Here is a 96,188-nt window from a genome sequence, read left to right as displayed (position 1 = left end):
TATTCGTAGATCGCCTGGTGTTCGGCGCGTTTGGCTTCGTCGGGATGACGATGCGCGATGTCGCAGTGAGCCGCGGCGACATACGCCAACGCGCGTGATGCTTCCGTGAGGCCGCGCATCGTCGACAGCATGCGGCGCACGTCCGGGTGCTGAATGATCGCCACGGACTGCTTCGCGGAACCATCCACCGGCCGGCTTTGCACGCGATCCTTCGCGTACGCAACGGCCTTCTGATACGCGCGATCCGACACGCCGACGCCCTGCATGCCCACCGCGAAACGCGCCGCGTTCATCATGATGAACATGTATTCGAGGCCGCGATTTTCTTCGCCGATCAGATGACCGATCGCGCCGCCGTGGTCGCCGAATTGCAGCACCGCGGTCGGGCTCGCCTTGATGCCGAGCTTGTGCTCGATCGACACGCAATGCACGTCGTTGCGCTCGCCGAGCGAACCGTCTTCATTGACGAGAAACTTCGGCACGATGAAGAGCGAAATACCCTTCACGCCTTCCGGTGCATTCGGCGTGCGCGCCAGCACGAGATGGGCGATGTTCTTCGCCATATCGTGCTCGCCCCACGTGATGAAAATCTTGGTGCCGAACAGCTTGAACGAACCATCGCCCTGCGGCTCGGCGCGCGTACGCACCATCGCGAGATCGGAGCCGGCCTGCGGCTCAGTCAGGTTCATCGTACCGGTCCACTCGCCGGAAATCAGCTTGGGCACGTAGGTTTGTTTTTGCGCTTCTGTGCCGGCGGTCAGCAGCGCTTCGATCGCGCCGTCGGTCAACAGCGGGCACAGTGCGAACGACAGGTTCGACGCATTGAGCATTTCGATGCACGGCGTGGCGATCAGCTTGGGCAGACCCTGGCCTTCGTAGTCGACCGGATGTTGCACGCCTTGCCAGCCGCCCTCGACGAACTGGCGGAAGGCGTCCTTGAAACCGGGCGTTGCGGTAACTACGCCATCCTTCCAGCTACTCGGATTGCGGTCGCCTTCGACATTCAGCGGTGCCAGCACCTCGCCACACAGTTTCGCCGACTCGTCGAGCACGGCCTGCGCCGTGTCGAGGTTCGCGTCCTCGAAGCCCGGCAGCGTCGCGATGTCTTCGAGACCGGCCAGTTCTTTAATGACGAACAGCATGTCCTTGATCGGCGCCGTATAGCTCATTTCAGTTCTCCTCCTGCCTGTCGATAAAAAAAAGGCGCCGGACTTGATAGGTCCAGCGCCCTTTCGTGTGCTGCCATACGCCTTTTAACCGGCGCTGCGGCGCTTAGCCAAGCTCGCCAACGAGCTCCGGCACGAGCGTGAACAGATCGCCCACCAGACCGTAATCGGCGACGCTGAAAATCGGCGCTTCCGCGTCCTTGTTGATGGCGACGATCACCTTCGAGTCCTTCATGCCGGCCAGATGCTGGATCGCACCCGAGATGCCGACCGCGATGTACAACTGCGGTGCGACGATCTTGCCGGTTTGGCCGACCTGATAGTCGTTCGGCACGAAGCCTGCGTCGACGGCTGCGCGTGATGCGCCCAGCGCTGCGTTCAGCTTGTCCGCCAGCGGCTCGAGAACCTTGGTGTAGTTCTCGCCATTGCCCAGACCCCGGCCACCCGAGACGATGATCTTCGCCGAGGTCAGTTCCGGACGGTCCAGCTTCGTGACTTCACGGCTCACGAATTGCGAGAGGCCGGTGTCGGCCGCGGCTGCAATCTTTTCCACTGCCGCGCTACCACCTTCCGCTGCAACCGGGTCGAACCCAGTCGAACGAACCGTGATGACCTTGATCGGATCAGCCGACTGCACGGTAGCGATCGCGTTACCGGCGTAGATCGGGCGCTCGAACGTGTCGGCGCCATCCACTGCCGTGATGTCACTGATCTGTGCGACGTCGAGCTTCGCGGCGATACGCGGCGCGATGTTCTTGCCGTAAGCAGTCGCCGGCGCGAGGATATGCGTGTAGTCCTTCGCGATGTTCAGCACCGTCGCTTCGACGTTTTCGGCCAGCCCCGCTTCGAGTTGCGGCGCGTCGGCCAGCAACACCTTCGAAACACCTGCAATCTTCGCCGCTGCGTCGGCCGCAGCTTGCGCGTTGTGACCTGCCACCAGCACGTGGATATCACCACCAATCTTCTGTGCAGCTGCAATCGTGTTCAGCGTCGCGGCCTTGATCGACGCGTTGTCGTGTTCTGCAATTACCAGATTCGTCATTTCGTCCGTCTCCTTACAGCACCTTGGCTTCGGTCTTCAACTTCTCGACCAGCGTCTTCACATCCGGCACCTTCACACCGGCGGAGCGCTTCGGCGGCTCGACAACCTTCAGCGTCTTCAGGCGCGGCGTCACATCAACGCCGAGGTCTTCGGGCTTGACGACTTCCAGCGGCTTCTTCTTCGCCTTCATGATGTTCGGCAGCGTCACGTAGCGCGGCTCGTTCAGGCGCAGATCGGTGGTGATAACAGCCGGCAACGTCAGCGACAGCGTTTCGGCACCACCATCCACTTCGCGCGACACGGTAGCCTTCCCGTCTGCCACGACAACCTTCGAGGCGAACGTGGCTTGCGGCAGATTCGCCAGCGCAGCCAGCATCTGGCCGGTCTGGTTCGAATCGTCGTCGATGGCCTGCTTGCCGAGAATGACCAGCCCAGGCTGTTCCTTGTCGACCAGCGCCTTCAGCAGCTTGGCGACGGCCAGCGGCTGCAACTCTTCATTCGACTCGACCAGGATCGCGCGGTCCGCGCCGATCGCCAGCGCCGTGCGCAGCGTTTCCTGCGATTGCGTCACACCTGCCGACACGGCGATCACTTCGGTCGCTACGCCCGCTTCCCTCAGACGAACTGCTTCTTCAACCGCGATTTCGTCGAACGGATTCATCGACATCTTCACGTTCGCGATGTCGACACCCGTACCGTCCGATTTGACTCGAACTTTCACGTTGTAATCGACCACTCTCTTGACTGGCACCAGGATTTTCATGCACACGCTCCAAAGTTACGAATACGTCAACCCAACGAACATTATAACGACTGCCCTTTCGCAGCAGCCGTGTCGCGGGTGCTCTAGCAGGAGGATATCGCTCCTCAGCGGCGTGACGGCAATATCGAACGATCGTTCTATTTTAATCTCGAAAAAACCCGGGAGACAACCCCGGGTTAAGACCTACGACTCTAATTTTGCATTGCCGTCGTGTCTTGCTATGTGAAACGGCCGAAAAACCGGCCATCAAATCACCAGGCGGTGATCACCGCTCCACCAAACTTGCTCTCGACAAACTGCTTCACTTCCGGCGAATGATACGCCGCGACCAGCTTCGCAACCCACGGTTTGTTCTTGTCAGCTTCGCGGATTGCGATGACGTTCACGTACGGACCTTTTGCGTCTTCGATTGCGATCGCGTCCTGCTTCGGTTTCAGGCCCGCTTCCATCGCGAAGTTGGTGTTGATCGCGGCGGCGTCCACATCGTTCAGCGAACGCGGGATTTGCGCGGCGTCAAGTTCGACAATCTTCAGTTTCTTCGGGTTGTCGACGATATCGAGCGGCGTCGCCTTCAGACCCGCATCAGCACGCAGCTTCAGCAGACCCTGCTTTTGCAGCAACAGGAGCGCCCGGCCACCATTGGTCGGATCGTTCGGCACCGCGATCTTCGCGCCCGGCTGCAATTCAGCCAGCGTCTTCACTTTCTTCGAGTAGATGCCCATCGGGTACGTGACCGTATCGGCGATGCGGATCAGCTTGTAGCCGCGGTCCTTCACCTGCGCCTGCAAGTACGGGTCATGCTGGTAGCTGTTCGCATCCAGGTCGCCGCCGGCGAGCGCCGCGTTCGGCTGCACGTAGTCGGAGAATTCGACGATCTTGATGTTCAGACCGTTCTTTGCCGCGACCGTCTTCACGACTTCCATGATCTGCGCGTGCGGGCCGCCGGTGACGCCGACCTTGATCGTGTCTTCAGCGTGAGCCGCCGTAGCGGCAGCGAACAGCGACGCGGCGCCGAGCGTGGCGGCCAGCTTGAGGATGAAACGACGTTGCATGATGGACCTTTCCGAATCTGGCGATTCTTTCTGTTTAGCGGGTTCCGATGACCCTTGTTTATTTATGGCTCAAACGACGCACGAGCCAATCCCCGAACGACTGCACCAGCTGTACGAAGACGATCAGGATCACCACGACCGTCACCATTACTTCCGGCAGAAAACGCTGATACCCGTAACGAATGCCCAGATCCCCGAGCCCGCCGCCGCCGATCGCACCGGCCATCGCCGAATAGCCGACCAGCGACACGAAGGTAATCGTCAAGCCTGCGACCACACCCGGTAGCGACTCCGGCAACAGCACCTTGAAGACGATCTGACTGGTGGTCGCGCCCATCGCCTGCGCCGCTTCGATCAGACCACGATCGACTTCGCGCAGTGCGGTTTCGACAAGACGCGCGATAAACGGCGCCGCGGCGATCGTCAGCGGTACCACGGCCGCAGCCGTGCCAATCGAAGAACCCACCACGAGGCGCGTGAACGGAATCACCGCAACCAGCAAGATGATGAACGGCGTGGAACGCACCGCGTTGACGATCACGCCCATCACGCGATTCACGGCGATGTTCTGCAGCACGCCCTGGCGGTCCGTCAGATACAGCAGCACGCCGAGCGGCAGACCGACTGCAGCGCCGACCAGTCCGGAGATGCCCACCATCACGAGCGTTTCCCAGAACGACTGGACGAACATATCGAACATTTCACTCAACATACGACAGCTCCTCTACTACCACACCCTGTTCGCGCAGATACGTCAGCGCCTCTGCCACCTTCGTCGGTTCGCCGCCCGCGAGCACCGCGAGCGAGCCGAACGCCTGCCCCTGGATCTCGTCGATCTGGCCGTGCAGGATATTGAAGTCGAGTTCGTAGCGGCGAATCGTCTCGGACAAAATCGGCTGATCGACACCCGAGCCCGTGAACGCGAGGCGCAGCAAATGACCGCTGCCGGTCTTCAGGCGTTCAGCCACGCGCGCCTTCATCGCGGGCGGCAATTCCTGCGCGATCACGTCGCCGATCAGCGCGCGCGTGACTTCATGATGCGGTTGCAGGAACACGTCGATGACCTTGCCCTCTTCAACCACACGGCCGGCATCCAGCACCGCGACGCGGTCGCAGACCTGCTTGATCACGTCCATCTGGTGCGTGATCAGCACGATCGTCAGGTTCAGTTCGCGATTGATACGCTTGAGCAGGTCGAGGATCGCGCGCGTAGTTTCGGGATCGAGCGCGGAAGTCGCTTCGTCGGAGAGCAGCACCTTCGGCTTGCTCGCCAGCGCACGCGCGATGCCGACGCGCTGCTTCTGCCCGCCGCTGATCTGCGCCGGATAACGATCCTTCTGCGCCGACAGGCCCACCAGGTCGAGCAGCGGCAGCACGTTGGCCTCGATCTCATCGCGCTTCATGCCGGCGAGTTCGAGCGGCAAGGCCACGTTCTCGTACACCGTGCGCGACGACAGCAGGTTGAAGTGCTGGAAAATCATGCCGATTTCGCGACGCGCCTCGCGCAATTGCGCGGCGGGCAGCGTCGTCAGATCGCGGCCGTTGACGACAATGTTGCCTTCGCTCGGACGCGTCAGCAGGTTGAGAGTGCGCACGAGCGTACTCTTGCCCGCGCCGCTGCGGCCGATGATGCCGAACACCTCACCCGCCGGAATCGACAGATTGACGTTGTGCAGCGCTTCGACCCAGCCCCGGGGTCCGGCGAACCGCTGAGAGATATTGCGTATTTCGATCATGGAAAAACGAAACGGCGGGGTTTGCCAACGAGCGTTATGCGCTCCCGACAAGCGGCCGCCGTTGCTTTTATTGGGATTTGAGCCCGCAATTCTACCGCAGCGCCGTCATTCCCTTTAATAATCAATTACGATCTTTTCATAACTACAGAGCATTAGAGGCGTGCCCGGCGCGAGATGCTCGCGCGCGTGTGCCCGCTGCGACTATGATCGGGCGAACCAGAATCAGGACACGTTCAGGACAACCAGCAGCTATGGAAACAACTCGATCCGGCAATGTGCGTCCCGCAGCGGCCACCCCTGCGCACGCCGCTGCGCATGCCGCTGCGCACGCCCCGAAAGGCGGCGCCGCGCTCCGCTCGACGGTCACGACGAGCGACGGCGTCGAACTGCCGCTATATCGCTGGCCCGCCACGACACCATTGCGCGGCACGGTCGCGCTGGTGCACGGACTCGCGGAGCACGCCAGGCGTTACGCGGCGCTGGCGGATCGGCTGAACCCGGCCGGCATTGAACTCGTCGCCATCGATTTGCGCGGACATGGCCACGCGCCCGGCAAACGCGTGTGGGTCAACCGCTTCGACGACTATCTGCTCGATGCTCAGGCGTTGCTCGATGAAGCGGCGACCAGTTGCGCACCGCTATTTCTGATGGGCCACAGCATGGGCGGCGCGGTCGCGGCGCTTTATGCGATCGAACGGCTCGAGGCAAGCGGGCGTCGGCTCAGTGGTCTGATCCTGTCGAGCCCCGCGCTCGCGCCGGGCCGCGATGTACCGCGCTGGATGCTCAAGGTGAGCCAGATAATCAGCCGCATCTGGCCGACCTTTCCGGCGATGAAAATCGACGCGGCTTTGCTGTCGCGGCTTCAGTCCGTGGTGAACGCCAATCGCAACGATCCGCTGGTTCATCACGGTGCGATTCCGGCGCGTACGGGCGCGGAGTTGTTGCTGGCGATGGCGCGCATCGAACGCGGCCGTGCGGGACTGCGCGTGCCGCTGCTGGTGTATCACGGCACCGCGGACAAGCTCACCGAACCCGACGGCAGCCGCGATTTCGGCGCGCACGCGGGCTCGCCGGACAAGACGCTCACGATGCACGAAGACAGCTATCACGAGACGATGAACGATCTCGATCGGGATCGGGTGATCGGCGCACTGATCGACTGGATCGAGAAACGGCTGCCCAAAGCCTGAGCACCGGACGGCGTTTCAATATAGGCAAACGGGTTGAGTGGCTCGATGCGCGGGCGCCTCAAGTCTCAGCATCGGGTGGGCATTTCGAAGCGCAGGCGTTCGGACAAGTGGGCGCCGGGGGCCCCGACAAGAACGGCCCTGCCCGGCTAACGCTTCCAGTCCGGCGGGCGTTTGTCGATGAACGCCTGCACGCCTTCGAGCGCGGAGTCGTCCATCATGTTGCAGGCCATGGTCTGGCCGGCTAGCTGATACGCCGCTTCGATGCCCATTTCGAGCTGGCGATAGAAAAGGCCTTTGCCGGCGCTCACCGCTTCGACGGGTTTCGCGCAGATGCTTTTCGCGAGCCGCGCGACCTCTGCGTCGAGGGCGTCCGCCGGCGCAATGCGATTCACGAGGCCTTGCTGCTTCGCCTGGATAGCATCGATGAAATCGCCAGTGAGCAGCATTTCGAGCGCCGCCTTACGCGACAGATTGCGCGACAGCGGCACCGAAGGTGTTGCGCAGAAAAGACCCAGGTTGACACCCGACACGGCAAAGCGCGCGGTATCGGCGGCGACTGCCAGATCGCACATCGCGACCAGCTGACAGCCCGCGGCGGTAGCGATGCCGTGCACACGTGCGATCACCGGTTGCGGCAAGCGCTGGATCGTCAACATCAGTTTCGTGCAGCGTGCAAACAACGCCTGGTAGTAAGCCAGCGACGGCTCTGCGCGCATTTCTTTCAGATCGTGCCCCGCACAGAACGCGCGGCCGGCGCCGGCGATCACCACCACCCGCGCATTGGACTCCGCCAGCGCCGTCAGCGTCGCCTGCAACTCGTCGAGCAGGGCTTCGGAGAGTGCATTGAAGGCATCGGGCCGGTTCATCGTCAATCGGACGACGCCCGGCACGCCGTAAGCGTCGTGTTCGATGTCGACCAGCGAAGCACTGCGCACCTCGGCATTCATGGTTCGCTCCTCGTTGAATTCACGCGGTTCGCGGCGTACGCGCAGGCGGCGCCCGCGCAGGCGACGTTCACGCAACGCTTGTGGCGTGGCAGTTCAGATCCCGGCCAGTGAGCGCACGTGCGCAACCACGCTGCGTCCGAGCGCCGACAGGTTGTACCCGCCTTCGAGACAGCTGACGATCCGCCCACGCGCATAGCGCTTCGCGATTTCGCGCACCTGGTCGGTGATCCAGGCGTAGTCGTCTTCGACGAGACCCAGGTTGCCGAGATCGTCCTCGCGATGCGCGTCGAAGCCGGCCGAGATGAAGATCATCTCCGGCTTGAAATCATGCAGGCGCGGCAGCCACATCATGTCCACCGCCTCGCGCACCACCATGCCTTTCGAGCGCGCCGGTATCGGCACGTTGCACATGTTGGGCGCCTGATTGTCGGCGCCGGTGAACGGATAGAACGGATGCTGGAAGATGCTGCACATCAGCACGCGCGAATCGCCCGAAAAGGCCGCTTCGGTGCCGTTACCGTGATGGACGTCGAAGTCGATGATCGCGACGCGCTGCATGCCATGCACTTCAAGCGCATGGCGCGCGGCGATCGCGACGTTATTGAAGAAGCAGAAGCCCATCGCGCGTGCCGGCTCCGCATGGTGGCCGGGCGGGCGCACGCTGCAGAACGCGTTGTCGTAGCGGCCTTCGATCACGGCGTCAGTCGCGGCCACTGCGGCGCCGGCTGCGCGCAACGCGGCTTGCAGGGTGTGCGGGTTCATCGACGTGTCGGGATCGATTTCGGCAAGACCCTCCGCGGGCGATCGGCTGCGGATGTAATCGACGTGGGCTTGCGTATGTACGCGCAACAGCGCGGCTTCATCGGCGAGTGGAGCCGATTCGCGCTCGATCAGCGAGTCGATGCGGCTCGCGATCAATTGATCTTCGATTGCCTGCAGGCGCGCCGGGCATTCGGGATGCCATTGCCCCATATCGTGCAGCAAACAATCGGCGTGGGAATAAAAACCTGTTGCCATGATTCTCGTCCGCGGCGCGGCGCTTTCAAAGCGCGCGCGGCGTGTCTCCGTCCAGGGGCGCGCGCACTGGGCGCGCCAACATTTACCAAGTTACCACACCATGCGACTGTGACGCGCTGGGCACAGTTTTGCAGAAGGCCGTCGGGTATACTGCCCCGATCCGTTTTCCCCTGCCTCTTTCGCACTGCGCCCCTAGCTCACTATGACCGTCAAGCTTGCTCTGTCTGCACGAAACCGGCTACGCACGAAGACCGTAGCCACCGCACTGTCCGTCGCATCGTGCATGTTCATGGCAACCAGTCCGGCGATGGCGCAAAGCGCCGCGAAGAAGCCGCCTGTACTGCTCGCGCAAAGCCAACCGCAACCGGCAGTGCCGCAAGGGCAAACCTTCGAAGAAGAGATCATCCCGCAGCGCTACGCGAATAACCCGAATGTCGATGCGTTCATCAGTGACATGTCCGCGCGCTATGACTTCGACGAAGCCGCATTGCATGCGTTGTTCGCTCGCGTGAGCTATTCGGCCACGGCGGTCAAGCTCGTCACGCCGTCGCCCTCGCCGTCGATCAAGAACTGGCGCGTGTATCAGTCGCGCTTTCTCGACCAGGTGCGTATCAACGCCGGCGTGCGTTTCTGGCGCGCCAACCAGGCCACGCTGCAGCGCGCCTATGAAGAGTTCGGCGTGCCGCCGGAAGTGATCGTCGGGATCATTGGCGTGGAGACGATCTACGGGCGCTTCATGGGCAACTTCCGCGTGCTCGACGCGCTGACCACGCTCAGCTTCGACTATCCCAATACCGCCAATCGCGCGGATCGCCAGGCAACCTTCCGCAAGAATCTCGAAGACTACCTGGTGTGGACACGCGATTCGCAAATCGATCCGACCACCGTGCTCGGCTCCTACACCGGCGCGATCGGGATTCCGCAGTTCCTGCCGAGCAGCATCGTGCAATACGCGGTGAGCTACGACGGTAACAAGCAGATCGACCTGCGCACGAGCCAGGCGGATGCGATCGGCAGCGTGGCGAATTATCTGCGCCAGAACGGCTGGGAAAACGGCCGGCCGGTGGTGTGGAACATCGGTACGGACGCCGGCAGCCTGGGTGTGGCGCAAGCGGCCGCCGACGGTAAGCCGGAGCCGCATTGGCCGCTGGACCAATTGCTCCGTGCCGGAATGCTGCTGAGCGAGCCGGGCGTCGATATCGCGTCGGAAGCCGGCACGCCGGTGACGGTGGTGGACCTGCCGTCGCCGGGGCGTGGTACCGAGTACATGCTGGGCTTGAAAAACTTCTATGTGCTGACGCGCTATAACCGCAGCTTCTTCTACGCACTGGCGGTTTATCAATTGGGCCAGCGGGTCAAAGCGCAGATGGAAGCGAGCGACGCGGCGAATGCCAGCAGCAATGCGGCGGCGCCGGATGCGGCTTCGCAATAAGCTGAGGAGCGGTTGGCAGACACTCGGTTGTCAGACGCTCACCGCGTCACGAACGGGTAGCAAGCAACACAAAAAAGCGCCAGACCGGCGCTTTTTTATTAGCCAACTCAGCTTGAGGGCCACTCAATGCGCCGAAGCGCCATCAAGCCGGGAACACACCCGTGGACAGATACCGGTCACCCCGATCACAGACGATAAACACGATCGTCGCGTTCTCAACCTGGCGCGCGACGCGCAGCGCCACCTCACAGGCCCCGCCGGACGAGATGCCGGCGAAGATCCCTTCGACCGAGGCCATGCGCCGCGCCATCGCTTCGGCTGCGGCCTGGCTCACGTTCTCCACGCGGTCCACGCGGCTACGATCGAAAATTTTCGGCAGATAGGCTTCCGGCCATTTGCGGATGCCCGGAATGCGCGAACCTTCTTCCGGCTGCGCGCCGATGATCTCGATCGCCGGGTTCTGTTCCTTCAGATAGGAGGACACGCCCATGATCGTGCCGGTCGTGCCCATCGACGACACGAAATGCGTGATGCGCCCTTCTGTGTCGCTCCAGATTTCCGGGCCGGTGCCTTCGACGTGCGCAGCGGGATTGTCCGGGTTCGCGAACTGGTCGAGGATGATGCCCTTGCCTTCGCGCTGCATCTGTTCAGCGAGATCACGCGCGTATTCCATGCCGCCCGTCACCGGCGTCAGCACGATCTGCGCGCCATAGGCGGCCATGCTCTGACGGCGCTCCACCGACAGATCTTCCGGCATGATCAGCACCATCTTGTAGCCGCGGATCGCCGCCGCCATCGCCAGCGCGATGCCGGTGTTGCCGCTGGTCGATTCGATCAGCGTGTCGCCCGGCTTGATGCGCCCGCGCGCTTCCGCCTTCTTGATCATCGACAACGCCGGGCGGTCCTTCACCGAACCCGCGGGATTGTTGCCCTCGAGTTTTGCAAGGATCACGTTATTGCGGCTGCGGATCTCGTCGTCAGGAAGCCGGACGAGTTGCACGAGCGGCGTATTGCCAATCGTGTCTTCAATCGTTTTGTAAGCCATATGGGTTCTGGTGCTGTCGATGCGCGGAGTCTTCAATCCATCGATTCTAAACCACCGTGCGCGCGGCTGCCGTGCGGCCCTTCTGTCCGCATGGATGCAGGCGCAAATTACATCGACATAACGCAAAAAGCCCGCGGGTGAGAACCGCGGGAGCCAGTCATCTGCATGACAGCTGAAGGAGTGTTCTTACCCACTCCGACCATGAAGGGGAACGACGATAAAGAACCAGGCGCGGGACCAGGCGCGCAGAGGTGACCCGCCTCGCGCGCACGGCCCGCGTCAGGCTATTTCTTCACCGCCACAGTGGCGTTGCTCTTTTGGGCATTGGCCGAGGCGGCCGCGTTGGCGCCATTGCCCGCAGCGGCCGCGCCCTTGGTTTGTGCAGACGCCGCAGCCTGCGTGTTAGCAGCCGCGCCAGCCGGACCGACAGCGAGACCCTCCGCCTGCAGGCGCTCGACGGTATGCCCGCCCATGCCTTTGACGCGCTTGCCGAGATCGGCCGGGTCCTTGAACGGACCATGCGCTGAACGCTCTTCGAGAATGGCTTTCGCTTTGGCAGGACCGATGCCCTTGATGCCGCGCAGCGCATCCTCGTTAGCCGTGTTGACGTCGACCGCCGCATAGGCGTGGCCGAAAGCGGCGAGCATAGCCGCGGTAACCAGAATTTTTCGAAACATATGGAATCTCCCTCGTACAACCGGTTGGCGACCATCACCAACCGGGAGATTCCAGTTTAAAGAGGTATCCGAAAGATTTACACCTGGCCGAATAGCCAACGTACGTAGCGATCGACACCTTCCTGCACGCTCAAAAACGGCGCGTCGTAACCGGCGGCACGCAGCTTCGTCTGGTCGGCCTGCGTGAAGCATTGGTACTTGCCGCGCAATGCATCGGGGAACGGAATGTATTCGATCAGCCCGCGCTGCACCTGATCCGCGAGCGACAACGGCGGCTCGTTGTTCAACGTACGCAGCGTGTTGACCACCGTGCTTGCAATGTCGTTGAACGGCTGGGCGCGTCCACTGCCCAGATTGAAGATGCCCGACTTGTCCGGATTGTCGAAGAAGAACAGATTCACCTTGACCACGTCTTCAACGGAGACAAAATCGCGCGTCTGCTCGCCGGCGGCATACCCGTTGTATTCGCCGAACAGCTTGACCTTGCCTTCCGCGCGGAACTGGTTGAAGTTGTGAAACGCCACCGACGCCATGCGCGCCTTGTGCGTCTCGCGCGGCCCATACACGTTGAAATAACGGAAGCCGGCAATCTGGCTCTTCGCGGTGGGCAGCACGCGGCGAATCACCTGGTCGAACAGGAATTTCGAATAGCCGTACACGTTCAGCGGCTGCTCGACTTCGCGCTCTTCGACAAAGCGGCTCGAGCCGCCATACGTTGCCGCCGAAGACGCATACAGAAACTGGATGTTCTGCGCGAGACAAACATCCAGCACTTCACGGCTATAGCGGAAGTTGTTGTCCATCATGTAGCGGCCGTCGGTTTCCATCGTGTCCGAGCAAGCGCCTTCGTGGAAAATCGCGCGCACTTTGCCGAAGTCGCCCCGCTTGAAGCGTTCGACGAATTCGGTCTTATCGAGATAGTCGTCGATCTCGCAGTCGACGAGATTCTTGAATTTGTCCGCGCGCGTGAGGTTATCAACCGCAATGATGCGTTGTTCACCGCGCTCATTGAGCGCCTTCACGAGATTACTGCCGATAAAGCCGGCCGCGCCGGTGACGATGAGGGTCATGATGATCCTGCGGTAATGAGCTTTGCATGGGACCGGAGTAAGTGCTCTGCATGGGACCGGAGTAACGCGCTAAAGCGCGAACCTTGGTCGACAGCTAAAGCGCTAACTCCGGTCGACAAGTTCAGTTGACGCCTCGCGGGTTCCTCTTTTGCGCCGCTGAAACTGAAGCGCGCAAAGCAAGGAACCCGGCGGCCCGCATCAATGAAAAAGTTCGTCGTAGGTGACGGTGGCGGTGCCGAGTTTGCCGACCACGATGCCGGCCGCACGATTCGCGAGCCCGACCGCCTCGACCAGCGTCAGGCCCGCGCCGAGCATGGCGGCGAGCGTGGCGATCACGGTGTCGCCCGCGCCCGATACATCATACACTTCGCGTGCAACGGCCGAAGCGTGCAGGATGCCGTCATCGGAGAAGAGCGTCATGCCCTCTTCCGAGCGCGTCAGCAGCAACGCCTTGAACTCGAGATCGGCGCGCAGTTTGGTCACACGCGCGATCAGATCTTCTTCGGATTTCCACTGTCCGACCACCTCGCGCAACTCAGCGCGATTCGGCGTGATCAGCGTGGCGCCGCAATAGCGCTCCCAGTCGTCGCCCTTTGGATCGACCAGCACCGGTTTGCCCGCCGCATGCGCCTTGGCGATCATTTGCGTGACGTGCGTGAGACCGCCCTTCGCGTAATCGGACATCAGGATCACATCGTGCGACGGCAGCAGGTCGTCGAAACGCGCTAGACCCGCGAGCAGCACTTCGTGCGCCGGCGAGTTTTCGAAGTCGACGCGCAGCAACTGCTGCTGACGCGACAGCACACGCAGCTTGATGGTGGTGAGCAGATCCGGATCGCGCTCCAGGTGCGGCGCCACACCGCTTTCGGCGAGCAGTTGCACGATGCGCTCGCCGGGCTCGTCATGACCGACCACGCATAGCAAACCCGCTTGCGCGCCGAGCGCAACCGCATTGCGCGCGACGTTCGCCGCACCGCCGAGGCGGTCTTCCTGGCGCTGCACATGCACGACCGGCACCGGTGCTTCCGGCGAAATACGGTTCACGTCGCCGAACCAGTAGCGATCGAGCATCACGTCGCCGACCACCAGCACGCGCGCCGCGCCGAGGCGTTCGCGCGGCACCACGGTCAGTGCCGCCGCGGGTGTGGACTGAACGGCTTCAGGCATTGCTGTAGACATCGGCCGGAAATTCAGAGGGCTGGGCATAAGGTCGTCCGATCGAGTGATAGTCGATGCCGAGTTCGGTCATCGCGTCCGGCTCGTACAGATTGCGGCCGTCGAAAATCAGCGGCGACTTCAGCACCGATTTCAGATGCACGAAATCCGGGCTCTTGAATTCCTTCCATTCGGTGACAACCACCAGCGCGTCGGCGCCGGTGAGCGTTTCGTCCTGGGTGCTCGTGAACGTGAGACGCGCTTGCTGCTCCGGCGCATCGTGCAGATCGATGGCGAACACGCGGCGCGCTTCAGCCACCGCGACCGGATCGTACGCGCGAACCTGAGCGCCACGCGCCAGCAATTCAGCGATCACGCGACGGCTCGGCGCCTCGCGCATGTCGTCGGTATTCGGCTTGAACGCAAGGCCCCACACGGCGAATGTGCGGCCGCTCAGGTCTTCACCGAGCTTGCTAGTGATCTTCTGCACCAGCACGTCTTTCTGCTTGTCGTTCACTTCCTCGACCGCTTCGAGGATGCGCAGATTGTGGCCGCTTTCGCTAGCGGTGCGGATCAGCGCCTGCACGTCCTTCGGGAAGCACGAGCCGCCGTAGCCGCAACCGGCATACAGGAAGTGATAGCCGATGCGCGGGTCCGAGCCGATGCCGCGACGTACTGCTTCGATATCCGCGCCGACCCGATCCGCCAGATTCGACATCTCGTTCATGAACGAGATGCGCGTGGCGAGCATCGCATTGGCTGCGTATTTCGTGAATTCAGCCGAGCGCACATCCATGTATAGCGTGCGTTCGTGATTGCGGTTGAACGGCGCGTACAGACGCTTCATCAGTTCGCGCGCGCGCATGCCGGCTTCGTCTTCGTCACTGCCGAGCACGATCCGATCGGGGCGCATGAAGTCGTCGACGGCCGCGCCTTCCTTCAGAAACTCAGGGTTGGATACCACCGAGAAGCGGTGCTGCTCGCTATTGGCGAGCCCGCGTTTGGCCAGTTCCTCTTCGACCACCGCGCGTACGCGTTGCGCAGTGCCGACCGGCACCGTCGATTTGTCGACGATCACCTTGAAGCCGTTCATCGTGCGGCCGATGTTGCGCGCCGCTTCGAGCACGTATTGCAGGTCGGCCGAGCCGTCTTCGTCGGGCGGTGTGCCGACGGCGATGAACTGCACCTCGCCGTGCGCCACGCTCGCTTCGATATCCGTCGAAAACGTGATGCGGCGCGCTTTGCGCGTGCGGGCGATCATCTCCAGCAAACCCGGCTCGTGGATCGGCACGCCACCGTTGTTGAGGATTTCGATCTTGCGCGGATCGACGTCGAGACAAAAGACGTCATGGCCGATTTCGGCGAGGCACGCGCCGGTGACGAGGCCAACATAACCCGTGCCGATAATGGTGATTTTCATACGCTTTCCGGTAGAGGGTTCCGGTGAGGGTTTCTCGTAGTGAACAAGGCCGTCATGATCCCGCCCGGGCTAACTCGCCCGACGGGTCGCCGTCGTTGCGGCGCGGCTACACAATTGCATTCGCGATCAGTTCGACGCCGTGATCGGTTCGACGCGACGCGGCGCATAGGTTTCCCAACCGCTGCAACCCGGGCACTGCCAGTAGAACAGCCGCGCCCTGAAACCACAATTCTGGCACGTATACCGTGGCAGATTTTTGGTGCGCTGACGGATCAGCGTACGCATCAGTTCAAGCTCGCTGCGCCGCGGCTCTTCCGCAACGGCTTCCTGCGCTTCGAGAAGACGCGTCATGCCCGCCAGATTCGGCGACTTCTGCATCTGTGAGCGCGCCAGCGCATGCGCGGCGTCGGGCCCACGTACTGCCGCAATGTGCTGGTAGGTCACATCGAGCAGATCGTTCGACGGATAGCGGTCTACCCACGTGGTGAGCAGATCGGCGCCATCCTGCGGACGGCCGAGCGCCTCATAGGCCTTCATCAGCTTTTCCGCGACGAGCGGCAGATAGGCGGGATTCTGTTCCTCGACGCGCCGCCATTGGACGATGGCTGCCTCTTGCGATCCCGCCGTCGCATCAACGTCGCCGAACAGAATCGTGGCGCGTACGTTGGTCGGGTTCGCCTTCAATGCAAAACCGAGCTGACGGCGTGCTTCATCCGCATTTTTCTGCTGGAGCGCTTCCTGGGCAAGCTCGCAGTGGAACTGCGCGATTTCCTTGTCGAGCGACTCGGCGCCCATTGTTTCCAGGTGGCGCGCGATGTCGATCGACTTAACCCAGTCTTTCTCGATCTGGTAGATGGTTAGCAGCGCACGCTGCGCACCCAGCGCGTAATTGCCGGTTTCGAGCGAGCGGAAGGTCTCCTCGGCGCGGTCGAGCAAACCGGCCTTCAGAAAGTCCTGGCCCAGTTCGTATAGTGCGTGATCGCGCTCGGTGACGGGCAGATCGGTGCGGCTCAGCAGGTTCTGATGCACGCGAATCGCCCGGTCCGTCTCGCCACGGCGGCGGAACAGATTCCCGAGCGCGAAGTGCAACTCGATCGTTTCCGGATCGAGCTTGACGACTTCGATAAATGCGTCGATCGCCTGGTCAGGCTGCTCGTTGAGCAGGAAATTCAGGCCGCGGAAGTACGAACGCGGCAGGTTGGCGCTTTCGGACAGCAGCGTCTTGAGGTCGTAGCGTGCGGCCATCCAGCCGAACGCAAAAGCGACGGGTATGACAAGCAGCCACCAGAAGTCTAGATCCATGCGATTAATGCAAATGTGCGGGACAGCGGAAACGGAAAGCCGCGCTTCAGAAGCGCGGTAGAAGACAACTTAGATCAGCGGCGGCATGGGTGGTTGTTCGACCACTACCGGGGCTTCGCGCGCCACACGCAACTCGCGCTTGAGCCGGCCATTCTCCATGCGCAGGCGCACCATGGCCGGCATCGACGACACCAGTCCGGCCAGCAGCCCCACCACGAAAAACGCGAGGCCGATCAGAATCAAAGGCGCCGACCACGCGTAGCCAGCGAGGAAATTCAGCGTAGCGGGTTGTGTATTGGAGAGCGCGAGCACCAGCAGGAGCACGAACACCAGCACACGGATCAGCCAGACGATAAATTTCATGAATAGGTCTCTTGACGGCAGTTGCGGGGTGACGCCGGCTTGATGACGCGTCGCGCCACGGTGTTGCCCGCGCCGAAGTGACCCGTATTGTAATTGAAGCCCTCGCGGCTGGGCAGGAACTGGCTGATAGAGGACTGACGCGAGGATTATCTTGCCGCAAGCGAACGCGTCGGCAGGCATGTTGGATTTTGGGGATAGTGCCGCATGGGTGCCGCTGCCGCCGAACCAGGCCTGCCGGCAAAAAGCACAGATGACAGCAACGATGAACAAAAAAGAACGAAAACTGCGGACGAAAAAAAAGCGCCCGAAGGCGCTTTTTCTGGTCTTTTGCCGTCTGGCTTTGGCCGCTGACGCTACCAATGCCATGCTGCGAACTGCACAGCGAAGCATTTACAGGTCGTCGTCATCCGGCTCATCGGCCTTCAGCGGCTCGCCCGAACGTCGATCTACCCGCTCGCGCAATTCCTTGCCCGGCTTGAAGTGCGGTACGTACTTCTCAGGTACCAGCACCTTCTCGCCCGACTTCGGATTACGCCCGACGCGGGAGGGACGACGATTAAGGCCGAAGCTGCCGAAGCCGCGAATTTCAATGCGATGACCATTGGCAAGCGCCTCCGACATCGCATCAAGCATCGTCTTCACCGCGAAATCCGCATCTTTAAGTACAAGCTGCGGAAATCGCGTAGCCAGCTGGGCGACCAATTCCGATTTGGTCATACTGCAGCAGACCTCTCAAGAAAACGCCGGGCCGCCCCCATGTCTTATTGTCCCCTTTGGGGGGCCTGCCGCAAGGCGACAGGTTTGGGGGCGTTCCTCAATTACTGGTTCTGACCGTCGAGCTTGGCCTTCAGCAGCGCGCCGAGGTTCGTCGTGCCGGTAGCAGCCGAGCTCGAATCCGACGAAGCCAGGCCACGGATCGCTTCCTGTTGCTCAGCCGAATCCTTGGCCTTGATCGACAGGTTGATACCACGCGACTTGCGATCGATGTTGATGATCATCGCGTTGACCTTGTCGCCGTCCTTCAGCACGTTGCGAGCATCTTCCACGCGGTCTTGCGACAGTTCCGAAGCGCGCAGGTAGCCTTCGACTTCCGCCGACAACTGAACCACTGCACCCTTCGCATCTACCGTCTTGACCACGCCGTCGACGATCGAACCCTTGTCGTTCATTGCAACGAAGTTGCTGAACGGGTCGCCTTCGAGCTGCTTGATACCCAGCGAAATGCGTTCCTTCTCGACGTCGATGCCGAGAACGATCGCTTCCACTTCGTCGCCCTTCTTGTACTTGCGAACAGCTTCTTCGCCCGTTTCGCTCCACGACAGGTCCGACAGGTGAACCAGACCGTCGATGCCGCCCGGCAGACCGATGAAGACGCCGAAGTCGGTGATCGACTTGATTGCGCCTTGCAGCTTGTCGCCCTTCTTGAAGTTGCGGCTGAAGTCGTCCCACGGGTTCGGCTTGCATTGCTTCATGCCGAGGCTGATACGGCGGCGGTCTTCGTCGATTTCGAGAACCATGACTTCGACTTCGTCGCCCAGCTGAACAACCTTCGACGGGGCGACGTTCTTGTTCGTCCAGTCCATTTCCGATACGTGAACCAGGCCTTCGATGCCCGATTCCACTTCGACGAATGCGCCGTAGTCGGTGATGTTGGTGACCTTACCGAACAGGCGCGTGCCCGACGGGTAACGGCGCGAGATGCCTTCCCACGGATCGTCGCCCAGTTGCTTGATACCCAGCGAAACGCGGTTCTTCTCTTGATCGAACTTGAGGATCTTCGCGGTGACTTCCTGGCCAACCGACAGAACTTCGCTCGGGTGACGCACACGACGCCATGCGATGTCGGTGATGTGCAGCAGGCCGTCGATACCGCCGAGGTCCACGAATGCGCCGTAATCCGTGATGTTCTTCACCACGCCTTCGACGATCGCGCCTTCCTTCAGCGTTTCGAGCAGCTTTGCGCGCTCTTCGCCTTGGGTCGCTTCGATCACAGCACGGCGCGACAGCACGACGTTGTTACGCTTGCGGTCGAGCTTGATGACGCGGAATTCCAGCGTCTTGCCTTCGTACGGGGTCGTGTCCTTAACCGGACGCGTGTCAACCAGCGAACCCGGCAGGAACGCGCGGATGCCGTTGACCATGACGGTCATGCCGCCCTTGACCTTACCCGTGATCGTGCCGGTCACGAGTTCGTTGTTGTCGAGAGCCTTTTCCAGCGACAGCCACGAAGCCAGACGCTTCGCCTTGTCGCGCGACAGGATCGTGTCGCCATAGCCGTTTTCCAGCGCGTCGATCGCGACGGAAACGAAGTCGCCCGCCTGCACTTCTACCTCGCCCGCGTCGTTCAGGAACTCTTCGAGCGGGATGTAGGCTTCGGACTTGAGACCAGCGTTGACGACCACGAAGTTGTGGTCAACACGCACGACTTCGGCGGAGATCACCTCGCCAGCGCGCATGTCTTGCTTGGTCAGCGACTCTTCGAACAGAGCCGCAAAAGATTCGGTATTCGGGTTGGAAGTTTGCAGGTCGGACATAAAAATCAAAATTTGCATGGTGCTCGCGGTGCCCGGCTGGCCGGACGGTCAGCAACTTCGGCAAGAATGCGAATGCCACGCGGGGTTAAGGGGTTAATACACGCTCCACGACACACGCGGAGCACCTACTGACAACGGTACTTCTCACTTCTTCTCTACTGCGCCCGCGGCCCGGACATCAGGCATGCGGAACCAATGCTTCATACCACTGCACCACCTGCTCGACCGCCTGGTCGACAGACAATGCGGAGGTATCAAGCAGCTTTGCATCCGCCGCGGGCTTGAGTGGCGCGGCCGCGCGCTGACTGTCACGCTCGTCGCGCTCACGCAAATCCCGGAGCAAGTCATCTATATTAGCAGAAAATCCTTTTTGGATCAATTGCTTATGCCGGCGCGCCGCACGGGCCTCGACGCTGGCGGTCATGAACACCTTCAGCACGGCGTCCTGGAAGATCACCGTGCCCATATCGCGACCATCAGCGACCAGCCCCGGTTCCTTACGGAAAGCCCGCTGACGGGCCACCAGCGCGGTTCGCACGGGCGCGTGCACGGCAATCGCCGAGGCGCGGCTGCCGACCTCCTCCGCACGAATGTCGGCGGATACGTCGGTGCCGTCGAGCTGCGCCAGCCCCTCGCGAAAGGTGATGTGCAAATCGTCGATCAGTTTTACCAGCGCGTCGACGTCATCCGCCACGATGTCGTAGCGCATGCTGGCGAGCGCGGCGAGCCGGTACAGCGCGCCGCTATCCAGCAAATGGAAGCCGAGATTCGCGGCAATCAGCGCGGCCACGGTGCCTTTGCCGGAGGCGCTGGGGCCGTCGATCGTAATGACGGGCGTTTGGTGAAAGGGACGGGTCGGTTTCATCGAAAAAGTCGCACGTCAGTCGATTCGGGGGCGAATCAGGGTTGAGCGAGCGCGATGAAGCGCTCGAAATAATCGGGGAACGTCTTGCCGACGCACTTCGGGTCATTGATCCGGATCGGCACGCCGCCCAAGCTCACGAGCGAGAAGCACATCGCCATACGGTGATCGTCGTAGGTGTCGATCGAGGCGTTCGGAATCAGTTTTTCAGGCGGCGTGACGACGAGGAAATCCTCGCCTTCCTGCACCTTCGCGCCGACCTTGCGCAGCTCGGTGGCCATTGCGGCAATCCGGTCGGTTTCCTTCACACGCCAGCTGGCAATGTTGCGCAGCGTGGTCGTGCCGTCCGCGAACAGCGCGGCGACGGCGATCGTCATCGCAGCGTCGGGAATCAGGTTGAAGTCCATGTCGATCGGATCGAGCTTGCCGTTGTCGTTGCCGACACCGCGCACTTCGATCCAGTCCTCACCCATCTGCAGGTTAGCGCCCATCTTGATGAGCGCATCGGCAAAGCCGACATCGCCCTGGATGCTGGACCGGCCCACGCCTTCCACCCGCAACGGGCCGCCGCCGAGCGCGCCCGCCGCGAGGAAATACGACGCCGACGACGCGTCGCCTTCCACCATGATGGTGCCCGGCGATTGATAGCGCTGCCCCGTCGGCACGACGAACTGATGCCATTCATGGCGCTCGACCTTGATGCCAAAGCGCTCCATGAGCTTGATCGTGATCTCGATGTACGGCTTCGAGATCAGCTCGCCGTCCACCTGCACAGTGGTCATGCCGCTTTCCGTGCGCAACAGTGGCAAGGTCATCAGCAGCGAAGTCAGGAACTGGCTCGACACGTCGCCACGCACGCGGATCGGCGCGTCAGCCGTGATTTGCGCCGGACGAATCCGCAGCGGCGGATAGCCTTCATTCTCTTCGTAGTCGATCTTCGCGCCGATCTGCCGCAAACCGTCGACCAGATCGCCGATCGGCCGCTCGTGCATACGCGGCACGCCATGGATACGATAGTCGCCGCCATTCACCGCGAGCGCCGCGGTCAGCGGACGCACGGCCGTGCCGGCGTTGCCGAGGAACAGGTCGGCCGTGCGCGCCGTGAACGCGCCGCGCGTACCGGTCACGACACAGGTGTCGCCTTCGCGCTTCAGACGCACGCCGAGCTTTTCGAGCGCGTCGAGCATCACGCGGGTGTCGTCGGAGTCGAGCAGGTTCGTGATCGTCGTTTCGCCTTCGGCGAGCGCCGCGAGCAGCAACACGCGGTTCGAAATGCTTTTCGAACCGGGCAAACGAACCGTGCCGGACGCACGAGAAAATGGTCCGAGATCGAGGAATTCCATGATTGAGTCCAGTTCCGGTTATTTCGAGGCGTCGCCGAGGGCGGCCCCCGCAGCGCGCTGTTCCTGCCATTCGCTGCGCGCGACGCGCGAGCGCGCGAACACGGCCTCGAGCGCAGCGCCGTCGCCGGCTTCGATCGCCGCGCGCAGGTGTGCGAGCACCGCCGTGTACGCATCGAGTTCGTCGAGCAACGCGGCGCGATTCGCCACGCACACGTCACGCCACATTTCGGGGCTCGACGCGGCGATGCGCGTGAAGTCGCGGAATCCGCCAGCGGCGAATGAAAATTTCAGCGCGGCGTCGGGCGAATTGAGAATCTGCTCGACCAGCGCGAAAGACAAAACGTGCGGCAAATGGCTAACCGATGCGAGCACGCGGTCATGCTGCTCGGGCGTCATGTCCCGCACGCAAGCGCCAGTAGCGCGCCACATCGCCGCAACGCGCTCGACCGCTTCCGGTGCGTTCTCGGGCAGCGGGCACAACACGACATTGCGATTCACGTACAGTTCGGGCAACGCCGCATCCGGGCCGCTCGCCTCACTGCCGGCAATCGGATGCCCCGGCACGAACTGGCCGATGCGCGCGCCGAGCGCCGCGCGTGCGGAAGCCACCACGTCGGACTTGGTGCTGCCGGCATCGGTGACGATCGTACCTGCGTCGAGAAACGGCGCAATGCGCTCGAGCAGCGGTTGTGTCTGCGCAACTGGCGCGGCAAGCAACACGATATCCGCGCCGGACAGCGCATCGCGCAATGCGGCGTCGTCGTTCAACGCCGCGGATCCGTCGATCACGCCCAACTCCAGGGCACGCGCCGTCGACGCGGACGACCGCCCGACACCGATCACCGTGCGTGCACCTGCCGCCTCACCCCGCTCGCGCAACGCGCGCGCGAGCGATCCGCCGATCAGGCCGACACCAAAAATCACCAGCTTGTTAAAAGAGAACGCGGCCACGTCGGTCACAGAAAAAGCGCGCCGTCCGTAAAGTGAGGCGCGCGGGTCAAGGTCAACCGCTCACGCGGTGGCGAGCGTCTTTTCGAGCGCCACGAGGAACGCTTCGTTTTCTTCCGGCAGGCCGATCGTGATGCGCAGCCATTGCGGCAAACCGTAGTTGCCGACCGGGCGAACGATCACGCCCTGCTTCAGCAACGCGAGGTTGACACGGTTGCCGGCTGCGTCGTCGTTGCCGACGCGCACCAGCACGAAGTTGCCGTCCGACGGCACATACTCGAGGCCGAGTTTGTCGAACGCTTCCGTCAGCAGGCGATAGCCTTGCGCATTCAAGGCCGCGCTCTTTTCCAGAAACGCCTTGTCGTTCAGCGCCGCGATCGCCGCGGCTTGCGCAAGCGTATTCACGTTGAACGGCTGACGCAGACGGTTCAGCAGATCGGTCAACTCAGGCTGCGCGATTGCGAAGCCGACACGCAAGCCCGCCAGGCCGAACGCCTTCGAGAACGTGCGCGACACCAGCAGATTCGGATAACGGCGCACCCACGCGATCGAGTCGTAGCGCTTTTCTTCCGGCAGATATTCCGTGTACGCCTCGTCGAGCACGACGACCACGTGACGCGGCACCTTGTCGAGAAACGCTTCGAGCTTCGCGCCTTCGATAAATGTGCCGGTCGGGTTGTTCGGGTTCGCAACGAAGATCAGGCGGGTGTCGTCAGTGATCGCCGCGAGCATGGCGTCCAGGTCATGGCCGTACTTGACGGCCGGCACGACGATCGCACGCGCACCCACGCCCTGCGTGGCGAGCGCGTAGACCGCGAACGAGTATTGGGCGTAGACGATCGACTGGCCCCTCTCGACGAACGCATGCGCGGCAATTTCGAGAATGTCGTTGCTGCCGTTGCCGAGCGTGACCCAGTCGGCCGGCACGCCGTAGCGCTCGCTCAGCGCCGCCTTCAGTTCGAAGGCGTTCGCGTCCGGATAACGACCGAGTTCGCTGGCCGCTTGCGCCATGGCGCGTTGCGCCGATTCCGGCATGCCGAGCGGATTTTCGTTCGACGCGAGCTTCACGATGGTCGCTTCGTCGAGGCCGAACTCGCGGGCCACTTCCGAAATCGGCTTGCCGGCGATGTAAGGCGCAATCGCGCGCACATAGGAAGGACCGAAGGACGTTGTCATGAAAATCTCCGAACGACTAATTAGTAGTAGATGAATATGCGGCAGGCACGCTCGAGCGGCAGGAGCGCGCCTCGACAGACATTAGCGGGCGCGCGGATACGAGCCGAGTATCTTCAGAAACGCGGCCTTCTGGCCGAGTTCGGTCAGCGCGGCAGCGACCGCCGGCTCGTCGCGATGGCCTTCGACGTCGATATAGAAGTAGTACTCCCACGTACCGACGCGCGCCGGGCGCGACTCGAAACGGGTCATGGAAACACTATGGCGCGCCAAAGGTTCCAGCAACTTGAACACGGCGCCCGGCTCGTTCGCCACCGAAACGATCAACGACGTCTGGTCGTGTCCGCTGACGCCGGTGCGCTCCTTGCCGATCATCACGAAACGCGTGCGGTTGTGCGGATCGTCCTGGATCAGGGCGTAGGCGACTTGCAGACCGTAATGGGTTGCGGCGCGATCGCCGGCGATGGCTGCGACCGTCGGATCTCCCGCCGCCATGCGCGCGGCTTCGGCATTGCTCGACACCGCCTGGCGCTCGAGATGCGGCGCGTTAGTCGCGAGCCAACGCTGGCACTGGGCAAGCGCCTGCGCGTGCGCGCACACCCGCGTCACGCCGGTGAGCCCGCCGTTCAGCGTCAACAGGTTGTGGTGAATCGGCAAAGCCAGTTCGCCGCCGATCGTGAGCTGGGTTTGCAGGAGCAGATCCAGCGTGCGCGACACCGCGCCTTCGGTGGAATTCTCGACCGGCACGACGCCGAATTCGGCTGCGCCGGCTTCGACCGAGCGGAATACTTCGTCGATCGACGGGCACGGCAGACCTTCGATCGACTGACCGAAGTACTCGTGCATCGCCTGTTCGCTATATGTGCCGACCGGGCCGAGATACGCGGCTTTGATGGTCTTTTCGAGCGCGCGGCTCGCGGCCATGATCTCGCGCCAGATCGCGCTGATATGCTCGCTGGCCAGCGGGCCGTCGCTCATATCCTGCAGACGCGCGATCACCTGCTGCTCGCGCTCAGGGCGGAACACCGGCGCGTTGAAATGCTTCTTCACCTCACCCACTTCGAGCGCCACTGCGGCGCGCTGATTGAGGAGCGCGATCAACTGCGCGTCGAGCGCGTCGATGCGTTCGCGAAGGGGCTTGAGTCGGGTATTGAGTTCGTCGTCCATGCGTGAAAACGGCCCTGCCGGTAGCTGCTGCACAAATGCGTGCTGGAAAGGATGCGCACGCCTGAATGTCTAAGACGATCAGGCGCTGCGCTGTTCGAATTCCTTCATGTATTCGACAAGCGCTTTGACGCCTTCGAGCGGGACGGCGTTATAAATCGACGCCCGCATGCCGCCGACGGACTTGTGGCCCTTTAGCTGCACCATTCCCCGCGCTTTCGCGCCGGCCAGGAAATCTTCGTTGCGCGACTCGTCGGCGAGGAAAAACGGTACGTTCATCCGCGAGCGCGAGCCACGCTCGACCTTGTTCAGATAGAAGCCGCTCGAATCGATCGCGTCGTACAACAGCTTCGATTTTTCGAGGTTACGCGCTTCCATCGCGACAAGGCCACCCTGCTTCTTCAACCACTTGAACACCAGCCCGGCGATGTAAATCGCGTACGTGGGCGGCGTGTTGTACATCGAATTGTTCTCGGCGACGGTTTTCCATTCAAACGCCGACGGGCAGATAGCTTGCGCGCGATCCAGCATGTCCTCGCGCACGACCACGACCGTCACGCCCGCCATGCCGATGTTCTTCTGCGCGCCACCGAACAGCACGCCATATTTGGCGATGTCCATCGGGCGCGACAGGATGTGCGACGAGGCGTCCGCCACCAGCGGAATATCGCCGTGGTCGGGAATTTCGAACGTCTCGACACCATGAATGGTCTCGTTGGTGCACAGATGCACGTACGCCGGATCGTCCGACAGTTGCCATTCCGAGCGTGCCGGCGCGCGCGTGAAGCCTTCGGCCGTCTGACCGCTCGCCGCCAGATGCACCGTGCCGTACTTTTGCGCTTCCTTGAACGACTTCTGCGACCACGAACCCGTCACGACGAAATCCGCGCGCGCTTTGGCGCCCATCAGATTCATCGGCACGATCGCGTTTTCGCCCAGACCGCCGCCTTGCAGAAACAGGATGCGATGGCTGGCGGGCACCTCGAGTAACTCACGCAGATCGACGAGCGCTTCCTCATGAATCGACATGAATTCTTTGCCGCGATGGCTCATTTCCATCACGCTCATGCCACTGCCCTGCCAATCGAGCATCTCGTCGGCTGCCTGACGCAGCACTTCTTCGGGCATGGCTGCTGGGCCGGCGGAGAAATTAAAGACGCGCATCGTGAGATCCTGGAAGCTGGCGCGAAAAGCGAACAGATCGCGCAAAAATCGGCGAAGTTGGCAGCCGCGAAGGCAGCCGCCGCAAACTTAACGACGTGAGCTCGACAACGAGTTTGACGACGCGTGTTCGACAACAATTTCGCGCCCAAAAAGAAAATGGCCGTCTGCGCGTGTGCGCAAACGGCCATTATCGCATTGTCATCGCCAACCCGCCAAACCCGGCATGCCGTATAGCTCGCCGAGCGGCGGCTAGCGCGATGTCAGCGCAGCCTTTCGACCTTTAGGCTTAACTAGCTGGCTTACTTAGCCGGCTTGACCGAAGCGACTTCCTTGTCAGCCTGGTCACGCGTTGCCTTGATCGATTGCGGCATGTACTTTTGCATCAAGCCATTCACGACGTCGCGGCCAACCTGGTCTTGCACCTGGATGAACTTGCGGCCGGTCGGGCTCTTGTAGAACGCGGTCAGATCCTTGATTTCCGACGTGCTGTAGTACTTCGCGTAAGCGTCGTACTGAGCTTGCATTGCGTCCTGGCGGAAATTGTCCGTTGCGAACACTTGGCCTGCGCCGTCAACCAGCTTCGGCACTGCGTTCTTTTGCAGCGTCGGGACGGAAGCCTGCTTCTGCTTGTCCGTCATCGTCTTGTTTTCGCTCAGGGCGTCCGACAGGATAGCCGGAACCAGCTGCTTGGCTTGCATCTGGGCGCTGTTGCCGATTGCGCCGACGAGCTTCTGTGCGTCGATTGCGTCCAGCAGGTCCTTGATTGCAGCCTGCTTGGCCGGATCAACCGGTGCCGCCGCAGCAGCCGGAGCCGCCGCCGGGGCTTGGCTCTGCAGTGCTTGAGCCATAGCGAAGGTCGGCACCAGAGCAGCCAGCAACATCAGTTGTTTGAATCGTTTTTGCATCATTACTCCCTAAGAGAAATTAACTTGAACTGCGAGCTGCGCGGGATGCGTATCGGCCCGACACGCCATTGTTCCCTGCGCAGCTTTCAACCAATAACTGAGACTGAAAGCTGCCGACGCGGATCAGGCCGCACCACCGTCTTCACCGCCGTTGTCGCCTTCGGCAGGACCTTCGGTGTCGCCTTCCACATCGATATCCGCCTCCGCCTCAGCAACCTGTTGCAGACCTGAAAGCTTGGTCCCTTCGTCAAGGCTGATGAGTGTAACACCTTGGGTTGCGCGCCCCATTTCCCGAATTTCCGATACGCGCGTACGAATCAGCACGCCCGTATTGGTGATCAGCATGATCTGCGCCTCCTGATCCACCAGCGTCGCGGCGACGACCTTGCCGTTCCGCTCCGACGTCTGGATCGCGATCATTCCCTTCGTACCGCGCCCGTGACGCGTGTACTCGGTGATCGGCGTGCGCTTGCCGTAGCCGTTTTCGGTTGCGGTCAGCACCGACTGCTGCTCGTCGCCCGCCACCAGCAACGCGATCACGTTCTGACCGTCTTCGAGTTGCATGCCGCGCACACCACGCGCTTCACGGCCCATCGGACGGACGTCGTTCTCGTCGAAACGCACTGCCTTGCCCGAATCCGAGAACAGCATCACGTCGTGCTGGCCATCTGTAATGGCAGCGCCGATCAGGTAGTCGCCGTCATCCAGACCGACCGCAATAATACCTTTGCGCAACACGCGGCCGAAGGCTTCCAACGGCGTCTTTTTTACGGTTCCTAACGCGGTGCCCATAAAGACGAATTTGTCAGCCGAGAATTCCTTTACCGGCAAGACAACCGTAATCTTCTCGCCATCCTGAAGCGGGAAGATATTTACGATCGGACGGCCGCGTGAGTTCCGCGAACCTTGCGGCACTTCGTAGACCTTCACGCTGTAGACGCGACCACGATTCGAGAAGCACAGAATGTGATCGTGCGTGTTCGCGATGAACAGCGTGTCGATCCAGTCGTCTTCTTTCATCGCCGTGGCCTGTTTGCCGCGACCACCCCGCTTCTGCGCGCTATATTCCGACAACGGCTGCGATTTCACATAGCCGGCGTGCGACATGGTCACGACCATCTCTTGCGGCGTAATCAGGTCTTCGGTATTCAGCTCGGTTGCGTTCAGCTCGATCTTCGAGCGGCGCGCGTCGCCGAATTCGGCCTTGATCGACGTCAGTTCGCCGACGATGATCGCCGTAATGCGTTCCGGGCGAGCCAGAATGTCCAGCAGGTCGGCGATTTGCGCCATCACTTCGCGGTACTCGCCGATGATCTTGTCCTGCTCCAGACCCGTCAGGCGTTGCAGACGCATCTGCAAGATTTCCTGAGCCTGGGTGTCGGACAAGCGGTAGAGGCCGTCGGACTGCATGCCGAAGGACGGGTTCAAACCCTCCGGACGATAAGCCTCTCGACCGCCGGCCGACGCGTTTTCCGTCTCGGCGCGCGACAACATTTCGCGTACCAGCGACGAATCCCACGGACGCGCCATCAATTCCTGCTTGGCGATCGGCGGCGTAGGCGCGGCCTTGATGATCGCGATGAACTCGTCGATGTTGGCGAGCGCGACTGCCAGACCTTCGAGCACATGACCGCGTTCGCGCGCCTTGCGCAGTTCGTATACAGTGCGCCGCGTCAGCACTTCCCGGCGATGCGACAGGAAGCACGACAGCATTTCCTTCAGGTTCAGCAGCTTCGGCTGGCCGTCGACGAGCGCGACCATGTTCATGCCGAAGGTGTCCTGGAGCTGGGTCGCCTTATACAGATTGTTGAGAACGACTTCCGGCACTTCGCCGCGCTTCAGCTCGATCACGACGCGCATCCCGCTCTTGTCGGATTCGTCGCGGATGTCGGAGATGCCTTCGAGCTTCTTCTCGTTGACCAGTTCGGCGATGCGCTCCAGAAGTGAGCGCTTGTTCACCTGGTACGGCAACTCGTCGACGATGATCGACATGCGTTGACCGCGGTCGATTTCCTCGAAGTGCGTGAGCGCGCGCATCACCACGCGGCCGCGGCCGGTGCGATAGCCGTCGCGAACGCCGGCCACACCGTAGATGATGCCGGCGGTCGGGAAGTCAGGCGCCGGAATGATCTCGATCAGTTCGTCAATCGTGGCTTCCGGGTTTTTCAGCAGATGCTGACACGCGTCGACAACCTCGTTGAGGTTGTGCGGCGGGATGTTGGTCGCCATGCCGACCGCAATACCGGACGAGCCATTGATCAGCAGATTGGGAATACGCGCTGGCAGGATGGCCGGTTCGTTTTCGCTGCCGTCGTAGTTCGGCGTGAAGTCGACTGTTTCCTTGTCGATGTCGGCCAGCAGTTCGTGGCCAATCTTTGCCATGCGGATTTCGGTGTACCGCATCGCCGCGGCGTTGTCGCCGTCGACCGAACCGAAGTTGCCCTGACCGTCAACCAGCATGTAGCGCAGCGAGAAATTCTGCGCCATCCGGACAATGGTGTCGTAGACAGCCGTGTCACCGTGCGGGTGATATTTACCGATAACGTCGCCGACAATACGCGCCGACTTCTTGTAAGCCCGGTTCCAGTCGTTATTCAGTTCGTGCATCGCGTACAGCACGCGCCGGTGCACCGGCTTCAGGCCATCGCGAACATCGGGAAGCGCACGCCCCACGATCACGCTCATCGCGTAATCGAGATACGAACGGCGCATTTCCTCCTCTAGGGAGATTGGCAGAGTCTCTTTGGCGAATTGATCCATTATCCGTATCTTTTACGTGCCAAGGCGACGGCTTAACTTCAATTCGCCGCGCCTTCGCGTAAGCATTGCAGGCGCAACGCATCACGCGATTCTAACATGGCGCGCATCCGCTCCCGACTGGGGTACGTATACCTATTAGCAGGCGAGCGGTAACGGCGCCTGAACGCCCCGCTAGCAACTCGGGGCAGGCTCGATTTGTGCGTGGGGCAATCCGCCGCTCAGCCATGACTGGCGGTGCCTTCAGCGGATTGCTTCTGTTGCGCATGCACCACAATTGGAGGGCGATTTGATCGGGGACAGATTTTTTTATCGTTGGAAGGGAACGATATGGCAAAATGCCAACGCACAAAGAGTTAGACACTGCTCGAAGTCTACACAGCACGTTTTTTGTTCTACACCGATGTTATACTTCGAGCAATGTATGACTTGTCTTCGTCAACAGGCTCGCAGTAAACCTGCGGTAATCTCAATTTCGAGAGGAGAAATATGAATAAACTTTCAAAGCTCGCGTTCATTGCAGCTACCGCAGTTATGGCTGCATCCGCCATGGCACAATCGGTGCCGGCGTCGCGACAAGCTACGAACGACAACTGGGTGAATGGTACCGGCGAATACGTGTGGATGAACGGCACGAACGAGCTTTGCTGGCGCGATGCATTCTGGACGCCGGCAACGGCCAACGCTAAGTGCGATGGCGCCCTGGTTGCCCAGGCTCCGACCCCGCCGGCTCCGGTCGCACCTGCACCGGCTATTACGAGCCAAAAGATTACGTATCAAGCTGACGCGCTGTTCGACTTCGACAAGGCTATCCTGAAGCCGGCTGGCAAGGAAAAGCTGGACGATCTGGCATCTAAGGTCGGCGCGCTGAACCTGGAAGTCATCGTCGCAACGGGTTACACGGACCGTATCGGTTCGGACAAGTACAACGACCGTCTGTCGCTGCGCCGCGCTCAAGCTGTGAAGTCGTACCTCGTCAGCAAGGGCATCGAAGCCAACCGTATCTATACGGAAGGCAAGGGCAAGCGCAACCCGGTCACGACCGGTTGCAACCAGAAGAACCACAAGCAACTCGTCGCTTGCCTCGCACCGGATCGTCGCGTGGAAGTCGAAGTTGTCGGTACTTCGAAGCAATAAGCTACAAATTACCGCAGTATAAAAGCCCCGCTTCGGCGGGGCTTTTTTTATGCCGCTGCTACGGGCGCCGCTCGCCTTCTCCTCCGAGTGCGCGCCCGATCTGCGGGAACAGACGCGCCAGCCCCCGCGCGGCATTTTGCCGCCCCGTCGCTCGGCCTATATACTCAGGGTTTATCCTCGAGCGCCCGCTCAACGCTCTCATCGAGGCAGCTTCCGCTATGACCAACGCCGATCCCCACGAACTGCAGAAATTTAGCGACCTCGCGCATCGTTGGTGGGACCCGAATGCCGAATTCAAACCGCTGCATGAACTCAATCCGATTCGTCTGAGCTGGATCGATGCGCACGCGCATCTCGCCGGTAAAACCGTGTTGGATATCGGCTGCGGCGGCGGCATTCTGACGGAATCGATGGCGGGATTGGGGTCGCACGTGAAGGGAATCGACCTGTCGAGCCAGGCGCTCGGCGTGGCGGATCTTCACAGTCTTGAAAGCGGGGTAACCGTTAGTTACGAAGAAATCGCCGCTGAAGCACTGGCCGCCCGCGAACCGGGCACTTACGACGTCGTCACCTGCATGGAAATGCTCGAGCACGTGCCCGAACCGGCCGCCATCGTCGAGGCATGCAAGACGCTGGTGAAACCGGGCGGCTGGGTGTTCTTCTCCACGCTGAACCGCAATGTGAAGTCGTATCTGTTCGCGGTGATCGGCGCCGAATATATCGCGCGGATGCTGCCCAAGGGTACACACGACTATGCGCGCTTCATCCGTCCGTCTGAATTGGCGAGCTTCGTGCGCGCGGCCGGCCTGCGTACAGTCGACATCAAAGGTATCGTCTATAACCCGCTCAGCAAGCATTTCACGCTGTCCGCCGACGCGAGCGTGAACTACATGCTCGCCTGCCGCCGCGACGTCTGATCCGCCCCGACCTGCCCGGACTTAATCCAATCAATGAGCGATCCCACGCCCCTGCCCCAACGCGAAGACAACGACGACGCGCTCGGTCTTTGCCAGGCTGTCCTGTTCGACCTCGACGGCACGCTGGCCGACACCGCGCCCGACCTGGCGGCCGCCGTCAACAAAATGCGCCATGATCGCAGCCTCGAGATGGTGCCGCTCGAAGACCTGCGGCCGCTCGCGTCAGCGGGCGCGCGCGGGCTGATCGGCGGGGCCTTCGGCATCGGCCCCGATGATCACGAGTTCGCGTCAATGCGCGAGGAGTTTCTCGCCAACTACGAAGCAGACTTGTGCATCGAGACCACGCTGTTCCCCGGCATCCCCGAATTGCTCGACGATCTCGACGCACGGGGCGTGCGCTGGGGCATCGTGACGAACAAGGTGGCAAGGCTCACCGAGCCGCTGATCGCGCAACTGGGCCTCGAGGAACGCGCGGGCTGCGTGGTGAGCGGCGACACGACCCCGCATTCGAAGCCGCACCCCGCGCCCCTGTTGCACGCCGCGCGCGAGCTGGATGTGGTGCCGGAACGCATCATCTACGTCGGCGACGACTTGCGCGATGTGCAGGCGGGTTTCGCGGCCGGCATGAAGACCATCGCGGCGGCCTACGGTTACTGCGGCAACGACATTCCGCCGACGCAATGGCACGCGCAGCATGTCGTGCAATCGCCCGCTGAATTGCAGAAGCTGCTGCGCGATATCGGCTGAGCGCATAAGCGAACACGGCAGACACGGCGCACGCGACGAAATACAGCGTCTTGCCGCTTCGCCGCGCCAGTGCCGCAGTGCGCCGGGGGTGGCAAGACAAGAAGGCAATCAGCCAGGACGCGGCCGTTAAACTATTGTAAAATCTTCGCTGGCCCATCAGTATTGGGCAACGAACCGCGGGGGCGACCTGGTTTCGACAGGGGTTGCGAAGCGGCTAGGGCATACCGAGGACCCGTCACCTCGTTAATCAATGGGAAAAACGTAACTGCAAACGACGAAACGTTCGCACTGGCAGCCTAAGGGCCGCCGTCCTCTGCCTAGTTCACTGACGGGCTAGAGTCGCAAGACCGGTAGCAATACCGACAGAGGTCATATACGTCAGTTAAGTCTTGGCGGCGTCACGACGCCAAGGTCGAAAATCTAGTGAATCGCCGTCACGCAGCGTGTTCGTCCGCGTCGTGGTGGTTAAATCAAATGACAGAACTAAGTATGTAGAACTAGTCGTAGAGTGCTTCTGGACGCGGGTTCGATTCCCGCCGCCTCCACCAACACGTAATCCTGATCCAGCTCAGGATGTTCGAAAAACCCCGCCAACTCAAGGTTCGCGGGGTTTTTCTTTTCCTGACCCATCTATCATTGTCCTGACTAATCCGGGATACCCGGGGGTATTTCTGGCGGTACCTCTGCCGTCGCGAATACCTTGTACTCCCACGACACTATTCAACAGGTTGACGATGCCGCTGTCAGACGCAGAAATCCGCAGGAGCATGCCACGCGACAAGAAGTACAAGCTCGCCGATGGCGGCGGTATGTACCTTGAGGTGCGTCCCAATGATTCGCGCTACTGGCGCCTGAAATAACGGCACGGCGGCAAGGAAAAGCTACTGGCCCTCGGCGTATATCCAACAGTAACTTTGAAGGAAGCACGCGAGAAACGTGAAACCGCAAAAGAGAAACTCGCCAACGGCGTGGACCTAGGGAAAGTCAGAAAGGCCAAGAAGCGCTCGGCAGCGACAAACGCGGAAAATTCGTTCGAGGCGGTCGCTCGCGAATGGCACACGAAGTTCACGGCCGACCAATAGGAATCGCACGCAAAACGCAACCTGCGGCGCCTGGACGTTCATGTCTTCCCCTACATCGGTGGCCGGCCGTTCAGTTTGATCGAACCTCCGGAGGCGCTCGAAGTTCTGCAACGGACAAGAAAGGCACGATTGAAACTGCTCACCGGGTCACGTTCTTGATATTCCAGAACTCGTCGTTCGCTGTCATCTCTGCAACCGGAATGATCTGAATACCGTCTTTCTTCCCGTTTAGTGCCTACATAAACAGGCTCCAGAAATTGCCAAACCCCTTCGAGCTCTTCCGCGCCACCCGCAAATCGTCAACATCCCGTCGGTTTTACGCCGGGCTCGACGCGTACGTGATAAACCCCGCGTGGCTCCCATTCTGATAATAGCGGCGCGACAACGGTGTCGCGTTCTCGGTGAACCGTGTCGCATTGAGCACCGACATGTACGTGCCACGGCGCGTCGGCCAGCAAATTGACAACAGAGAAAGACCGGCATGAAAACCGACCTCGCAACGGTCGGTTTTTTATTTGTGAAAGATCGGTGCTCATTACCACGCGCAGCGGTAGCTTGCAAAGTGATCGAGACAGCGCTTTGAGAGTGCGCCCCCCTTCGCCTGGTTCTTTGGCAACGAATCAAAATCGACTGCGGCCGATCACACTTGCGTCGCGTGGTCGACTTACAGCGCCCCAAAACCTTTGAAGTGTCAGCTCGTTTTTCAGATGGCTCTGATAGCCCCACGCGGGGATATTGAGCAGGGTACGTGTTGGGGTGGCGTATCCGGGGCCGTGACGCCTCCTGTCCAGCGGAAGCTGGCAGCACCAATACAAGCGGCTCAATCCAGAAGGAGGCTCCAGCATGCTGGAACAGCAGAAAAACAAAACGCTCACGCCGGTTGATCTGCGTCTGAGCAACGGCGACACGATCGCACAAACATTGCATGGCCTGTTGGTCTGCGACGGCGAGCTGATTCCTCCCTTGTTTGATCCGACCTATGCGCTGCCTGAGAGCGCCGCCGCGGCTGAAGGGAGTGTCCATGCGTAAGGCTGCGGTACGGGACGGCGATCCGACGACAACAGGCGGCATAGTCATCGGCAGCTCAACCCGGATCACCGACCACGGGAAAAAGATCGCGCTGGATGGAGACGTGGCGACCTGCGGCAACTGCAAGGGAACCCACAGGATATTTGGAACGGGCAAAGGAATATCCGACAAGGGGCGCAACGTTGTTGTCGACGGTGATTCGGTACTCTGTTCATGTGGAAAGAATCGGGTGATCGTCGGTAATAATCCTGGGTACTTTATCAATTCAGACTACGGTTCGGCGGCGACGAGCAGCGCTTCAACAGTTAGCCCAACCAATGAGTCAATAGACCTACAAGCTTACGATCGGTATTTCCAACTGCTCGATCAGAATGGCAATCCCATTGCGGGAGCCCTCGTTCAAGTTCAAAACCCAGCTGGCGAAACTCAGGAAGTCACGACGACACCTGAAGGCAAAATGCCAAACATTGAAGGCCGTGACGGCGGCTCTATTAAATTGCTTCTTGCCTGTATAAAACAATGACGCCAACAACAATTTCCGCCCCGCTGACGCCGAAGGCAGATACGCGGCCTCACATCGTCAAACTCAAAGTATTCTGGAAAACAACTCGAAAATGGACAGTTGCAGATGTCGCCGATTATCAGGCTTCCGCACCTGAACTTGCCGAGCAAATTCGCACGGAGAAATATCGGTCCAAAGGTGGCGATATCCATTCCAATAGGTTCACATGTGAGGATTTTGCAGTTCGACTTCTTATTCAGTATGCAGCTTCAAAAGGCTTGCCGATAAAGCTTGTTGATGGTGTGCGCACATACAGGAATATGGAGGTCTACGGTCAACCGGCGCATGGAAAATACGATTCCAGCATGTATGGTTTCGCTGACATGGTGGAGCTAACCTATGGCGCACCCGATATGCAGCGAATCAACTCAAACTCTATTTCCCTCCCCAATGTGGACGACCTTAGGCCGGGCGATATTTTGGCGTTGACGAAGGATTTGAAGGGGCAAATGTCCCGGCGGCTAGCGCATCACATCCAACTCGTCGTTAGCACATCGAAGGACGCAATCAATATCTATCAAGGGAATTCCGACGATACAATTCATAGGCCGATAACCTGGATTAACAAAATATTAGGCCGCAATGCCGCCGACCCACAACAGCCTCCCTACGCCGGGCTCCCGATTGAGATAGGCGCGTTTTACAAGACTGGAATGGATGGGACTATCGAAATTCGATGACTGGAAGCATAAAATCTGACTATATTAAGTATTTTGATAATTACAGATGGAACTTCATGGGGTTCAACAATTGAGTGGAAATTTGAAGGCAATATTTTCAGCACTTTCCGACGATCCATCCGGGTTGGTATGGATCGTCGCAACCCTGAATCTTCTAACAATAATTTGCGGGCTTCGTGAAAATATTCGGCACGCGAAAGCTTATAAGGTGATTGTTCTTGCACAGCTTCTTATTGTGCCTATCGTTGCTGCAATGGGATTTCACTACGCGACCCAACCGCCAGCCTAAGATAGAAAGAATACAGTGGGTCCCGCGGGCTCAATCGTGCGCAGCTAATGTAGCGTTCGCCACTTCGCATGCGGAAGAACATTCGCCGCCCGCGCTTCCATCAATGGGCGGCGCTGTTCCAGCAGGCCACGCGAAACCAAGGGAATAAACGCATCCCGTCGATCGTTTATTCCGCACGCGCGCCCGCACGCCGCGTTCCGCGCGAGACCAACACCAAAATCAGGAGCCGACATCATGCGCAAGACTCTCTTCTGCCTCTCCACGCTGACTCTCCTCGCACTGCAACAGACCGCCTTTGCCGAAGCCCCGAAGATCGTCGACGGCCGCTTCGTCACCGCGGACGGCATGACGCTCTATACCTTCGATAAAGACACCACGCCCGGCGTGAGCGCCTGCACCGGCGGCTGCATGAGCTACTGGCCGGCGGCCATGGCGAGCCCGTCGGACAAGCCGTCAGGCGACTGGACCCTGATCCCCTCCGCGGACGGCAAACAGCAATGGGCATACAAAGGCCATCCGCTATATCGCTACGCGGCAGACAAGCAGGCGGGAGAAATGAAAGGGGACGGCTTCAAGGACATGTGGCATACGGCAAAGCCATAACCGATAGCCGCTGAACGACGAGGCCAGATCAGACGGCCAGATAAAGCGCCTCAAACGAAAGACGCCGGCAGCATGCCGGCGTCTCGAGCAAATCCAAAAGTGAAATACAAAACCGGAACGCGAAAGCGCCGACCCGCGCGCCTATTCGTCTTTAGGACACTGCAAATTACACCCGTTCGGATCGCCGTTGTCGCCGCGCTTGCGCATGGCTGACTTTTTGTTGGACTGGTATTTGTCCGAGGGCGCCGACGCCGCAAACGGCATCTGCGGATGTTCGGCGAGACGGAACTGATCTTGCAAGATACCGCCCGGCACACCCGGCGAATTCTGTGCGAAGGCAACCGGAACGGTGGCGAGAAGCGTACCGGCCGTCACTACCGCAGCACATGCGTGAAGAAGAACTTTCATATCGATTCAGCGCGGCAGAGCGCGCGGTTAAGGCGTAAGCGGAAGGCTAGAGATTATCCCAAACAGCCGCCCCCCGCAGCGGCGACGGCACCAAATTGTTTACAGTTGCTTACGCGGTAGTTGGGCCAAGTCCCACATCGAGATCGAGCAGCTTGCCGCAGTCGCGCGGATCGTAACCTTCAAGCTGTTCGACGCCATGCCGAAACGCGGCGCCGCGCAGCAAGCCAATTACCGTTGCGAGCGGCGCGCGCTCCAGCCGGGCGCGGTCGCAGGCGAAGTAATAGTCTTCGTCGACGATCGGAATGAAGTCGAGCCCAAAGTGATGCGCCGCCGGCTCGACGCCGAAACCCACATCCGCCATGCCGCTTGCCACGAACGCCGCGATCGCCGAATGCGTGAGTTCCGCCGACGCATAACCGTTGACCCGGTCCGGATCGACCCCGACTTTTCGTAGCGCGAGATCCAGCAGCATGCGTGTACCGGAACCGGGCTGACGATTGACGAAGCGAATATCGTCGCGCGCGAGGTCGCTCAGGCCGCTGATTCCCTTTGGATTACCTTTGCCGAGAAAGAGACCCTGCTTGCGCCTCGTCAGATGCACGAGCACGTGCCGCTGCGGATCAAGCCAGCGTCGATATGTATCGGCGCATGCCGTACGAAACTCGCCTAGCGGCAAGTGGAAACCAGCCAGATCGCATTCGCCACGGGCGAGCGCGCTAACCGCGTCCGCGCTGTCGCGGTATTTGATATCGACCGGCAGATCGTTCGCGACCAGCGCCGTCACCAGCGCCGCCACGGCGTAACCGTGCGACGCGTAGATCCGCACGTCGTCGGCGGGTGGTGCGAGCCAGCGGTTCAGTTCGCTGGCGACTTCGCTCGCGAGCGCCTGCATGTTGCCGTCGAGCCGCTCGCCGCACAGACGCTGCGCGCGCAACACGGCCTGGCCGAGCTCGGACAGCACTGAACCGCGCCCACGCTCCTTCGCGATCAGCGGACCACCCAAACGCTCCTCAATGCTGCGCAACAAACCCCACGCGTGACGGTAGGACAAACCCTTAAGCGTCGCTGCCTGCGCGATGCTGCCGGATTCGTTTACCAGCGCGAGCAGCGGCACCACGTCCGACAGGCTGGCCTCACGGCCGTCAGGGCCCTTCACAACCAGCTGCGCCTGGCACTCGATCCTGATCATATATGTTCAACTCTTTCCTATTGCACGAGGCGTATCACCCGCCTATTGTTCGGCTATCCCATATCGAATATACGAAGCATAAGTGCACGCATTATGAATAACAAGTGCATATATGACTTTGGAGGAGCCCCACTTGGACAATTCCATCGCCGTCGCGCCGGAGCCGCTCGTGCAGCGTCACGCGCAGCCGGGCATGTCGCTGCTAGCGGTACTGCACGCCATTCAGGACGAACTCGGCTACGTGCCGCCCGACACGGTCGCACCGCTCGCGCGCGCCATGAACCTGTCGCGGGCGGAAGTACACGGCGTCATCACCTATTACCACCACTTCCGCACGCAGCCCGCGGCGCCCGTCACCGTGCAACTGTGCCGCGCCGAAGCATGCCGCAGCATGGGTACAGAGGCGCTCGCGCAGCATATCGAGGCGCACACCGGCTGCCGTTTTGACGCGGAGCATCGGCATGGTGCGACGGTCGAACTGGAATCGGTGTATTGCCTCGGCCAGTGCGCACTGTCGCCGGCGCTGATGCTCAACGGCACGCTGCACGCGAAAGTCACGCCGCAAAAGTTTGACGCACTCTTCGCCGCCGCCAACAAATGCGTGGAGGTAACGGCATGACGCGCATTTACGTTCCCTGCGATTCGTCGGCGCTTGCGCTCGGCGCCGACGCCCTGGCTCAAGCCATCGAATCCGAAGCCGCACGCCGCGGCGTTGAAATCGAACTGGTTCGCAACGGTTCGCGCGGTTTGCTGTGGCTCGAACCGCTCGTCGAAGTTGCGACGGCGCAAGGCCGCGTCGGCTATGCGAACGTCGAAGAGAGCGACGTTGCAGCGCTGTTCGACGCCGGCTTTATCGAAGGCGGCGAGCACGCCCGCCGTGTCGGCGTAGTCGATGAAATACCGTATCTGAAGAAGCAACAGCGCTTGACCTTTGCGCGCATCGGCATCACCGATCCGCTTTCCGTCGACGATTACATTGCTCACGGCGGCCTCGAAGGTCTCAAGCAAGCCTTGCAAACAGACGGCGACGCCGCCTGCGAAGCGCTGATCGAATCCGGCCTGCGCGGTCGCGGCGGCGCAGCCTTCCCCGCCGGCATTAAATGGCGCACGGTGCGCGGCGCCAAAGCGGCGCAGAAATACATCGTCTGCAATGCGGACGAAGGCGACTCCGGCACCTTCTCCGACCGCCTCGTGATGGAAAGCGACCCGTACGTGCTGATCGAAGGGATGATCATCGCGGGCATCGTAACGGGCGCGACGGTCGGCTATATCTACGTACGCAGCGAATATCCGCACTCGATCGCGACGCTCGAAGCGGCGATTGCCAAAGCGCGCGCCGCCGGCTGGCTCGGCGACAGTGTGCTCGGCTCGACGGCGCATCGCTTCGAACTGTTCGTGGCGAAAGGCGCGGGCGCTTATGTCTGCGGCGAGGAAACCGCGCTGCTCGAATCGCTCGAAGGCAAACGCGGCATTGTGCGCGCGAAGCCGCCCGTGCCGGCGCTAGTGGGCCTCTACGGCCAGCCGACTGTGATCAACAACGTCATCACGCTCGCGACGGTGCCGATCATCTTCGCGCGCGGTGCGGCGTTCTATAAAGACTTCGGCATGGGTCGCTCGCGCGGCACGCTGCCGTTCCAGCTCGCCGGCAATGTAAAGCAAGGCGGTCTGGTCGAGCTGGCGTTCGGCGTCACGTTGCGTGAACTGCTATACGACTACGGCGGCGGCACGGCAAGCGGGCGCCCGGCACGCGCCGCGCAGGTCGGCGGCCCGCTCGGCACCTATCTGCCGGAGAGCCAGTGGGACATTCCGATGGACTACGAGGCGTATGCGGCAGTCGGTGCGGTGGTCGGCCACGGCGGCATCGTCGTGCATGACGACACGTCGAATCTCGCCGAACTCGCGCAATACGCGATGCACTTCTGCGCGCTGGAATCGTGCGGCAAATGCACGCCGTGCCGGATCGGCTCGACGCGCGGCGTCGAAGTGATCGGACGGATCCGCAACGGCGATACGTCCACGCGGCAAGTGCAGTTGCTGCGCGATCTGTGCGACACGATGGTGTCCGGTTCGCTCTGCGCGATGGGCGGCATGACGCCGTTCCCGGTGCTGTCCGCGCTAGACCATTTCCCCGAAGACTTCGGTCTCGATAACATACACGACCACGCGCCCAAAGCGGCTGCGGCCTGACCCAGGAGCCTCACATGTCCGATGTGCTCACCCCCCCTGCCGGCGCCTCGCAGGAAGTCCCCCTGGGGGGCGGCTGCGGCTCCGGGAACTGCGCGTGCAAATCTCAAGCACAAGCGCAACAACGCGCGCCCCGTTCGTTTTTCGACGACACCGACTACGGCACACCAGCGCGTCATGCCGACGTCGACGTGACGCTGGAAATCGATGGCCAGGCGGTGACGGTTCCGGCCGGCACTTCAGTGATGCGCGCCGCCGTCGAAGCCGGCGTCAACGTGCCGAAGCTCTGCGCGACCGATTCGCTCGAACCGTTCGGCTCATGCCGTTTGTGCCTGGTCGAGATCGAAGGCAAGCGCGGCTACCCCGCTTCGTGCACGACGCCCGTCGAAGCCGGCATGAAGGTGCGCACGCAAACCGATCGTCTGCAGTCGCTGCGCCGTAACGTGATGGAGCTGTACATCTCCGATCACCCGCTCGACTGCCTGACCTGCCCCGCCAACGGCGACTGCGAACTGCAGGACATGGCAGGCGTCACCGGCTTGCGCGAAGTGCGCTACGGATTCGACGGTGCGAACCACCTGAAGGACAAGAAGGACGAATCGAATCCGTACTTCACGTACGACCCGTCGAAGTGCATCGTCTGCAATCGCTGTGTGCGCGCGTGCGAAGAAACGCAAGGCACGTTCGCGCTAACCATCGCCGGACGCGGTTTCGAATCGCGCGTCGCCGCGAGCGAAAACAAGCCATTCATGGAATCGGAGTGCGTGTCGTGCGGTGCGTGCGTCGCCGCGTGCCCGACCGCGACCTTGCAGGAAAAGACCGTCATCATGCTCGGCCAGGCTGAGCATTCCGTGGTCACCACGTGCGCGTATTGCGGCGTGGGATGCTCGTTCAAGGCCGAGATGAAGGGCAACGAGGTCGTGCGGATGGTGCCGCACAAGAACGGCCAGGCCAACGAAGGGCACGCGTGCGTGAAGGGCCGCTTCGCATGGGGCTATGCGACGCATAAGGACCGCATTACCAAGCCGATGATCCGCGCGAAAATCACCGATCCGTGGCGCGAAGTCAGCTGGGAAGAGGCGCTCAGTTACGCGGCGTCGGAATTCCGCCGCATTCAGGCGAAGCACGGCCGCGATTCGATCGGCGGCATTACGTCGTCGCGTTGTACGAACGAAGAAACGTATCTGGTGCAGAAGCTCGTGCGCGCCGCGTTCGGCAACAACAACGTCGACACCTGCGCGCGGGTCTGCCACTCGCCGACCGGCTACGGCCTGAAGGCCACGTTGGGCGAATCGGCCGGCACGCAAACCTTCGCATCCGTCGACAAAGCCGACGTGATCATGGTGATCGGCGCAAACCCGACCGACGGCCACCCGGTGTTCGGCTCGCGTATGAAGCGTCGCATCCGTGAAGGCGCGAAGCTGATCGTCGTCGATCCGCGCCGCATCGATATCGTCGATACGCCGCACGTGAAGGCCTCGCATCATTTGCAATTGCGTCCGGGCACCAACGTCGCGGTGGTCAATGCCCTCGCGCATGTGATCGTGACCGAGGGGCTGCTGAACGAAGCGTTCATCGCCGAGCGCTGCGAAACGCGCGCGTTCGAGCAATGGCGTGCGTTCGTCGCCCTGCCCGAGAACGCGCCGGAAGCGACAGAAGAACTCACCGGTGTGCCCGCCGCATCCATTCGCGAAGCTGCCCGCATCTATGCTACCGGCGGCAATGCGGCGATCTATTACGGCCTCGGCGTCACCGAACACGCGCAAGGCTCGACAATGGTGATGGGCATCGCGAATCTCGCGATGGCGACCGGCAACATTGGCCGCGAAGGTGTCGGCGTGAACCCGTTGCGCGGTCAGAACAACGTGCAAGGTTCGTGCGACATGGGCTCGTTCCCGCACGAACTGCCCGGCTATCGCCATATCAGCGATTCAATCACGCGCGCGCTGTTTGAAGAAGCATGGAACGTGACGCTGCAGCCCGAACCGGGCCTGCGCATTCCGAACATGTTCGACGCCGCCGTGCACGGCACCTTCAAGGGCCTGTACTGCCAGGGCGAAGACATCGTGCAGTCCGATCCGAACACGCATCACGTTTCGGCGGCGTTGTCGTCGATGGAATGCATCGTCGTGCAGGACATTTTCCTCAACGAGACCGCGAAGTACGCGCATGTGCTGCTGCCGGGTTCGTCGTTCCTCGAAAAGGATGGCACCTTCACCAACGCGGAGCGCCGCATCTCGCGCGTGCGCAAGGTGATGCCACCGGTGCCGGGTTACGCCGACTGGGAAGTCACGGTGATGCTCTCTCGCGCGCTCGGGTACGAGATGGATTACGCGCACCCGTCGCAAATCATGGACGAGATCGCGCGTCTCACGCCGACTTTCCACGGCGTGTCGTACAGGAAGCTCGACGAGCTCGGCAGTATCCAGTGGCCCTGCAACGAGAACGCGCCGGACGGTACGCCGACCATGCACATCGACACCTTCGTGCGCGGCAAGGGTAAGTTCGTGATTACGAAATTCATCGCAACGCCGGAAAAGGTCACGCGTAAGTTCCCGCTGCTGCTCACTACGGGTCGCATCCTGTCGCAATACAACGTGGGCGCACAGACGCGCCGCACTGAGAATTCGCGCTGGCATGACGAAGACCGGCTGGAGTTGCATCCGCACGACGCAGAAGAACGCGGCATCAAGACCGACGACTGGGTTGGTATCGAATCGCGCGCGGGACAAACCGTGTTGCGCGCGAAGGTGACCGAGCGGATGCAGCCGGGCGTCGTCTACACGACGTTCCACTTCCCCGAATCGGGCGCGAACGTGATCACCACCGATAGCTCGGACTGGGCCACCAATTGTCCCGAGTACAAGGTGACCGCGGTGCAGGTGATGCCGGTCGAACAACCGTCGCAATGGCAGCAGGACTATTCGCGCTTCAACACGGAGCAGCTCGATCTGCTGAAGCAGCGCGAGTTGGCCAACGCGACGTCAGGTAAGTGAGGCAAGCCATGGACAATCAGAATCTGATCGACATGGCGAACCGGATCGGCGATTTTTTCGATTCGATGCCGGATCGCGAAGAAGCGCTCGCCGGCGTCGCCGACCATATCCGCCGCTTCTGGGAGCCGCGTATGCGACGCGCTTTGCTGGCGGCGCTCGATGAGCCGGACGCGAATGGCATCGAGATGTCGGGCATCGTTAGGGAAGCGCTCGTCAAGCATCGTGACGGGCTGACGCCGGCTGCAGCGACTGCGGCTGCGGTGTAAGCGAAGGCCGCTTTTGGCTGGCGGATGCAACGCACAGGGCGAGTTCGCGTCAGGGGCGCCTCATCGGCCGCAACTCGCATTTCGTCACGCTGACGCCTTACAACGCCGGCCCGTCCCTTGCGGCTCACATCTGAGGCTCACGCGGTCGGCGGCGCTGGGACACGCCTCGCCGACCCACTTCATCCGCCAATTTCACAGGCTCGCCTCGTACCTCGCAGGCCCTCCTCACAGCGCCGCCTGCTCCGGTATCACCCCACCCACCGCGAACCACGCTTCGCAGTGCCGCAGCAAGCCGTGCAGATCGGATCCCGTGCGCCCGCGCGCGCTGATGTAGCCGTCCGGCCGCACCAGATAGAACGACGGCCGCGTGCGTCCATAGGATTCGGACAGCGCCGGGCCGCCCTCGCCGCTCGTATCGGTCACGCGCCAGATGCGCACCGCGCCCGGCAACAATCTCTCGACTTCGATCGCCAGTCGCTCCAGTTCCGGGTCCGGCGGCGGTGCGTGTTTCGCGGCTGGATCAAGTGGTGTTTCGTCGACGGGCAGCGGCGGGACCAGCAGGAACAACGAGAAGAACGCCGGATCGTGCAGATCGAAAATGCAACCGACGCGCGGCGCGCGGCCAAGCGGCCCATCCACCACATGCACCAGCGCATCCGGTGCGCGCTCGCCGGCACGCGGGCCGCCGTCAAGCAGACGTTCGAGCGTCAGCGGACTTCGCCGATACTGGACCGACAACTCGCTGATGGTCATACGCGCCGCATCGCGCAGCGGACCGAGCGCGGCCAGCACCGGCATCACGCGCTCGCGTAGCAGTTTCAGCGGTCCGTGATCGGCCTCGGCCATATGCGTGATGAAACCCGTTTGCCGCAGCACGTCGCGCTCGATCGGATGCCGCTCCTGGTGATACGTATCGAGCAGGCGGTCAGGCGCCGCGCCTTTCAGAACGCGCGCGAGTTTCCAGCCGAGATTGAACGCTTCCTGAATACCCGTGTTCATTCCTTGCGCGCCGGCCGGGCTGTGTACGTGAGCCGCATCCCCCGCGAGGAAAACGCGGCCGATGCGCAGCCGCTCCACCATCCTGCTGTTCAGATGGAAACGCGACGACCATGCCAGGTCCGACACGTCGACGCGTTCCCGCACGCGCCGGGCAATCAGCGCCTTGCATTCGGCGAGCGACGGCGGCGAAACCTGGTTGAGGGGCGGTTCACCGAGCACGGCGGGCGTGGCCGGCGCCGGGACCGTGGCCGGTTCGGCTGGATGATCCGCAATCAGACGATGACGGCCATGGCCCATCGGAAATAGCGCGACGAGACCCTCGCCCGACGCGAAGATATGGAATTCGTCTTCGGGCCAATCGGTTTCGGCATGCACGTCGGCAAGCAGGAATGTCTGCTCGAAGGTGTTGCCCACAAAGCTCAACCCGAGCCGATGACGGATCGTGCTGTGCGCACCGTCAGCGGCGATCATGTACGACGGACGTATCGTCTCCGTGTGACCGTCTGCCCGCCGCAACGTCGCCTGCATGCTGGCGGAACCCTGCGAGAACATCGTCAGTTCAACGCCGCGCTCGACCGTCACGCCGAGCGTCGCGAGATGCTCCGTCAGCAAACGTTCGGTCACGGATTGATCGAGAAACAGCAGATACGGATAGCGGGTGCGCAGCGGATCGAAATCGAGACGCGCGAGACGCATGCCATTGGAAAAAAGATTGGCGATACGCGCGCGATGGCCGAGTTCGAGAAACGGCTCGATTAGCCTGTGCTGTTCAAACAGCTCGAGTGTGCGCGCCTGAATGCCGATGGCCCGCGAGTACGGGTTCGGTTGCAGCGCCTTGTCGATCAGACGCACGGGGATGTGGGCACGCGCCAGACTCATCGCCGCGGCGAGCCCGGTCGGACCCGCCCCGACGATCAGCACCGGCGACATATCGTGTGCGGCAGCGTCCATGCGGAACTCCGGAGACAACAGGACGTTCTAGTGTACGCCGCCGATAGTCCGCTCAACGGTGCGCTGCATCAATCACGAGGATGATCCATCGGGCATTGATGCTCGGTGGTGCCGAGGTCGACTTGCAGCGTCGCGTGTTGCATCGAAAAACGTTCGCGCAGTGTGATGACGATGCCGTCGATCGACTCGTCGCCGGGATGGCCTGCCGGCATCACCAGATGCGCGCTGAGTGCATTGCCGGTGGTCGACAACGCCCATACATGCAGGTCGTGCACGTCGGTGACGCCCGGCTGTTCGGCGAGATAGTCGCGGATATGCTGCAGGTCGACGCCGGGCGGCACGGCGTCGAGCGCCATGCGCACCGAATCGCGCAGCAGGCCCCACGTGCCATACACCACCACTGCGACCACAGCCAGGCTCATCACCGGGTCGAGCCACGTCCAGTTGGTATAGAGAATGACGAGGCCGCTGATCGCGACCGCGGCGGAGATGCCGGCGTCCGCGGCCATATGCAGGAAAGCCCCGCGAATGTTCAGGTCATCTTTCTGGCCGCGCATGAACAGCCACGCCGAGAAGCCGTTCACCACCACGCCGACCGTCGCGACGACGAACACCACCCATCCCGCGACCGGTGCGGGGCTCATCAGGCGCCCGATCGCTTCGGCGACGATCACGCCGCACGCGAACAGCAACAGTCCCGCGTTGGCGAGCGACGCCAGGATCGACGAACTGCCGTAGCCGAACGTATAGCGTGCCGACGGACGGCGCGTGGCGAGCCAGGCTGCGCCCCAGGCGAGCAGCAGGCCGAGCACGTCGGAGAGATTGTGGCCGGCGTCGGCGAGCAACGCTGTGGAGTGCGCGATCACGCCGTAGACGGCTTGAACCACTACGATCGCTGCGTTCAGTGCGACGGCGAGTGCGAAGGCGCGGCCGTGGCCTGCGACCGGTGCGTGGGCGTGGTGATGGCCGGCGTGGTTGTGGGCGCCGTGGTTGTGGCCGGCGTGCTTGTGGCCGGCGTGGCTATCGTGACTGTGGTCGTGGCTCTGCCGGCCGTGGCTGTCGTGGCTGTCGTGGCTGTGGTCACTGTGACTCTGCCCGCTGTCGCTATCGTGGCTGTATGCACTGTGGCTTTGCCCGCTGTGGCTATCGTGGCTGTATGCACTGTGGCTTTGCCCGCTGTGGCTGTCTGCATCGTGGCTGTGAGCGTGGCCGGCGTCGGCGCCCTCGTCGTGCGAACCGTGCACGTGTGCAGCGTGGTCCTGCGTGCCGCGCTCATGAGCATCGTCGGCATCGGAACGAGCCGCGCCGTGGCCATGCCCGTCTTGACCGTAAGCACCGCGCTCCTTCTCCTCGACCCGCGCATCTTCGCCATCGATCCCGTCGAATTCCCCATCAAGCCATACCGGCGCGTGGTCATCCTCGCGTTCTTCGGCGCCCCGGCTCGGGGTGGTGGTTTTCTTCATGACGGGTCCACAGGAAATTCGCCGGCTGGCTCAGCCACATGCTCGAGCATGCCGGCCAGCATCGCGCTGATGTGACGGTCGGCGGCAAGATAGAACACCTGCTTGCCCTGCCGCTCCGCGCGCACGATCCGCGCCGCGCGCAACAGCCGCAGATGATGGCTCACCAGCGACGGCGACAGGCCCAGCCCCTCCGCAATCGCGCCAACCGCACGCCGCTCGTCGACGCACGCGAGCACGATACGTAAGCGCGTCGGGTCGCCGAGCAGGCGAAACAGGTCGGCCAACGGCACGATCGTCTCCACCGGGCGGTCTTCGAAAGTGACAGGCGAAGTAGCGGAAACCATAGCAAGCGGCATCATTGACGCACATATGAACAGGTATTCACATGTTATATATATCGAGACGACAGGTCAAATCGGAGGGCGGCCCGGCGAGTGTGGGAAAATGCAGCGTTCGTCCTACCCGAAATCCCATCCCTCCGTCATGCAACAAGTATTTGACCGCGCTTTCGCGGCGCATCGTGACGGCCGCCTCGACGACGCCGAACGCGGCTATCGCGCGACGCTCGACGGCAATCCCGTGCACGTCGATGCGTTGCACCTGCTGGGCGTCCTGCGCCACCAGCAGGGCCAGCACGCCGAAGCCGCCGAGCTCGTGCGGCGCGCGGTGAACCTGCGCCCAGAAGATGCCGCACTGCAGCTGAACCTCGGCAATGCGCTGAAGGCGCTGGGCCAGATAGACGACGCCATCGAACAGTTCCGCAATGCGCTCACGCTGGCGCCGTCCTTCCCGATGGCGCACTACAACCTGGGCAATGCGTACGCATCGGTAGGCCGCCACGAAGACGCCGCTGATGCCTTCGAGAAGTCGTTGCGCCTGCAACCGAACGACGCCTCGTCGCATAACAATCTCGGCAACGCGTTGCATGCGCTCGGCCGTCATACGGAAGCGATCGCATCGTTCCAGCGCGCGCTCGAACTGCGCCCCGGGCACGCGGGCGCGCTCAACAACATGGGCATGTCGCTGAACGCGCTCGATCGCGCGGACGAGGCGATCCCGCGCTTTCAGGCGGCGCTGGCAGCCGAACCGCGTTTCGTCGCCGCGCACTTCAATCTCGCCAATACGCTCGACGCCACCGGCCGCCACGCAGAAGCGGTCGCCTCTTTCCAGGCGGCGCTCGCCTTGCAGCCGAACCTGCCGCCCACCATCTTCGGACTCGGCAACGCGCTCGCGGCGCTGGGACGCCATGCGCAAGCGCTGCCGTATCTCGAGCGCGCGGTCGGTCTCGATCCGCAATTCGCGATCGCGTGGCTGAGCCTCGGTACAGCACATCAAGCGCTCGGCGCGCACGCCGCGGCAGTGCGGGCCTTCGATCAGGCGCTGCGCTTGCGCCCCGATCTCGCGTCCGCGCACATGAACCGCGCGCTGGCCTGGCTCGCGTTGCGCGATTTCGCGCATGGGCTGCCGGAATACGAATGGCGGCTGCAAACTACCGCGCAGCCGGTCATCCAGACGTTGCCGCGCTGGCATGGCGAGCCGATCGACCAACGCACGCTCCTCGTCCATGCCGAGCAGGGTTTCGGCGATACGCTGCAATTCGTGCGCTTTGTGCCACTGGCCGCGCAGCGTGCTGCGCGCGTTGTACTCGAAGTGCAGCCGCAGCTGCTGCCGCTGCTTGCACCGGCCGCGCAAGCCTGGCGCGTAACGCTGATCGCCCAGGGCACACCGCGTCCAGCGGCGGATCTGCAATGCCCGTTGCTGAGCTTGCCGCTCGCGCTCGGCACAACCTACGACACGATTCCCGCCCGCACGCCCTATCTCAGCGCACCGCAGGCTTACGGCCGCAAATGGCGTGGTTCACTCGGCGGTCACGCGAAGCGCAAGATCGGCATTGCGTGGTCAGGACGCATCCAGCAGAACGAAACCCGTTCGATGCCGCTCGCCGCGCTCGCGCCGCTGTTCGCGCTCGAAGGGATCGACTGGATCGTGCTGCAACCTGAACTGAGCGCCGAAGAACGCGCGGCGCTCGACGCGCACCCGCGCGCGGCGTCGATTCATCGCCTGGACAAACGGATCGGGGATTTTGCGGATACCGCAGCGATCATCGAGCGGCTCGACGCGGTCGTGTCGATCGATACGTCGATCGCTCACCTCGCCGGCGCCCTGAAGAAACCGCTGTGGCTGATGCTGCCGTTCGCCGCGGATTGGCGCTGGTTCGTCGGCGAGACGCGCACTCCGTGGTATCCGGGTGCAACGCTGCTGCGCCAGCCGCAACCCGGCGCGTGGGACGACGTGGTGGAGGCAGTGGCAAACGAATTGCGCCGCGGTTAGCGAGGCCAGGCTCATCGAAACCCGTTGCCGTTGCGACTCCCAAGAAAAAACCCCGCGCTCGTGTGAGAACGCGGGGGTTTTATTTGTCCGGATGAACGGTGAACCTTAAGCTTACCCTTTAAGCCGTTCGATACTGATTGCGCGACTCCGGCGTGCGATACAGCACCAACGTCGCGATCAAGCCGCAAATCGCCGCCACGCCCAGGAACAGGCCCGGCGCTGCCTTGTTGCCCGTGGTGTGAATCAGCAGCGTCGAGATGGCCGGCGTGAAGCCGCCGATCGTCGTAGCAAGGCTGTAGGCCAGCGAGAAACCGGCGGTCCGCACTTCGACCGGCATCACTTCGGTCAGCGCCACCACCATCGCACCGTTATAGCTGCCGTACAGGAACGACAACCACAGCTCGACCGCCAGAAGGCGAACGAACGACGGCTCGGCAACCAGCCATTGCAGCGCCGGATATGCGGTGATGATCGTCAGAATCGTGAAGGCCAGCAGCACCGGACGGCGGCCGATGCGGTCCGACAATGCGCCCGCGAGCGGCAACCAGACCAGGTTCGACAAACCGATACAGACGGTGACGACGAGCGTATCGATCGACGACAGCTTCAACACTTCCTTGCCGAAGGTCGGCGTGTAGGCCGTGATCATGTAGAACGACACGGTGGTCATGATGACCATGCCCATACCGCCCAGCACGATGCCCCAGTTCGCGGCCATCGTCTTCATGATCTCGCCCATGCTCGGATGATGCTTGCGCGCCTTGAATTCCTCGGTTTCCTGCAACGAACGGCGAATCAGGAACAGGAACGGCACGATCAGGCAGCCGATCAGGAACGGCACGCGCCAGCCCCAGGCTGTCATCTGGTCAGCGGGCAGTACTTTGTTGAGCACCACGCCGATCAGCGCGGCGAACACCACTGCAACCTGCTGGCTGCCCGACTGCCACGCGCAATAGAAGCCCTTGTTGCCCTTGGTGGCGATCTCCGACAGATAGACCGACACGCCGCCCAGTTCGACCCCGGCGGAGAAGCCTTGCAGCAGCCGGCCGAACAGCACGAGCGCCGGGGCAAGTACACCGATGGTCGCGTAGCCTGGAATCGCGGCGACCGTGAGCGTGCCGAGCGCCATCAGGCCGAGCGTAAGGATCAGGCCTTTGCGCCGGCCGTGATGGTCGATGTAGGCTCCCAGCACGATTGCGCCAAGCGGGCGCATCAGGAAACCCGCGCCGAATACCGACAGCGACAGCATCAGCGAGGCGAATTCGTTGCCACTCGGGAAATAGGTCTTGGCAATCGCGGACGCGTAATAGCCGTAGACCATGAAGTCGTACATCTCAAGAAAGTTGCCGCTGACCACACGGAAAACTGTCTTGACCTTGGATTCTTGTGATGAGGAAGCGGCGTGTGACGCAGTAGACATGACACTCTCTGATTAGCCCGTCGCCACGCAGACTGGCGGCGCTCAGGCAGTTGAAACGATCCACTGCGTTCGGCAAGCGGATGCCACAGGCAATTTAATAGAACGCGCCGGGGGCGCTGCATTTTCATTCTGAATGCATTCGCGCGGTATCAGGGTAAACGTTGTGAAACCGCCGGCAGCCACAACACGTAATGTTACCGTTCATGGCACCGTCGCGCATTCCATACAGTTTCATTACAGATGGCGCTGGCTCACCCTTGCGGTAAACTTTTTGCAGACAGGCAATTCGCGTTGACCACCATTTCGATGCAAACCTCCCGCGCACTTTCGCTGCGCCCTGCGACTCTCGCGGATGCAGCACTGATCGCCTCGATCCATAGCACCAGTTGGCAGGCGACCTATCGCGGCCTGCTGCCGGACGCATTTCTCGACGGCGAAGTGACGCGGGAGCGCGCCGCCTATTGGGAAGCGCGCCTGCGCGCACCGGGCGGCGAGCGCCGCATCGTCCTGATCGCCGAACTCGCGGGCGAGCCGATCGGTTTCGTCTGCGTCGAACAACAACCGGAGTCCGCGTGGGGTGTCCTGCTCGACAACCTGCATGCGCTGCCCGGGCACCAGGGCATCGGCGCAGGCAAGCTTTTGATGCGCGCAGCCGAAGACTGGGCTCGCGCGCAAGGAGAGACGCAGTTGTACCTTTACGTGCTTGAAGGCAACACACCGGCGATCGGTTTTTACGAGAGACAAGGCTGGCAGTTCGTCGGCGCCGAACCGGATCATATGGGCGGCGTGGATATTACTGCATTGCGCTACGTGTACCGGCTGGATCGATAAACCAGGCGCGCCAGGTTTGATCGTCATCCAAGGCTGCTCCGATTCAGGACGTAGCGACCCGACGGGAACTGTCCCCGCATCGCCTGAATATTTGCCGAACGCATTTGCTACGGTCCCGCTACGCGATTCCACCGCAGGATCGGAGCGCAAAAAACAAAACCCCACGCTCCGAAAAACGTGGGGTTGGTCGTCAGTCTGAGCCCGGCCGCGAAAATTGCCGGGTTTTTTACACTCGTACGCCTACTTCTGTGTTGGCAATCCGAACTCGGTCTGGCGCTGCAACTGCATCACTTCGCCCTGCACCTGACGCAACTGCGCCTGCGCCTTTTCCTTTTCCGCGTGCAACGCAACCGCCTCGCCTTGCGTCTGGCGCTGATAGTCGTTGACCTTGGCCTGCTGCGTGCGCGCGACGTCGAGATCGGCCTGCAGCCGCTTGGCGCGATCTTCCGACATGGCGATGATGTCTTCGATATACGCCTTCTGCGCCTGCAACTGCGTGCGGCGAATCTCGACGTTCGCGAGTTGCGCGGTCTGCTGGACGAAGCCGGCGTAGACCGCTTCTGCACGGCCTACGTCCTCCGACTTGATCACGCGCCAGAAATGCTTGTCCTGAAAGAGCGCGACGTAATACGTCATTTCTTGCGGGTAGAAAAACAGACTCGCGCCGTAACTGCCGTTATACGTGGTGCGCAATTCGCTCAGCTTCGCGTCGTGAATCATCTGCATCAGTTCGGCAACATTGCCTTGCGCATCGCCGGCGGTAGCCGACGTGCTTGATGCCGCACTGCGCAGCGCAGCGGCGACCGGTTGCGGCGTTAGCGTGTTCATGGCCGGCCGCGTGCCGACCCGAGGGGCGGCCTCGTCGCTTTGCGCTGCCAGCACGAAACCACCATGCTGCAACAGCGCACACGAGGTCGCGAGCAGCATGGCGCGCCGTACTATTAAGGGATACTTCATACGTGCATGCTCCATGCAAATCCAAAACAGCCGTAGATTATCGCGCGGATTAGCCGTTAAGCGAAGCATTCAGGTGTCGCACTGACGGACTTTAAATCGAGATAAATCGATAACGAATGATTTGGCCGGATGGACGCGCCAGTCGCGAAATAAAAGATTTCGGATAAGACAAAAACGCAACAATCTGACTCATGCGGACGTTTCCTAATCTGCGTAGCGTTCGCAAGAATCCAACATCAAGCAGAGCAACAATATGGAGATAGGTAACCCGATGAATAGATCGCTCGACCTGCGTGAAATCCATTTCGCACAAGACCGATGAAGTGAAGACCGCATAAGATCCGTCAGAGACATCGCCCAGCGAATTTTCGAGCGACCTGCGTATCCCGGTCGACAATCACTCGTCATCCTGACTATCTTGATAACACGCCGCTAATGACCGGCGAACAACTAGTTGACGCCCGGACAGAAAAGCGAAGATGAAGGGAAAGCGGCGTGAGAAAAACAGGCGCACGAGGCGCGCCGCCGAGCATGGCGGCAACGCCTCGCAAGAATCGGGTTTGAAAGACCGGACCCGAAGGCGCGGCTTAAAGACGCAGCCTTAAAACCGCAGCTTCAAAACCGTGTTTCGCGCGCCACCCGTAGGAAGGTATCGAGCAACGGCGTGCAATCGAGCAACTCCGGACCGCCCGCGCGATGAAACTCGGGGTGCCACTGCACGCCCATCACGAACGGTGCACGCCGATAGCGCACGGCCTCGATGATGCCGTCCGACGCCGACACGGCCTCGATATTCAGATCGCGGCCGAGCGTCTTGACCGCCTGATGGTGAATCGAGTTGACGATTGCCTCGCGCCGGCCCGGAAACATATTGGCCAGGGTCGAGCCGTCCGGGAAATGAATGCTGTGCCGATGCTGATCGTAGTGCTCGTTGACGTGCGCGCCGGCCGTCGGCACTTCGGTGGCAATGTCCTGGTACAGGGTGCCGCCAAACGCCACGTTGATCAACTGGCAGCCGCGGCATACGCCCAGCACCGGCTTGCCCGACTCGATGAACTCATGCAGCAGTTCAAGTTCGTACATGTCGCGCACGCGGTCGCCCGGCCACTCGGGGTTCGTCGCCTGTTCCGCGTATGACTGCGGCGAGACGTCCGCGCCGCCCTGCAGCAGCAGACCGTCAAGATGCTTCGCATAGTCGCGCAAACGGATATTGCTCGGGTGCAGCATGCCCTGATGGCCGACTGTCGGAATCATGAACACCAGCACGTCGCGCGACATCACCCAGTGCGCAATCGATTCCTCGAGGTATTGCAGCGTCTTGCCCCGCAGCCCCTTCGCGCCCGGCTCCGGGTGGAAGATGCGCGCCGACACGCCGATGCGCAGCGTGCGCTGCGTGATCCTTTGGCCCGCGCGGTCGAACAGTTGACGCGCGCGCGCCGCGATAATGCGGCCGAACACCGTCCACGCCGAATCGCTTTGCTTCAGATAGCGCGGCGGCGACGGTGGCAACGCGTTCGGCGGCGGTGGGTTCGATGCAGTGAAGTCAGGCGCGGCGCCGAAACCCGGCGGCGGCGAGCCGGCCGGGCGAGTGGCAGCGGCTGCTTCTGCCGCTTTTTCCATGAGGGCTGCCTCGTCAGCCGGCACGCTCAATTCGCCGGCGAGCGGTCCACTGCTTTCGAGCGTAGCCGGACGCGAAGCTTGACCTTCGGCGGCATGTCCCGCTTTAGCTGCGTCGCGCTCATGAACCGCGGCCTCCTGCTGTGCAGTCGACTCAGCCGCCGACCTGCGCGCTTCGGCCGCGTCGCGTTGCCGCGCCGTTTGTGGATCGGTGGGCGTGACAGTGGACGCGCTGTCAGGGTCGTCGGTCGAGGACCTCACCGCGGCCTCCTCCGCAGCCTCCTCGACAGCCGGCGATGCAGCCGACGGCGTCACCACGTCCTTGATCGGGGACTGGATGGAATCTTCATGGGAGAGCGGTAGCGTGGCCGCCGGCTCAGGCGGCAAGATGTCAGGTTTCGACGCGCCAGGCGTTGCGCCGGACGGCGTTGAGGGCGACGGCGTCCCCGAAGGCGACGATGGGCTGCCGGGCTTGCCGGCGTTTTCAGGTTTGTTTTCGCTCATGACAGTCAGACAGGCGCCTTCCACGCGAACGAATGAATATGCCCTGATTATCCGCTAGCGCGGCAAGCCCGGCAAACCCGCACACAATTGCTCACATTGTTGCGGGCCAAGGCGCTGGGCCGTCCAACTTAAGGATCCGGCTGTTCTTCGAAAGTTTCGCGCAGTGCGATCTGCATCGCCGCATGGATTTTCACGCACCAGCGCCAGACCAGCGCCAGCAGCAGCGCGGCGCAAACCAGCACCACGGTCAGGAGGCCCGTGGGCGGCAAGATGCTGCTGGAGAGCGCCGCGACCAGCAAAAACACGCCGACCATCGAGACCACCGGCACCAGGTCGGAGATCGCGTAACGGATCGCACGGGTGAAGCGCCCCGCTGTCGCCGGCTGCACACTCACCTCGGCAAGCAACAGCGCGAGCGACTTGGTCTTGCGATAGACCGCCACCAGGAACGGCATCGACAGCACCAGCGCGATGCTCCACAGCACCACACGCTGCATCGGCTCCGAAGCCATCCAGTGCGCGAGCAAAGTGCTGGTGTACGGGGCGCTATACGACACGATCAGGAAGATCGCCGCGACCAGCGCGAGATTGACTGCAATCTGCAAAATGATCCGCCGCGTCATGCTGAACAGCGTCGGCTCGCCGGTTCCGGTGCTCAAACTGCGCAGCCACTGCCCGTACATGCCGAACACGTTGGCGAGCGTGCGCGGCATCGCCTGCCCGAGGCGCTGCGTCAGCGGATCGGCGGCGCGAATCAGGTAAGGCGTGAAAAGCGTGGTCAAGGCGGAGACGGCTACCGCGATCGGATACAGAAACGCGCTCGTCACCTTCAAGGTCAGGCCGAGCGACGCGATGATGAACGAGAACTCGCCGATCTGCGAGACGGTCATGCCGACCCGCATCGCCGTGCGCCCGTCCTTGCCGGCGAGAAAAGTGCCGAGCCCGCACGAAACGATCTTGCCGACGATCACCGCCACTGTAATCACCGCAATCGGCCACGCGTAGTCGACCAGCACGGCCGGGTTCAGCATCAGGCCGATCGTCACGAAGAAGATCGCGGAGAAAGCGTCTCGCAGTGGCGCAATCAGGTGCTCGATCCGGTGCAGATGGCGCGACTCGGCCATGATCGCGCCGATCAGGAAGGCGCCGAGCGCAATGCTGTAATCGAGCTTTACCACCAGCAGACAGAAGCCGAAGCAGAACCCGAGCACCGACACCAGCAGCATTTCGTCGCTTTTGGCACGGGCCACGTAGTTCAACGCGCGCGGCACGACCAGAATGCCCACCACCAACGACACCGTCATGAACAGCAGCAGCTTGCCGAGCGTCACCACGGCGACACCCGCGCTCAACTGCCCTGTCTGCGCAATGCCGGAGAGCAGCACCAGCATCGCAATGGCGAGAATGTCCTCGACGATCAGAATCCCGAACACCAGTTGCGCGAAGCTCTCGCGCTTGAGGCCCAACTCGGAGAGCGCCTTGACGATGATGGTCGTCGACGAGATCGCGAGAATCGCGCCGAGAAACAGCGAGTCCATCGGACTCCAGCCGAACGCGCTGCCGATCTCGTAACCGATCCACAGCATCAGCACGATTTCGGAAAGCGCCGCGACGATCGCCGTCGCGCCGACCTTGAACAACTTGCGCAGGCTGAATTCGAGCCCGAGCGAAAACATCAGGAACACCACGCCGAGTTCGCCGAGCGTCTGGATGGTCTGCTCGTCGTGGATCAGCTGGAACGGCGGCGTGTACGGCCCGATGATCACGCCCGCGGCGATGTAGCCCAGCACCACCGGCTGTTTCAGGCGATGGAACAGCACGGTGACGACGCCGGCAAGCGCCATCACGACCGCCAGATCCTGAATAAAGCCGATGCCATGATGCATGGATGCGTCCCTTACAAAAAGTAATGTCTCAAAAACGCAGTGTAACGCACGCGCCTATGCATCGAATCGGGCACCGAATCGCGCAAACGTCAGAAGGGCGTGGGATTGGCCGGATCACGAGCCTCACGGGCGGGACCGTCGACCCGAAATTTTTTTGACACGCTGGACACCTGTGAAATATCACAATAATATTTGCCGCATATCTTCTTGGGAGTCGAGTGATGCAGCAGGTGTCTTTCAACGTGGTAGATCGTTCCGGCGACAGTCGCGCCGATATCGTCGAAGTGAATCGTCTGACGATCGCCGGCTGGGCCGGGCGCGACCCGGCGGCGATCGAGCATCACATCGCCGAACTGGCCGAACTCGGTGTGAAGCGGCCGTCGGCCACGCCCTGCTTCTACCGCCTCGGCGCGGAACTGCTGACGCAGGCCGAACAGATCGACGTGGTCGGCGTGAAGTCCAGCGGTGAAGCCGAGTGCGTGCTGGTGCGCTCCAAGGCGGGTTTGCTCGTGACCGTCGGCTCCGACCATACCGACCGCGAAGTCGAGGCCTACGGCGTCACCGTCTCCAAACAGGTCTGCCCGAAGCCGGTCGCACGCGACGCCTGGCGTTTCGACGATGTGGCCGGCCACTGGGACCAGCTTGAACTGCGTGCTTTCGCAGTGACAAACAATGGTGAGCGGCGTGTCTACCAGCAGGGCAGCGTCGCCTCGCTGCTGCCGGCCGCCGATCTGCTGGAACGCGCGCCCGTCGCAGATGGCGCCGCGATGTTCTGCGGCACGCTAGCCGTACAAGGCGGCATCGTCGGCATGGCCGACGGCGACGCGCTCGAACTCGAACTACACGACCCCATCCTGAACCGCACGCTGCGGCACGCCTACCGCGTGCGCGCGCTACCTATCGTCGAATGAGGCACCCATGAATCCCCCTTCGCTATCCGCCAACGCCGACGCGTCTTCCGACGCGTGGCTCGAAGCCGCCGCCCTGCGCAAGATCACCTGGCGCATCATGCCGTTCCTGTTTCTCGTCTACGTGTTGTCTTACCTGGACCGCGTCAACATCGGTTACGCGAAGCTGCAGTTCACCGGCGACCTCGGCCTCTCGAACGCGGCGTACGGACTCGGCGCGGGGATCTTTTTCTTCGGCTATTTCGTGTTCGAAGTGCCGAGCAATCTGCTGCTGAAGAAGTTCGGGGCGCGCGCCACCATCGCCCGCATCACGATGCTGTGGGGACTGCTGTCGTGTCTGATGATGTTCGTGCGCTCGGAAACGATGTTCTATGTGCTGCGCTTTTTCCTCGGCGTCGCCGAGGCCGGGTTGGTGCCGGGCGTGGTGCTGTATCTGACCTTCTGGTTTCCGTCCGACCGGCGCGCGCGGATGGTCGCCGTCTTCATGGCGGCAATTCCGGTCGCGGGCATCATCGGCGCGCCGTTGTCGGGCTTTCTGATGTCGGCGCTGCATGACGCGCACGGCTTGCGCGGCTGGCAGTGGATGTTCCTGATCGAAGGCATTCCGTCGATCCTCGCCGGCTTCTGGGCGCTCGCCGTGTTGCGCAACACGCCCGCCGAAGCCGCCTGGCTCACCGACGACGAAAAACGCGTGATTCTCAGCCGCCTCGCACGCGAAAACACGGCGGCTGCCGCTGCCGGCGCCGAGCATAGTCTGGCTGTTGCATTGCGCTCGGGCCGCTTCTGGCTGCTGACACTGATCTACTTCTGCCTCATCACCGGCAATGCGGGCTTCTCATTCTGGCTGCCGCAGATCGTCAAAGACCTCGGCGTCACCAACCTCGTCACGAACGGCTTCGTCACCGCGATTCCCTACCTTGCGGCGGGCATCGGCATGATTCTGATCGGCCGCTCGTCGGATATCACAGGCGAACGGCGCTGGCACTACGCCGTGTGCTGCTTCATCGGCGCGGCGGGCCTGCTCGGCAGCGCCTCGGTGACCAATTCGATTCCGCTCGCCGTCACCGGTTTGTCGATCGCCTATATTGGCATTCTGGCGGGCTTCGGCATCTTCTGGTCGATGTCCACCACGTTCCTGCAAGGCACTGCAGCCGTTGCCGGCATCGCCGTGATCAACTCGATTGCGAATCTGGCCGGTTATGTGAGCCCCTACGTGCTCGGCATCGTCAAGGACGCAACGCATAGCGTGACCTTCGGGCTGGTGCTGATCGCGGGGGCGTTGATCGTCGGCGGCTTGGTCACATTGATGATGCCGCGAGTCAAGGTGCAGCACGCCGCGGCGGCGACGCCGAGGAGCGCCTGACACGCGGTGATTGCCGTAATTTCTGTGATTTCCGTGATTTCTGTGATTTCTGTGATTTCTGTGATTTCTGTGATTTCTGTGATTTCTGTGATTTCTGTGATTTCCGTAATTTCTGTGATTTCCGTGACGTGAGGACGACGCGTCACGCACAGACCGCGCCGGTGAGCAACCTCCCGCCAGGCGCCGTCCGCGCAAAACCTTGCTCTACAATGCGGACGACACCGCCCGCTCCCTCTTCACATGACGCTTTTGCAGACTGCCCGCCGTTCCAGTACCCCCCGCGAGACCGCCACGGCGAGTCTCGCTGAACAGGCCTATGCCTTCGTCAAGCGCGAGATCATTACGATGCGCCTGCGGCCGAGCGAGGTACTCAACGAAGCGGAATTGATAGTGCTGACCGGCATCGGCAGAACGCCGGTTCATCAGGCGCTGCACCGGCTAGTGCACGAAGGCATGCTCACCATCATGCCGAGAAAGGGCATCATGGTCCGCCCGGTTTCGCTCGACGATGTGCTGGCAATCATCGACGTGCGGCTCGTCAACGAAAGCTACTGTGTCGAACTGGCCGCGCGCCACGCGCAGCAGCACGATTTCGACGCCATGCAGGCGTTGCTCGACCGCTCGAAGATCTGTGTCGCCGCGCACGATATTGAAGGCATGATGGATATCGACCGCGAGTTTCATCTGGCGATTTCGGCGGCGTCGCGCAATCCGGTGCTGGCCGACATCCTACGGGGGCTGCATGAACGCTCGCTGCGCTTCTGGTTCATTTCACTGTCCGAGCCGCATCATCTCGAAGACGTCCACGAAGAACATCTGGAACTGTTTCGCCTGCTGCGCGAACGCGATGCCGAAGGCGCCCGTCAATCGGTGCAAAAGCATATCGAAGCGTTCCGCGCGACCTTATTCAACCGGATTTGACTGACCCCGAACGCGGGCCCGACTGCCCAGTCAGTGGGGACCCGCCACAAAGTGATCTCAAGCTAACCGCGCATCTAACCGGATTCTCCCGACACCATGGCCACTGAATTCACGCCCTTCCCGCCGCTAGCCCAGCTTGCCGCCGACCTCGCTGCCGGCCGCACCACGAGCCGCACGCTCGTCGAAACCGCGCTCGAACGAATCGCCGATCCGGCCGGCCAGGGCGCGGTCGCCTTCATGCACGTCGACGCCGACAGCGCCCGCGCCGCCGCCGATGCGCACGACCGCCTGCGCGCCGCCGGCACCGTCCTCTCGCCGCTCGCCGGCATTCCGGTGTCGGTCAAAGACCTGTTCGACATCGAAGGTCAGACAACTCGCGCCGGTTCCGTGGCGCTGGCCGATGCGCCCGCCGCCAAAGAGGACGCGGTCGCGGTCGCGCGCCTGAAACGGGCGGGCGCGGTGATCGTCGGGCGTACCAATATGAGCGAGTTTGCGTTTTCCGGACTCGGCTTGAACCCGCACTACGGGCATCCGCTGTCGCCGTATCAGCGCGGCGTGAAGGGCGATGAGCGGATTTCGGGCGGTTCGTCGTCGGGCGCGGCGGCGTCGGTCGCGGACGGCATGGCAGCCATCGCGCTCGGCACCGACACCGGCGGCTCGATCCGCATCCCGGCGGCGCTGTGCGGCCTGACCGGCTTCAAGCCGACCGCCGACCGCATCCCGAAACAAGGCGGCGTGCCGCTCTCTCCGACGCTCGACTCGTTCGGGCCGATCGGCGTCTCGGTCGCGTGCTGCGCGCTGGTCGACCGCATGCTGGCTGGGCTTGAGCCACGCATTCCGGCAGCCCGGCCGCTCGAAGGCGTGCGCCTTGGCGTATTGACCAATTTCGTGACCGACGGCGTCGAACCAGCGGTCGCCGCCGCGATCGACACGGCGCTCAAGCATCTGGAAGCGGCTGGCGCGATCGTCACCGAAGTGCGCTTCGCGCCGCTCGACCGTCTGCCCGAGATCAACCGCTTCGGCTTTGCGCCGATCGAGGCGTATGCGTGGCACCGTCCGCTGCTGGAAAAGCACCGCGAGCAGTACGATCCGCGCGTGCTGGTGCGCATCCTGAAGGGCCAACCCGCGAGCGCCGCCGACTATCTGGACCTGCTCGCCGAGCGCCAGGCCATGCTCGACGAAGCCGCGCGCACGCTGTGGCAGCGTTTCGACGCGGTCGTCGCGCCCACCGTGCCGGTGGTGCCGCCGCGCGTGGCCGATCTGATCCACGACGACGACGCCTTTGGCCGCACCAATGCGTTGATCCTGCGCAATCCGAGCGCGTTCAACTTCCTCGACACCTGCGCGCTGTCGCTGCCCTGCCATCTGCGCGGCGACGCGCCGGTCGGTCTGATGCTGGCAGGCGCGCCGCACGCCGACGACGCCTTGCTGGCCATCGGCCGCGGCGCCGAAGCGGTGCTCAAAGCAATTCGCTGATCGGGACCTAATAAGAGGCCGAGCGGGATTGCGACTTAAATGCGCGATAAGCGCCAGGGCGGGGGTTCGCGCTAGAATCGCGGGCACCCCGCCCTTTCCGTTTCCAGACAGCCACACGATCCATGAATAACGACAATGCGATGCTGCGCCGCGAGCGCTCCCTGCTGGTTCTGCTTGGCCTGATCTGCGTCGGCCTCGTCGCCGGCGCGCTGTATCTGCAATACGGGTTGCATGAAGACCCCTGCCCGCTGTGCATCATCCAGCGCTATTTCTTCCTGCTGATCGCGATTTTTGCGTTCCTCGGCGCGCGCTTCAACAGCTGGCGCGGCGTACGGCTGCTGGAAGTGCTGGCGGCCATATCGGCATTGGGCGGCATCGTGACCGCCGCGCGGCACGTGTATGTTCAGGCGAATCCGGGCTTCAGCTGCGGTTTCGACGCGCTGCAGCCGGTAGTCGACAGCTTGCCGCCCGCGCACTGGCTGCCGGGCGTCTTCAAGGTCGCCGGGCTCTGCGAGACGACCTATCCGCCGATTCTGGGCCTGTCGCTGCCGATGTGGTCACTGGTTGCTTTCGTAGTGGCTTACGTGCCGCTGGCGCTGAGCCTGGTTAAGAATCGCCGCCGGATCGCCTGATCTGCGCTGCCGGTCGATCTGACTGAATCGACGCCGGCCTTCGAACCGTCTTTTATGACGGGTTGAAGGCCGGCGTTTTCACGTCGGTACCCCGTCCCTCAAGGCTTTGCGCCACCCACCCCGCCCCACGCAACTTCCTGGCACGGCGCGAATCGTACTTATCACATGACAGCTTCCGAATAAGCTTCATGCGAGTTGGGAAATCTTTTCGGGACAAGGTAATGCTATCTTCGGAACTGGATGGCGATCTACGTGCGCGAGGCCGGCTTTGGCGCGACCCCATGCGTAACGCGCGCCCGGTCCGCACTGTCTTTCGGATTCGCCATGACAACGCAAACCATCCGCTTTTATCACCAGGGGTCCGTCCGTGAGGTCGCGGGCGTCCCGGCGTCGCGCACCGTGCTTCAGCACCTGCGCGAGGATCTGCATTGCACGGGCACCAAAGAAGGCTGCGCGGAAGGTGACTGCGGCGCCTGCACGGTTGTGATCGGTGAACTGGATGCGCAAGGCGGCGTCGCGCTGAAAGCGGTCAACGCCTGTATTCAGTTCCTGCCGACGCTGGACGGCAAAGCCCTCTTCACCGTCGAAGACCTGCGCGCCGCCGACGGCGCCCTGCACCCCGTGCAACAGGCCATGGTCGATTGCCACGGCTCGCAGTGCGGTTTCTGCACCCCCGGCTTCGTGATGTCGATGTGGGCGCTGTACGAAAACCAGCCGGCTGCCGCCGGCCTGCCCACCCGCGATGAAATCAACGCCGCACTGTCCGGCAATTTATGCCGCTGCACCGGTTACCGGCCGATTGTCGACGCGTCGCAGAAAATGTTCGACTACCCGCAATACCCACGCGTGACGCTGGACCGCAAGGCGGTCGCCGACAAACTGCGCGAGATCCGACGCCGTGACACCTTCGAGTACAGCGCGCCCGATACGCGCGGCGCCGCGTTCGGCTCGCCCACTTTCCATGCACCGGTCACGCTCGATGCGTTCGCCAGACTGCGCGCCGAGCATCCGCAGGCACGCCTGCTGGCCGGCAGCACCGACGTCGGCCTGTGGGTCACCAAGCAGTTCCGCGATCTCGGCGACATTCTGTACATCGGCAACGTCGCCGAATTGAAGGCGATCGAACGCGACGCGCAGACGCTGACAATCGGCGCCGCAGTCACGCTCGAAGACGCCTACGCGGCGCTCGCCGTCGATTACCCAGAACTGGCCGAGTTGTGGACGCGCTTCGCGTCGCTGCCGATCCGCAATGCCGGCACGCTCGGCGGCAACGTCGCAAACGGCTCGCCGATCGGCGATTCGATGCCGGCGCTGCTCGCGCTAGGCGCCGAAGTCGTGCTGCGCCACGGCGCCAAAACCCGCGCGCTGAAGCTCGACGCGTTCTACCTCGGCTATCAGAAAACCGCGCTCGCGGCCGGCGAATTCGTCGCGGCGCTGCGTGTGCCGCGTCCGGCGCGCGATCTGCGCTTCCGCACCTACAAAGTGTCGAAGCGCTACGATCAGGACATCTCCGCGGTGTGCGCCGCGTTCGCGCTGCACCTCGGCGAAAACGGTGCGATCAGGGAAGCCCGCATCGCGTTCGGCGGCATGGCCGCGACGCCGAAACGGGCTGCGCAAACCGAAGCCGTGCTGAACGGCGCAACATGGAACGAAAGCACCGCGCGGCAAGCGATGAACGCACTCGTCGCCGATTACCAGCCGCTCACCGACATGCGCGCCTCGAGCGCCTATCGACTGAAGGTGGCGCGCAACCTGCTGTGGCGCTTCCACCTCGAAACGCGCGATGACGCGCCGCTCGCCCTCTTCGACGTGAATGCGTTCGCGTACGAAGCCGGCGTGCCGGACGCGGCCGTTGCGAAGGAGTCGTCGTGATGAACCGGACCGATGCTTTCGTCGAACATGCTGGAACACACGCCGCCGCTCAGGAAAGCGAGACGGCGATTGGCGTGTCATTGCCGCACGAATCCGCCACCCTGCATGTGAGCGGGGAAGCCACCTACACCGATGACGTCCCCGAATTGCAAGGCACGCTGCACGCCGCCCTTGGGCTGTCGCGGCACGCGCACGCGCGGATCGTGTCGCTCGATCTGGACACCGTCAGAAAAGCGCCTGGCGTGATCGCGGTGCTGACCGCCGAAGACATCCCCGGCGAGAACAACTGCGGCCCGGTGCTGCACGACGATCCGATTCTCGCCGTCGACGAAGTGCTGTATCTCGGCCAACCGGTGTTCGCGGTGATCGCCGAAAGTCACGAGCTCGCGCGGCGCGCCGCAGCGCTGGCCAAAAGCGACGACGTCGTGCGATATGAACCGCTTGAAGTCGTCCTCACGCCTGCCGAAGCGAAGGCTAACAAGCAGTTCGTCCTGCCGCCGCTGCATCTGAAACGCGGCGAACCCGATGCGAAAATCGCCGCTGCGCCGCATAAAATGCGCGGCACGTTCGAAGTCGGCGGCCAGGAACAGTTTTATCTCGAAGGGCAGATCGCTTACGCCGTGCCGAAGGAAATGGACGGCATGCTCGTCTACAGTTCGACGCAGCATCCGAGCGAAATGCAGCAGGTGGTCGCGCATATGCTCGACTGGCCGGCGCACAACGTCGTGTGCGAATGCCGGCGGATGGGTGGCGGCTTCGGCGGCAAGGAATCGCAATCGGCGGTGTTCGCGTGCGTGGCGTCGTTGGCGGCGAAACTGCTGCGCCGGCCGGTCAAACTGCGCGCCGATCGTGACGACGATTTCATGATCACCGGTAAGCGCCACGACGCGGTCTACGAGTACGAAGCGGGCTTCGACGATAGCGGCCGCATTCTCGGCGCGCGCGTTGAAATCGCCTTGAGAGCCGGCTATTCCGCTGACTTGTCCGGTGCGGTCGCAACCCGTGCTGTCTGTCACTTCGACAACGCGTATTACCTGTCCGACGTCGACATCGTCGCGCTGTGCTGCAAGACGAATACGCAATCGAACACCGCGTTTCGCGGCTTTGGCGGCCCGCAAGGCGCGCTGGTGATGGAAGTGATGCTCGACAGCATCGCGCGTCAATTGAAGTGCGATCCGCTCGATGTGCGGCTCGCCAACTACTACGGTATCGGCGAACGCGACACGACGCCGTACGGACAACGCGTCGAAGACAACATCATCGCGCCTCTAACCGACGCGTTGCTGGAAACCAGCGACTACCGTGCGCGCCGCGCAGCGATCGCCGAGTTCAATGCAAAAAGTCCGGTGCTCAAACGCGGCCTCGCGTTCTCGCCGGTGAAGTTCGGCATCTCGTTCAACGTGCCGTTTCTGAATCAGGCCGGCGCTCTGGTGCATGTGTACAAAGACGGTTCGGTGCTCGTCAATCACGGCGGCACCGAAATGGGCCAGGGGCTGAATACGAAGGTCGCACAGGTCGTCGCGAATCAGCTCGGCTTGCCGCTTTCGCGCGTGCGCGTGACGGCGACCGATACGTCGAAGATCGCCAACACCTCGGCGACCGCAGCATCCACCGGCAGCGACCTGAACGGCAAAGCCGCCGAAGCCGCCGCGCGGACCATTCGCGTCAGGCTCGCAGAACTCGCCGCGAAGCAACTCGGCGGCACTGCCGACGCGGTGGAATTCGCCAACAGTGAAGTGTCGGTGAACGGCGGTGCGATGCCATTCGAGCAACTGGTCGCCGCAGCGTATCTGGCGCGTGTGCAGTTGTGGTCGGACGGATTCTATACGACGCCGAAAGTACATTGGGATGCGAAAACGCTGACCGGTCACCCGTTCTATTACTTTGCGTACGGCGCGGCGGTGTCGGAAGTGGTGATCGACACGCTGACGGGCGAATGGAAACTGGTGCGCGCGGACGTGTTGCACGACGCCGGTCAGTCGATCAATCCGGCGATCGATATCGGGCAGGTGGAAGGCGGCTTCATTCAGGGCATGGGCTGGCTCACCACGGAAGAATTGTGGTGGAACCGCGATGGCCGCCTGATGACGCACGCGCCGTCGACGTACAAGATTCCTGCGGTGAGCGATACACCCGCGGCGTTCAACGTGCAGCTTTATCAGAATCAGAACGCCGAGCCGACCGTGTTTCATTCGAAGGCCGTGGGCGAGCCGCCTTTGCTATTGCCGTTTTCGGTGTTCCTCGCGATTCGTGACGCGATCGCGGCTGCGGTGCCGGACGCGGAGAATGCGCCGCAATTGCGCGCGCCGGCGACGCCCGAAGCGATTCTCGACGCGCTGGACGCGTTGCAATCGCCTGGTACGACGACGCAACCCGCGACAGAACAACCGGCGGAACAACCGACGGAAGCGGCCGTCACAGTCACAGCCACATCCGCCGGCACGCCCGTTTAGCAACTTGACGAAACGTTGAACAACGCTAAGCAACTTTAAGCACAGGCCCGACGCGACACGAACGCGTCCCGCCACACTCAACCGGCCGCACGGACACCCCGCGCGGCCACGTATGGAGAACCGCCGGATGCAAGCCTGGCTACCTGACCTGCAACAACTGCTCGCGCACGGCGACGCCGCCGTGCTGGTGACGGTCGCACGCGTCGAAGGGTCGGCGCCCCGCGAAGCCGGCACCAAGATGATCGTCACGCGCGATTCGGCCAAACACACGATCGGCGGCGGACACCTCGAATGGAAAGCCATCGAGACCGCGCGCCAGGTGTTGCGCGACGGGATGCGCTCGCCGCACATGCGCCGCCTCGAACGCTTCGCGCTTGGACCCAGTCTCGGCCAATGCTGCGGCGGCGCCGTGATTCTCGCCTTTGAGCGCCTCGACATTGGGGACCTCGGCTGGATCACGTCGCTCGCGAAACGCGTGGCAGCAGGTCTTTCGACGGTGCGTAGCGTATCATTCGGCTCCGCACCGGATGCGGTGATGCTGTCCGACCCCGAACCGGGCGTCGATGCCTCTGACTGCCTGCTGTGGGACGGCGCAGGTTTCGACGACAGCGGCGCGCTGCTCACCGAAACCATCGCACCAGGCGACTTCCAGGTCGTACTGTTTGGCGCCGGTCACGTGGGCGCGGCGCTGGTTCGCGTGCTGGCCACGCTGCCTTGCACGGTCCGCTGGGTCGACGAGCGCGACGCGCAGTTTCCGCCCGCGGAAACGCTGCATGCGCCGAACGTGAAGATCGATCCGAACGACGCACCCGACGAGGCCATCGACCAGGCCGCGCCGCACACGTACTTCATCGTCATGACGCACAACCATGCGCTCGATCTCGAGCTGGCCGAGCGCATTCTGAGGCGTGGCGATTTCGCGTTCTTCGGCATGATCGGCTCGCACAGCAAGCGCAAGCAATTCGAACATCGGCTGGCCGCGCGCGGCATCGATCCGTCGCAGATTGCGCGGATGAAGTGCCCGCTCGGCGTCGACGGTATCGTCGACAAGTCGCCGGAGATCATTGCGATCTCGGCGGCCGCCCAGGTGTTGCAGGCCGTGGAGGCGAATGCGGGCGCGCATGCGGCGCAGACGGTCTGATTTGCCGCACAATCGACCTGCCGCCCCACAGCGATTGCATCCTGTCCTGCATCCCGCATCCGGCGCGAACCGACTCCAACGAACTCCTGACCGACCATGACTACAACGACCACCACCCCTACGCCACTCGTCGAGAAAACCGCTCGCGCACCGAAGGCCGAGCTGCACATCCATATCGAAGGCTCGCTCGAACCCGAGCTGATCTTCGCGCTCGCCGAACGCAACGGCGTGAAGCTTGCGTACGACTCGATCGAAGCCTTGCGCGCCGCGTACGCGTTCACCGATCTGCAATCGTTCCTCGACATCTATTACGCCGGCGCGAGCGTGCTGCTGCACGAGCAGGACTTCTACGACATGACGGCGGCGTATGTCGAACGCTGCCTCGCTGACAACGTGATCCACAGCGAAATCTTCTTCGATCCGCAGACGCATACGGAACGTGGCGTGCCGATCGCAACCGTCGTAGCCGGTATCGAACGCGCGCTCGCCGATGCGGAAAAGCGCGGCATGTCGAGCAAACTGATTCTGTGCTTCCTGCGCCATCTGTCGGAAGAAGACGCGCTCGCCACGTTTGAAGAAGCGCGGCCGCTGTTCGAGCAATACAAGCATCGCCTGATCGGCGTGGGTCTCGATTCGTCCGAGCGTGGTCATCCGCCGTCGAAGTTCGAACGCGTATTCGCCCAGGCACGCGCGCTCGGTCTGAAGCTGGTCGCACATGCGGGCGAAGAAGGGCCGCCGTCGTATATCTACGAAGCGCTCGATCTGCTGAAGGTGGATCGCGTCGACCACGGCGTGCGCAGCATCGAAGATCCCGCACTCGTCACGCGCCTCGCCGATACGCGCGTCGCGCTAACCGTGTGCCCACTGTCGAACCTCAAGCTCTGCGTGTTCGACGACCTGACCAAACACACATTGAAGGACCTGCTCGATCGCGGCGTCGCCGTCACGGTGAATTCCGACGATCCGGCTTATTTCGGTGGTTACGTGAACGCCAACTATTTCGCCACTATCGACGCGTTGAAGCTCAACGATGCCGAGGTCTACACGATCATCCGCAACAGCTTCGAAGCGTCGTTCGTCACGCCCGAGCAACGCAGCGAACTGATCGCGAAGCTCGACGCGCACTGGCATCCAGGCGGCCCGCACTGACGGGCCAATGAATAGCAGCCGGCGGCGGCACGGGTTCGTTTCAGAACCAGAATCAAGCCGTCGTCTGCGCTGTTTAGCTCCTCACAAATACGGAGACGGTTTTTCTCATGACTCAATCGGCACAATCAGCATTCCGGGCGCAACTGCTGACCTTCAATGGCGATCCTGCGCAATCGCCCAACGCGGCGGTCTTCAACGAGGACGGCTTGCTGATCGTCGAAGACGGCCATGTCGTCGCAGCGGGCGCGTATGCCGCGCTCGCGTCGCAACTCGCACCGGGCACCCAGGTGCAGGAGATGCGCGACAAGCTGATCGTGCCGGGTTTCATCGATACGCACATTCATTATCCGCAGACCGACATGATCGCCTCGCCGGCGCCAGGTCTCCTGCCGTGGCTCGACACGTATACCTTCCCGACCGAGCGGCGCTTCGCCGATCCGGCGTATGCGCGCGATACGGCGAGCTTCTTCGTCGAAGAACTGCTGGCTTGCGGCACGACCACTGCGCTCGTGTATTGCACGGTCCACAAGGAATCGGCCGACGCCCTCTTCACCGAAAGTGAAGCGCGCAATCTGCGCATGGTGGCCGGCAAGGTGTTGATGGACCGCAACTGCCCCGAGTTTCTGCGCGACACCGCGCAATCGGGCTATGACGACAGCGCCGAGTTGATCGGCCGCTGGCACAACCGTGGCCGTCAGATGTACGCACTCACGCCGCGTTTCGCGCCGACCTCGACCGAAGCGCAACTCGAAGCGTGCGGCGTGCTGGCGGGCAAGCATCCGGACATCTTTATTCAGAGCCACGTCGCCGAAAATACCGACGAGGTGAAATGGGTCGCCGATCTGTTCCCGGGACACCGCAGCTACCTGGACATCTACGATCACTACGGCCTGCTGCGTCGCCGCGCGGTGTACGGCCATTGCATCTACCTCGACGAGGAAGACCGCAAGCGCATGGCGCAAACCGGCACAGTCGCCTCGCACTGCCCGACCTCGAACCTGTTCCTCGGCAGCGGCCTGTTCGACTTCGACAAAGCCGACGAAGCCGGCATGCCGATCGCGCTGGCCACCGACGTCGGCGGCGGCACCTCGTTCTCGATGCTGCAAACCATGAATGAAGCGCACAAGGTCGCGCGGCTGACCGGCCATCATCTGACGGCCACGCGTATGTTCTATCTGGCCACTGCGGGTGCGGCCGAAGCGCTCGATCTGGCGGACAAGGTCGGCACGTTGAAGCCGAAGTCGGAGGCCGACTTCGTCGTCCTCGATCCGCAAGCCACGCCGCTGCTCGCGCGCCGTACCGCACGCACCGAATCGCTCGAAGAACTGCTGTTCGCGTTCGCACTGCTCGGCGACGACCGCGCGATCTACGAAACGTATGCCGCGGGCAAGCGCGTGCATCGTCGCGACGACGTGCGTCAGCATGCGCCGCGTACGGCGAAGATCGCGGCTTGATCCTCTAATTGCTCAGCCGACGCTTGAGTTAATCCAGCCGGGTAGTTGAAAAAAAACGGCGCTTCTCGAAAGAAGCCCGCAGGCTGCTGACCAACCCCACGCTTCTCGGAGCGTGGGGTTTTGTTTTTCATTCTTTGCCTCCGCTTATCGCAGAAGATCCGTTCTGAACTGCGAGCGCCACCCTTGGCTGAATCGATGCAAAAGATCCACTGATGCAAGGCCCCCCATCGTCAAACTCGCAACGGGCGGAGTGTCGCAGCGTGGTTTTTCATTAGTGGGTTCACGTACCATCGCAAGCTCGAATTACGCTCCTCAATCGCAAAACTTATGAACACGGCAAACTTTCGGCCAAACGTAATCCGCGTTCTCGAAAACATTGCATACGATGTTTGCGAAGACGGCACCTACACGAAGGAAGTAATTGAGCGTATCCGTATCGAGACAGATCAGGGGGTACGCCAGTGCAGCCAAATATCGCTGAGCTACAGCAGCTCTCTGGAAGATCTGACGGTGATACGCGCCTGCACGATTACGAGTGACGGTCGTCGTATCGACGTTTCGCCTGACGACGTCATCGAGCAGCAAAGCTGCCGAGAGCGCCCATGCGCCAATGTTCGATGACAATAAGGTCAAAGTGATTGTCTTTCCTGGCGTCGGAATTGGATCTACGCTGACGTTGCATTATCAGAGAATACAAAGAAAACCATTGTTTCCTGGGCATTTCTTTGTGCTTGAGTATTTCAGCGACGGAGAGTTTAGGGAGTCGGTGCAATTGACGATTCGGGCGCCGCTATCCATGAATCTGCATGTCGACGCAGTCCATTTGCCCGGCGGACTAGTGGCGTCGGATCAGCCCGGCGCGCAGCTTTGGAAATGGTCGCTGGCGAACTGCCACGCACGCCAGCCGGAAATGTCGTCAGTGAGCGATGTCGACTACAGTCCGCGTATCGCAGTCAGTACATTTGTGGATTTCGCGGCCGTGGGTAAAGCGTATCTCGAACGCGCCGCCCCGATGGCGCGGATTACGCCCGCCATCCAGGCGCTTGCCGACAAACTCACGCGTGACGTGGAGGACCGCAGGCAGCAAGCCGAAATTCTGTATAACTGGATCAGCACGCACGTGCGGTACGTAGCCGTTCACCTTGGCATTGGAAGCGTCGTGCCGCACAGTGCCGACGCCGTTCTGACCGCTGTTTACGGCGATTGCAAGGACCACGTGACTCTGTTCGAGGCGTTGCTGGCTGCTAAGGGCATCAAAAGCGCCCCGGTCCTTGTCAATTCAAACAGCATCTACTGGCTTCCGGAAGTCGCGTTACCTGTTGGTGTGTTCGATCACGCCATTACGTATCTTCCCGAGTTCGCAATGTTTGTCGACTCTACGGACGGCGAGCCCGCAGTGCTCGGGGGCGTGTCGTTGTCGATCGCGCCCGGCGAATCCGTGGCGCTCGTCGGCCCGCCTGGTTGCGGCAAGACGACGCTCGTCGGAGATATAGGCGACGCTGCGGATGCCGGCACGCGCTGGTCGACGAACTGCGGCGCTTCTTGAATGAAGCGCCGCTTTTATTTGCTCATGCCGTTCAATGTGCCGCTCAACGATGCGTACACACATCATGCAACGCATTCAGTCGCCGCACCGGATCGGCGACGTAGGGATTCGATTCATCCCACGCGTAACCCGCCAGCACCGCGCTGATCATGCGACGAATCGACGGCGTCTGGTCCGGATAGAAAATGATGTCCTGCAGCTCGCCCGTGTACCAGCGTTCGACAAAGGCGCGGAACGTATCGATCCCCTTGCGCAACGGCACGTCGTAAGCCGCTGACCAATCGACCTGTTCGCCATCCAGTTGCCGGTTCAAGGTCTGCACCGCGAGATGCGCCGAGCGCAACGCAATCGTCACACCGGACGAGAACACCGGATCGAGAAATTCGCCCGCATTGCCGAGCAACGCATAGCCCGGTCCATGCAAACGCTCGACATTCGCCGCGTAGCCGCCGATGTGGCGCACCGGCATCAGAAACGGCGCCTTGCCGATCAACGGCCCGAGTGTCGGCTCCTGCTGGATCAACGCGCGAAGTTTCGCGTCACGTTCCGCTTCCGGCACATCGAGGAAACTGGCCTCGGCGACACAACCCACCGACGAACGGCCGCCCGCCAGCGGAATCATCCAGAACCACACGTCGCGGCGCTCCGGGTGCGTCGCCACGCAGATCTTGTTGCGGTCGGTCGCGCCAGCCGGAATGCCGTCCTGCACATGCGTGAAGATCGCGGCACGTGTCGGCATGCGCGTGGGCGCTTCAAGGTTCAGCAAGCGTGGCAGCACGCGGCCGAATCCGCTTGCGTCAAATACGAAGTGCGCCTCCACTTCATAGGCGTTATCCGCTTCGTCGATCACGTCGAGCACCGGCTTGTGGCCGCTCTCGCCCGTCTGCATCGCGCGGACCGTATGGCCGAAGCGCACCTCGGCGCCCTGCTCCGCCGCGCAGCGAATCAGAATGTCGTCGAACACCGCGCGCTCGACCTGGTACGTGGTGCCCCAACCCGGCGAATGCTTGTCGCGGAAGTCGAACGCCGACGACTGGCCACGGTGAACGAAATGCGCGCCGTTCTTGTACTGGAAACCGGCTTCGACCACCGCCTGCAGCATGCCCGCCTCTTCGAGGTAGGCCATGCTTTGCGGCAGCAGACTCTCGCCGATCGAGAAGCGCGGGAAATGCTGGCGCTCGAGCACCAGCACAGAGCGGCCTGCTTTGCGCAATAGCGCCGCTGCGACCGCGCCTGCCGGACCCGCGCCGATGATCCCTACGTCGACGGTCATGCGCTTTGACGAATGTGTACTCAAGGTTGCCTCAATCGTTTGCTTGCCTGGAACAGCGATACGCTGCATCCTTACTTCTCGTTACAATTACGCGTATCTCAGCGAGAACACCCAGCAAGAACAATATTCCGTCGGGGGAGCCCAGCGTGTCGCCATCCGAAACATCCAGTGTGCCTTTCGTGCCGGAAACGGCCTTCGGGATCTGGTTCCTGCGTACCTATACATGGGAACATCATGTTTTACGGGTCGCGATCAACGACCTCAAACGCCTGATCGATGCGCCCTTGCCTGCCGCGCCGGTCATCGTTGACGTCGGCTGCGGGCAGGGCATTTCGTTCCACCTGCTCGCCGACGCGTTCAAGCCGCACCGCATTGTCGGTGTCGATTATCACGAGCCATCGCTGACGCTTGCCGCTAATGCAGCCCACGCCTGCTGCGACAAGCTCGCCGATATCGAAGTGCTGCAAGGCGACTGCGCGCAACTGCCGCTGCCCGATGCCAGCGCCGACATCGTGTTCTGCCATCAAACCTTCCACCATCTCGTCGAGCAGGACCGCGCGCTCGCCGAATTCCGCCGCGTGCTCAAACCGGGCGGCATCCTGCTGTTCGCCGAATCCACCGACGCGTACATCAAATCGTGGGTGATCCGGCTGCTGTTCCGTCATCCCATGCACGTGCAGAAAAGCGCCGACGGCTACCTCGACATGATCCGCCACGGCGGTTTCCGCTTCGATCAGCACAACGTCTCGCTGCCGTATCTCTGGTGGAGCCGCGCGAAAGACTTCGGCCTGCTCGAACGCCTCGGCCTGACCCACCCGCAGCCTGGCAAACGTCGTGAGACGCTTGTCAATGTCGCGGCGACCAAGACGGACTAAATCTTGCCAAGGCGGTGGCGCACCACCGCCCTGTTGCATCAACGCGCGCTTATTGGCGCACTGATTGGTGCGCTTACTTGCTTACCTGGGCGACTGATTGCGTGCTTACTTGCGCAGCGTCACCACATCGCCTTTCAGTGCCACACCCGCAATCACCGCACCCGCACCACACGTGAACTCCGTCGCGCTCTCACGCACTTCGTTCTTGTAGTTGCTCTTGATGTTGATCACCGCGTTGCCGCCTTCCTTGCGCGCGCGCTCCTGCAACTCGATCACGGCCGAGAGGAACACGTGCTGGCACGCTTCCAGGTCGCTCTTGCCGAAGGCGTTGGTCTTCTTGTTGGTCGCGAATTCGCCCATCGTTTTCACCACGGCCGGATGCGGCTGGCCCGCGAAATACAGCGCGACGTCGTCACCGACCTTGCCCGGTTCGCTTTGCAGCGCCGGCGCGACGGGATAGTTGGCGACCGTGTCGCGGGCAAAAGCCTGCGTGGCGCTCAGCGTGGCGAGCGAAGCGAACAGTGCGGCAAACAGCAGATTGCGTTTCATTGAGACTCCTTGGTGATTGTTGTTGCTTTAATGAGTTCCAGATTCGATTCGAGTTAGTTCGCTTCCAGCACGACGAGCTGGCCGCTCACGGCAACCGCTGCCGCGCTGGGGCTCACGCCACAGGTGAAATCGGTCGTCGAGTTGGTCCTGGTGCTATGGAAGCGCGTCGACACGTCGATCACGGCATTTGCGTTGCGTTCGTGAGCTGCCGCGCGCAGCTTCTGCACGGCTTCGGCAAGCGCTTCATGGCATGCGTCGTCCGGGCTCGACACCTTGCGCGCGATCCGCACTGAATAGGACACATCGCCCAATTTGGCCGTCACCGCCGGGTGGCTCTGCTCGCCGAAATACACCGGCACGCCGCCACGCGACTGACCGCCAGCCGCCGCGAGCGGCACCGATTTCACGTCCGTGGCACATCCCGCCTGCGTCAGCACCACCACTGCCAGCGCGCCCAGTACAAAGCGTTTTTTCATTTTTATTGCCCTCGTTTTTTAAATGACGGCCGGTTCAACCGCCCTGCCACACTTCAAACATCAAGCTTGCGCAACTGCCGCCAAACCCGAATGAAATCGACATCGCCGTGCCGATGCGCGCCTCACGTGTCGTCCGCACGAGCGGCATGCCCTCGACGGCCGGCTCCGGCGTCTCGATACCTGCCGTCCCCGCGATAAAACCGTCGCGCATCATCAGCAACGTGTAGATCGCTTCGTGTGCGCCGCATGCGCCGAGCGGATGTCCGGTCATGCCCTTGGTCGACGAGAATGCGGGTACTTCGCCGCCGAACCCGTCGCCGAATCCGTCGCCAAATACGTCAATTAATGCGCGCAGTTCTTCGGCATCGCCAAGCGGCGTCGACGGTGCGTGTGTGTTGATGTAGTCCGGACGCTTGCCCGCTTCGCCGAGCGCGCCGCGCATCGCTCGCGCGATGCCGGCCGCACGCGGCGTGACCATACCCGCGGCGTCGGTGCAGTCGCCGAAGCCGGTCAGCTCGGCGTAAATACGGGCGCCGCGCGCCAACGCGTGATCGAGCGATTCCAGCACCAGCACGCCGCCGCCCGACGCGATCACGAAGCCGTCGCGCGCCGTATCGTAAGGACGCGAAGCGTGTTGCGGCGTGTCGTTGAAGCCGCGCGACAGCGCCCCCATCGAGTCGAACATCAGCGTCATGTTGTCGTGCAGCGACTCGCTCCCGCCGGCCAGCACGATCTGCTGACGGCCGGTCTGGATCAGCTGCATCGCCTGGCCGATGGCGAGCGACGACGTCGTGCACGCCGACGAGGGCGAATAGCTCACGCCCTCGAGTCCGAACACTTGCGCGACATTGGCCGACGCGGTGCTGCTCATCGCATGCGGAACCGTGTACGGCGGCGCTTTGTCGACGCCGCGGGCATTCGCAATCGACATCGCCACGTCGTAACTCGACATCGTGCCGACGCCCGAGCCGATCACCGTACCGGCGCGCGGCGAGCGCAACGCGGCCGGAGCGAGACCGGCATCGTCGATCGCTTTCTTCGCGGCGTGGCACGCAAAGCGCGCAGTGTCGCCCATGAAGCGCTCGAGCTTGCGCTCGAACGGCGGCTCCTGCGCGACCGATGCGACGCCCGCCACCTGCGAGCCGAAACCGCGCTCACGCCACGCGTCGATGCGCTCGATGCGCGAGCGGCCCGCGCGCAGCGCGGCGGACACTTCGTCGAGCGTATTGCCGAGGCACGACACGATTCCCATGCCGGTAACGACCACGCGTTGCAGCGCCACGCTCATCGAACGCGCCTGAAAATCAGCGACGTGTTGATGCCGCCGAACGCGAAGTTGTTGCTCATCACATGTTCGGCGTCGATCTCACGGCCGGCGCCGACGATGTAATCGAGCGGCGCGCAGGCCGGATCGACGTTCTCCAGATTCAAGGTCGGTGCATACCAGTTGCGCTTCATCATCTCGATGGTCCACCACGCTTCCAGCGCACCGCACGCGCCGAGCGTATGGCCGACATAGCTCTTGAGCGAACTGATCGGCATGCGTGCGCCGAAGGTCTGCGCGGTCGCATGGCTTTCGGCGATGTCGCCACGGTCCGTCGACGTGCCGTGCGCATTCACATAGGCGATCGCTTCAGGCGGCAGTTGCGCGTCCTTGAGTGCGAGCTGCATCGCAATCGCCATGGTTTCGGCGGTCGGCTGGGTCATGTGCGCGCCGTCCGAATTGCAGCCGAAGCCGACGATCTCCGCATGAATCCGCGCGCCGCGCGCCACCGCATGTTCATATTCTTCGAGCACCAGCGTCGCCGCGCCCTCGCCGACCACGAGGCCGTCGCGTGCGGCATCGAATGGACGCGGCGTGAGATGCGGCTCGTCGTTGCGTGTGCTGGTCGCATACAACGTGTCGAACACGGCGACCGCCGGGCCCGACATTTCTTCCGCGCCGCCCGCCAGCATCAGCGTCTGCTTGCCGGTCTGGATGGCTTCATACGCGTAGCCGATCGCCTGACTGCCCGACGCGCACGCGCACGAGGTCGGGATGATGCGCCCTTTCAGATCCCAGAACAGGCTGACGTTGACCGCCGTGGTGTGCGGCATCATCTGCACGTAGCTGTTCGACGTGACGTCGCTCATCGAGCCGGTTTCGAGCATCGTGCCGAACGCGCGAATCGGCTGCACCGAGCCCGACGACGAACCGTAGGCGACGCCCATGCGGCCGTCCTTGATGAGCACGTCATCGGCGAGTCCCGCGTCGGCGAGCGCCAGTTCGCTCGCGCGCACCGAATACATCGACACCGGCCCCATCGAGCGGGTTTTCTTGCGCGGATAATGCGCGGGCATCGTGAACCCCGGCAACGGACACGCGAGCCGCGTATGCAGCGACTCGAAGTAATCCCACTCGGGCATCCGACGCACCGCGTTCACGCCGCTCTTCAGGCGCGCTTCGATCTCGTCCCAGGCGTCACCGAACGCCGTGACGCCCCCCATGCCGGTAATGACGACGCGTTTCATCACACCATCCCACCATTGACGCCGATCACCTGACGCGTGACGTACGAGGCCGCATCCGACATCAGGAAGCTGACCACGGACGCCACTTCGGCAGGCTGGCCGACGCGGTTCATCGGCACCGTCTTCAATGCGTGCTCGAGCGGCATCTCGTCGAGCATGCCGGTTTCGATCAAGCCCGGCGCCACGCAATTGACGGTGATGTTGCGCGTCGCCAGTTCGACGGCGAGCGCCTTGCTCGCGCCGATCAGGCCGGCCTTCGCCGCGCTGTAGTTGACCTGGCCGCGATTGCCCATCACACCTGAGACCGACGCGATCGTGACGATGCGCCCGCCCTTCTTCGCGCGCACCATCGGCATGGTCAACGGATGGACGACGTTGTAGAACGAATCGAGACCGGTTTCGATCACGATGTCCCAGTCTTCTTCGGTGAGCGCGGGGAACGCGGCGTCGCGGGTCACGCCCGCGCTGCACACGATGCCGTAGTACGGGCCGTTCGCCGCGACGTCCGCTTCGAGCACTTCGCGGCACACAGCGCGCTCACGCACGTCGAATTGCAGCACGCGCGCCGTGCCGCCTTGCGCGGCGATGCCCGTTGCGACTGCTTCGGCTTCGGTGCGCCCCGTGCGGCAATGCACGGACACCGCAAAGCCGTCCGCGGCCAATTTATACGCAATCGCACGGCCGATGCCGCGGCTTGCGCCGGTAACGAGTACACGCCGGCTCATGAACTGAAGCTCCCTTCGATGAATGACTGAAAATCACGCGGCTGAAAGACCTTGATGACCGCCTCGGCGCAACACACGTCGCCGTGATGGATCGTGCATTCGTAGGCGCCATGGCCTTCTTCGCTACGCAGTAATTCTGCTGCGTGGATCAGCAACTGGGCGCCGCTCGCGAACGACGCTTGCAAAGCTTTATAGCTGCGCGAACCGAGCAGCACGCCGGGACGCGCCCTGCCGCCGCCGCGCATGGCGAGCAGCGCGACGTGCGCCGCGATGGTCTGCGCCATCAACTCGATGCCGATCCATGCGGGCATCGCGCCGTCGGCGTCGGCATACCAGGCGTCGGCGTGTACGGTTGCTCGCGCGCTCAGCGCCTCTTCGCTGAAGGTGTTCACGGCATCGATCAGCAGCATCGTGCCGCGATGCGGGATGATCGCTTCGATCGGTTGCAGGACGAGTTCCTGGGTGGAGAGCGTTTGGGTCATCGCGCGCGTCACCGTCCAAGGATCAGGCTGACATTGCTGCCGCCGAACGCAAACGAATTGCTCATCACGTACTGTGGCCCAGCGCCGCGCGGCAGAAAGCGTTCTGTTTCGATCAGATCCAGCACCGGCAGCGCGGGATCGGCATCACCGTCCCACAGATGAAGGGGCAGCGGCACAGGTTGCGACCCATTCGCGTGCGCCAGCGTCAGCCACGCGAAGGCGAGTTCGGTTACGCCCGCCGCGCCGAGTTGGTGACCGGTCAGCGGCTTGGTGCCGCTCGTCGCCACGCCGTTGGGAAACACACGCGCCATCAGCTTCGCTTCCATGTCGTCGTTCTTGCGCGTGGCGGTGGCATGCAGATTCACATAGCCGATCGCCGACGATGCGACGCCCGCATCGGCCAGCGCCGCGTGCAATGCGAGCTCGCCGCCCACACCTTGTGGGTCCGGTGAAGAAATGTGATGCGCGTCGCTCGATTCGCCGACGCCCGCGAGTCGTACTTCCGCTTCGTCGCGGCTCATCAGGAACACGGCGGCGCCTTCGCCGACGTTGATCCCGCAGCGATTGCGGCTCATCGGATTGGTACGCACGCCGCTGGTCGATTCGAGCGATGCGAAACCCTGCACCGTCAACTCGCACAGCGAATCGACGCCACCCACCACTACCGCATCGCACAGTCGTAATTGCAGCAGCCGGCGCGCCGACGCGAAAGCCTTCGCGCTCGAGGTGCAAGCGGTCGAGATCGTGAAGGCCGGGCCCTGCACCCCGAGCGCGGCGGCGGCAAACGGCGCAGCGGTGCCGATCTCCATCTGCCGGTAGTTGAAGTTGGCGGGCAGGTCGCCCGCTTGCGCCTGATACACGAACGCGGCTTCGGCCGCTTCGATACCCGAGGTGCTGGTGCCGAGCACCACGCCGATCCGATGCGCGCCGTAACGCTCACGCGCCGCTTCGACCGCAGGCGCGATCTGCGTCAGCGCGGCCAGCAACAAGCGGTTATTACGGCAGTCGTAACGTGCGAGCGCGGCCGGCGGCGCCAGATCGAGCGGCGCGAGCACGCTGCCGACAAACGCTTCGCCAATGCCCGTATGTGCGTTCGCCATACCGGGTGCGTGACCGGCGGCAAGCGCCGGGACGATTGCATCGAGGTCGCCGCCGAGCGCATTGATCATGCCGAGCGCGTGCAAATAAACTGATGGCGCCTTCATGCGGCCCTCCTTGATTCCGATGGCATGCCGATCGGCGCGAGCAGCACCGATACGGCAATGCCGAGCGCGAGCGTAGCGCCGAAACTCTTCAGCGCAGGCATCGCGCTCATGCCGAGCATGCCGAACGACAGCAGCGTGGTGGCCGCTGAGAGCAGCACGCCGGTCCACACCGCGCCGAGATCGGCGTCCGTGCGCAAGCAGCCTTCGCGCAGAAACACCGCGTAGTTTGCGCCGACGCCGAGCACCAGCATTAGCGCAAGCCAGTTGAAAAGATTGAGCGGCACATGGACGTAGCCGAACACAGCGAGCGTGACACCGACCGCGAGCAACACCGGCAGCGTCACAGCGATGCCGCCGCTCAGGCTGTAGCGCAGCATCAGCAAGACAAGCACGAGCGCCAGCGCGCCCGCGAGCCACCAGCCGCTATCCACACGATACGCGCCGAACAGCTTCGACACGCTCGCCGCCTTGTCGACGAATACGACGCCGGGCACCGCCTGCGCGGTGGCGATCAGCGCGGGTTCGTTCTGTGACGTCACGCCTTGTGGAATCACAACGGCCGCATACGCTTTGGTAGTCGAATCGACTTCGCCCAGCCACAGATGTTTGTACGGCTGCGACCACGGCGTGGCAAGCCACGTGTCGACAGTGAGCGGCGGCTGCGGTTTCGCAAACGCGGCGAGCCAGGCATCGGCGACTTCGTCTTTAAAACCCGCCCGCAGCAGCGTCGCACGCAATGCCGCGGGATCGTTGAATACGTGCTGCGCGAGCAATGCACGGTCTTCGTTTTGCTGTTTCGCGGACGGCACGAATTGCGCGACTGACTGATAGCTGCCGACCTTGTTCGGCGTGCCGTTCAATCCGTCGAGCCTCGCGCCTAGCACTTCGGCGCGTTGCAGCACGATCTCCGGGGTCTCGCCGCGCACCACAAAAAACTGCGCGCTGTTGTCGACGCCAACCGCCGCTCGCACCTTGTCTTCCTGCGCGACCAGCGAAGGATCACGCTGGATCAGCAAATGGATATCGTCGTCGCTCGTCAGACGCAGCCAGCCGGGAATCGCCACGATCAGCAACAGCGCCGCGACGAACCATGCGCGCTTGCCGCCAATCGTGCGATGCCAGACCGTCAGCACACGCGCCGCGCCGGCGAACACGCGCTGCGGGCTGCGCTTCGGCGGGCGTGTGAGCAGCGCGGGCAACAACCACAGCACGGAGGCAAACGCCGTCGTAATACCCGCAATCGCGAAGCACGCGATCTGCTTGAGCGCGGGGAACGGCACCCACGTGAGGATCGCGTAGCCGAGCAGACTGGTGGCAAGTGCCACCGTCAAGGCCGGACGTACCGCACGCGCACCGCGGCGCGAATCCCAATCACGCTCCGCGCCGAGATAGACCACGAAATACTGGATCGAATAATCGACCGCTTCGCCGATCAGGCTCGCGCCGAACACCAGCGTCAACAGATGCAATTGGCCGAACACCAGCATCGTCACCGCGAGCGCGCAGACAATGCCGAGCGCCGTCGAAACGAAACCGAGCAGCAACAGACGCGGCGAGCGGAACACCCACATCATCAACAAGGCAATCCCGCACAGCGACGCGACGCCGATCAGGTGCACCTCGTGTTCCGATGCGCTGCGTGCCGATTCCGCGTAAAACACCGCGCCGGTTCTCGCCACCGAGACGTCGGGGAACGCCTGCTTCAAGACGCTTTCAGCTTGTGCGAGCGCGGCGAGCACGGCGTGCTGGGTCCTCGATTCGTAGGCCGAGCCCGGCAGCGTAGCGACGATCAGCACACTCGTAGCGGCGCCGCGATGCGACACCAGCATGTTGTCTTCGAGTTCGAGATTCGACGTAGCGAGCGGCAAACCGCCGAGCCAGTGTTCGAGCCAGCCAAACGGATCGTCAGCGAGCGGCGTGGTCAGGCCGCCGCGTAATGGGCTGTAGATGCGCTGCGCGAGCGTCTCTCCCAATCCCCCAAGGGGACTTCCTGCGGGGCGGGAGACTTCCTGCGGGGTGTCGGGCGATGCGGGGCTTGAAGCATTGCTCTGCGCGAGCGTCGCGCGATCAGCGGGCGTCAGCAAACCGAAACGATACGGCATGTACAACGCAGCGATTTGCGACAGATCGAACGGCGGTAATTCCGCCGTCACCGAGCCGAACGCCCCGCTCTTCTGCAATGACGCGCCGAGTTGCTTCGCTGCCGCTTTCGCGTGCGCGTCATCGTTGCTGGTGACCAGAAAAACGGTGCGATCGCCAAGCGCGGCCGCCAGCGTATCGACCGCCTTTTCGGCGACCGGATCCGCTTCGGTGGCAGGCAGCAACGCGAGCAGATTGGTCTGCAGCGGCGACGGTCCCGCGAAACGCCAGCCGCAATACAGCGCCGCGGCGAGCGCGAGCAGCAGCCACGCGGCGCGCATGCCCCACGCCTGTTTCGCGGACCGCTGTTGCAGCACCTGCATTACGGCGCTCCGAGCAAGCTGCGCTCAGCCGGCGTCGGTTCGGTCACCGCTGCGCTTTTCGCAAAGTCGAGCTTGGTGATGTCGCCGTTCGCAAGCGTGATGCGCAAGCTTTGGAGATAGTCGCCGCCGTTCATCTGCAAGCCTTTGATCGACTGGGCGATCTGCGGCTGGTTCGGCGTGAGTTGCATGCGCCACTGCGCGGCGCTGCCTTCGGCCTCTACGTCGAATTGCGAATAAAGCGCCGACAGATCGCCGCCGAGCATCGCGCGCATCATCTTTGACACCTGCGCGACGCCGCGCGTGCCCTGCGGACTGTGAGCCGTGACGCGCTGGCCGTTGGCGTTGACTTCGGTAACGCCCGCGTCGGTGATCACGTAGGTGGCTTTGTACGGCGTGTCGATCTGCCAGATCACGCCACGATCACGGAAGAACAGCAGCGAGCCTGTGCTGACGAGCGGCTGCTTCATCGCGGCGAGCGTTTGCGTTTGCGTGAATTGCGCGCGGACGCCCTTGGCTTGGGCGAGATGCGAGGCAATTTGCGCGACCAGGGCCGGGTTGCCGGCGGACTGCGTGGTTTCGGCTGCGCACGCCACCGTCGGCCATGCTCCCAGGCTTGATATCGATACGCTCAATACGCTTAGCGTGCCCAGCGCGAGCAACCCGCCCGCTGCCGCGCCGCGCAAATTCATCGTCCCCATACGCGCTCCAGCTTTTCGAATACGACCGGTGGTGACACGAACTGCAATTCCTGCGTCGCGGCATCGACCGCGACCTGGATCGTGTAGCCCTTCGTCAGCCGCGTACCGGACGCGCAATCGACAATTTCATAGCCTATTTTCAGGCGGTTTTCGTGTTCGAGCAGTTGCGTGCGCACTTCGATCGCCTGGCCGTAGGTGGCCGGGCGCACATACTTCAGATGCGCCTCGACGATCGGCCACAGGTAACCTGAGGCCTGCATCTCGCGGTAGTCGTAGTCGAAGGTGCGTAAGAGCGCCGCGCGGCCGATCTCAAAGTACTTCAGATAGTGGCCATGCCAGCACACGTTCATCGCGTCGACGTCGTGAAACGGCACTTCGACCATCGCGCTGGCTGTCAGCACTTTAGGGGAGCCGGTCATGCGTGCGCGCCTCCGCGATAGTCGTTCAGCAAATCGCACGCCGCAATGCGCGCGGTTAGTGCGCGCAGGTCGCTTTCCAGCGCGCGGTCTTCGTCGACGAACGGCGACTGCGCCGTCACGCTGTCGATGAAGGCTTGCAGCGGCGCGGGTACCGGCGTGGCGCTGTCGATCTTCAAACGCAAACGTGCGGCCTGCACTGTCGCGAGCGTATGCGCAGCGGCGACCTGCTCGGTCAACTCCAGCACGCGCAAACAGTCGCGCGCGGCGATCGTGCCCATGCTGACTTTGTCCTGATTGTGCGCCTCGGTCGAACGCGAGAAAACGCTCGCGGGCATCGTGTTCTTCAACGCCTCAGCCGTCCATGCGGACGACGAAATCTGCACGGCCTTGAAACCGTGATTGATCGCCGCGCGCGCGGGAGCCGCGCCTGACAGGTTGCGCGGCAAGCCGTTGTTGAAATTAACGTCGACCAGCAGTGCGAGCTGCCGGTCCATCAGATCGGCGAGATTGGCGACCGCGACCTTCAGCGAGTCCATTGCGAACGCAATATGGCCGCCGTAAAAGTTGCCGCCGTGCAGCACGCGCTCGTTGTCGGGATCGATCAACGGGTTGTCGTTCGCGCTGTTCAGTTCGTTCTCGACGTCACGGCGCACCCACGACAGCGCATCGCGCGCGACGCCGATCACATGCGGCGCACAGCGAATCGAATAGCGGTCTTGCAGACGATGTCCCGGCGTATCGTCGCGCCCGGTCAGATCGTCGCGAATCCATGCTGCGGCTTCGGCCTGGCCTGCGTGCGGCTTCACTTCGAACAGCATCGCGTCGAAGTGCGCGGCGCGGCCGTCGAGTGCGACGGTGGAGAGCGCCGTGAGACGTGCGGTGAGGCGCGTCAGATGATCGGCACGCGCGAACGCGAGACAGGCGAGTCCCGTCATCACCGCGGTGCCGTTCATCAGCGCGAGGCCCTCTTTCGGCGCGAGCGTCAATGGCGTATGACCGAGTTCGGTCCAGACCTCGCGCACATTGCGCAGGGTCCCTTCGAACATCACATCGCGTTCGCCGGCAAGCGCGGCGGCCACATACGAAAGCGGCGTCAGATCGCCGCTTGCACCGACCGAGCCTTCCGACGGAATGCGCGGCAACACGCGATGATTGATCAGATCGGCGAGGCGCTCGAGCAACACGGGGCGCACACCGGAAAAACCGTAGGCCAGCGAGTTCAGCCGCGCCGCGATCACCGCGAGCGTTTGCCCGTCGTCGAGATACTGGCCCATCCCGCAGCCGTGGTAACGCGTCAGTTGCAATGGCAGCGCTTCGACGAGTTCCATCGGCACGTCGACCACGCACGCGTCGCCATAGCCGGTGTTGACGCCGTACACGGTCGCGCCCGCGGCCAGATGCCGGCGCAGAAAATCCGCGCCGCGCTGGATGCGCGCGCGCCACGCCGGATCGGCGCTCAACGCAACCGGCGCGCGATGCTGGGCGATCGCGACGACTTCTTCGATCGTCAGCTTGCGACCGCCGATCGTCACCGCCGCCGCGTTTGCACTGGCGTTCTCAGTTGCGCTGACGTTCGGCGCCTCGATCAGATCATGTTCGGCCATGCGTGCCTCGCTTGGGGCTGGCCCAGAAATCGAAGAAATTGAACCATTGATAAGGTGCCTTGCGGCAATAGTGTTCGAGGCGCGCCGCATAACGCTGCGCCCACGCGGCAAGATGCTGCGCGCGTTCGCGGCGCGGCAATTCGATGCGCTCGGCAAACGGTTCGAAATACAGACGGTAACCGTCATGCTCTTTCAGGCAGAAGAACAGATAGACGGGACAGCCCAACGCATGGGCGAGCACGTAGGGGCCTTGCGCGAACGGGGCGGTCGAGCCGAGAAATTGCGCTTCGGTCGTGCGGCCCGCTTCGTGTGCCGGCACGCGGTCGCCGACGATCACCAGCAGCTCGCCCGCATCGACGCGCTCCTGCATCATCATGGCGGTCTCGGGACCGAAGTCGCTGACTTCGAGCAGATGCCGCGCGAACTGGCTATTGGCCGACGCCAGCACGCTATTGAAGCGCCGCGCGTGTTCGGTGTAGACCACGGCGGTGACTTTCGCGTAAGCGCCCTGCGCGGCGAGCGCGCGGGTCATTTCCAGATTGCCGAGATGCGCGCCGATCACGAGCGCACCCTTGCCGCTCGCCACCAGTGCTTCGAATGCCGATGGATCTTCGAATTTGACGTCGGCGTTGTTGACACGGCCGGACCATGCCGCGAGCTTGTCGAAACCCGATTGCGCGAACGCCAGCATGTGGCGATAGGCGGACAGCCAACCCGGGCGTGGTGTGTCGCCTTGCGGCGCGGCTTGACCGAGATGCGTGAAGTAGTTGCTCGACGCCTCGCGCGCGGCGCGGCCCGTCAGCAAAAAATACGCGACGATCGGATGCAACCAGAGCGCGGTGAAACGGCGGCCGAACAGCTTGCAACTGAGCGCGAGCAACGACATGCCCAGATGGCTGCCGCGTTCGGCGATCCGCCACCAGTCCTGCGGGCTCTGTTCGTTTTGCTCAGCAGGCGTGCCCGGTTTGCTCGGCCCGCCTTGGTCGGCGTGGTCCGCTTGCCTGGCCTGTTCGCCACGCCTGGCCTGCTTGCCCTGCTCACTTGCGATGGCGGCGCGGCGTGGCATCACTTTGTGCGCGAGCAGCATCGGCAGACGCCACAGCATGCCGAACACGAGCCGCGTATGGCTGCGGCTGATGCGCACGTTGTCCCACAGCACGTCGAAATGCGAGACGCCGTCGGTGGCGTACGTGACGCGCGTGGGAATCGAGCGGAACGCCGCGCGCCGCCAGTGGAGGCGCACGAGAATTTCGATATCGAAGTCCATGCGGGTCGGCAGTTGCACGCTGTCGATCAGCTCGCAGGCGAGCGCAAGCGGATAGAGGCGGAAGCCGCACATCGAATCGCGAATCGTCAGCGAGAGCGTTTCGATCCACACCCACACGTGCGTCAGATAACGGCCGTAGAGGCGCGATTTCGGCACGCTCTCGTCGTAGACCGGGCGGCCGAGGATCACCGCGCCCGGTTCGGCTCGCGCGGCTTCGATGAAACGCGGCACATCGGTCGTGTCGTGCTGACCGTCGGCATCGATCTGCAGCGCATGCGTGTAACCCGCAGCGCGCGTGGCGCGCAGCCCCGCCATCACGGCCGCGCCCTTGCCGCCATTGACCGGCAAGCGCAGCAGCGTGAGCTGGCCCGCGTACTGTTGCGCGAGCGCGGCGAGCACCTGCTGGGTCGCCTCATCGCTGCCGTCGTCGACAACAAAGATCGGCAAGCCGTGCACCGCGAGGTGGGCAACGGTCGCGCCGATCGCGTCCTTGTGGTTGTAAATCGGAATCACGATGCACGCAGCGATGCTCATCATGCAGGCTCCCGATACACGATCACGCCGGATGCGCATTCACGCCCGCTCAGCCGGTACGTGAACTGCACGCGCCCACGCGCTGCGTCGTGCGCGAGCGTGAGATTCAGCACCGCGCCAGGCGATACCGGCGCCATGAACTTGAGCCGGTCGATCGATGCCAGCGCGTGCACGGCGGGCACGTGCTCCGCGGCCAGATGCATGGCCCAGTGCACCTGGACGACGCCCGGCAGAATCGGCAGACCGGGGAAGTGGCCGGCGAAATGCACGAGCGTCGGCGGCACGCGCAATTCGTAGTGCAACGTGTCGGCACTGCGAGCTTCGGCGAGCACTTCCACACCGTCCGCGCGCGGCTCGAACGCCGCCGCGACCGCGGCCACCGGCAGTTTGCCCCGCGCGTCGAACGGCAAGGCGAGGCGAAAACGCCAATGACGCGGCAGCACCACCATATCGAAATAAGCAGCCAGATGCCGGCGCAGGGTTTGCGCGAGCGGCACACGGCCTTCGGCGCGCAATGCCTCGCTGCCGGCTTCGGTTAGCGCCACCACGGCGCCGACGCGCTCGCGCGAAGCGCCTTCCAGCGGCACGATCGCCGCTTGCGCAACATACGGATGCAGCGCGAGTCGCGCTTCGAGCTCCGGCAGCGACACGCGCTTGCCGTCCAGCTTGAGAACGCGATCGAGCCGGCCTTGCAGGCGGAAGCGGCCGTCAGCGTCGAACGCGATTTTGTCGTCCGTACGATGCCAGCCGGCGTGATCGAGATGCGGCGAGCGAACGTTCAGCGCACCGTCTTCGTCGCGGCGTACTTCGATACCGGTCACCGGTTGCCAGGCATCGGTCTGGTCCTGGCGACGCCACGCGATGCCGCCGGTTTCCGTACTGCCGTAAATTTCGAGCGGCGCAGCGCCGTAGGCCGTCGCGTATTCCTGCGCGGCTTCCAGGGCGAGCGGGCCGCCTGAAGAAAAGAATGCGCGCGGCGCCGGTGTCAAGGCGGCGAAACCGGGCAAGGCGGGCCAACGCGACAATTGCGCGGGCGTCGAGACGACCACCGTCGCGCCGCATTGCTCGATCTGCGCTTGCAAATGCACAGGCTCGAGGCTGATCGCGCGGTCGAACGCGCGGCCCGCTGCAAGCGGCCACAACACGCGAAACAGCAAACCGTAGATGTGATGATGCGGCACGCTCGCGAGCATCGTCGCGTCGCCGACCAGAGCGCCCCACTGCTTTTCGAGCGTGTGCACTTCGGCATTGAATTGCGCGAGCGTCTTGCGGATCGGCTTGGGGGTGCCGCTGCTGCCGGAGGTATAGAGCGTCAACGGGGCTTGCGGATCGATCGTATGTGCGACGCCTGGCGCGTGTGTGACGTCGGCGTAGGCATCGGTATCGGCGTCTCGCACACCATGTGGCAGGTCGGCGTCGGTCAGCACGGCGTCGTACGCGTCGGCGAGATCGGCGAGATAGCCCGGCGTCGCATTGGCCGGAATCACCGGCTCCTTGCCGCATGCGAACAACGCAAACAGCGCGCAGGCGAAATCGAACGGATCGTCGACGCACAACGCGTAACGTTGCGCGTCTTGCGTTTGCATCAGCGTGACCAGAGCCGAGACGCGCGCGCGAAACGCAGCGCGGTCGAGCACCGCACCGCCGTCGCGGCATACCGGTGCATTCACGACGGAGGCTCCTTGGCCCGCCGACAACAGATCATGCAACGCAATCATGCCGCCTCCGAACGCGCGGCTCTCGGCAGCACCACCAGATAACGCCAGATGACCTCGGCCACCAGCAGCACGCCGATCAACCCATAAGCGATCGCGCCGTTATAGAGCGACCAGCTTGCACGGCTCCAGTACAGCGCCGTATAAGCGGAGAACGCGCCGTTCAGCGCGAAGAATACGCACCACACCTGGGTCACGCGCCGCGTATGACGCACGGCGCCCGGCGGCAGATTCGGATTGCCTAGCCGCGCGAATTTTTCGATTATCGACGGCCCGCGCACGAGCGTCGCGCCGAACGCGATCAACAGACCCAGATTGACGAGCGACGGGTAGAGGCGCAACAGCAGCTCGCTGTTGGTGAAGACGATCGCCGCCGAGGCGCAGCTCAGCAAGCCGACCACGGTCCAATCGATCGTGGAGAGCCGGCGCAGCGAGGTCGCGACCGGACCGCTACCGGCCCAGCGTTGCAGCCACAGAATTGCAAACAGCATGCAGCCGACGTAGCGCGGCGTGTCCCAGCGCCAGGCGCACAGAATCAACGCGGGGTACGCGAGTTTCAGTAGAACCTGCACCACCGTTTTGGCCCAGTGGCGCTGAGTGCCGGGCGATGCCTCGGCGCGCTGGCTCGCCGCCGCTTGCATTCGCGAGCGCACGGATGGCATCAGCCTTGTGCCGCCAGCAGGGATTCGACCGCACCGATCACGTCGCCGACCGTGCGCACCGACTTGAATTCTTCCGGCTTGATGCGGCGGCCGGTCATTTCCTGCAGTTTGATCGCAAGGTCGACGGCGTCGATGCTGTCGAGATCGAGGTCTTCGAAGAGGTGCGCGTCGGGCGTCACGCGCTCCGGCTCGATCGCGAAGTTCTCTTTGAAGATGGCGCGAATGCGCTCAAGAATCTCTGCCTCGGACACGATTAATCCCCTTTTTTTGTGGTTTCGTTCACAGCATGCGCCGTTTCGCGTTGACTCGCGACCAGCGCGGCCAGCGAGCTGATCGAGCGGAAGTGTTCGCGGGTACGTTCGTCGTTCGCTGCGATGGTCAGTTGGTATTGTTTGCGCAGCACGATGCCGATCTCGAGCGCGTCGATCGAGTCGAGACCGATGCCGTCGGTATCGAACAACGGTGCGTCGTCGTCGATATCGGCCGGACTCAGGTCTTCCAGATCGAGGGCTTCGATCAGAAGCTGTTTAATTTCCAGTTTTAAAGAATCCATATTCGAACAGGTGCTGAGTAATGTGTGCTTCGATGGCGCTGGTCACGCTGCGCGCCGCGAGTGACGGTGAAGTGTCGTGGTCCGCGAGTTGCTCGACGCCAAACGGCTCGAGCACGTTCACGCGCATCCGGAAAGCGCGCGCCGGCACGTCGTACCAGCGCATCTGCTTGGTGAACGCCGGCGGATCGCAATCCATCAGCACCGGCACGATCGGCGCACCGACCTTCAACGCCATGTGCGCGAAACCACGTGAAAACGCGTGCAGCCGGTTCGGTGCCGGGCTGCGCGTGCCTTCGGGAAAAATAATCATCGTGTAGCCCGCTGCGAGTTGCCGCGCGCCGGCCTCGACCAGTTCCGAGGGATCGGCATTGCTCACATATTCCGCCGAACGCACGATTCCCCAGAAACAGGGATTACCCCAGTGCACGTTTTTCACCACACAACAGGCATGCGGTGTGAGCGACAACAGCACCATCACGTCCAGGTACGTCGGGTGATTGGCGACCACGATCGCCGGGCCGCCGGCGCGCAATGCCTGTGCGCCCGACACCTCGAGCTCCATCACGCCGATGCGCTGCAACACCGCGACTAGCGCGCGGAAGAACCAGTGGATCACGGTCGTCACCGCAAACTGACGCGAGGCACGATGCGGCCACAGCCACGCGAGCGGGAACACCACTACCGAAAAAAGCACACCGCAGATGCCGAACACCACGAAGGCCATGCCCGTCGCGCAGAACCGCCAAAGGTAATCAAGCCGCGCGTTCATGCCACCTCCAATGCCAGGCGGCGCCGGCGCCTTGCCAGACGGCGGGGCTGCCCGTTTCCAGGCAGTGCAGAAGCGCCTGGCTCTGGGTCGCAAAGCTTTCGTCCGCACTTGTGTTGCTTTCCTTGCCTGCGCGGCTTGCCTGCTGCGTTGCCTCTGCTGCCTCCGGCTCACCTGCGCCGGACATCGTGCAGACCAACTGCCCCGCCGCCGCTTCGCCGTTCAGCAGGATCGCGATCGCGCCACCCTGCACTTCGTCTTCAATCGTGCCGTATGCCGGATCGGCCGTTTCGTCAGCGTACACCAGCAGCACCGGTGAATCAGGCTGCGTTGCGTATTGCGCGTACGCTTCCAGCAGCGCGTAGCCGAGCGTCTCAGCGCCGGCCGAGATCGCGCTGGCAGCGGAACGATCGCCGCGCGCGATGCCGAACACGCCGGTCATGGCATTCAGCACCGACAGGCTGAAAGCGGTCGGCGAGACCGGTTCGCCCGCGCTGATAGCGCGCAGGATGTCCGTCGTGCGCCGCAATTCGCCGTGGCGTGAAGCGAACACGACCCGGACCTCGTCTTGCGCCACGCAATCGTGCGCGACCTTCAGGGCGACTCTGGACAGAGTACTCAGGCGACGCCGCACGATCGGCTCGATAAAGCCAATATCGGGTGCGGCAGATGCGGCAGCAGGCCAGCTAGACCAGCGAGCGACCGGAATGGTCCAGTGCAGATCGGGCATGTCGGTGTTCGCGCGTAGAAGCAAGGAGAGGCTGAGGGCGCTTGACGGAATACGCAGCCGTCACAGCGTATGCGCGCCGCGCGGAACGGCAATCTCCAGCCGGGGGGCAATCCAATCTTCTTATATAGGATTCAGCGATTTAACGGCACTTGGCCCCCATTATTTAGGCGCCTTTGCCAATTAGTCTGATGGATTGTCTCAGGCGCCCTAAGGTCGCCGGAATCATACTGAATATTGTGGATTAAATCAGCCACAAAAGACGTATCTATCTGTATCCGTATCGCTGATGCGACGGATGCCTGGACAGCGTTAAATTGCAGGCCTGGCGCCCCTTGCGCAGCCTGTGACCGGGCCAGAAAGCCACTCCCGGCGCAGCTTTGAAGTACCACCCGACGCGGCCGCATCCACAAATAGATATCGATTCTTTCATTTAACTTTCTAAATGAGTGTTTCGTTTCGAAATGCTTCAAGGCTTCGGCCCTGTCCGCAACGTCATGGACCGCGCTTCGCTCACATCGCACGCACGACTTACAGGCGCTTATCGCAGCGCTATCCTTGCAAGCGAACGGCGCCGCCGTCGGATTTCGCACGTAACGCGTGGCCGCGCCTGCTATACTCCGTCCCTCATTGGGGAGTAGCCGCCCTGCGGCATGTCCGCACCGCTGTCATACGGGTGCGTCGAACGTGCGGTTCGCGGGGGCGCCTGTCAACAGACTTGGCCTTTAAGGCCATGGCAGCCGCAGCCTCTGGCCTGGCGAGACCGATGATCCACACACGCCGCAACAGGGCCCGGCGGTGTCGTGGGTCGTCGCTCGTTCATATCTCGGCCCGGGGAACCAACACACCGTGGATCACGCTTTTCTCATTTCGACCGGAGCGGTCACGCTCGCCGAGATCGGCGACAAGACGCAACTGCTCTCGCTCGTTCTCGCGGCCCGCTATCGCAAGCCGATACCGATCATTCTCGGCGTACTGACCGCTACGCTCGTCAATCACGCCTGCGCCGGCGCACTCGGCGCCTGGCTCGGCACACTGCTCACGCCGACCATCATGCGCTGGGCATTGGCCGCGTCGTTCATTGCGATGGGCTTGTGGATTCTTGTGCCGGACAAACTCGACGATGAAGAAGCCAACACCAGCCGCACGCATTTCGGCGTGTTCGGCGCGACCGTGGTGACGTTCTTCCTCGCGGAGATGGGCGACAAGACGCAGATCGCGACTATCGCCCTCGCCGCGCGCTTTCACGATTTCTTCGGTGTGGTGGCCGGCACGACGCTCGGCATGATGATCGCGAACGTGCCCGCGATCCTGCTCGGGGACCGCTTCGCCCACCGGCTTCCGACTAAAACCGTGCATGCCATCGCCGCGGTGATGTTCGTGATTCTGGGGACGATGGCGCTGTTTGGCGTGGGGGTTTAAGCGCGGCCACTCAGGCAGCCACTCACGCAGCCACTCACGCAGCGCTCACCTCGCGCGCTGCTCGCAAACCAAAACGGCCCGGCAGGGATCCCTGCCGGGCCGTTTTTGCTGCAGCGCAGCGGAAGCCTTGGGGTAGCCACCCGACGCTTACTGCACGACCTTCGCACCCGACGCCGGGGTAGCCGCAGGTGCGGCGCCCGTCGTAGCGACTTCGTTCGAGGTCCCGCCGCTCTTGTCGACGGGAATCTTCACGGTATGGACCACGCCGTTGCCGAGCGGGAAGTCGGCCAGCGCGCTGCGCGCCAGATATGGCATGGCTCTTACCAACGACGACTCGCCGCCCGAATTGCGCGCGGTCACGTTGTAGACCTCTTTGCCGCTAGCACGCTCGGTGATCCGCACGCCAAGCAGGTGCGTGAAAATCGGGTAGCTCTGATTCACGTACGCGGTCGGAAACGGCCCACCTGGACCCCACGGGCCCCACGGATCGAACGGGCGGCCCCAGTACGGCGAAGGCCAGGGGTTGTAATACACCGGCTCCGCGACCGTCACCATGTCCGAACGAATCCCGTACGACAGCCCGACCAGATAGCGCGCCTCTGAAGCGTCGACCTGACGGAATGCGTGCGTGGCGAGTTCGTTGCCGACGAGGCGCTCGTAGGTGGTGAGTTCGAGATTGTTCTGCTGATCCGCCGCCCGTGTGAAGGCATATGTACGGGTGGCGTCATTGCCGCTCCAGTCGGAGAAAGCCGTGACCTGGGTGGTCACGTAGGTCGTGCAGCCGGACAGCAGGACCGTCAGCGTGGCCAGCAGCAGCGCGGCGCGGCGGGTCCATCGATCGATTTTCATGGTCTACCTCGTGTTGCCTGTTATCGCCAGTCTTGACCGGGTTCGTTTGCGCGCAGCCGTTGCTGCGCGGGCGCCCGATAATACGCTGACCAGGCGATTCGGTAAAAGGTTCGACCCGCACGATCCGCCGAGCCTTTGTACAATGGCTCGACAAACCCGGCTCGCGCGCCATAAGCACGCGTGACGGCTCGAGTCCCATCACTACAGAACGCCATGGCCGATACCGCAACGCCCAATGTGATCCGCCGCGCCGATTACGCGCCGCCCGCCTTCCTGATCGACACCGTCGTCCTGGAGTTCGATCTGGTCCCCGAACGCACCGTCGTCAGGAACACGATGCGCGTGCGCCGCAACCCGGACGCGTCCCACGCCTCGAATCTCGAACTGATGGGCGAGCAACTCGAGTTCGTCAGCGCCGCTATCGACGGCGCCCCGTTCGCCAACGCACATGCGCACGAACACGGCCTCACGCTCGACAACGTGCCGGATAACTTCGAACTCACGCTCACCAGCCTCTGCAATCCGGCGGAAAACACCACGCTGTCGGGCCTGTACGTGTCAGGCGGCAACTTCTTCACGCAGTGCGAGGCCGAGGGCTTTCGCCGCATCACTTATTTCCTCGACCGCCCCGACGTGATGGCGACCTACACGGTCACGCTGCGCGCCAGCAAGGCTGACTATCCGGTGTTGCTGTCGAACGGCAATCTGCTCGAAGAAGGCGATCTGCCGGACGGCCGCCATTTCGCCCGCTGGGAAGACCCGTTCAGGAAACCGAGTTATCTGTTCGCGCTGGTCGCGGGCAAGCTGGTCGCGCTCGAAGAACGCGTAAAGAGCGGCTCAGGCAAGGAAAAGCTGCTGCAGGTGTGGGTCGAACCGCACGATCTCGACAAGACCCGTCACGCAATGGATTCGCTGATCAACTCGATCCGCTGGGACGAGGAGCGTTTCGGGCTGGAACTGGATCTGGACCGCTTCATGATCGTCGCGGTGAGCGACTTCAATATGGGCGCGATGGAGAACAAGGGGCTCAACATCTTCAACACGAAGTACGTGCTGGCGAACCCCGAAACGGCAACGGACACCGACTTCGCGAACATCGAGGCGGTGGTCGGCCATGAGTACTTCCACAACTGGACCGGCAACCGCGTGACGTGCCGCGACTGGTTCCAGCTGAGCCTGAAAGAAGGCCTGACGGTGTTCCGCGATCAGGAGTTCTCGGCCGACATGGCGGGCGGCGCAACAGACGAAGCCGCGCGCGCCACCAAGCGCATTGAGGACGTGCGCGTGCTGCGCCAGATGCAGTTCGCCGAAGACGCGGGTCCGATGGCGCACCCGGTGCGTCCGGAAAGCTACGTCGAGATCAACAACTTCTACACGATGACGGTCTACGAGAAAGGCTCCGAAGTCGTGCGGATGTATCAAACGCTGTTCGGCCGCGACGGCTTCCGCAAGGGCATGGACCTGTACTTCAAGCGTCATGACGGCCAGGCGGTGACTTGCGACGATTTCCGTCATGCGCTCGCTGATGCGAACGGCCGCGATCTGGCGCAATTCGAACGCTGGTACAGCCAGGCCGGCACGCCGCGCGTCTCGGTACGCACCAGGTACGACGCCGCGCAACAGCGCTACAGCGTGACGCTCACGCAAGGCTACGGCGACACTGCGCCCGCCACGCGTGAAACGCAAAAGGGCCCGCTGCTGATTCCGTTCGCGATCGGTTTGATCGGCAAGGACGGTACGGATTTGCCGCTGCAACTGGAAGGCGAAGCCAAGGCTTCCGCCTCCACTACACGCGTGCTCGAATTCACACAGACCGAGCAGACCTTCACGTTCGTCAACGTCGCGCAGGAACCGCTGCCGTCGCTGCTGCGTAACTTCTCTGCGCCGGTGATCGTCGAATACGACTACTCGGCGGACCAGCTCGCGTTCCTGCTCGCGCATGACAGCGATCCGTTCAACCGCTGGGAAGCCGGCCAGCGGCTCGCCACGCGCGAGTTGCTGACGCTCGCCGGGCGCGCCGCCACCGGCGTGCCGCTGCAGCTCGACGACTCGGTCGTCGCCGCGTTCGCCCGCGTGCTGACCGACGAAACGCTCTCGCCCTCTTTCCGTGAACTGGCGTTGATGCTGCCGTCGGAAGCGTATCTGGCTGAACAGATGGCCGAATCGAATCCGGCTGCCGTGCATGCCGCGCGGCAATTCGTGCGCAAGCGTCTCGCGAATGCGC

General features: G+C 62.6%; 88 protein-coding genes, 1 other RNA gene, 2 pseudogenes and 1 riboswitch (1 of these 92 only partly in view). Of the genes and pseudogenes, 35 read left to right on the top strand and 56 right to left on the bottom strand.

Annotated elements, in window-relative coordinates:
* From HHL24_RS21370 to HHL24_RS21345, 6 genes are all read right to left on the bottom strand, one after another.
* Positions 1-1,169 (bottom strand): acyl-CoA dehydrogenase family protein (locus HHL24_RS21370; protein ID WP_169487395.1); only part of this gene is annotated, 1,169 nt, incomplete at its 3' end.
* Between the two features lie 103 nt (positions 1,170-1,272).
* A complete protein-coding gene (locus HHL24_RS21365) occupies positions 1,273-2,208 on the bottom strand; it encodes an electron transfer flavoprotein subunit alpha/FixB family protein (protein WP_169487394.1) in 936 nt (311 codons plus the stop codon).
* Positions 2,209-2,221: 13 nt separating this feature from the next.
* Positions 2,222-2,971 (bottom strand): electron transfer flavoprotein subunit beta/FixA family protein, encoded by a 750-nt coding sequence (locus HHL24_RS21360; protein WP_169487393.1) that lies wholly within the window; start codon positions 2,969-2,971, stop codon positions 2,222-2,224.
* A 251-nt stretch (positions 2,972-3,222) separates the two neighbouring features.
* Entirely contained in the window at positions 3,223-4,023 is an 801-nt protein-coding gene (locus tag HHL24_RS21355) for a MetQ/NlpA family ABC transporter substrate-binding protein (protein WP_169487392.1), read from the bottom strand.
* 58 nt (positions 4,024-4,081) lie between these two features.
* Positions 4,082-4,735 (bottom strand): methionine ABC transporter permease, encoded by a 654-nt coding sequence (locus tag HHL24_RS21350; protein WP_054037200.1) that lies wholly within the window; start codon positions 4,733-4,735, stop codon positions 4,082-4,084.
* Complete coding sequence (locus HHL24_RS21345; protein WP_169487391.1) at positions 4,725-5,759, bottom strand: methionine ABC transporter ATP-binding protein; 1,035 nt, start codon at positions 5,757-5,759, stop codon at positions 4,725-4,727. Before HHL24_RS21345 ends, HHL24_RS21350 begins: the two co-directional genes overlap by 11 nt.
* Positions 5,760-6,010: 251 nt before the next feature.
* Between HHL24_RS21345 and HHL24_RS21340 the strand changes: the two genes are divergently transcribed.
* On the top strand, positions 6,011-6,949 hold the full coding sequence (locus HHL24_RS21340) for an alpha/beta hydrolase (protein ID WP_169487390.1): 939 nt from the start codon (positions 6,011-6,013) through the stop codon (positions 6,947-6,949).
* A 146-nt stretch (positions 6,950-7,095) separates the two neighbouring features.
* Here HHL24_RS21340 and HHL24_RS21335 read toward each other — a convergent pair whose 3' ends face one another.
* Together HHL24_RS21335 and HHL24_RS21330 are read right to left on the bottom strand one after the other, a co-directional pair.
* Positions 7,096-7,896: an enoyl-CoA hydratase gene (locus HHL24_RS21335; protein WP_169487389.1), complete on the bottom strand. Its 801-nt coding sequence runs from the start codon at positions 7,894-7,896 to the stop codon at positions 7,096-7,098.
* A gap of 93 nt (positions 7,897-7,989) precedes the next feature.
* Positions 7,990-8,913: a histone deacetylase family protein gene (locus tag HHL24_RS21330; RefSeq protein ID WP_169487388.1), complete on the bottom strand. Its 924-nt coding sequence runs from the start codon at positions 8,911-8,913 to the stop codon at positions 7,990-7,992.
* A 283-nt stretch (positions 8,914-9,196) separates the two neighbouring features.
* Between HHL24_RS21330 and mltB the strand changes: the two genes are divergently transcribed.
* A complete protein-coding gene (mltB, locus tag HHL24_RS21325; protein WP_206002959.1) occupies positions 9,197-10,345 on the top strand; it encodes a lytic murein transglycosylase B in 1,149 nt (382 codons plus the stop codon).
* 142 nt (positions 10,346-10,487) lie between these two features.
* On the opposite strand, the gene cysM is transcribed toward mltB, so the two are convergent.
* The 7 genes from cysM to HHL24_RS21290 all read right to left on the bottom strand — a co-directional run bounded on the left by cysM (position 10,488) and on the right by HHL24_RS21290 (position 17,377).
* Positions 10,488-11,390, bottom strand: coding sequence for a cysteine synthase CysM (gene cysM / locus HHL24_RS21320; protein ID WP_169487386.1), 903 nt, complete (start codon positions 11,388-11,390; stop codon positions 10,488-10,490).
* Between the two features lie 284 nt (positions 11,391-11,674).
* On the bottom strand, positions 11,675-12,067 hold the full coding sequence (locus tag HHL24_RS21315; RefSeq protein WP_169487385.1) for a ComEA family DNA-binding protein: 393 nt from the start codon (positions 12,065-12,067) through the stop codon (positions 11,675-11,677).
* A gap of 77 nt (positions 12,068-12,144) precedes the next feature.
* On the bottom strand, positions 12,145-13,137 hold the full coding sequence (gene rfaD / locus HHL24_RS21310; protein ID WP_169487384.1) for an ADP-glyceromanno-heptose 6-epimerase: 993 nt from the start codon (positions 13,135-13,137) through the stop codon (positions 12,145-12,147).
* A gap of 198 nt (positions 13,138-13,335) precedes the next feature.
* Entirely contained in the window at positions 13,336-14,343 is a 1,008-nt protein-coding gene (gene rfaE1 / locus HHL24_RS21305; RefSeq protein ID WP_230417524.1) for a D-glycero-beta-D-manno-heptose-7-phosphate kinase, read from the bottom strand.
* The gene (locus HHL24_RS21300) at positions 14,297-15,712 is read right to left on the bottom strand and encodes a UDP-glucose dehydrogenase family protein (RefSeq protein WP_169487383.1); all 1,416 of its coding nucleotides are present in this window, start codon (positions 15,710-15,712) and stop codon (positions 14,297-14,299) included. Before HHL24_RS21300 ends, rfaE1 begins: the two co-directional genes overlap by 47 nt.
* A gap of 126 nt (positions 15,713-15,838) precedes the next feature.
* Positions 15,839-17,014, bottom strand: coding sequence for a lipopolysaccharide assembly protein LapB (lapB, locus tag HHL24_RS21295; RefSeq protein ID WP_169487382.1), 1,176 nt, complete (start codon positions 17,012-17,014; stop codon positions 15,839-15,841).
* A gap of 69 nt (positions 17,015-17,083) precedes the next feature.
* A complete protein-coding gene (locus HHL24_RS21290; RefSeq protein ID WP_074282569.1) occupies positions 17,084-17,377 on the bottom strand; it encodes a LapA family protein in 294 nt (97 codons plus the stop codon).
* A gap of 204 nt (positions 17,378-17,581) precedes the next feature.
* Between HHL24_RS21290 and HHL24_RS21285 the strand changes: the two genes are divergently transcribed.
* The gene (locus tag HHL24_RS21285; protein ID WP_169487381.1) at positions 17,582-17,728 is read left to right on the top strand and encodes a hypothetical protein; all 147 of its coding nucleotides are present in this window, start codon (positions 17,582-17,584) and stop codon (positions 17,726-17,728) included.
* 39 nt (positions 17,729-17,767) lie between these two features.
* Here HHL24_RS21285 and HHL24_RS21280 read toward each other — a convergent pair whose 3' ends face one another.
* The 8 genes from HHL24_RS21280 to serC all read right to left on the bottom strand — a co-directional run bounded on the left by HHL24_RS21280 (position 17,768) and on the right by serC (position 26,529).
* Positions 17,768-18,094: an integration host factor subunit beta gene (locus HHL24_RS21280; RefSeq protein ID WP_028200079.1), complete on the bottom strand. Its 327-nt coding sequence runs from the start codon at positions 18,092-18,094 to the stop codon at positions 17,768-17,770.
* A 101-nt stretch (positions 18,095-18,195) separates the two neighbouring features.
* The gene (gene rpsA / locus HHL24_RS21275; protein ID WP_074282568.1) at positions 18,196-19,929 is read right to left on the bottom strand and encodes a 30S ribosomal protein S1; all 1,734 of its coding nucleotides are present in this window, start codon (positions 19,927-19,929) and stop codon (positions 18,196-18,198) included.
* 160 nt (positions 19,930-20,089) lie between these two features.
* Positions 20,090-20,776 carry a (d)CMP kinase gene (cmk, locus tag HHL24_RS21270; RefSeq protein ID WP_169487380.1) on the bottom strand — a complete coding sequence of 229 codons (687 nt, stop codon included), beginning with the start codon at positions 20,774-20,776 and terminating at the stop codon, positions 20,090-20,092.
* Positions 20,777-20,811: 35 nt separating this feature from the next.
* Positions 20,812-22,116: a 3-phosphoshikimate 1-carboxyvinyltransferase gene (aroA, locus tag HHL24_RS21265; protein ID WP_169487379.1), complete on the bottom strand. Its 1,305-nt coding sequence runs from the start codon at positions 22,114-22,116 to the stop codon at positions 20,812-20,814.
* A gap of 18 nt (positions 22,117-22,134) precedes the next feature.
* Complete coding sequence (locus HHL24_RS21260) at positions 22,135-23,076, bottom strand: prephenate dehydrogenase (RefSeq protein WP_169487378.1); 942 nt, start codon at positions 23,074-23,076, stop codon at positions 22,135-22,137.
* A gap of 51 nt (positions 23,077-23,127) precedes the next feature.
* Complete coding sequence (gene hisC, locus HHL24_RS21255) at positions 23,128-24,240, bottom strand: histidinol-phosphate transaminase (protein ID WP_169487377.1); 1,113 nt, start codon at positions 24,238-24,240, stop codon at positions 23,128-23,130.
* A gap of 81 nt (positions 24,241-24,321) precedes the next feature.
* The gene (gene pheA, locus HHL24_RS21250) at positions 24,322-25,404 is read right to left on the bottom strand and encodes a prephenate dehydratase (protein WP_169487376.1); all 1,083 of its coding nucleotides are present in this window, start codon (positions 25,402-25,404) and stop codon (positions 24,322-24,324) included.
* A gap of 78 nt (positions 25,405-25,482) precedes the next feature.
* Entirely contained in the window at positions 25,483-26,529 is a 1,047-nt protein-coding gene (serC, locus tag HHL24_RS21245; protein WP_230417528.1) for a 3-phosphoserine/phosphohydroxythreonine transaminase, read from the bottom strand.
* Here serC and HHL24_RS44095 point away from each other — a divergent pair.
* Positions 26,419-26,664, top strand: coding sequence for a hypothetical protein (locus HHL24_RS44095; protein WP_230417529.1), 246 nt, complete (start codon positions 26,419-26,421; stop codon positions 26,662-26,664). The genes serC and HHL24_RS44095 overlap by 111 nt on opposite strands.
* A gap of 200 nt (positions 26,665-26,864) precedes the next feature.
* Here the strand turns inward: HHL24_RS44095 and HHL24_RS21240 are convergent, their stop codons facing one another.
* The gene (locus HHL24_RS21240) at positions 26,865-27,470 is read right to left on the bottom strand and encodes a DUF2059 domain-containing protein (protein WP_169487399.1); all 606 of its coding nucleotides are present in this window, start codon (positions 27,468-27,470) and stop codon (positions 26,865-26,867) included.
* A gap of 123 nt (positions 27,471-27,593) precedes the next feature.
* Positions 27,594-30,230 (bottom strand): DNA gyrase subunit A, encoded by a 2,637-nt coding sequence (gene gyrA, locus HHL24_RS21235; protein ID WP_169487374.1) that lies wholly within the window; start codon positions 30,228-30,230, stop codon positions 27,594-27,596.
* A 486-nt stretch (positions 30,231-30,716) separates the two neighbouring features.
* Here gyrA and ompA point away from each other — a divergent pair, with 486 nt between their 5' ends.
* From ompA to HHL24_RS45090, 6 genes and pseudogenes are all read left to right on the top strand, one after another.
* The gene (ompA, locus tag HHL24_RS21230) at positions 30,717-31,364 is read left to right on the top strand and encodes an outer membrane protein OmpA (protein WP_169487373.1); all 648 of its coding nucleotides are present in this window, start codon (positions 30,717-30,719) and stop codon (positions 31,362-31,364) included.
* A gap of 218 nt (positions 31,365-31,582) precedes the next feature.
* Positions 31,583-32,281, top strand: coding sequence for a bifunctional 2-polyprenyl-6-hydroxyphenol methylase/3-demethylubiquinol 3-O-methyltransferase UbiG (gene ubiG, locus HHL24_RS21225; RefSeq protein ID WP_169487372.1), 699 nt, complete (start codon positions 31,583-31,585; stop codon positions 32,279-32,281).
* A 33-nt stretch (positions 32,282-32,314) separates the two neighbouring features.
* The gene (locus tag HHL24_RS21220; protein WP_169487371.1) at positions 32,315-33,028 is read left to right on the top strand and encodes an HAD-IA family hydrolase; all 714 of its coding nucleotides are present in this window, start codon (positions 32,315-32,317) and stop codon (positions 33,026-33,028) included.
* 178 nt (positions 33,029-33,206) lie between these two features.
* Positions 33,207-33,576, top strand: a transfer-messenger RNA (tmRNA) gene (gene ssrA, locus HHL24_RS21215).
* A gap of 366 nt (positions 33,577-33,942) precedes the next feature.
* On the top strand, positions 33,943-34,110 hold the full coding sequence (locus HHL24_RS45095; protein ID WP_169487369.1) for a hypothetical protein: 168 nt from the start codon (positions 33,943-33,945) through the stop codon (positions 34,108-34,110).
* A gap of 12 nt (positions 34,111-34,122) precedes the next feature.
* A pseudogene (locus tag HHL24_RS45090) lies at positions 34,123-34,269 on the top strand (integrase); the annotation flags it as partial.
* Here HHL24_RS45090 and HHL24_RS44090 read toward each other — a convergent pair.
* Positions 34,256-34,543 (bottom strand): annotated as a pseudogene (locus HHL24_RS44090) (phage portal protein); the annotation flags it as partial. The pseudogenes HHL24_RS45090 and HHL24_RS44090 sit on opposite strands and share 14 nt — an antisense overlap.
* 410 nt (positions 34,544-34,953) lie before the next feature.
* Here HHL24_RS44090 and HHL24_RS21200 point away from each other — a divergent pair.
* The 4 genes from HHL24_RS21200 to HHL24_RS21185 all read left to right on the top strand — a co-directional run bounded on the left by HHL24_RS21200 (position 34,954) and on the right by HHL24_RS21185 (position 37,273).
* Complete coding sequence (locus HHL24_RS21200) at positions 34,954-35,139, top strand: hypothetical protein (RefSeq protein WP_169487368.1); 186 nt, start codon at positions 34,954-34,956, stop codon at positions 35,137-35,139.
* The gene (locus HHL24_RS21195; protein ID WP_169487367.1) at positions 35,132-35,662 is read left to right on the top strand and encodes a PAAR domain-containing protein; all 531 of its coding nucleotides are present in this window, start codon (positions 35,132-35,134) and stop codon (positions 35,660-35,662) included. The genes HHL24_RS21200 and HHL24_RS21195 overlap by 8 nt, the downstream gene beginning before the upstream one ends.
* Complete coding sequence (locus HHL24_RS21190; protein ID WP_169487366.1) at positions 35,659-36,381, top strand: hypothetical protein; 723 nt, start codon at positions 35,659-35,661, stop codon at positions 36,379-36,381. The genes HHL24_RS21195 and HHL24_RS21190 overlap by 4 nt, the downstream gene beginning before the upstream one ends.
* Positions 36,382-36,904: 523 nt before the next feature.
* Positions 36,905-37,273 (top strand): COG4315 family predicted lipoprotein, encoded by a 369-nt coding sequence (locus tag HHL24_RS21185; protein WP_169487365.1) that lies wholly within the window; start codon positions 36,905-36,907, stop codon positions 37,271-37,273.
* 141 nt (positions 37,274-37,414) lie between these two features.
* Here the strand turns inward: HHL24_RS21185 and HHL24_RS21180 are convergent, their stop codons facing one another.
* On the bottom strand, positions 37,415-37,681 hold the full coding sequence (locus tag HHL24_RS21180; protein ID WP_169487364.1) for a hypothetical protein: 267 nt from the start codon (positions 37,679-37,681) through the stop codon (positions 37,415-37,417).
* A gap of 109 nt (positions 37,682-37,790) precedes the next feature.
* A complete protein-coding gene (locus tag HHL24_RS21175; protein WP_169487363.1) occupies positions 37,791-38,870 on the bottom strand; it encodes a substrate-binding domain-containing protein in 1,080 nt (359 codons plus the stop codon).
* 133 nt (positions 38,871-39,003) lie between these two features.
* Here HHL24_RS21175 and HHL24_RS21170 point away from each other — a divergent pair, with 133 nt between their 5' ends.
* Genes HHL24_RS21170 through HHL24_RS21155 form a run of 4 tightly spaced genes read left to right on the top strand, consistent with a single transcriptional unit; the run spans position 39,004 to position 44,316 of the window.
* Complete coding sequence (locus HHL24_RS21170; protein WP_169487362.1) at positions 39,004-39,489, top strand: NAD(P)H-dependent oxidoreductase subunit E; 486 nt, start codon at positions 39,004-39,006, stop codon at positions 39,487-39,489.
* Positions 39,486-41,057, top strand: coding sequence for a formate dehydrogenase beta subunit (locus HHL24_RS21165; protein WP_169487361.1), 1,572 nt, complete (start codon positions 39,486-39,488; stop codon positions 41,055-41,057). Before HHL24_RS21170 ends, HHL24_RS21165 begins: the two co-directional genes overlap by 4 nt.
* Positions 41,058-41,071: 14 nt before the next feature.
* Positions 41,072-44,050: a formate dehydrogenase subunit alpha gene (gene fdhF, locus HHL24_RS21160; RefSeq protein WP_169487360.1), complete on the top strand. Its 2,979-nt coding sequence runs from the start codon at positions 41,072-41,074 to the stop codon at positions 44,048-44,050.
* 8 nt (positions 44,051-44,058) lie between these two features.
* Complete coding sequence (locus tag HHL24_RS21155) at positions 44,059-44,316, top strand: formate dehydrogenase subunit delta (RefSeq protein WP_169487359.1); 258 nt, start codon at positions 44,059-44,061, stop codon at positions 44,314-44,316.
* Between the two features lie 225 nt (positions 44,317-44,541).
* Here HHL24_RS21155 and HHL24_RS21150 read toward each other — a convergent pair whose 3' ends face one another.
* The 3 genes from HHL24_RS21150 to HHL24_RS21140 form a co-directional block, all read right to left on the bottom strand.
* The gene (locus HHL24_RS21150) at positions 44,542-46,266 is read right to left on the bottom strand and encodes an FAD-dependent monooxygenase (RefSeq protein WP_169487358.1); all 1,725 of its coding nucleotides are present in this window, start codon (positions 46,264-46,266) and stop codon (positions 44,542-44,544) included.
* Positions 46,267-46,334: 68 nt separating this feature from the next.
* The gene (locus HHL24_RS21145) at positions 46,335-47,729 is read right to left on the bottom strand and encodes a cation diffusion facilitator family transporter (RefSeq protein ID WP_230417523.1); all 1,395 of its coding nucleotides are present in this window, start codon (positions 47,727-47,729) and stop codon (positions 46,335-46,337) included.
* A complete protein-coding gene (locus tag HHL24_RS21140) occupies positions 47,726-48,073 on the bottom strand; it encodes an ArsR/SmtB family transcription factor (RefSeq protein WP_169487357.1) in 348 nt (115 codons plus the stop codon). Before HHL24_RS21140 ends, HHL24_RS21145 begins: the two co-directional genes overlap by 4 nt.
* 139 nt (positions 48,074-48,212) lie before the next feature.
* On the opposite strand from HHL24_RS21140, the gene HHL24_RS21135 reads away from it, so the two are divergent.
* The gene (locus tag HHL24_RS21135; protein ID WP_169487356.1) at positions 48,213-50,060 is read left to right on the top strand and encodes a tetratricopeptide repeat protein; all 1,848 of its coding nucleotides are present in this window, start codon (positions 48,213-48,215) and stop codon (positions 50,058-50,060) included.
* A gap of 118 nt (positions 50,061-50,178) precedes the next feature.
* On the opposite strand, the gene tcuC is transcribed toward HHL24_RS21135, so the two are convergent.
* Positions 50,179-51,480: an MFS transporter gene (gene tcuC / locus HHL24_RS21130; protein WP_169487355.1), complete on the bottom strand. Its 1,302-nt coding sequence runs from the start codon at positions 51,478-51,480 to the stop codon at positions 50,179-50,181.
* 306 nt (positions 51,481-51,786) lie between these two features.
* On the opposite strand from tcuC, the gene HHL24_RS21125 reads away from it, so the two are divergent.
* The gene (locus HHL24_RS21125) at positions 51,787-52,311 is read left to right on the top strand and encodes a GNAT family N-acetyltransferase (RefSeq protein WP_169487398.1); all 525 of its coding nucleotides are present in this window, start codon (positions 51,787-51,789) and stop codon (positions 52,309-52,311) included.
* A 240-nt stretch (positions 52,312-52,551) separates the two neighbouring features.
* Here HHL24_RS21125 and HHL24_RS21120 read toward each other — a convergent pair whose 3' ends face one another.
* From HHL24_RS21120 to HHL24_RS21110, 3 genes are all read right to left on the bottom strand, one after another.
* Positions 52,552-53,268: a DUF2968 domain-containing protein gene (locus HHL24_RS21120; protein ID WP_169487354.1), complete on the bottom strand. Its 717-nt coding sequence runs from the start codon at positions 53,266-53,268 to the stop codon at positions 52,552-52,554.
* A gap of 615 nt (positions 53,269-53,883) precedes the next feature.
* Positions 53,884-55,389, bottom strand: coding sequence for a gamma-glutamyl-gamma-aminobutyrate hydrolase family protein (locus HHL24_RS21115; RefSeq protein WP_169487353.1), 1,506 nt, complete (start codon positions 55,387-55,389; stop codon positions 53,884-53,886).
* A gap of 128 nt (positions 55,390-55,517) precedes the next feature.
* Complete coding sequence (locus tag HHL24_RS21110) at positions 55,518-57,275, bottom strand: cation:proton antiporter (protein WP_169487352.1); 1,758 nt, start codon at positions 57,273-57,275, stop codon at positions 55,518-55,520.
* Between the two features lie 221 nt (positions 57,276-57,496).
* Here HHL24_RS21110 and HHL24_RS21105 point away from each other — a divergent pair, with 221 nt between their 5' ends.
* The 10 genes from HHL24_RS21105 (at position 57,497) to guaD (ending at position 70,644) form a co-directional block, all read left to right on the top strand.
* Positions 57,497-58,186, top strand: coding sequence for a DUF2848 domain-containing protein (locus tag HHL24_RS21105; protein ID WP_169487351.1), 690 nt, complete (start codon positions 57,497-57,499; stop codon positions 58,184-58,186).
* A gap of 7 nt (positions 58,187-58,193) precedes the next feature.
* Positions 58,194-59,546: an MFS transporter gene (locus HHL24_RS21100; protein ID WP_169487350.1), complete on the top strand. Its 1,353-nt coding sequence runs from the start codon at positions 58,194-58,196 to the stop codon at positions 59,544-59,546.
* Between the two features lie 240 nt (positions 59,547-59,786).
* Positions 59,787-60,467 carry a GntR family transcriptional regulator gene (locus HHL24_RS21095; RefSeq protein ID WP_169487349.1) on the top strand — a complete coding sequence of 227 codons (681 nt, stop codon included), beginning with the start codon at positions 59,787-59,789 and terminating at the stop codon, positions 60,465-60,467.
* Positions 60,468-60,563: 96 nt separating this feature from the next.
* Positions 60,564-61,943 carry an amidase gene (locus HHL24_RS21090; RefSeq protein ID WP_169487348.1) on the top strand — a complete coding sequence of 460 codons (1,380 nt, stop codon included), beginning with the start codon at positions 60,564-60,566 and terminating at the stop codon, positions 61,941-61,943.
* A 122-nt stretch (positions 61,944-62,065) separates the two neighbouring features.
* The gene (locus tag HHL24_RS21085) at positions 62,066-62,575 is read left to right on the top strand and encodes a disulfide bond formation protein B (RefSeq protein ID WP_169487347.1); all 510 of its coding nucleotides are present in this window, start codon (positions 62,066-62,068) and stop codon (positions 62,573-62,575) included.
* 324 nt (positions 62,576-62,899) lie between these two features.
* Positions 62,900-64,447 carry a xanthine dehydrogenase small subunit gene (gene xdhA, locus HHL24_RS21080; RefSeq protein WP_206002957.1) on the top strand — a complete coding sequence of 516 codons (1,548 nt, stop codon included), beginning with the start codon at positions 62,900-62,902 and terminating at the stop codon, positions 64,445-64,447.
* Positions 64,447-66,900 carry a xanthine dehydrogenase molybdopterin binding subunit gene (xdhB, locus tag HHL24_RS21075; RefSeq protein ID WP_169487345.1) on the top strand — a complete coding sequence of 818 codons (2,454 nt, stop codon included), beginning with the start codon at positions 64,447-64,449 and terminating at the stop codon, positions 66,898-66,900. Before xdhA ends, xdhB begins: the two co-directional genes overlap by 1 nt.
* Before the next feature lie 127 nt (positions 66,901-67,027).
* Positions 67,028-68,041, top strand: coding sequence for a xanthine dehydrogenase accessory protein XdhC (gene xdhC / locus HHL24_RS21070; protein WP_169487344.1), 1,014 nt, complete (start codon positions 67,028-67,030; stop codon positions 68,039-68,041).
* A gap of 96 nt (positions 68,042-68,137) precedes the next feature.
* Positions 68,138-69,190 (top strand): adenosine deaminase, encoded by a 1,053-nt coding sequence (locus HHL24_RS21065; protein ID WP_169487343.1) that lies wholly within the window; start codon positions 68,138-68,140, stop codon positions 69,188-69,190.
* Positions 69,191-69,297: 107 nt separating this feature from the next.
* Positions 69,298-70,644, top strand: coding sequence for a guanine deaminase (gene guaD / locus HHL24_RS21060; RefSeq protein ID WP_169487342.1), 1,347 nt, complete (start codon positions 69,298-69,300; stop codon positions 70,642-70,644).
* Here the strand turns inward: guaD and HHL24_RS21055 are convergent.
* Positions 70,608-70,775, bottom strand: a complete 168-nt coding sequence (locus HHL24_RS21055) for a hypothetical protein (RefSeq protein WP_169487341.1) — start codon at positions 70,773-70,775, stop codon at positions 70,608-70,610. The two genes, guaD and HHL24_RS21055, sit on opposite strands and share 37 nt — an antisense overlap.
* Before the next feature lie 196 nt (positions 70,776-70,971).
* Between HHL24_RS21055 and HHL24_RS21050 the strand changes: the two genes are divergently transcribed.
* Together HHL24_RS21050 and HHL24_RS21045 are read left to right on the top strand one after the other, a co-directional pair.
* On the top strand, positions 70,972-71,265 hold the full coding sequence (locus HHL24_RS21050; RefSeq protein WP_169487340.1) for a DUF3857 domain-containing protein: 294 nt from the start codon (positions 70,972-70,974) through the stop codon (positions 71,263-71,265).
* On the top strand, positions 71,255-72,190 hold the full coding sequence (locus HHL24_RS21045; protein ID WP_230417522.1) for a DUF3857 domain-containing protein: 936 nt from the start codon (positions 71,255-71,257) through the stop codon (positions 72,188-72,190). Before HHL24_RS21050 ends, HHL24_RS21045 begins: the two co-directional genes overlap by 11 nt.
* Before the next feature lie 43 nt (positions 72,191-72,233).
* Here the strand turns inward: HHL24_RS21045 and HHL24_RS21040 are convergent, their stop codons facing one another.
* Positions 72,234-73,487 carry an NAD(P)/FAD-dependent oxidoreductase gene (locus HHL24_RS21040; RefSeq protein WP_169487338.1) on the bottom strand — a complete coding sequence of 418 codons (1,254 nt, stop codon included), beginning with the start codon at positions 73,485-73,487 and terminating at the stop codon, positions 72,234-72,236.
* 122 nt (positions 73,488-73,609) lie between these two features.
* Here HHL24_RS21040 and HHL24_RS21035 point away from each other — a divergent pair, with 122 nt between their 5' ends.
* Positions 73,610-74,338, top strand: a complete 729-nt coding sequence (locus HHL24_RS21035) for a class I SAM-dependent methyltransferase (RefSeq protein WP_169487337.1) — start codon at positions 73,610-73,612, stop codon at positions 74,336-74,338.
* A gap of 105 nt (positions 74,339-74,443) precedes the next feature.
* Here the strand turns inward: HHL24_RS21035 and HHL24_RS21030 are convergent, their stop codons facing one another.
* The 18 genes from HHL24_RS21030 to HHL24_RS20945 are packed head-to-tail and all read right to left on the bottom strand — an operon-like array spanning position 74,444 to position 91,696.
* A complete protein-coding gene (locus HHL24_RS21030) occupies positions 74,444-74,887 on the bottom strand; it encodes an excinuclease ABC subunit A (RefSeq protein WP_169487336.1) in 444 nt (147 codons plus the stop codon).
* Positions 74,888-74,940: 53 nt separating this feature from the next.
* On the bottom strand, positions 74,941-75,363 hold the full coding sequence (locus HHL24_RS21025) for a signal peptidase (protein WP_169487335.1): 423 nt from the start codon (positions 75,361-75,363) through the stop codon (positions 74,941-74,943).
* A gap of 34 nt (positions 75,364-75,397) precedes the next feature.
* A complete protein-coding gene (locus HHL24_RS21020; RefSeq protein WP_169487334.1) occupies positions 75,398-76,651 on the bottom strand; it encodes a beta-ketoacyl-[acyl-carrier-protein] synthase family protein in 1,254 nt (417 codons plus the stop codon).
* Positions 76,648-77,874 carry a beta-ketoacyl-ACP synthase gene (locus HHL24_RS21015; RefSeq protein ID WP_169487333.1) on the bottom strand — a complete coding sequence of 409 codons (1,227 nt, stop codon included), beginning with the start codon at positions 77,872-77,874 and terminating at the stop codon, positions 76,648-76,650. The genes HHL24_RS21020 and HHL24_RS21015 overlap by 4 nt, the downstream gene beginning before the upstream one ends.
* The gene (locus HHL24_RS21010; RefSeq protein ID WP_169487332.1) at positions 77,874-78,599 is read right to left on the bottom strand and encodes a 3-ketoacyl-ACP reductase FabG2; all 726 of its coding nucleotides are present in this window, start codon (positions 78,597-78,599) and stop codon (positions 77,874-77,876) included. Before HHL24_RS21010 ends, HHL24_RS21015 begins: the two co-directional genes overlap by 1 nt.
* Complete coding sequence (locus tag HHL24_RS21005; protein ID WP_169487331.1) at positions 78,596-79,081, bottom strand: hotdog family protein; 486 nt, start codon at positions 79,079-79,081, stop codon at positions 78,596-78,598. The genes HHL24_RS21010 and HHL24_RS21005 overlap by 4 nt, the downstream gene beginning before the upstream one ends.
* 8 nt (positions 79,082-79,089) lie before the next feature.
* Positions 79,090-80,286, bottom strand: a complete 1,197-nt coding sequence (locus HHL24_RS21000; protein WP_169487330.1) for a beta-ketoacyl-[acyl-carrier-protein] synthase family protein — start codon at positions 80,284-80,286, stop codon at positions 79,090-79,092.
* Complete coding sequence (locus HHL24_RS20995; RefSeq protein WP_169487329.1) at positions 80,283-82,748, bottom strand: MMPL family transporter; 2,466 nt, start codon at positions 82,746-82,748, stop codon at positions 80,283-80,285. Before HHL24_RS20995 ends, HHL24_RS21000 begins: the two co-directional genes overlap by 4 nt.
* Positions 82,748-83,446 (bottom strand): LolA family protein, encoded by a 699-nt coding sequence (locus tag HHL24_RS20990; protein ID WP_169487328.1) that lies wholly within the window; start codon positions 83,444-83,446, stop codon positions 82,748-82,750. The genes HHL24_RS20995 and HHL24_RS20990 overlap by 1 nt, the downstream gene beginning before the upstream one ends.
* Positions 83,434-83,865, bottom strand: coding sequence for an acyl-CoA thioesterase (locus tag HHL24_RS20985; protein WP_169487327.1), 432 nt, complete (start codon positions 83,863-83,865; stop codon positions 83,434-83,436). Before HHL24_RS20985 ends, HHL24_RS20990 begins: the two co-directional genes overlap by 13 nt.
* Positions 83,862-85,469, bottom strand: coding sequence for an HAL/PAL/TAL family ammonia-lyase (locus HHL24_RS20980; RefSeq protein ID WP_169487326.1), 1,608 nt, complete (start codon positions 85,467-85,469; stop codon positions 83,862-83,864). Before HHL24_RS20980 ends, HHL24_RS20985 begins: the two co-directional genes overlap by 4 nt.
* The gene (locus tag HHL24_RS20975) at positions 85,456-87,270 is read right to left on the bottom strand and encodes a glycosyltransferase family 2 protein (protein ID WP_169487397.1); all 1,815 of its coding nucleotides are present in this window, start codon (positions 87,268-87,270) and stop codon (positions 85,456-85,458) included. Before HHL24_RS20975 ends, HHL24_RS20980 begins: the two co-directional genes overlap by 14 nt.
* A complete protein-coding gene (locus tag HHL24_RS20970) occupies positions 87,270-88,988 on the bottom strand; it encodes an AMP-binding protein (RefSeq protein ID WP_169487325.1) in 1,719 nt (572 codons plus the stop codon). The genes HHL24_RS20975 and HHL24_RS20970 overlap by 1 nt, the downstream gene beginning before the upstream one ends.
* Complete coding sequence (locus HHL24_RS20965) at positions 88,985-89,647, bottom strand: COG4648 family protein (RefSeq protein ID WP_169487324.1); 663 nt, start codon at positions 89,645-89,647, stop codon at positions 88,985-88,987. The genes HHL24_RS20970 and HHL24_RS20965 overlap by 4 nt, the downstream gene beginning before the upstream one ends.
* Positions 89,647-89,898, bottom strand: a complete 252-nt coding sequence (locus tag HHL24_RS20960) for an acyl carrier protein (protein WP_020069032.1) — start codon at positions 89,896-89,898, stop codon at positions 89,647-89,649. The genes HHL24_RS20965 and HHL24_RS20960 overlap by 1 nt, the downstream gene beginning before the upstream one ends.
* 2 nt (positions 89,899-89,900) lie before the next feature.
* Positions 89,901-90,200 (bottom strand): phosphopantetheine-binding protein, encoded by a 300-nt coding sequence (locus tag HHL24_RS20955; protein ID WP_169487323.1) that lies wholly within the window; start codon positions 90,198-90,200, stop codon positions 89,901-89,903.
* The gene (locus HHL24_RS20950) at positions 90,175-90,969 is read right to left on the bottom strand and encodes a lysophospholipid acyltransferase family protein (protein WP_169487322.1); all 795 of its coding nucleotides are present in this window, start codon (positions 90,967-90,969) and stop codon (positions 90,175-90,177) included. The genes HHL24_RS20955 and HHL24_RS20950 overlap by 26 nt, the downstream gene beginning before the upstream one ends.
* Positions 90,953-91,696: a beta-ketoacyl synthase chain length factor gene (locus HHL24_RS20945; RefSeq protein WP_169487321.1), complete on the bottom strand. Its 744-nt coding sequence runs from the start codon at positions 91,694-91,696 to the stop codon at positions 90,953-90,955. The genes HHL24_RS20950 and HHL24_RS20945 overlap by 17 nt, the downstream gene beginning before the upstream one ends.
* A gap of 617 nt (positions 91,697-92,313) precedes the next feature.
* Positions 92,314-92,531, top strand: a riboswitch (yybP-ykoY riboswitch).
* Between the two features lie 11 nt (positions 92,532-92,542).
* On the opposite strand from HHL24_RS20945, the gene HHL24_RS20940 reads away from it, so the two are divergent.
* The gene (locus HHL24_RS20940; RefSeq protein ID WP_169487320.1) at positions 92,543-93,115 is read left to right on the top strand and encodes a TMEM165/GDT1 family protein; all 573 of its coding nucleotides are present in this window, start codon (positions 92,543-92,545) and stop codon (positions 93,113-93,115) included.
* A 147-nt stretch (positions 93,116-93,262) separates the two neighbouring features.
* Here the strand turns inward: HHL24_RS20940 and HHL24_RS20935 are convergent, their stop codons facing one another.
* Positions 93,263-93,964 (bottom strand): DUF4136 domain-containing protein, encoded by a 702-nt coding sequence (locus tag HHL24_RS20935; protein WP_169487319.1) that lies wholly within the window; start codon positions 93,962-93,964, stop codon positions 93,263-93,265.
* A 213-nt stretch (positions 93,965-94,177) separates the two neighbouring features.
* On the opposite strand from HHL24_RS20935, the gene pepN reads away from it, so the two are divergent.
* Positions 94,178-96,188, top strand: the 5' portion of a protein-coding gene (gene pepN / locus HHL24_RS20930) for an aminopeptidase N (protein WP_169487318.1). 686 nt of this gene lie beyond the right edge of the window; 2,011 of the gene's 2,697 nt are visible here — the first part of the coding sequence; it begins with the start codon at positions 94,178-94,180; its stop codon lies off the right edge, out of view.

This window comes from Paraburkholderia polaris (assembly GCF_012927345.1).
GTDB classification, from domain to species: domain Bacteria; phylum Pseudomonadota; class Gammaproteobacteria; order Burkholderiales; family Burkholderiaceae; genus Paraburkholderia; species Paraburkholderia polaris.
Note: the sequence above shows the minus strand (reverse complement) of the source record. Positions and strands in the feature narration are given on the sequence as shown.

Bases quoted from the DNA above. Each gene is read 5' to 3' on its own strand.
- HHL24_RS21365 (WP_169487394.1), bottom strand. From the start codon at position 2,208: ATGACGAATCTGGTAATTGCAGAACACGACAACGCGTCGATCAAGGCC.
- HHL24_RS21360 (WP_169487393.1), bottom strand. From the start codon at position 2,971: ATGAAAATCCTGGTGCCAGTCAAGAGAGTGGTCGATTACAACGTGAAA.
- HHL24_RS21355 (WP_169487392.1), bottom strand. From the start codon at position 4,023: ATGCAACGTCGTTTCATCCTCAAGCTGGCCGCCACGCTCGGCGCCGCG.
- HHL24_RS21350 (WP_054037200.1), bottom strand. From the start codon at position 4,735: ATGTTGAGTGAAATGTTCGATATGTTCGTCCAGTCGTTCTGGGAAACG.
- HHL24_RS21345 (WP_169487391.1), bottom strand. From the start codon at position 5,759: ATGATCGAAATACGCAATATCTCTCAGCGGTTCGCCGGACCCCGGGGC.
- HHL24_RS21340 (WP_169487390.1), top strand. From the start codon at position 6,011: ATGGAAACAACTCGATCCGGCAATGTGCGTCCCGCAGCGGCCACCCCT.
- HHL24_RS21335 (WP_169487389.1), bottom strand. From the start codon at position 7,896: ATGAATGCCGAGGTGCGCAGTGCTTCGCTGGTCGACATCGAACACGAC.
- HHL24_RS21330 (WP_169487388.1), bottom strand. From the start codon at position 8,913: ATGGCAACAGGTTTTTATTCCCACGCCGATTGTTTGCTGCACGATATG.
- mltB (WP_206002959.1), top strand. From the start codon at position 9,197: ATGTTCATGGCAACCAGTCCGGCGATGGCGCAAAGCGCCGCGAAGAAG.
- cysM (WP_169487386.1), bottom strand. From the start codon at position 11,390: ATGGCTTACAAAACGATTGAAGACACGATTGGCAATACGCCGCTCGTG.
- HHL24_RS21315 (WP_169487385.1), bottom strand. From the start codon at position 12,067: ATGTTTCGAAAAATTCTGGTTACCGCGGCTATGCTCGCCGCTTTCGGC.
- rfaD (WP_169487384.1), bottom strand. From the start codon at position 13,137: ATGACCCTCATCGTCACCGGCGCGGCCGGCTTTATCGGCAGTAATCTC.
- rfaE1 (WP_230417524.1), bottom strand. From the start codon at position 14,343: ATGCCCAGCCCTCTGAATTTCCGGCCGATGTCTACAGCAATGCCTGAA.
- HHL24_RS21300 (WP_169487383.1), bottom strand. From the start codon at position 15,712: ATGAAAATCACCATTATCGGCACGGGTTATGTTGGCCTCGTCACCGGC.
- lapB (WP_169487382.1), bottom strand. From the start codon at position 17,014: ATGGATCTAGACTTCTGGTGGCTGCTTGTCATACCCGTCGCTTTTGCG.
- HHL24_RS21290 (WP_074282569.1), bottom strand. From the start codon at position 17,377: ATGAAATTTATCGTCTGGCTGATCCGTGTGCTGGTGTTCGTGCTCCTG.
- HHL24_RS21285 (WP_169487381.1), top strand. From the start codon at position 17,582: ATGGGTGCCGCTGCCGCCGAACCAGGCCTGCCGGCAAAAAGCACAGAT.
- HHL24_RS21280 (WP_028200079.1), bottom strand. From the start codon at position 18,094: ATGACCAAATCGGAATTGGTCGCCCAGCTGGCTACGCGATTTCCGCAG.
- rpsA (WP_074282568.1), bottom strand. From the start codon at position 19,929: ATGCAAATTTTGATTTTTATGTCCGACCTGCAAACTTCCAACCCGAAT.
- cmk (WP_169487380.1), bottom strand. From the start codon at position 20,776: ATGAAACCGACCCGTCCCTTTCACCAAACGCCCGTCATTACGATCGAC.
- aroA (WP_169487379.1), bottom strand. From the start codon at position 22,116: ATGGAATTCCTCGATCTCGGACCATTTTCTCGTGCGTCCGGCACGGTT.
- hisC (WP_169487377.1), bottom strand. From the start codon at position 24,240: ATGACAACGTCCTTCGGTCCTTCCTATGTGCGCGCGATTGCGCCTTAC.
- pheA (WP_169487376.1), bottom strand. From the start codon at position 25,404: ATGGACGACGAACTCAATACCCGACTCAAGCCCCTTCGCGAACGCATC.
- HHL24_RS44095 (WP_230417529.1), top strand. From the start codon at position 26,419: ATGAATCGACATGAATTCTTTGCCGCGATGGCTCATTTCCATCACGCT.
- serC (WP_230417528.1), bottom strand. From the start codon at position 26,529: ATGCCCGAAGAAGTGCTGCGTCAGGCAGCCGACGAGATGCTCGATTGG.
- HHL24_RS21240 (WP_169487399.1), bottom strand. From the start codon at position 27,470: ATGCAAAAACGATTCAAACAACTGATGTTGCTGGCTGCTCTGGTGCCG.
- gyrA (WP_169487374.1), bottom strand. From the start codon at position 30,230: ATGGATCAATTCGCCAAAGAGACTCTGCCAATCTCCCTAGAGGAGGAA.
- ompA (WP_169487373.1), top strand. From the start codon at position 30,717: ATGAATAAACTTTCAAAGCTCGCGTTCATTGCAGCTACCGCAGTTATG.
- ubiG (WP_169487372.1), top strand. From the start codon at position 31,583: ATGACCAACGCCGATCCCCACGAACTGCAGAAATTTAGCGACCTCGCG.
- HHL24_RS21220 (WP_169487371.1), top strand. From the start codon at position 32,315: ATGAGCGATCCCACGCCCCTGCCCCAACGCGAAGACAACGACGACGCG.
- HHL24_RS21200 (WP_169487368.1), top strand. From the start codon at position 34,954: ATGCTGGAACAGCAGAAAAACAAAACGCTCACGCCGGTTGATCTGCGT.
- HHL24_RS21195 (WP_169487367.1), top strand. From the start codon at position 35,132: ATGCGTAAGGCTGCGGTACGGGACGGCGATCCGACGACAACAGGCGGC.
- HHL24_RS21190 (WP_169487366.1), top strand. From the start codon at position 35,659: ATGACGCCAACAACAATTTCCGCCCCGCTGACGCCGAAGGCAGATACG.
- HHL24_RS21185 (WP_169487365.1), top strand. From the start codon at position 36,905: ATGCGCAAGACTCTCTTCTGCCTCTCCACGCTGACTCTCCTCGCACTG.
- HHL24_RS21180 (WP_169487364.1), bottom strand. From the start codon at position 37,681: ATGAAAGTTCTTCTTCACGCATGTGCTGCGGTAGTGACGGCCGGTACG.
- HHL24_RS21175 (WP_169487363.1), bottom strand. From the start codon at position 38,870: ATGATCAGGATCGAGTGCCAGGCGCAGCTGGTTGTGAAGGGCCCTGAC.
- HHL24_RS21165 (WP_169487361.1), top strand. From the start codon at position 39,486: ATGACGCGCATTTACGTTCCCTGCGATTCGTCGGCGCTTGCGCTCGGC.
- fdhF (WP_169487360.1), top strand. From the start codon at position 41,072: ATGTCCGATGTGCTCACCCCCCCTGCCGGCGCCTCGCAGGAAGTCCCC.
- HHL24_RS21155 (WP_169487359.1), top strand. From the start codon at position 44,059: ATGGACAATCAGAATCTGATCGACATGGCGAACCGGATCGGCGATTTT.
- HHL24_RS21150 (WP_169487358.1), bottom strand. From the start codon at position 46,266: ATGGACGCTGCCGCACACGATATGTCGCCGGTGCTGATCGTCGGGGCG.
- HHL24_RS21145 (WP_230417523.1), bottom strand. From the start codon at position 47,729: ATGAAGAAAACCACCACCCCGAGCCGGGGCGCCGAAGAACGCGAGGAT.
- HHL24_RS21140 (WP_169487357.1), bottom strand. From the start codon at position 48,073: ATGGTTTCCGCTACTTCGCCTGTCACTTTCGAAGACCGCCCGGTGGAG.
- HHL24_RS21135 (WP_169487356.1), top strand. From the start codon at position 48,213: ATGCAACAAGTATTTGACCGCGCTTTCGCGGCGCATCGTGACGGCCGC.
- tcuC (WP_169487355.1), bottom strand. From the start codon at position 51,480: ATGTCTACTGCGTCACACGCCGCTTCCTCATCACAAGAATCCAAGGTC.
- HHL24_RS21125 (WP_169487398.1), top strand. From the start codon at position 51,787: ATGCAAACCTCCCGCGCACTTTCGCTGCGCCCTGCGACTCTCGCGGAT.
- HHL24_RS21120 (WP_169487354.1), bottom strand. From the start codon at position 53,268: ATGAAGTATCCCTTAATAGTACGGCGCGCCATGCTGCTCGCGACCTCG.
- HHL24_RS21115 (WP_169487353.1), bottom strand. From the start codon at position 55,389: ATGAGCGAAAACAAACCTGAAAACGCCGGCAAGCCCGGCAGCCCATCG.
- HHL24_RS21110 (WP_169487352.1), bottom strand. From the start codon at position 57,275: ATGCATCATGGCATCGGCTTTATTCAGGATCTGGCGGTCGTGATGGCG.
- HHL24_RS21105 (WP_169487351.1), top strand. From the start codon at position 57,497: ATGCAGCAGGTGTCTTTCAACGTGGTAGATCGTTCCGGCGACAGTCGC.
- HHL24_RS21100 (WP_169487350.1), top strand. From the start codon at position 58,194: ATGAATCCCCCTTCGCTATCCGCCAACGCCGACGCGTCTTCCGACGCG.
- HHL24_RS21095 (WP_169487349.1), top strand. From the start codon at position 59,787: ATGACGCTTTTGCAGACTGCCCGCCGTTCCAGTACCCCCCGCGAGACC.
- HHL24_RS21090 (WP_169487348.1), top strand. From the start codon at position 60,564: ATGGCCACTGAATTCACGCCCTTCCCGCCGCTAGCCCAGCTTGCCGCC.
- HHL24_RS21085 (WP_169487347.1), top strand. From the start codon at position 62,066: ATGAATAACGACAATGCGATGCTGCGCCGCGAGCGCTCCCTGCTGGTT.
- xdhA (WP_206002957.1), top strand. From the start codon at position 62,900: ATGACAACGCAAACCATCCGCTTTTATCACCAGGGGTCCGTCCGTGAG.
- xdhB (WP_169487345.1), top strand. From the start codon at position 64,447: ATGAACCGGACCGATGCTTTCGTCGAACATGCTGGAACACACGCCGCC.
- xdhC (WP_169487344.1), top strand. From the start codon at position 67,028: ATGCAAGCCTGGCTACCTGACCTGCAACAACTGCTCGCGCACGGCGAC.
- HHL24_RS21065 (WP_169487343.1), top strand. From the start codon at position 68,138: ATGACTACAACGACCACCACCCCTACGCCACTCGTCGAGAAAACCGCT.
- guaD (WP_169487342.1), top strand. From the start codon at position 69,298: ATGACTCAATCGGCACAATCAGCATTCCGGGCGCAACTGCTGACCTTC.
- HHL24_RS21055 (WP_169487341.1), bottom strand. From the start codon at position 70,775: ATGAAAAACAAAACCCCACGCTCCGAGAAGCGTGGGGTTGGTCAGCAG.
- HHL24_RS21050 (WP_169487340.1), top strand. From the start codon at position 70,972: ATGAACACGGCAAACTTTCGGCCAAACGTAATCCGCGTTCTCGAAAAC.
- HHL24_RS21045 (WP_230417522.1), top strand. From the start codon at position 71,255: ATGTTCGATGACAATAAGGTCAAAGTGATTGTCTTTCCTGGCGTCGGA.
- HHL24_RS21030 (WP_169487336.1), bottom strand. From the start codon at position 74,887: ATGAAACGCAATCTGCTGTTTGCCGCACTGTTCGCTTCGCTCGCCACG.
- HHL24_RS21025 (WP_169487335.1), bottom strand. From the start codon at position 75,363: ATGAAAAAACGCTTTGTACTGGGCGCGCTGGCAGTGGTGGTGCTGACG.
- HHL24_RS21020 (WP_169487334.1), bottom strand. From the start codon at position 76,651: ATGAGCGTGGCGCTGCAACGCGTGGTCGTTACCGGCATGGGAATCGTG.
- HHL24_RS21015 (WP_169487333.1), bottom strand. From the start codon at position 77,874: ATGAAACGCGTCGTCATTACCGGCATGGGGGGCGTCACGGCGTTCGGT.
- HHL24_RS21010 (WP_169487332.1), bottom strand. From the start codon at position 78,599: ATGAGCCGGCGTGTACTCGTTACCGGCGCAAGCCGCGGCATCGGCCGT.
- HHL24_RS21005 (WP_169487331.1), bottom strand. From the start codon at position 79,081: ATGACCCAAACGCTCTCCACCCAGGAACTCGTCCTGCAACCGATCGAA.
- HHL24_RS21000 (WP_169487330.1), bottom strand. From the start codon at position 80,286: ATGAAGGCGCCATCAGTTTATTTGCACGCGCTCGGCATGATCAATGCG.
- HHL24_RS20995 (WP_169487329.1), bottom strand. From the start codon at position 82,748: ATGCAGGTGCTGCAACAGCGGTCCGCGAAACAGGCGTGGGGCATGCGC.
- HHL24_RS20990 (WP_169487328.1), bottom strand. From the start codon at position 83,446: ATGGGGACGATGAATTTGCGCGGCGCGGCAGCGGGCGGGTTGCTCGCG.
- HHL24_RS20985 (WP_169487327.1), bottom strand. From the start codon at position 83,865: ATGACCGGCTCCCCTAAAGTGCTGACAGCCAGCGCGATGGTCGAAGTG.
- HHL24_RS20980 (WP_169487326.1), bottom strand. From the start codon at position 85,469: ATGGCCGAACATGATCTGATCGAGGCGCCGAACGTCAGCGCAACTGAG.
- HHL24_RS20975 (WP_169487397.1), bottom strand. From the start codon at position 87,270: ATGAGCATCGCTGCGTGCATCGTGATTCCGATTTACAACCACAAGGAC.
- HHL24_RS20970 (WP_169487325.1), bottom strand. From the start codon at position 88,988: ATGATTGCGTTGCATGATCTGTTGTCGGCGGGCCAAGGAGCCTCCGTC.
- HHL24_RS20965 (WP_169487324.1), bottom strand. From the start codon at position 89,647: ATGCCATCCGTGCGCTCGCGAATGCAAGCGGCGGCGAGCCAGCGCGCC.
- HHL24_RS20955 (WP_169487323.1), bottom strand. From the start codon at position 90,200: ATGGATTCTTTAAAACTGGAAATTAAACAGCTTCTGATCGAAGCCCTC.
- HHL24_RS20950 (WP_169487322.1), bottom strand. From the start codon at position 90,969: ATGAACGCGCGGCTTGATTACCTTTGGCGGTTCTGCGCGACGGGCATG.
- HHL24_RS20945 (WP_169487321.1), bottom strand. From the start codon at position 91,696: ATGCCCGATCTGCACTGGACCATTCCGGTCGCTCGCTGGTCTAGCTGG.
- HHL24_RS20935 (WP_169487319.1), bottom strand. From the start codon at position 93,964: ATGAAAATCGATCGATGGACCCGCCGCGCCGCGCTGCTGCTGGCCACG.